Origin of the sequence: Arminella tubonensis, assembly GCF_003240585.1 — a bacterium.
Taxonomy (GTDB): Bacteria; Pseudomonadota; Alphaproteobacteria; order Rhizobiales; family Rhizobiaceae; genus Rhizobium; species Rhizobium tubonense.
Window position 1 is genome coordinate 227,661 of record NZ_PCDP01000035.1, and the last position, 111,460, is coordinate 339,120.

General features: G+C 59.9%; 118 protein-coding genes and 1 pseudogene (2 of these 119 only partly in view). 66 read left to right on the forward strand and 53 right to left on the reverse strand.

The annotated features are described in order from the left end of the window. Positions 1-427, reverse strand: partial view of a DNA primase gene (gene dnaG, locus CPY51_RS12725; protein ID WP_111160585.1) — the 5' end (the start) only. Its footprint begins 1,595 nt before the window's first position; 427 of the gene's 2,022 nt are visible here — the first part of the coding sequence; it begins with the start codon at positions 425-427; its stop codon lies beyond the left edge, outside the window. A gap of 223 nt (positions 428-650) precedes the next feature. Between dnaG and CPY51_RS12730 the strand changes: the two genes are divergently transcribed. Together CPY51_RS12730 and CPY51_RS12735 are read left to right on the forward strand one after the other, a co-directional pair. Further along, positions 651-932 (forward strand): BrnA antitoxin family protein, encoded by a 282-nt coding sequence (locus CPY51_RS12730; RefSeq protein WP_244598642.1) that lies wholly within the window; start codon positions 651-653, stop codon positions 930-932. Between the two features lie 484 nt (positions 933-1,416). Next, positions 1,417-2,274, forward strand: coding sequence for a hypothetical protein (locus tag CPY51_RS12735; protein ID WP_111160586.1), 858 nt, complete (start codon positions 1,417-1,419; stop codon positions 2,272-2,274). Between the two features lie 47 nt (positions 2,275-2,321). Here the strand turns inward: CPY51_RS12735 and CPY51_RS12740 are convergent, their stop codons facing one another. Next, positions 2,322-2,774, reverse strand: coding sequence for a GatB/YqeY domain-containing protein (locus CPY51_RS12740; protein WP_111160587.1), 453 nt, complete (start codon positions 2,772-2,774; stop codon positions 2,322-2,324). A gap of 288 nt (positions 2,775-3,062) precedes the next feature. Here CPY51_RS12740 and carA point away from each other — a divergent pair, with 288 nt between their 5' ends. Then, the gene (gene carA / locus CPY51_RS12745) at positions 3,063-4,268 is read left to right on the forward strand and encodes a glutamine-hydrolyzing carbamoyl-phosphate synthase small subunit (protein ID WP_111160974.1); all 1,206 of its coding nucleotides are present in this window, start codon (positions 3,063-3,065) and stop codon (positions 4,266-4,268) included. A 100-nt stretch (positions 4,269-4,368) separates the two neighbouring features. On the opposite strand, the gene CPY51_RS12750 is transcribed toward carA, so the two are convergent. The 4 genes from CPY51_RS12750 to CPY51_RS12765 form a co-directional block, all read right to left on the reverse strand. Beyond that, on the reverse strand, positions 4,369-5,766 hold the full coding sequence (locus CPY51_RS12750; RefSeq protein ID WP_111160588.1) for an MATE family efflux transporter: 1,398 nt from the start codon (positions 5,764-5,766) through the stop codon (positions 4,369-4,371). A gap of 147 nt (positions 5,767-5,913) precedes the next feature. Further along, positions 5,914-7,155 carry a TCR/Tet family MFS transporter gene (locus CPY51_RS12755; protein ID WP_111160975.1) on the reverse strand — a complete coding sequence of 414 codons (1,242 nt, stop codon included), beginning with the start codon at positions 7,153-7,155 and terminating at the stop codon, positions 5,914-5,916. Between the two features lie 286 nt (positions 7,156-7,441). Next, positions 7,442-8,368 carry a KPN_02809 family neutral zinc metallopeptidase gene (ypfJ, locus tag CPY51_RS12760; RefSeq protein ID WP_111160589.1) on the reverse strand — a complete coding sequence of 309 codons (927 nt, stop codon included), beginning with the start codon at positions 8,366-8,368 and terminating at the stop codon, positions 7,442-7,444. A gap of 95 nt (positions 8,369-8,463) precedes the next feature. Continuing rightward, positions 8,464-8,955: a DUF2306 domain-containing protein gene (locus CPY51_RS12765; RefSeq protein WP_111160590.1), complete on the reverse strand. Its 492-nt coding sequence runs from the start codon at positions 8,953-8,955 to the stop codon at positions 8,464-8,466. A 153-nt stretch (positions 8,956-9,108) separates the two neighbouring features. Between CPY51_RS12765 and CPY51_RS12770 the strand changes: the two genes are divergently transcribed. From CPY51_RS12770 to CPY51_RS12780, 3 genes are all read left to right on the forward strand, one after another. Next, positions 9,109-10,137 (forward strand): zinc-dependent alcohol dehydrogenase family protein, encoded by a 1,029-nt coding sequence (locus tag CPY51_RS12770; protein WP_111160591.1) that lies wholly within the window; start codon positions 9,109-9,111, stop codon positions 10,135-10,137. A 168-nt stretch (positions 10,138-10,305) separates the two neighbouring features. After that, positions 10,306-13,791 (forward strand): carbamoyl-phosphate synthase large subunit, encoded by a 3,486-nt coding sequence (gene carB, locus CPY51_RS12775; protein ID WP_111160592.1) that lies wholly within the window; start codon positions 10,306-10,308, stop codon positions 13,789-13,791. A 169-nt stretch (positions 13,792-13,960) separates the two neighbouring features. Beyond that, positions 13,961-15,223 carry a T6SS phospholipase effector Tle1-like catalytic domain-containing protein gene (locus CPY51_RS12780; RefSeq protein WP_111160593.1) on the forward strand — a complete coding sequence of 421 codons (1,263 nt, stop codon included), beginning with the start codon at positions 13,961-13,963 and terminating at the stop codon, positions 15,221-15,223. Positions 15,224-15,228: 5 nt separating this feature from the next. Here the strand turns inward: CPY51_RS12780 and CPY51_RS32835 are convergent. Then, positions 15,229-15,438, reverse strand: a pseudogene (locus CPY51_RS32835) (UdgX family uracil-DNA binding protein); the annotation flags it as partial. A 370-nt stretch (positions 15,439-15,808) separates the two neighbouring features. Between CPY51_RS32835 and greA the strand changes: the two are divergent. Both greA and CPY51_RS12795 read left to right on the forward strand, forming a co-directional pair. Continuing rightward, on the forward strand, positions 15,809-16,285 hold the full coding sequence (greA, locus tag CPY51_RS12790; protein ID WP_111160595.1) for a transcription elongation factor GreA: 477 nt from the start codon (positions 15,809-15,811) through the stop codon (positions 16,283-16,285). A gap of 30 nt (positions 16,286-16,315) precedes the next feature. After that, positions 16,316-17,362, forward strand: a complete 1,047-nt coding sequence (locus CPY51_RS12795; RefSeq protein ID WP_195909525.1) for a glycosyltransferase family 4 protein — start codon at positions 16,316-16,318, stop codon at positions 17,360-17,362. 14 nt (positions 17,363-17,376) lie between these two features. On the opposite strand, the gene CPY51_RS12800 is transcribed toward CPY51_RS12795, so the two are convergent. From CPY51_RS12800 to CPY51_RS12810, 3 genes are read right to left on the reverse strand one after another with little or no spacing between them, the layout of a single operon-like run. Then, positions 17,377-18,294, reverse strand: coding sequence for a glycosyltransferase family 92 protein (locus CPY51_RS12800; RefSeq protein ID WP_111160597.1), 918 nt, complete (start codon positions 18,292-18,294; stop codon positions 17,377-17,379). 8 nt (positions 18,295-18,302) lie between these two features. Continuing rightward, complete coding sequence (locus tag CPY51_RS12805; RefSeq protein WP_111160598.1) at positions 18,303-19,211, reverse strand: glycosyl transferase; 909 nt, start codon at positions 19,209-19,211, stop codon at positions 18,303-18,305. Between the two features lie 37 nt (positions 19,212-19,248). Further along, positions 19,249-19,716, reverse strand: a complete 468-nt coding sequence (locus CPY51_RS12810) for an Lrp/AsnC family transcriptional regulator (RefSeq protein WP_111160976.1) — start codon at positions 19,714-19,716, stop codon at positions 19,249-19,251. A 240-nt stretch (positions 19,717-19,956) separates the two neighbouring features. Here CPY51_RS12810 and trxB point away from each other — a divergent pair, with 240 nt between their 5' ends. From trxB to CPY51_RS12840, 6 genes are all read left to right on the forward strand, one after another. Then, complete coding sequence (gene trxB / locus CPY51_RS12815; RefSeq protein WP_111160599.1) at positions 19,957-20,931, forward strand: thioredoxin-disulfide reductase; 975 nt, start codon at positions 19,957-19,959, stop codon at positions 20,929-20,931. A gap of 22 nt (positions 20,932-20,953) precedes the next feature. Continuing rightward, positions 20,954-21,850 carry a LysR family transcriptional regulator VtlR gene (locus CPY51_RS12820; RefSeq protein WP_111160600.1) on the forward strand — a complete coding sequence of 299 codons (897 nt, stop codon included), beginning with the start codon at positions 20,954-20,956 and terminating at the stop codon, positions 21,848-21,850. Between the two features lie 564 nt (positions 21,851-22,414). Further along, positions 22,415-22,708, forward strand: coding sequence for an ArsR/SmtB family transcription factor (locus CPY51_RS12825; RefSeq protein WP_111160601.1), 294 nt, complete (start codon positions 22,415-22,417; stop codon positions 22,706-22,708). A 1-nt stretch (position 22,709) separates the two neighbouring features. Continuing rightward, positions 22,710-23,924 (forward strand): MFS transporter, encoded by a 1,215-nt coding sequence (locus tag CPY51_RS12830; RefSeq protein ID WP_111160602.1) that lies wholly within the window; start codon positions 22,710-22,712, stop codon positions 23,922-23,924. After that, a complete protein-coding gene (locus tag CPY51_RS12835) occupies positions 23,921-25,042 on the forward strand; it encodes an alkene reductase (protein ID WP_111160603.1) in 1,122 nt (373 codons plus the stop codon). Before CPY51_RS12830 ends, CPY51_RS12835 begins: the two co-directional genes overlap by 4 nt. Before the next feature lie 349 nt (positions 25,043-25,391). Further along, positions 25,392-25,772, forward strand: coding sequence for a COG4315 family predicted lipoprotein (locus CPY51_RS12840; RefSeq protein WP_111160604.1), 381 nt, complete (start codon positions 25,392-25,394; stop codon positions 25,770-25,772). 88 nt (positions 25,773-25,860) lie between these two features. Here the strand turns inward: CPY51_RS12840 and CPY51_RS12845 are convergent, their stop codons facing one another. Continuing rightward, positions 25,861-26,826, reverse strand: coding sequence for an SDR family oxidoreductase (locus CPY51_RS12845; protein WP_244598643.1), 966 nt, complete (start codon positions 26,824-26,826; stop codon positions 25,861-25,863). Positions 26,827-26,917: 91 nt separating this feature from the next. Between CPY51_RS12845 and CPY51_RS12850 the strand changes: the two genes are divergently transcribed. Beyond that, a complete protein-coding gene (locus tag CPY51_RS12850; protein WP_195909514.1) occupies positions 26,918-27,799 on the forward strand; it encodes a LysR family transcriptional regulator in 882 nt (293 codons plus the stop codon). Between the two features lie 32 nt (positions 27,800-27,831). On the opposite strand, the gene CPY51_RS12855 is transcribed toward CPY51_RS12850, so the two are convergent. After that, positions 27,832-28,113 (reverse strand): DUF2188 domain-containing protein, encoded by a 282-nt coding sequence (locus tag CPY51_RS12855; RefSeq protein WP_111160607.1) that lies wholly within the window; start codon positions 28,111-28,113, stop codon positions 27,832-27,834. 246 nt (positions 28,114-28,359) lie between these two features. On the opposite strand from CPY51_RS12855, the gene CPY51_RS12860 reads away from it, so the two are divergent. Then, the gene (locus tag CPY51_RS12860; RefSeq protein WP_111160608.1) at positions 28,360-29,457 is read left to right on the forward strand and encodes a calcium:cation antiporter; all 1,098 of its coding nucleotides are present in this window, start codon (positions 28,360-28,362) and stop codon (positions 29,455-29,457) included. A gap of 68 nt (positions 29,458-29,525) precedes the next feature. Here CPY51_RS12860 and CPY51_RS12865 read toward each other — a convergent pair whose 3' ends face one another. The 3 genes from CPY51_RS12865 to CPY51_RS12875 form a co-directional block, all read right to left on the reverse strand. After that, positions 29,526-29,918 carry a type II toxin-antitoxin system VapC family toxin gene (locus CPY51_RS12865; RefSeq protein WP_111160609.1) on the reverse strand — a complete coding sequence of 131 codons (393 nt, stop codon included), beginning with the start codon at positions 29,916-29,918 and terminating at the stop codon, positions 29,526-29,528. Positions 29,919-29,920: 2 nt separating this feature from the next. Beyond that, positions 29,921-30,181, reverse strand: coding sequence for a type II toxin-antitoxin system Phd/YefM family antitoxin (locus CPY51_RS12870; RefSeq protein WP_111160977.1), 261 nt, complete (start codon positions 30,179-30,181; stop codon positions 29,921-29,923). Positions 30,182-30,280: 99 nt separating this feature from the next. Then, positions 30,281-31,483, reverse strand: coding sequence for a pyridoxal phosphate-dependent aminotransferase (locus CPY51_RS12875; RefSeq protein ID WP_111160610.1), 1,203 nt, complete (start codon positions 31,481-31,483; stop codon positions 30,281-30,283). Here CPY51_RS12875 and CPY51_RS12880 point away from each other — a divergent pair. The 5 genes from CPY51_RS12880 to CPY51_RS12900 all read left to right on the forward strand — a co-directional run bounded on the left by CPY51_RS12880 (position 31,482) and on the right by CPY51_RS12900 (position 35,204). Then, entirely contained in the window at positions 31,482-31,712 is a 231-nt protein-coding gene (locus CPY51_RS12880) for a hypothetical protein (RefSeq protein ID WP_111160611.1), read from the forward strand. The two genes, CPY51_RS12875 and CPY51_RS12880, sit on opposite strands and share 2 nt — an antisense overlap. A gap of 55 nt (positions 31,713-31,767) precedes the next feature. Beyond that, on the forward strand, positions 31,768-32,922 hold the full coding sequence (locus CPY51_RS12885) for a PQQ-dependent sugar dehydrogenase (protein WP_420820692.1): 1,155 nt from the start codon (positions 31,768-31,770) through the stop codon (positions 32,920-32,922). A gap of 108 nt (positions 32,923-33,030) precedes the next feature. Continuing rightward, a complete protein-coding gene (locus CPY51_RS12890) occupies positions 33,031-33,921 on the forward strand; it encodes a DMT family transporter (protein WP_111160612.1) in 891 nt (296 codons plus the stop codon). Positions 33,922-34,415: 494 nt separating this feature from the next. Next, positions 34,416-34,631, forward strand: coding sequence for a cold-shock protein (locus CPY51_RS12895; protein ID WP_111160613.1), 216 nt, complete (start codon positions 34,416-34,418; stop codon positions 34,629-34,631). A gap of 144 nt (positions 34,632-34,775) precedes the next feature. Further along, positions 34,776-35,204 (forward strand): BA14K family protein, encoded by a 429-nt coding sequence (locus CPY51_RS12900; protein ID WP_111160979.1) that lies wholly within the window; start codon positions 34,776-34,778, stop codon positions 35,202-35,204. 61 nt (positions 35,205-35,265) lie between these two features. Here the strand turns inward: CPY51_RS12900 and CPY51_RS12905 are convergent, their stop codons facing one another. Next, a complete protein-coding gene (locus CPY51_RS12905) occupies positions 35,266-35,904 on the reverse strand; it encodes an MBL fold metallo-hydrolase (RefSeq protein ID WP_111160980.1) in 639 nt (212 codons plus the stop codon). A 315-nt stretch (positions 35,905-36,219) separates the two neighbouring features. Here CPY51_RS12905 and CPY51_RS12910 point away from each other — a divergent pair, with 315 nt between their 5' ends. Both CPY51_RS12910 and CPY51_RS12915 read left to right on the forward strand, forming a co-directional pair. Continuing rightward, the gene (locus CPY51_RS12910; protein WP_111160614.1) at positions 36,220-36,849 is read left to right on the forward strand and encodes a DUF1236 domain-containing protein; all 630 of its coding nucleotides are present in this window, start codon (positions 36,220-36,222) and stop codon (positions 36,847-36,849) included. A gap of 212 nt (positions 36,850-37,061) precedes the next feature. After that, complete coding sequence (locus tag CPY51_RS12915) at positions 37,062-37,328, forward strand: hypothetical protein (RefSeq protein WP_111160615.1); 267 nt, start codon at positions 37,062-37,064, stop codon at positions 37,326-37,328. A 60-nt stretch (positions 37,329-37,388) separates the two neighbouring features. Here CPY51_RS12915 and CPY51_RS12920 read toward each other — a convergent pair whose 3' ends face one another. Continuing rightward, positions 37,389-38,282: a branched-chain amino acid aminotransferase gene (locus tag CPY51_RS12920; protein ID WP_111160616.1), complete on the reverse strand. Its 894-nt coding sequence runs from the start codon at positions 38,280-38,282 to the stop codon at positions 37,389-37,391. A 320-nt stretch (positions 38,283-38,602) separates the two neighbouring features. Between CPY51_RS12920 and CPY51_RS12925 the strand changes: the two genes are divergently transcribed. Genes CPY51_RS12925 through CPY51_RS12940 form a run of 4 tightly spaced genes read left to right on the forward strand, consistent with a single transcriptional unit; the run spans position 38,603 to position 41,831 of the window. Further along, the gene (locus CPY51_RS12925) at positions 38,603-39,100 is read left to right on the forward strand and encodes a MarR family winged helix-turn-helix transcriptional regulator (protein ID WP_111160617.1); all 498 of its coding nucleotides are present in this window, start codon (positions 38,603-38,605) and stop codon (positions 39,098-39,100) included. Further along, positions 39,101-39,802: a response regulator gene (locus tag CPY51_RS12930; RefSeq protein WP_111160618.1), complete on the forward strand. Its 702-nt coding sequence runs from the start codon at positions 39,101-39,103 to the stop codon at positions 39,800-39,802. It begins immediately after the preceding gene. 40 nt (positions 39,803-39,842) lie between these two features. Next, entirely contained in the window at positions 39,843-41,222 is a 1,380-nt protein-coding gene (locus tag CPY51_RS12935; protein WP_111160619.1) for an ATP-binding protein, read from the forward strand. A 27-nt stretch (positions 41,223-41,249) separates the two neighbouring features. Then, positions 41,250-41,831 carry a DUF1349 domain-containing protein gene (locus CPY51_RS12940; RefSeq protein WP_111160620.1) on the forward strand — a complete coding sequence of 194 codons (582 nt, stop codon included), beginning with the start codon at positions 41,250-41,252 and terminating at the stop codon, positions 41,829-41,831. A 46-nt stretch (positions 41,832-41,877) separates the two neighbouring features. Here the strand turns inward: CPY51_RS12940 and CPY51_RS12945 are convergent, their stop codons facing one another. The 3 genes from CPY51_RS12945 to CPY51_RS12955 all read right to left on the reverse strand — a co-directional run bounded on the left by CPY51_RS12945 (position 41,878) and on the right by CPY51_RS12955 (position 44,042). Next, a complete protein-coding gene (locus CPY51_RS12945; protein ID WP_111160621.1) occupies positions 41,878-42,627 on the reverse strand; it encodes an SDR family oxidoreductase in 750 nt (249 codons plus the stop codon). A gap of 147 nt (positions 42,628-42,774) precedes the next feature. Then, positions 42,775-43,179 (reverse strand): cupin domain-containing protein, encoded by a 405-nt coding sequence (locus tag CPY51_RS12950; protein ID WP_195909515.1) that lies wholly within the window; start codon positions 43,177-43,179, stop codon positions 42,775-42,777. Between the two features lie 77 nt (positions 43,180-43,256). Further along, the gene (locus CPY51_RS12955; protein WP_111160622.1) at positions 43,257-44,042 is read right to left on the reverse strand and encodes an SDR family oxidoreductase; all 786 of its coding nucleotides are present in this window, start codon (positions 44,040-44,042) and stop codon (positions 43,257-43,259) included. Between the two features lie 351 nt (positions 44,043-44,393). On the opposite strand from CPY51_RS12955, the gene CPY51_RS12960 reads away from it, so the two are divergent. The 5 genes from CPY51_RS12960 to CPY51_RS12975 all read left to right on the forward strand — a co-directional run bounded on the left by CPY51_RS12960 (position 44,394) and on the right by CPY51_RS12975 (position 47,782). Next, on the forward strand, positions 44,394-44,804 hold the full coding sequence (locus tag CPY51_RS12960; protein WP_111160623.1) for a hypothetical protein: 411 nt from the start codon (positions 44,394-44,396) through the stop codon (positions 44,802-44,804). A 208-nt stretch (positions 44,805-45,012) separates the two neighbouring features. Beyond that, the gene (locus CPY51_RS12965) at positions 45,013-45,741 is read left to right on the forward strand and encodes a response regulator (protein ID WP_111160624.1); all 729 of its coding nucleotides are present in this window, start codon (positions 45,013-45,015) and stop codon (positions 45,739-45,741) included. Continuing rightward, complete coding sequence (locus CPY51_RS12970; RefSeq protein ID WP_111160625.1) at positions 45,738-47,099, forward strand: sensor histidine kinase; 1,362 nt, start codon at positions 45,738-45,740, stop codon at positions 47,097-47,099. Before CPY51_RS12965 ends, CPY51_RS12970 begins: the two co-directional genes overlap by 4 nt. A 132-nt stretch (positions 47,100-47,231) precedes the next feature. Next, positions 47,232-47,363 carry a hypothetical protein gene (locus CPY51_RS33810; RefSeq protein ID WP_275540473.1) on the forward strand — a complete coding sequence of 44 codons (132 nt, stop codon included), beginning with the start codon at positions 47,232-47,234 and terminating at the stop codon, positions 47,361-47,363. Between the two features lie 128 nt (positions 47,364-47,491). Further along, on the forward strand, positions 47,492-47,782 hold the full coding sequence (locus CPY51_RS12975; RefSeq protein WP_146260125.1) for a hypothetical protein: 291 nt from the start codon (positions 47,492-47,494) through the stop codon (positions 47,780-47,782). A gap of 22 nt (positions 47,783-47,804) precedes the next feature. Here the strand turns inward: CPY51_RS12975 and CPY51_RS12980 are convergent, their stop codons facing one another. The 4 genes from CPY51_RS12980 to CPY51_RS12995 form a co-directional block, all read right to left on the reverse strand. Continuing rightward, entirely contained in the window at positions 47,805-48,164 is a 360-nt protein-coding gene (locus CPY51_RS12980) for a tRNA-binding protein (protein ID WP_111160627.1), read from the reverse strand. A gap of 15 nt (positions 48,165-48,179) precedes the next feature. Continuing rightward, positions 48,180-49,019, reverse strand: a complete 840-nt coding sequence (gene proC / locus CPY51_RS12985; protein WP_111160628.1) for a pyrroline-5-carboxylate reductase — start codon at positions 49,017-49,019, stop codon at positions 48,180-48,182. A gap of 1 nt (position 49,020) precedes the next feature. After that, a complete protein-coding gene (locus tag CPY51_RS12990) occupies positions 49,021-49,521 on the reverse strand; it encodes a type III secretion system chaperone family protein (protein WP_111160629.1) in 501 nt (166 codons plus the stop codon). A gap of 391 nt (positions 49,522-49,912) precedes the next feature. Further along, positions 49,913-50,173, reverse strand: a complete 261-nt coding sequence (locus CPY51_RS12995) for an accessory factor UbiK family protein (protein ID WP_111160630.1) — start codon at positions 50,171-50,173, stop codon at positions 49,913-49,915. Between the two features lie 217 nt (positions 50,174-50,390). Between CPY51_RS12995 and lgt the strand changes: the two genes are divergently transcribed. The 6 genes from lgt (at position 50,391) to CPY51_RS13025 (ending at position 56,450) form a co-directional block, all read left to right on the forward strand. Beyond that, a complete protein-coding gene (gene lgt / locus CPY51_RS13000; RefSeq protein ID WP_111160631.1) occupies positions 50,391-51,239 on the forward strand; it encodes a prolipoprotein diacylglyceryl transferase in 849 nt (282 codons plus the stop codon). 21 nt (positions 51,240-51,260) lie between these two features. Beyond that, positions 51,261-52,361 carry a class I SAM-dependent methyltransferase gene (locus tag CPY51_RS13005; RefSeq protein ID WP_111160632.1) on the forward strand — a complete coding sequence of 367 codons (1,101 nt, stop codon included), beginning with the start codon at positions 51,261-51,263 and terminating at the stop codon, positions 52,359-52,361. A 98-nt stretch (positions 52,362-52,459) separates the two neighbouring features. Then, on the forward strand, positions 52,460-53,257 hold the full coding sequence (gene pgeF / locus CPY51_RS13010; protein WP_111160982.1) for a peptidoglycan editing factor PgeF: 798 nt from the start codon (positions 52,460-52,462) through the stop codon (positions 53,255-53,257). Further along, positions 53,257-54,408 (forward strand): M24 family metallopeptidase, encoded by a 1,152-nt coding sequence (locus tag CPY51_RS13015; RefSeq protein WP_111160633.1) that lies wholly within the window; start codon positions 53,257-53,259, stop codon positions 54,406-54,408. The genes pgeF and CPY51_RS13015 overlap by 1 nt, the downstream gene beginning before the upstream one ends. Positions 54,409-54,502: 94 nt before the next feature. Beyond that, on the forward strand, positions 54,503-55,411 hold the full coding sequence (locus CPY51_RS13020; RefSeq protein WP_111160634.1) for a hypothetical protein: 909 nt from the start codon (positions 54,503-54,505) through the stop codon (positions 55,409-55,411). Between the two features lie 106 nt (positions 55,412-55,517). Beyond that, entirely contained in the window at positions 55,518-56,450 is a 933-nt protein-coding gene (locus CPY51_RS13025; protein WP_111160635.1) for a ribose-phosphate pyrophosphokinase, read from the forward strand. Positions 56,451-56,603: 153 nt separating this feature from the next. Here CPY51_RS13025 and CPY51_RS13030 read toward each other — a convergent pair whose 3' ends face one another. Both CPY51_RS13030 and adh read right to left on the reverse strand, forming a co-directional pair. After that, positions 56,604-56,990 (reverse strand): DUF779 domain-containing protein, encoded by a 387-nt coding sequence (locus tag CPY51_RS13030; protein ID WP_111160636.1) that lies wholly within the window; start codon positions 56,988-56,990, stop codon positions 56,604-56,606. 77 nt (positions 56,991-57,067) lie between these two features. Further along, the gene (gene adh / locus CPY51_RS13035; RefSeq protein WP_111160637.1) at positions 57,068-58,576 is read right to left on the reverse strand and encodes an aldehyde dehydrogenase; all 1,509 of its coding nucleotides are present in this window, start codon (positions 58,574-58,576) and stop codon (positions 57,068-57,070) included. 1,016 nt (positions 58,577-59,592) lie between these two features. Here adh and CPY51_RS13040 point away from each other — a divergent pair. Next, positions 59,593-60,225: a hypothetical protein gene (locus CPY51_RS13040; RefSeq protein WP_111160638.1), complete on the forward strand. Its 633-nt coding sequence runs from the start codon at positions 59,593-59,595 to the stop codon at positions 60,223-60,225. Positions 60,226-60,346: 121 nt separating this feature from the next. Further along, complete coding sequence (locus CPY51_RS13045; protein WP_111160639.1) at positions 60,347-60,982, forward strand: hypothetical protein; 636 nt, start codon at positions 60,347-60,349, stop codon at positions 60,980-60,982. Between the two features lie 86 nt (positions 60,983-61,068). On the opposite strand, the gene CPY51_RS13050 is transcribed toward CPY51_RS13045, so the two are convergent. From CPY51_RS13050 to CPY51_RS13060, 3 genes are all read right to left on the reverse strand, one after another. Continuing rightward, positions 61,069-62,028 carry a GAF domain-containing protein gene (locus CPY51_RS13050; protein WP_111160640.1) on the reverse strand — a complete coding sequence of 320 codons (960 nt, stop codon included), beginning with the start codon at positions 62,026-62,028 and terminating at the stop codon, positions 61,069-61,071. Between the two features lie 159 nt (positions 62,029-62,187). Then, a complete protein-coding gene (locus tag CPY51_RS13055) occupies positions 62,188-63,645 on the reverse strand; it encodes a hypothetical protein (protein WP_111160983.1) in 1,458 nt (485 codons plus the stop codon). A gap of 104 nt (positions 63,646-63,749) precedes the next feature. Then, positions 63,750-65,846, reverse strand: coding sequence for a putative bifunctional diguanylate cyclase/phosphodiesterase (locus CPY51_RS13060; RefSeq protein ID WP_111160641.1), 2,097 nt, complete (start codon positions 65,844-65,846; stop codon positions 63,750-63,752). Between the two features lie 356 nt (positions 65,847-66,202). On the opposite strand from CPY51_RS13060, the gene CPY51_RS13065 reads away from it, so the two are divergent. Then, positions 66,203-66,808 (forward strand): 50S ribosomal protein L25/general stress protein Ctc, encoded by a 606-nt coding sequence (locus CPY51_RS13065; protein WP_111160642.1) that lies wholly within the window; start codon positions 66,203-66,205, stop codon positions 66,806-66,808. Here the strand turns inward: CPY51_RS13065 and CPY51_RS13070 are convergent. Then, positions 66,805-67,053: a hypothetical protein gene (locus CPY51_RS13070; RefSeq protein ID WP_111160643.1), complete on the reverse strand. Its 249-nt coding sequence runs from the start codon at positions 67,051-67,053 to the stop codon at positions 66,805-66,807. The two genes, CPY51_RS13065 and CPY51_RS13070, sit on opposite strands and share 4 nt — an antisense overlap. On the opposite strand from CPY51_RS13070, the gene CPY51_RS13075 reads away from it, so the two are divergent. From CPY51_RS13075 to CPY51_RS13090, 4 genes are all read left to right on the forward strand, one after another. Next, positions 67,052-69,418: an EAL domain-containing protein gene (locus tag CPY51_RS13075; RefSeq protein ID WP_111160644.1), complete on the forward strand. Its 2,367-nt coding sequence runs from the start codon at positions 67,052-67,054 to the stop codon at positions 69,416-69,418. The genes CPY51_RS13070 and CPY51_RS13075 overlap by 2 nt on opposite strands. A 131-nt stretch (positions 69,419-69,549) precedes the next feature. After that, a complete protein-coding gene (locus CPY51_RS13080) occupies positions 69,550-70,281 on the forward strand; it encodes a substrate-binding periplasmic protein (protein ID WP_111160645.1) in 732 nt (243 codons plus the stop codon). Positions 70,282-70,374: 93 nt separating this feature from the next. Next, entirely contained in the window at positions 70,375-71,100 is a 726-nt protein-coding gene (pth, locus tag CPY51_RS13085; RefSeq protein WP_111160984.1) for an aminoacyl-tRNA hydrolase, read from the forward strand. A gap of 1 nt (position 71,101) precedes the next feature. Beyond that, the gene (locus CPY51_RS13090; RefSeq protein WP_111160646.1) at positions 71,102-71,557 is read left to right on the forward strand and encodes a GNAT family N-acetyltransferase; all 456 of its coding nucleotides are present in this window, start codon (positions 71,102-71,104) and stop codon (positions 71,555-71,557) included. A 4-nt stretch (positions 71,558-71,561) separates the two neighbouring features. On the opposite strand, the gene clpS is transcribed toward CPY51_RS13090, so the two are convergent. The 3 genes from clpS to CPY51_RS13105 form a co-directional block, all read right to left on the reverse strand. Next, complete coding sequence (clpS, locus tag CPY51_RS13095) at positions 71,562-71,873, reverse strand: ATP-dependent Clp protease adapter ClpS (RefSeq protein ID WP_111160647.1); 312 nt, start codon at positions 71,871-71,873, stop codon at positions 71,562-71,564. 104 nt (positions 71,874-71,977) lie between these two features. Continuing rightward, positions 71,978-72,379 (reverse strand): type II toxin-antitoxin system VapC family toxin, encoded by a 402-nt coding sequence (locus tag CPY51_RS13100; protein ID WP_111160648.1) that lies wholly within the window; start codon positions 72,377-72,379, stop codon positions 71,978-71,980. Beyond that, the gene (locus CPY51_RS13105; RefSeq protein ID WP_111160649.1) at positions 72,376-72,630 is read right to left on the reverse strand and encodes an AbrB/MazE/SpoVT family DNA-binding domain-containing protein; all 255 of its coding nucleotides are present in this window, start codon (positions 72,628-72,630) and stop codon (positions 72,376-72,378) included. The genes CPY51_RS13100 and CPY51_RS13105 overlap by 4 nt, the downstream gene beginning before the upstream one ends. Positions 72,631-72,775: 145 nt before the next feature. Here CPY51_RS13105 and ychF point away from each other — a divergent pair, with 145 nt between their 5' ends. Continuing rightward, positions 72,776-73,879 carry a redox-regulated ATPase YchF gene (gene ychF, locus CPY51_RS13110; RefSeq protein WP_111160650.1) on the forward strand — a complete coding sequence of 368 codons (1,104 nt, stop codon included), beginning with the start codon at positions 72,776-72,778 and terminating at the stop codon, positions 73,877-73,879. Positions 73,880-73,920: 41 nt separating this feature from the next. On the opposite strand, the gene CPY51_RS13115 is transcribed toward ychF, so the two are convergent. Beyond that, a complete protein-coding gene (locus CPY51_RS13115) occupies positions 73,921-75,027 on the reverse strand; it encodes a hypothetical protein (RefSeq protein ID WP_111160651.1) in 1,107 nt (368 codons plus the stop codon). 81 nt (positions 75,028-75,108) lie between these two features. Here CPY51_RS13115 and CPY51_RS13120 point away from each other — a divergent pair, with 81 nt between their 5' ends. Together CPY51_RS13120 and CPY51_RS13125 are read left to right on the forward strand one after the other, a co-directional pair. Further along, on the forward strand, positions 75,109-75,579 hold the full coding sequence (locus CPY51_RS13120; RefSeq protein ID WP_111160652.1) for a MaoC family dehydratase: 471 nt from the start codon (positions 75,109-75,111) through the stop codon (positions 75,577-75,579). Next, positions 75,576-76,043: a MaoC family dehydratase gene (locus CPY51_RS13125; protein WP_111160653.1), complete on the forward strand. Its 468-nt coding sequence runs from the start codon at positions 75,576-75,578 to the stop codon at positions 76,041-76,043. The genes CPY51_RS13120 and CPY51_RS13125 overlap by 4 nt, the downstream gene beginning before the upstream one ends. Before the next feature lie 183 nt (positions 76,044-76,226). Here the strand turns inward: CPY51_RS13125 and CPY51_RS13130 are convergent, their stop codons facing one another. The 4 genes from CPY51_RS13130 to petA all read right to left on the reverse strand — a co-directional run bounded on the left by CPY51_RS13130 (position 76,227) and on the right by petA (position 79,638). Further along, entirely contained in the window at positions 76,227-76,769 is a 543-nt protein-coding gene (locus CPY51_RS13130) for an adenine phosphoribosyltransferase (protein WP_111160654.1), read from the reverse strand. Between the two features lie 116 nt (positions 76,770-76,885). Continuing rightward, positions 76,886-77,749 (reverse strand): cytochrome c1, encoded by an 864-nt coding sequence (locus CPY51_RS13135; RefSeq protein WP_111160655.1) that lies wholly within the window; start codon positions 77,747-77,749, stop codon positions 76,886-76,888. 23 nt (positions 77,750-77,772) lie between these two features. After that, positions 77,773-79,047, reverse strand: coding sequence for a cytochrome b (locus tag CPY51_RS13140; protein ID WP_111160656.1), 1,275 nt, complete (start codon positions 79,045-79,047; stop codon positions 77,773-77,775). 15 nt (positions 79,048-79,062) lie between these two features. Further along, the gene (gene petA / locus CPY51_RS13145) at positions 79,063-79,638 is read right to left on the reverse strand and encodes a ubiquinol-cytochrome c reductase iron-sulfur subunit (protein ID WP_111160657.1); all 576 of its coding nucleotides are present in this window, start codon (positions 79,636-79,638) and stop codon (positions 79,063-79,065) included. Positions 79,639-80,023: 385 nt separating this feature from the next. Between petA and CPY51_RS13150 the strand changes: the two genes are divergently transcribed. Further along, the gene (locus CPY51_RS13150; protein ID WP_111160658.1) at positions 80,024-80,956 is read left to right on the forward strand and encodes an endonuclease/exonuclease/phosphatase family protein; all 933 of its coding nucleotides are present in this window, start codon (positions 80,024-80,026) and stop codon (positions 80,954-80,956) included. A 6-nt stretch (positions 80,957-80,962) separates the two neighbouring features. Here CPY51_RS13150 and CPY51_RS13155 read toward each other — a convergent pair whose 3' ends face one another. From CPY51_RS13155 to CPY51_RS13175, 5 genes are all read right to left on the reverse strand, one after another. Then, on the reverse strand, positions 80,963-82,825 hold the full coding sequence (locus tag CPY51_RS13155; protein WP_111160659.1) for an ABC transporter ATP-binding protein: 1,863 nt from the start codon (positions 82,823-82,825) through the stop codon (positions 80,963-80,965). Positions 82,826-82,928: 103 nt separating this feature from the next. Continuing rightward, positions 82,929-83,255: a type II toxin-antitoxin system RelE/ParE family toxin gene (locus CPY51_RS13160; protein ID WP_111160660.1), complete on the reverse strand. Its 327-nt coding sequence runs from the start codon at positions 83,253-83,255 to the stop codon at positions 82,929-82,931. Beyond that, positions 83,252-83,524 carry a ribbon-helix-helix domain-containing protein gene (locus CPY51_RS13165; protein ID WP_111160661.1) on the reverse strand — a complete coding sequence of 91 codons (273 nt, stop codon included), beginning with the start codon at positions 83,522-83,524 and terminating at the stop codon, positions 83,252-83,254. Before CPY51_RS13165 ends, CPY51_RS13160 begins: the two co-directional genes overlap by 4 nt. Before the next feature lie 112 nt (positions 83,525-83,636). Continuing rightward, complete coding sequence (locus CPY51_RS13170) at positions 83,637-83,864, reverse strand: hypothetical protein (RefSeq protein ID WP_111160662.1); 228 nt, start codon at positions 83,862-83,864, stop codon at positions 83,637-83,639. Between the two features lie 137 nt (positions 83,865-84,001). After that, positions 84,002-85,858: an ABC transporter ATP-binding protein gene (locus CPY51_RS13175; RefSeq protein ID WP_111160663.1), complete on the reverse strand. Its 1,857-nt coding sequence runs from the start codon at positions 85,856-85,858 to the stop codon at positions 84,002-84,004. A 372-nt stretch (positions 85,859-86,230) separates the two neighbouring features. Here CPY51_RS13175 and CPY51_RS13180 point away from each other — a divergent pair, with 372 nt between their 5' ends. The 3 genes from CPY51_RS13180 (at position 86,231) to CPY51_RS13190 (ending at position 89,059) form a co-directional block, all read left to right on the forward strand. After that, entirely contained in the window at positions 86,231-86,692 is a 462-nt protein-coding gene (locus CPY51_RS13180) for a tRNA (cytidine(34)-2'-O)-methyltransferase (RefSeq protein ID WP_111160985.1), read from the forward strand. A gap of 222 nt (positions 86,693-86,914) precedes the next feature. Continuing rightward, positions 86,915-88,558 carry a Na/Pi cotransporter family protein gene (locus CPY51_RS13185; protein WP_111160664.1) on the forward strand — a complete coding sequence of 548 codons (1,644 nt, stop codon included), beginning with the start codon at positions 86,915-86,917 and terminating at the stop codon, positions 88,556-88,558. 81 nt (positions 88,559-88,639) lie between these two features. Beyond that, a complete protein-coding gene (locus CPY51_RS13190; protein WP_111160665.1) occupies positions 88,640-89,059 on the forward strand; it encodes a VOC family protein in 420 nt (139 codons plus the stop codon). Between the two features lie 12 nt (positions 89,060-89,071). On the opposite strand, the gene CPY51_RS13195 is transcribed toward CPY51_RS13190, so the two are convergent. After that, positions 89,072-89,332: a hypothetical protein gene (locus CPY51_RS13195; protein WP_111160986.1), complete on the reverse strand. Its 261-nt coding sequence runs from the start codon at positions 89,330-89,332 to the stop codon at positions 89,072-89,074. Between the two features lie 176 nt (positions 89,333-89,508). Between CPY51_RS13195 and hemF the strand changes: the two genes are divergently transcribed. From hemF to CPY51_RS13210, 3 genes are all read left to right on the forward strand, one after another. Further along, positions 89,509-90,420: an oxygen-dependent coproporphyrinogen oxidase gene (gene hemF / locus CPY51_RS13200; RefSeq protein WP_111160666.1), complete on the forward strand. Its 912-nt coding sequence runs from the start codon at positions 89,509-89,511 to the stop codon at positions 90,418-90,420. Positions 90,421-90,503: 83 nt separating this feature from the next. Next, positions 90,504-90,785 carry a hypothetical protein gene (locus CPY51_RS13205; protein ID WP_111160667.1) on the forward strand — a complete coding sequence of 94 codons (282 nt, stop codon included), beginning with the start codon at positions 90,504-90,506 and terminating at the stop codon, positions 90,783-90,785. 164 nt (positions 90,786-90,949) lie between these two features. Beyond that, positions 90,950-91,135, forward strand: a complete 186-nt coding sequence (locus tag CPY51_RS13210) for a DUF1059 domain-containing protein (RefSeq protein WP_111160668.1) — start codon at positions 90,950-90,952, stop codon at positions 91,133-91,135. A 68-nt stretch (positions 91,136-91,203) separates the two neighbouring features. On the opposite strand, the gene CPY51_RS13215 is transcribed toward CPY51_RS13210, so the two are convergent. From CPY51_RS13215 to CPY51_RS13225, 3 genes are read right to left on the reverse strand one after another with little or no spacing between them, the layout of a single operon-like run. Beyond that, entirely contained in the window at positions 91,204-92,457 is a 1,254-nt protein-coding gene (locus CPY51_RS13215) for a CCA tRNA nucleotidyltransferase (protein ID WP_111160669.1), read from the reverse strand. Continuing rightward, a complete protein-coding gene (locus CPY51_RS13220) occupies positions 92,454-93,089 on the reverse strand; it encodes a CoA pyrophosphatase (RefSeq protein WP_111160670.1) in 636 nt (211 codons plus the stop codon). The genes CPY51_RS13215 and CPY51_RS13220 overlap by 4 nt, the downstream gene beginning before the upstream one ends. Next, positions 93,086-93,709 (reverse strand): DUF1285 domain-containing protein, encoded by a 624-nt coding sequence (locus CPY51_RS13225; RefSeq protein WP_111160671.1) that lies wholly within the window; start codon positions 93,707-93,709, stop codon positions 93,086-93,088. The genes CPY51_RS13220 and CPY51_RS13225 overlap by 4 nt, the downstream gene beginning before the upstream one ends. A gap of 158 nt (positions 93,710-93,867) precedes the next feature. On the opposite strand from CPY51_RS13225, the gene CPY51_RS13230 reads away from it, so the two are divergent. The 5 genes from CPY51_RS13230 (at position 93,868) to CPY51_RS13250 (ending at position 101,228) form a co-directional block, all read left to right on the forward strand. Next, entirely contained in the window at positions 93,868-94,881 is a 1,014-nt protein-coding gene (locus CPY51_RS13230; protein WP_111160987.1) for an AAA family ATPase, read from the forward strand. Positions 94,882-94,958: 77 nt separating this feature from the next. After that, positions 94,959-95,879, forward strand: a complete 921-nt coding sequence (locus tag CPY51_RS13235) for a DUF58 domain-containing protein (RefSeq protein ID WP_111160672.1) — start codon at positions 94,959-94,961, stop codon at positions 95,877-95,879. Continuing rightward, the gene (locus CPY51_RS13240) at positions 95,876-98,716 is read left to right on the forward strand and encodes a DUF4159 domain-containing protein (protein WP_111160673.1); all 2,841 of its coding nucleotides are present in this window, start codon (positions 95,876-95,878) and stop codon (positions 98,714-98,716) included. Before CPY51_RS13235 ends, CPY51_RS13240 begins: the two co-directional genes overlap by 4 nt. A gap of 1 nt (position 98,717) precedes the next feature. Next, positions 98,718-100,787, forward strand: a complete 2,070-nt coding sequence (locus CPY51_RS13245; RefSeq protein ID WP_111160674.1) for a glutamine amidotransferase — start codon at positions 98,718-98,720, stop codon at positions 100,785-100,787. Between the two features lie 3 nt (positions 100,788-100,790). Beyond that, the gene (locus CPY51_RS13250) at positions 100,791-101,228 is read left to right on the forward strand and encodes a GNAT family N-acetyltransferase (RefSeq protein ID WP_111160675.1); all 438 of its coding nucleotides are present in this window, start codon (positions 100,791-100,793) and stop codon (positions 101,226-101,228) included. On the opposite strand, the gene CPY51_RS13255 is transcribed toward CPY51_RS13250, so the two are convergent. Next, complete coding sequence (locus tag CPY51_RS13255) at positions 101,144-101,725, reverse strand: GNAT family N-acetyltransferase (RefSeq protein WP_244598647.1); 582 nt, start codon at positions 101,723-101,725, stop codon at positions 101,144-101,146. The two genes, CPY51_RS13250 and CPY51_RS13255, sit on opposite strands and share 85 nt — an antisense overlap. Positions 101,726-102,028: 303 nt before the next feature. Here CPY51_RS13255 and CPY51_RS13260 point away from each other — a divergent pair, with 303 nt between their 5' ends. After that, on the forward strand, positions 102,029-103,018 hold the full coding sequence (locus tag CPY51_RS13260; RefSeq protein ID WP_111160676.1) for a glutathione S-transferase family protein: 990 nt from the start codon (positions 102,029-102,031) through the stop codon (positions 103,016-103,018). A 3-nt stretch (positions 103,019-103,021) separates the two neighbouring features. On the opposite strand, the gene CPY51_RS13265 is transcribed toward CPY51_RS13260, so the two are convergent. Then, positions 103,022-103,513, reverse strand: coding sequence for an NUDIX domain-containing protein (locus tag CPY51_RS13265; protein WP_111160677.1), 492 nt, complete (start codon positions 103,511-103,513; stop codon positions 103,022-103,024). A gap of 101 nt (positions 103,514-103,614) precedes the next feature. Between CPY51_RS13265 and CPY51_RS13270 the strand changes: the two genes are divergently transcribed. The 4 genes from CPY51_RS13270 to CPY51_RS13285 all read left to right on the forward strand — a co-directional run bounded on the left by CPY51_RS13270 (position 103,615) and on the right by CPY51_RS13285 (position 106,767). After that, positions 103,615-104,535: a metallophosphoesterase family protein gene (locus tag CPY51_RS13270; RefSeq protein WP_244598648.1), complete on the forward strand. Its 921-nt coding sequence runs from the start codon at positions 103,615-103,617 to the stop codon at positions 104,533-104,535. Between the two features lie 118 nt (positions 104,536-104,653). Further along, a complete protein-coding gene (locus CPY51_RS13275; RefSeq protein ID WP_420820698.1) occupies positions 104,654-105,202 on the forward strand; it encodes a tetratricopeptide repeat protein in 549 nt (182 codons plus the stop codon). Positions 105,203-105,417: 215 nt separating this feature from the next. Then, positions 105,418-105,933, forward strand: coding sequence for an RNA polymerase sigma factor (locus CPY51_RS13280; RefSeq protein ID WP_111160680.1), 516 nt, complete (start codon positions 105,418-105,420; stop codon positions 105,931-105,933). Positions 105,934-105,936: 3 nt separating this feature from the next. Further along, a complete protein-coding gene (locus tag CPY51_RS13285; RefSeq protein WP_195909516.1) occupies positions 105,937-106,767 on the forward strand; it encodes an anti-sigma factor family protein in 831 nt (276 codons plus the stop codon). A gap of 74 nt (positions 106,768-106,841) precedes the next feature. Here CPY51_RS13285 and leuA read toward each other — a convergent pair whose 3' ends face one another. The 4 genes from leuA to CPY51_RS13305 all read right to left on the reverse strand — a co-directional run bounded on the left by leuA (position 106,842) and on the right by CPY51_RS13305 (position 111,007). Continuing rightward, positions 106,842-108,581, reverse strand: a complete 1,740-nt coding sequence (gene leuA / locus CPY51_RS13290) for a 2-isopropylmalate synthase (RefSeq protein WP_111160682.1) — start codon at positions 108,579-108,581, stop codon at positions 106,842-106,844. 154 nt (positions 108,582-108,735) lie between these two features. Beyond that, on the reverse strand, positions 108,736-108,861 hold the full coding sequence (locus tag CPY51_RS33815) for a hypothetical protein (RefSeq protein ID WP_275540474.1): 126 nt from the start codon (positions 108,859-108,861) through the stop codon (positions 108,736-108,738). 43 nt (positions 108,862-108,904) lie between these two features. Further along, positions 108,905-110,089 (reverse strand): benzoate/H(+) symporter BenE family transporter, encoded by a 1,185-nt coding sequence (locus tag CPY51_RS13300; RefSeq protein WP_111160684.1) that lies wholly within the window; start codon positions 110,087-110,089, stop codon positions 108,905-108,907. Positions 110,090-110,422: 333 nt separating this feature from the next. Continuing rightward, positions 110,423-111,007: an ATP-dependent Clp protease proteolytic subunit gene (locus CPY51_RS13305; RefSeq protein WP_111160685.1), complete on the reverse strand. Its 585-nt coding sequence runs from the start codon at positions 111,005-111,007 to the stop codon at positions 110,423-110,425. Positions 111,008-111,227: 220 nt separating this feature from the next. Between CPY51_RS13305 and CPY51_RS13310 the strand changes: the two genes are divergently transcribed. Then, positions 111,228-111,460: the 5' portion of a DUF2076 domain-containing protein gene (locus CPY51_RS13310; protein ID WP_111160988.1), read on the forward strand. 544 nt of this gene lie beyond the right edge of the window; 233 of the gene's 777 nt are visible here — the first part of the coding sequence; it begins with the start codon at positions 111,228-111,230; its stop codon lies off the right edge, out of view.

The following is a 111,460-nucleotide window of genomic DNA, read 5'->3' on the forward strand; positions in this document are numbered from 1 at the left end:
AGGCCCGCGCCTTCGCGCCGACAGCGGCCTGCAACTGGTCTTGAAAGAACTGCGTCGCCATCTCCATGACGTCGAGAAGCGATGTCCGCTCCTTGTCGCGCTGTTCGGCGACCGGGTCCGCCTGCGGCATGGGCACGCCGGCCATATCCGCGATCTGCTGCACCGCCTCGGGAAAGTTCAGCCCCTCTAGATCGGTGAGGAACCGGAAATGATCGCCGGTGACCCCGCAACCGAAGCAGTGGTAGCGGCCCTTGCGATCCTCGCAATGGAAGCTCGGCGATTTCTCGCCATGAAATGGGCAGCACGCCCAGTAGTCGCCCCGCGAGACATTGGTCTTGCGCCGATCCCAGCTGACACGACGACCAATCACGTCCGAAATCAGAACGCGGTCGCGGATATCGTCGAGAAACGAATTGGAGAAACGCATGAATACCTCTGGCTTGATCCTCCATATAAGCCGGAACCGCCGGCAATGCCACGAGCCTTGTTTCAGTGCTGCCCGCTATTCACAGGGTTGACCATGAGTGCCTAGGAGCAATTTGATTCTAGGAACGGGCATCATGCGACGTGCCGGATCATTTCAGCCCATGCGGCACACCAAAATGAGCAAAGAGCATATCGTCAGATATTAGGCCGGCGAAATCACTGAGATGCTTGCGAAAGGCGACGATCGAACCGACTGGACGCGTGTCGATGCCCTCACCGATGAGGATATCAAGCGCTCCATGCGGGAGGATCCCGACTGGGCAGATCACATCGACGTGAACTGGGCCGATGCGGAGGTCGTCTATCCGGTCGCCAAGAGAGCGCTTTCCATACGGTTGGATCAGGATGTGATCGACTTTTTCCAGGCTCAGGGTCGAGGTTATCAGACCCGTATCAATGCCGTATTGCGGCATTTCATGACCGAAAAAAAGAAACAAAACAAATAGTTGGGATTTTGAATCCTGTGGGGTTCGCAGAACTCTGCAAGGTCGTTCGCCGTCATGGCGGGTGCCGCCTTTCCGCCCGCGATTGCCGCCATGGTGGCTGATTTAGGGCGCCCCTTCGCGTCCAACATTATATTTTTGTAATTTGAAACTTGGGGTGCAGCGCAATAGCGTTCTTCTTACGGATTGAGACATGCAGATCATCAAATTTGCATGTCGAGATATTACCCATCCCAACGTGAGGCACCATCCCTACCCCGGCGCCGCCTCACATGGGTGCCTTTGCAACAAACGCTCTGATTTTTGGGCCCCACCCTGCGTCATCAGACCGTGCAAAGAGCAAGAAGGCAGGAGCTCCCCCAGCTCCTGCCTTCTCTATTTTATGCATTCGCACGTATATTTCAATTTACTGTATTTCCTTCCAAGCAAAATTCGTGGACAAGTGCCGTCCCCGCGTCGATCAGTGCCTGCCGGCTTGGACCCACACATGGCTTTTACTGCAAAAGACCTCGCCTCCAGCGACCATTTTCTAACTGCGATCCTGCGTTGTGCGAACGAATTGATCGCCATCTACAAGGAAAGCCCGCGTATCGCCTCGATTTTTGCTGCCCAGCAACGGTGGCTGATGGCCCATGCCGGCTTTGCGCTGTATTATGGCTACCCCGACGAGCCCGGTTCGGCCCTCTATGCCGCGCGGTTTGTAAGCCTGGTGCTGAAGCAAAGAATCGCCAGCCGCAACACCGCGGTCGCTTTCATCCAGGAAATGCTGGCCTATCGTTTTCTCCGCCCGCTGCCAGAATTTTCCGACCGCCGCACGCGTCTGCTTGAACCGACCGAGACCGCCAACGAGCATCTGATGCGCTGGGTCAACACCCACCTCTTCATCCTCGACCACCTGGACGGCGGCAACAGGGTCGAGAGAATGGCTGCCGACTCATCGGCGCTGGCGGTGATCCAGTCGGAAATTGCAAAGCGCATCTTCCAGAGCGAGGCCGTTCGCAACCCGGGCGCCACCTTCAATTTGTTCAATTGGGCCAATTCCGGCGGCGTCGTCATGGATTATCTGATTTCGCGGATCGAGAGTGTCGATCCCGAATCGGAGAGGGTCGTCATTGGTCCGATCTCGTTGAAGAATATCCGCGAGCAGTTTCTGATCTCGAATACGCACCTGAAGCGGCTGCTTCGGGAAGCCGGCGTTCTGGGAAGCGTTGGCTGGACGGGCGTGCCCGGCAAAAGCGGCTTCTGGCTTTCGCACGGCTTCGTGACTGAATACTGGAACTATCAGGCCGCAAAATTCGCGATCATCGACGCCGCAAGCGAGATAGCGCTCGGTCCCGGCCGGTGATCGATATCCAGCCGGCCGCCTGACAGGCGACCGGCCGTGCCGTCATTTCATTTCAAGAGGTCCTTGAGAGCTGCGGAAGCCTTGGCGAAGTCCATCTGCCCGGCATAGCGCTCCCTGAGGATCGTCATGCACTTACCCATGTCCTTGACGCCTTGTGCGCCGATTTCGGCAACGACCGCGGCGCAGATCTCCCGCACCTTTTCATCCGAGAGCTGGACCGGCATGTAACCCTGGATGATCGCGATCTCTTCGCGCTCCTTGGTCGCCAGCTCCGGGCGCCCGCCCTCGTCGTAGATCTTGGCTGATTCGTCGCGCTGCTTGATCATCTTGGCAAGAATCTGCAGAATCTCGTCGTCGCTTGCCTGCTCCTTGCCCGTGCCGCGGTTGGCGATATCCCGGTCCTTGATCGCCGACAGGATCAGCCGCACCGTCGAAAGACGCGCCGTATCCTTGGCTTTCATAGCCTCTTTCTGGGCATTGCTGAGCGTATCGCGTAACATGTTTCGTACTCCTTGACGGACCGAGGCCCCAGGGCAGCCGGTCCGTTGTTCTGTTCAGCGCTGTCATAGACTATCTGCCCGACGCCGATCAACGCATTTACGTGGCCGCAAGTCGCGAAGACAGATTGACCCGCAGCCCGCGTTTGGCTATTGACCGACACCTGCACGAAAATCGATTTCGGGGACCTTTGGCGCGCGACCTTTGCTGCGCGCTCCTGTCCACGAACCAAAATGGCGGATGGTCCCGGCCTTTGCAAGGCCGTGGCGAGCGCCGGAAACGGGATGACAATGACCGCAACAGCCCCCTGGACGATCGAAAAGCCCACTGCGATGCTCGTTCTGGCCGACGGCACGGTGATCGAAGGCAAGGGCATCGGCGCGACCGGCAAGGTCCAGGCCGAAGTCTGCTTCAACACCGCACTGACGGGTTATCAGGAAATCCTGACCGACCCATCATATCTCGGCCAAATCGTCACCTTCACCTTCCCGCATATCGGCAATGTCGGCACCAACGAGGAAGACATCGAAGACCTGACGCCTGCGGCGCGCCACGGCGCTGTCGGCGTCATCTTCAAGGCTGACATCACCGATCCATCAAACTATCGCGCAGCGAAACATCTCGACGCCTGGCTGAAGGCCCGCGGCATCATCGGCATGTGCGGCATCGACACCCGCGCTCTCACCGCCTGGATCCGCGAGAACGGCATGCCGAACGCCGTCATCGCCCATGACCCGAGCGGCGTTTTCGATATCGATCAGTTGAAGACCGATGCAAAGGCCTGGAGCGGTCTCGAAGGCCTCGACCTTGCCAAGCAGGCGACCTCGGGCCAGTCGTCGCAATGGGCGCAGACCCCCTGGGTCTGGAACGAAGGCTACGGCGCGCTTGGCAACGACGAGGCGAAATACCACGTCGTCTGCCTTGACTACGGCGTAAAGCGCAACATCCTGCGCCTCTTCGCCGGCCTCGACTGCAAGGTCACGGTCCTGCCGGCAACGGCCAGTACCGAAGACGTTCTTGGCCTGAAGCCGGACGGTATCTTCCTGTCGAACGGCCCGGGAGACCCGGCGGCGACTGGCGAGTATGCCGTGCCCGTCATCAAGGACCTGATCGACAGCGAGATCCCGCTCTTTGGTATCTGCCTCGGCCACCAGATGCTGGGCCTCGCGCTCGGCGCAAGGACCGCCAAGATGCACCAGGGCCACCACGGGGCCAATCATCCCGTCAAGGACCACACAACGGGGAAAGTCGAGATCGTCTCGATGAACCACGGCTTCGCGGTCGACTCGAATTCGCTGCCTGAAGGTGTTGAAGAGACTCACATTTCGCTCTTCGACGGCTCGAACTGCGGCCTGCGCCTTTCCGGCAAGCCGGTATTCTCCGTCCAGCACCACCCCGAAGCCTCCCCCGGCCCGCAGGACAGCCACTACCTCTTCCGCCGCTTCGTCAATCTGGTCCGCGAAAAGAAGGGCGAGCCGGCACTTGCCGAACGCTAGGCCCGAGCTACCAATCTCGTAGAAGGTCAAGCCCCGGCTGATATGCAGCCCGGGGCTTTTCTATGGGCCAGAAACGTTAAGTTCGATCACGGCCGCCCAATCAACCGGCCGCCTTCTCCAGCCCCAGCAGCACATAGAACCGGACGCAAAGCATCACAGCCGCGGAGCCGAGGCCGAGGAGGAAGCCGAGCCAGATGCCGATGCCGCCGAAGCCCAAGGGGAAGGCGAGCAGCCAGGCGAGGAAGAAGCCGATGGGCCAATAGGCGATCAGTGCCATGATCATCGGCACGCGCGCATCCTTGAGGCCGCGAAGCAAGCCATTGGCAATCGCCTGCAAGCCGTCGACCAGCTGGAACAGGCCGGCAACCACGATCAGCGGCGCGGCATAGGCAAGCACCTGCGGAGCTTCCAGCGACGTAACATCGAGAAACCAGCTCGCGAGGAACGTTGGCATGGTGGCAAACAGGATGCTGCCGATGATCGAGATCGAGCACGAAACGATCAGCACCGCGATCGCCGCCCGCGTCAGCCCGAAATAATCTCCCCGCCCATGGGCCACGCCGACGCGCACGGTTGCTGCCTGTGCAAGCCCGAGCGGGATCATGAAGGCGATAGAAGCCCATTGCAGGGCGATGCCGTGTGCGGCAAGCTCGATGGTGCCGATACGCCCCATCAGCAGCGAGGCAGCCGTGAACAGGCTGACTTCCGCAAGCACGGTGACGCTGATCGGCAGTCCGAGACGGATCACTTCCCACAGCGCGTGCCAGTCGGGACGCCAGAGCCGCACGAAGATCTCATAGCGGCGCGTATCGTCGCGCGTCTGTACATAGGCGACAATGAAGAGGAAGCCGGCAGTCTGCACGGCAAGCGAGACAATCGCCGCACCGCGGATCCCGAGAGCGGGCATGCCGAAGTGGCCAAGCACCAGCCCGTATGCCAGAAGTGCGTTCATCACCAGCATGGCGATGGTGACATAGAGGATGATGCCGGCGCGGCCGATCGCGCTGACCAAAGCCCTGATGACGTTGTAGAGCAGCCCCGGAAGCACCGCGAAGTGACCGATCGCGATATAGTCGCCGGCAAGCTTTGCCACCTCAGGCTTCTGGCCCGCGGCCAGCAATATCCCCTCGGCATTGAAGAACACCGGCTGCATCAGCAGCCAGTAGATCGTCACGACCCATAGGCCCATGCGCATGGCGCGTCGCACGCTGACAATATCGCCGCGCCCATAGGCTTGAGCCACCATCGGGACGACCGCAATGGCAAAGCCGGAGCCGAAGATCAGTATCGTGAAGAGGAACTGCGCCGACAGCACCATCGCCGCAAGCTGCTCCGCCCCGAGGCGGCCGACGATCATCACGTCGGTCGTGTTGATGCCAAGCTGGGCCAGCTGCGCACCGATCAACGGAATGCCAAGCGCTAGCGTGGCGCGAAAATGCGCGGGCCAGGAATTGCTGTTTTCACGCGCGAACGTGCGCGCATCGATAGGCGTATCCATGTCGGAATCTCGTCATTAAGCCGCGCGAAATTGGCCAGCGGGGTCTGCGCGGAAGTTCCGCCAATACCGCAAGAAGGCCGATAAAGCCAGTCCGCGGCCTGCATTTGATGAAGAATTCATCAGGTCATCAATTTTTCTGATGACTTTTTAAGCTGCGTCGAAGACTTCGGTGACTTTGCTGGCACGCACCTTCCAGGCGAACACGGCAAAGGCGACCGCGATGAAGCTGCCCGCCATGGCATAGGGCGCACCGGCAAATGCGAAGGGTGCGCTCGGTCCGGTGAAATAGCCGAACAGCTGCGTGAAGATCAGCGGCCCGACGATCGTGGTGATGCTGCCAAGGCTCGTCAGGGCTCCCTGTAGCTCCCCTTGCGCCGACGGAGGCACCTTGGCCGCGGCCAGACTTCGCAATGGCGGATCCGCGACGCCTTCCAGCGCTGTCGCTATGATCACCGCATAGACCATCCATCCCTGCCAGGCGAGCGCAAAACCCGCGAAACCCGTTGCGCAGAAAGCGAGACCCACGAGCGCCGTCTTCCATTCGCCAAGCACCGGCACCAGCCGCGGCAAGATGAAGCCCATGACGACGGCGCTGCCGATGCCGAATATCCCGAGCGAAAGCCCGATCTCCCCTTCGCTCCAGCCATAGCGATAGACGGCGACGAAAGGCCAGACCGCGGGATAGACGGAATGCGCCAGCCAATAGAGAAACATGACAAGCCCGATCCAGCCGATCCCCGAATAGGACCGCATCTGCTTCAGTGCGCCGAGCGGGTTGGCCCGCGAAAGCTCGAAGCGCCTGCGATTTTTACGCTCCAGCGTTTCCGGCAACATGAAGCAAGCCAGTATGAAGTTGAGCAGCGAGACGGCCGCCGCACCGTAGAAAGGCACGCGCGGACCGAATTCACCAAGGACGCCGCCGATGACAGGCCCGAGCACGAAGCCGGTGCCGAATGCCATTCCGATCAGGCCGAAGTTCTTCGACCGGTTCTCGTCGTTGCTGATATCGGCGATATAGGCCGAGCAGGTAGCAAAGCTCGCGCCGCTGATGCCCGCCAGAACCCGGCCGACGAACAGCATCCAGTAGCTGACGGCAACCGCGCAAATGAGGTTGTCGACCGCAAACGTCAGCACCGAGGCAAGCAGGATCGGGCGCCGGCCGAAGCGATCACTGAGATTGCCGATCAATGGCGCAAAGAGAAACTGCATCCCGGCATAGACCAGCAAAAGCCAGCCGCCATCGACCGCTGCCTCGCTGACCGAGCCGCCGGTCAACTGCTCCAGATAGGCCGGCAGCACCGGCATGATGATGGCGATACCGATGACGTCGAGAAACAGGATGACGAAAACAAGAAACAGGCCGCGCCGAACGAATTTGGGATCGATCATGGAAACCAGCCTTTTGATGGGCTCCATCTCCATGAAGAGACAGAACGGGAACGGCGTCGGGGATACTTCAATAATCAAAACGGCGGACAGAAACAATACGTGAACAAGTCAAAGTTGTTGATCCAGCCAACGAAATTATTGATCAATGAACGGAACATTGCGGGAAACTACGGCCGGAATCGCCAATAGGTCCCATCTCTCCCCCGGCTGCACGGGTCCAAAGGGCGGGTCGAGACCTGAGGCTCGACCCGGTTGGCTAAGGTGAGGAGCTTCCCCGTCTACACAATCAAATCGGGTTCGAGAATGTGTCACAGGAAGTCAGCTTGCCGCTATCGAAGCCCTGCTTGAACCATCTGACGCGTTGTGCCGACGTTCCATGGTTGAAGCTTTCCGGCACGACATAGCCCTGGCTCTTCTTCTGCAGGGTATCATCACCGATCTGTTGGGCGGCATTCAGCGCCTCGCCAAGGTCGCCAGCGTCGAGGATGCCCTTCTGCTGGGTGAACTTGCCCCAGATCCCCGCGAAGCAGTCGGCCTGGAGTTCGACTTTCACCGACATCTTGTTGCTGTCCGCGTCGCTCATCTGCTGGCGCATCTGGTTAACCTTCGGCAGGATGCCGAGAAGGTTCTGCACATGATGGCCGACCTCATGGGCGACGACATAGGCCTGCGCGAAATCGCCGGACGCGCCAAGCTGGTTCTTCATCTGCTTGAAGAAGGCCATGTCGAGATAGACCTTGTGATCGCCCGGGCAATAGAACGGGCCCGATGCCGCCGATGCGAGACCGCAGGCAGAATCGATGCGATTTGAGAACAGAACCAGCTTGGGGTCTTCATAGGTCTTCCCCATGGATTTGAAGATGCCCTGCCAGGTATCTTCCGTCTCGGCCAGCACCACGCCAACGAACGCTTTCGTCTCGTCGTCGGCAGGATTGCTTGGACCTGAGCTGCTCTGCTCGTAGCCGGCCCCACCTGTACTGCTGCCACCCTGGTCGAGTATCTGCAGCATATCGATGCCCATAGCCTTGAGGATAAGGTAGATCACAACCAGCACGATGATCGTGCCAATGCTCATCCCGCCGCCGGCACGACGCATGCCGCCAGAGGGAAATCCCATACCGCCGCCATCTCCGCCGAACGGACCTAATCCGCCGCCGGACGAACCGCGCTCATCTTCGATATTGTCGGACTGACGACGTCCCTTCCAATCCATAAAGCACCTCCCGGCGATGCGCTGAAGCTATTTCTACCTGCCACAAGTTATATATCCGCACGTCGCCGGAAAGCCAGTTGTGTCAGGCGATTGTCTCAAATCAGCTGCCGTTGCGCCCGTCCCCGGCTCCAGGCGAGCCAGACCACAAAACCGACGATCACGCACAGAATGACGATCGGAAGTATTTCGCCACCACTGAAAACGACCTTGTTCATGATCCGCCCGGGAATGAGCGTGAACAGCCCGGCAATGCCGATGCCGCCGAAATAGAGGCCAGTGACGGTCTTGCGGTGCCGCTCGATGTCATGACGTCGCGCCGCGGAATACGCCTGCCAGCTCGCGTAAAGCACATAGATGGACAGCAGGTGTATCGGGCTGAACCGATAAAACATGTTGAGCTCATGGATGAAGAAGCTAGACAGCGCCGTGATCACCATCAGCGCCAGCCAGATCTTGCCGAGCAACCGATGCACCGGCGTACCCTTCCGCCGCAAGAGGAGATAGGCTCCGAGAACAGCCGCGGGAACGACCGCCATCACGTGGATCTTGATGGCGAGCGAGGCATCGAGAAGCGGTTCGAGCGTCATGGCTGAATATCCGGTTAAATGCAGCGAGCTCTGACATTGCACCATATCGCTTCAAGACGAAACGTCGAATGAGATAACAAGCGGAAACGCTTGACGCGACTCCGCTTTTTGCGATCCATGGGCGGGAGGATTTACGGCTGGAGGAAACCACCAATGAGAGCAGTTCGCCTGGAATCAGTGGGCAATATCTTCCTGCGCGAGGTCGAAAAACCAGTTGCAGGACCGGGAGAACTTCTCGTGCGCATCGAGGTGTGCGGCATCTGCGGCACCGACCGGCATCTGTTTCTGGGTGAGTTTCCCTCAAAACCGCCCGTCACCCTCGGCCACGAATTTTCCGGCATCGTCGAGGCTGTCGGCGCCGACACGCCGGGTTTTCGCGTTGGAATGCGCGTCACCGGCGATCCCAACATTGCCTGCGGCCGTTGTGTCCACTGTCAGCGTGGCCGCATCAATCTCTGCGAAAACCTTCGAGCAATCGGTATCCATCGCGACGGCGGCTTTGCGGAATATGTGGTGCTTCCGATCAAGCAGGCGTTCGAGCTGCCTCTCGATCTCGACCCGCTCCATGGCGCTTTCTGCGAACCCCTCGCCTGCTGCCTGCACGGCATCGATCTGGCCGAGATAAAGGCGGGCTCCTCAGTCGTAGTCCTTGGCGGCGGCGTCATCGGCCTGCTGGTTGTCCAATTGGCGAGGCTTGCCGGCGCCACATCAGTGGTTCTCGTCACCCGCCACCCGGGAAAGCGGCGTCTCGCCGAAACGTTGGGAGCAACCGCCTCCATCGATCCGGGCGCAAGCGATGCCATTAACGCGATAACTGCAAAAGACGGCCTCCTGCCTGGCGGTGCCGATGTCGTCATCGAATGCGCCGGCGTCGCCGAAACCACTAGGCAATCGACCCGCATGGCAAGGTCGGGAGGCACAGTCGTGGTCCTCGGCGTCATGCCGCAGGGCGAAAAGATCGAGATCGAACCATTCGACATCCTCTTCCGGGAATTGAAGGTCCTCGGTTCGTTCATCAACCCCTTCACCCACCGCCGCGCCGCCGAACTTATCGCCTCGGGAACCATCAAGGTGGCACCGTTGATTTCGCAAAAGATCGGTCTGAAGGACTTGTCCGAAGCGGTCGCCCACCCGCCTCGATCAGGCGATATCAAGGTGCTGGTCCTCCCCGGTTTGTCATAGCGATCCACAGGTCGAGGGATTCCTGTCGATTCCGCGATTTATGGGGTTCCGTTTGCAAAAACATTTGCCTATAAGCCGCTTCTAGCCTTTTGAGATGCAGAGTGCGCGCCCGGCCGGTGGAAAACACCCTGGCCGGTTTTTCGCGCACGCGGAAAATGGATAGAGATTATGCCGAAGCGCGAAGACATCAAATCGATCCTCATCATCGGCGCTGGGCCGATCGTCATCGGCCAGGCATGCGAATTCGACTATTCCGGCACCCAGGCCTGCAAGGCGCTGAAGGAGGAAGGCTACCGCGTCATCCTCGTCAACTCCAATCCCGCGACGATCATGACCGACCCGGGCCTCGCCGATGCCACCTATGTCGAGCCGATCACCCCCGAAGTCGTCGCCAAGATCATCGCCAAGGAGCGCCCCGACGCGCTGCTCCCGACCATGGGCGGCCAGACCGCTCTCAACACCGCGCTTTCGCTGAAGCGCATGGGCGTGCTCGACCGCTACAACGTCGAGATGATCGGCGCCAAGCCCGCCGCCATCGACATGGCCGAGGACCGCGCCCTGTTCCGCGAGGCAATGTCCCGCATCGGTCTGGAAACACCGAAGTCGCTCCTGGCCAACGCCACCGAAATCAAGGATCTCGACCGCAAGAGCCATGAGGCCGAGCGCACAAAGCTGAAGGCCAGCCTCTCGGGTCCGGCGCTCGACACCGCACTCGACGCCCTCGAAAACCACTGGAACCTCGGCGAAACCGACCGCAAGCAGCGCTACATGAGCCATGCCATGGCAATTGCAGCGCAGGCGATCGACGTCGTCGGCCTTCCCGCGATCATTCGCCCGTCCTTCACCATGGGCGGCACCGGTGGCGGTATCGCCTACAATCGCTCGGAGTTCTTCGAGATCGTCGGCGGCGGGCTGGATGCCTCGCCGACCACGGAAGTGCTGATCGAGGAATCGGTGCTCGGCTGGAAGGAATATGAAATGGAGGTCGTCCGCGACAAGGCGGACAACTGCATCATCATCTGCTCGATCGAGAACATCGACCCGATGGGCGTCCACACCGGCGATTCGATCACCGTCGCGCCGGCTTTGACGCTGACCGACAAGGAATACCAGATGATGCGCAACGCCTCGATCGCGGTGCTGCGCGAGATCGGCGTCGAGACCGGTGGTTCCAACGTGCAGTTCGCCGTCAACCCGGCCGACGGTCGCCTCGTCGTCATCGAGATGAACCCGCGCGTCTCCCGTTCCTCGGCGCTGGCCTCCAAGGCGACAGGTTTCCCGATCGCCAAGGTAGCCGCCAAGCTTGCGGTCGGCTACACGCTCGACGAACTCGACAACGACATCACCGGCGGCGCGACGCCTGCCTCCTTCGAACCGTCGATCGACTACGTCGTCACCAAGATCCCGCGCTTCGCCTTCGAGAAATTCCCCGGCGCCTCCCCCGTTCTCACCACCGCGATGAAATCGGTCGGCGAAGTCATGGCCATCGGCCGGACCTTTGCCGAATCTCTCCAGAAGGCCCTGCGCGGCCTCGAAACGGGCCTGACCGGCCTGGATGAGATCGAAATTCCCGGCACAGAAGAAGGCGAAGGCAGCCAGAACGCCATTCGCGCTGCAATTGGCACGCCGACGCCGGACCGCCTGCGCATGGTCGCCCAGGCGCTGCGCCTCGGCATGAGCGCCGAGGAAGTGCACGAAGGCTGCAAGATCGACCCGTGGTTCATCGCGCAGCTGAAAGCAATCGTCGACATGGAAGCCCGCATCCGCGAGCAGGGCCTGCCGACCGACGCGACGAACCTTCGTATGCTGAAGGCCATGGGCTTCTCCGACGCCCGTCTCGCAACGCTGACATCCAAGCGCCCGAAGGAAGTCGCCGAACTCCGCAACGGCCTGAATGTCCGCCCGGTCTTCAAACGCATCGACACCTGCGCCGCCGAATTCGCCTCACCGACCGCCTATATGTACTCGACCTATGAAGAGCCCTTCGTCGGTATCGCCCGCTCGGAAGCCAGGGTTTCAAATCGTAAGAAGGTCGTGATCCTCGGCGGCGGGCCGAACCGCATCGGCCAGGGCATCGAGTTCGACTATTGCTGCTGCCATGCCGCCTTCGCCCTGAGGGATGCCGGCTATGAAGCCATCATGATCAATTGCAATCCGGAAACCGTCTCGACCGACTACGACACGTCAGACCGTCTCTATTTCGAGCCTCTGACCGCCGAAGACGTCATCGAAGTCCTGCGCGCAGAGCAGGAAGACGGCGAACTCGTCGGCGTCATCGTCCAGTTCGGGGGCCAGACGCCTCTCAAGCTTGCAGAAGCGCTCGAAAAGAACGGCATCCCGATCCTCGGCACCGCGCCGGACATGATCGATCTCGCCGAAGATCGCGACCGCTTCCAGAAGCTGCTGATGAAGCTCGACCTCAACCAGCCGAACAACGGCATCGCCTATTCGGTCGAGCAGGCCCGCCTCGTCGCCTCCGAGATCGGTTTCCCGCTGGTCGTGCGCCCGTCATACGTGCTCGGCGGTCGCGCCATGCAGATCATTCATTCGGAATCGATGCTGCAGAGCTACCTGCTCGACACCGTCCCCGGCCTTGTTCCGGAAGACATCAAGCAGCGCTATCCGAACGACAAGACCGGCCAGATCAACACCCTGCTCAGCAAGAACCCACTGCTGTTCGACAGCTATTTGAGCAACGCCATCGAGATCGACGTCGATTGCCTGGCCGATGGCAACGACGCCTACATCGCCGGCATCATGGAACACATCGAGGAAGCCGGTATCCATTCCGGCGACAGCGCCTGCTCGCTGCCATCGCGATCGCTGTCGCCTGAAATGCTCGACGAACTGGAACGCCAGACGAAGGCGATGGCCAAGGCGCTCAACGTCGTCGGCCTGATGAACGTGCAGTACGCCATCAAGGACGGCACGGTCTACGTACTGGAAGTCAATCCGCGCGCGTCCCGCACCGTGCCCTTTGTCGCCAAGGCCATCGGCGCACCGATCGCCAAGATCGCCGCCCGCGTCATGGCAGGTGAAACGCTGGACACCGCCTTCGCCGCCTATGGCACAAAGCCGGACCCGCGCAAGCTGAAGCACATCGCCGTCAAGGAAGCCGTCTTCCCCTTCGCCCGTTTCCCCGGTGTCGACACGCTGTTGGGTCCCGAAATGCGCTCGACCGGCGAGGTCATCGGCCTCGATACCGATTTCGCTCTCGCCTTCGCCAAGGCCCAGCTCGGCGCCGGCGTCGAGCTGCCGCGTGAAGGCACGGTCTTCGTCGCCGTCCGCGACGACGACAAGCCCCGCGTTCTGCCCGCCATCCGCATCCTCGTAGAGCTCGGCTTCAAGGTCCTCGCCACCGGCGGCACTGCCCGCTTCCTCGGCGAAAATGGCATCGTCGCCACCAAGATCAACAAGGTCCTCGAAGGCCGCCCGCATATCGAGGACGCTATCCGCAACCGCCAGGTCCAGCTCGTCATCAACACGACCGACAGCAACAAGGCGATCTCGGACTCGAAGTCGCTGCGCCGCGCAACGCTGATGCAGAAGGTGCCGTACTATACGACAATGGCCGGAGCCGAAGCCGCCGCCATGGCCATCAAGGCCCTGAAGGCAGGCAATCTCGAAGTACGGCCGTTGCAGAGCTATTTCTGAGGCTGGGCAACGCGGAGTCCCGAGGCGATCGTTAAGCCCTCATCGTCAGGTGCCTAGGCCACAGGCCGAAGCCTCGAACGACGAGGGCGCTTGCTCGGCGGCCCAACCCGAGATTGCATCATTTGCCCTTACGTGATATCGCTTCCCCACGGCATGATCGGGGGCGGGCATGGCCAAGAACATCGTCATTCTTTTTGACGGAACGTCGAACGAGATTTCGGCAGATCGCACCAATATCCTCAGATTGTTCGGCGTGCTCAATCGCACCGAGAACCAGATCGTTTATTACGATCCCGGCGTTGGCACCTTCGGCGCCGCCAACGCATGGTCGAATGCTTACCGCAAGACTGTTGAGATCTGGGGACTGGCGACCGGCTGGGGCCTCGATCAGAACGTCAAGGACGCCTACCGCTTCGTCGTCGAAAATTATGACCACGGGCCGCTGGACGGATATGGCAAGTCGACCGGCGAAGGCGATCGCCTCTATATCTTCGGCTTTAGCCGCGGAGCGTACTCGGCGCGTGTCCTCGCCGGCTTCATTCATGCCCTCGGCCTGATGAGCACCTTCCATCTCAATCTGATCGACTACGCCTATAATACCTACAAGGGCATCAGCCAAAGCGAACAGCAGGACGATACGCCGCTCGCCGTTGCCGACCAACATGCTCCTTCCGCATTTGCGACGATGCGCCTCTACGAGCGGACCCTGAAAACATTTCGCCCGCCCATCAAGCTGCTCGGCCTTTTCGACACCGTGTCGTCGGTAATCACATCCGGAAAATGGTTTCCCCAGCTCGAAACGCTGCCTTTCACCCGTCACAATCCGAGCGTCGAATGCATACGGCAGGCGCTTGCGATCGACGAACGGCGGACAATGTTCAATCCACTCCCCTGGGCACTCGACCAGCCATACTGGGGAGGCCCATTCCGCCCGCCGGTAGAGAGACAGCAAAACGCCAAGGAAGTCTGGTTCTCAGGCGTCCACGGCGATGTCGGCGGCGGCTATCCGGAAAAGCAAAGTGCCGCCGTCAAGATTCCGCTTGCCTGGATGATCGCGGAGACGAGACCATTCGGTCTCGACTACAACACGGAAACCGTGGACGAAATCGTTCTCGGTGAGAAGCCCGGCAAGAGCTACGTTCGGCTGGATTCGCTCGGAGAACTGCATGACTCGATGAACTTCGCCTGGCGAGTCCTCGAATATCTGCCGCGCCGCGTGCCGGAAACCTCCTGGCGCCGAAGACGCAATCCCAGGGGATATTATCTGCCGATGGCCGACCGCCGTCTCATCCCCGAGGGAGCGACCGTCCACCAATCCGTACTGGATCGCCGGGAACGAGCATCCCCAGACGCACCTTATGCGCCCCCCAACCTCCCAATCGCCTTCAATATCGAGCCGTGGTCGAACGACGACCATTCTACCAAGCCCTGATCCCCTTACCGCATCAAGCTGCGCACGCTTGCCAAGTCGTCACGGAAGCGGGCCGACGCCTCGTGCTTGCGCCCTTCGCCCGGAATACGCAGCAGATAGGATGGATGGACCGGCCCCGGCCTGACCAAGCCCATTTCGCGGTCGAGCCACCAGCGGCAATAGCGAACTTCCCCCATATTGGGATTCCGATGGATGCGACGTTTGCCACGCGATTCCATCCAAGACCGCCCGATTTTGCGGAGTTTCGGTTCGACGTTCCACTCGAGGCGCAGGAAGCGTCATACTTGGCGGCACCTGACAGAATGGCGAGACGTTCGTTCAGCGACTTCCTCATCTTTCTGTTCGCTATATGTTCTTTTGCACCCAGTCAGGAACGCTCCAGCCAAAACCGCCGTCGCCCCGAATCTCCATGAGGTCCAAAATCGCACCTGTGCAGATTTCCATGCGAATTTTCTGGAAATTTGGCAAAATGATCTGATATAAGGGACCGAATGATGACTATTGCACGGTTCCGAAGTTCCGCTTCGGGACCTGTTTTCTTTTGTGTCCGCACCAGAGCGGCACGGGGAGTGAAGGACAGGAAAAATGGTTGATAAGGTACCGATGACGCCGAACGGGTACGTCAAGCTGCAGGAAGAGCTGCGCTGGCGTCAGCAGGAAGAACGCCCGCGAATCATCGAAGCAATTTCGGAAGCCCGCGCCCATGGTGACCTCTCCGAAAATGCCGAGTACCACGCCGCGAAGGAAGCCCAGAGCCACAACGAAGGCCGCATCGGCGAAGTCGAGGACCTTGTTGCTCGCGCCGAGGTCATCGACCTGTCGAAGATGTCGGGCTCGAAGATCAAGTTTGGCGCCAAGGTCAAGCTGATGGACGAGGATTCGGAAGAAGAGAAGAACTACCAGATCGTCGGCGACCAGGAAGCCGACGTGAAGGCGGGCCGCATCTCCATTTCCTCCCCGATCGCCCGCGCGCTGATAGGCAAGGAAGTCGGCGACAGCATCGAGGTCAATGCTCCAGGCGGCTCAAAGGCTTACGAAATCCTTGCCGTTTCCTGGGGCTGATCGCCCGTGCGCGATCGCCCGCCATCGCATCTGAGTGATATCAGCGAAATCGAGATCGTCGCGCCGAACTTCAAGCGCCGCCTTTCCGGCGTGACGTCGACGATCGTGCAGCTGATCCCGAAACAGATCGAGCTGGGCTGTCATATCGTCACGCTAGGCCCCGGCTTGCCTGCGCATTTGCCGAAGCTCGGTTGGGCGCGGCTGCCGGGCCTGTGGACACGACCGCGCAGACATCGTGTCCGGGTGTGGCATGCCAGGCGAAACAACGAGATGCTGTTCGGCCTGCTGCTGAGAGCAGTCCTGCGCATGCCGCTGAAATTGTTGTTCACATCGGCGGCGCAGCGCAAGCATTCCGCCTATACCCGCTGGCTGATCCGCCGCATGGACGCGGTGATCGCCACAAGCGCCGGTTCCGGCGCGTTCCTGAAGGTGCCGCACACCGTCATTCAGCACGGCATCGACCTCAAGCTCTTCCACCCCCCCGAAGTGCCCGACGACCGCATGGCCGCAACCGGCCTTCCCGGCCGGTATCTCGTCGGCTGCTTTGGCCGCGTTCGCCACCAGAAGGGCACGGACCTCTTCGTCAAGGCAATGATCGAGCTGCTGCCGCAATATCCCGAGTGGACCGCGGTCGTCTGCGGCCGAGTGACTTCAGAACACCGAGCCTTTGCCGACGAGCTGGTAAAGGCCGTCGCAGCAGCCGGTCTCTCCGATCGCATCCGGTTTCTCGGCGAAGTCGACGACATCCGTCCCTGGTATCGCCGGGCGACGCTCTATGTCGCCCCCTCCCGCAACGAGGGCTTCGGCCTGACGCCTCTCGAAGCGATGGCCTCGCGGACAGCCGTCGTGGCCTCTACCGCCGGAGCCTACTCCGAGATGATCGTACCAGGCGAAACCGGCGCGATCGTGCCGGCGGGTGACTGCGACGCTCTGACGAAGGCCATTGCCACCTATCTTGCCGATCCGGAAGAGACCGTGCGCCAGGGCGAAAACGCCGTTCGCCACGTCCGCAGCAACTTCGCGCTGGAAAAGGAAGCCACCGCGATCAGCGACATCTATCGGCTGTTGCTCGCCTGACGCCCTGAACCGGCCTACCCCCCAAGATCGATCTTGTTATGCTCGACGAAATCGATCATGGCTCGATCCTCGATTACATCAGCCTCTATGTGCTTGACGACGTTGAGCACCTTGTCCCGGTAATAGGTGGTCGATTTGTCGTAGGACCAGCCCCTCGCCACTTTCGCCATCAGCTCCTCGGTCGATTTGCTGTAGTAGTGGTTGAGCTGGAGGAAGTCGTTCGAATAGAACGCCGCTGATTTCCGCGCCTTTCGCGAAAAGCGCTTGCCGGCGTCGTTTGCGGTCAGATCGCCGAATTGCCGGGTCTTGAACTGATGAACCGTCACCTCGGTCACTTCGCAAGGATCGACGATGCACTTGAAGTTGCGCACGTCGTCCTCGTCCGTCATCGGATCGGCTCCGCGCAACGTATAGTTCAACACCAGGGGCCCATCGGGACGCCTGAGGTGACCGCTGGTTCCGAACATATGCCACGGGAGCGAGACGTTCGGGAAATCGCCGACCGTCCCCAACGCCTCCTCAACCGTCCGGCCCCTCTTCGGAAGCAGGAACTCGTCGACGTCGATAAACGCCATCCATCTGTAATGGCCGCCGAAATTCAGGATGGCATGGGCAAAGACGATCACCTGGCCGTTCATCGGCGTATCCGTGGATGCATCCACCATCAGCCCGGCCCATGGAATGATCGTCAGCGCGTCAGGCCCGAGCAAGCCGCTGAGGACGGCGCAAGTGCCGTCCGTCGAGCCGTTGTCGTAGATATAGAAATGACGAATGCCGACCGCCCGGTGGAAGCGCACCCATTCCTCGATGTAGCTTGCCTCGTTCTTCACGCAGGCGACGATGGCGATCCCGTGGCGTCCAGGCTCCGGCTTTGGTGGCGCTATCGCAATCCGTTTCGCGGCGGTGACACTCTTCTTCGAAAACCAGCCCATGACATTCCTTATGGGGACGGCAATGCCGATCCGTCATCCTTCAAAACCGCGAACCTGCCGTCATACCCAAAACCGTGGTCCACCAGGATCGAAACCGGGGAAAAGTTCATAACCTCGACATTGTGTTCCCCAGCGGTCTTTTTCGCCAAAACCAGGTGGGCGACAATTCGCTTCTCGGCACCGGCGATACCCGAGAATGCCGTCTGCTTGCCTGTCTCGTAAAATCTGGGCTGATCAGCATTGGAGATGTCTATCCCGAACAGCCCGATGGTTCGCGGCCGGCAGTAGAGTGCAAACTGCAGCACCGATACGGCGACCGATCCGCCTTGCACAACGCCGCGATCCGGCAACAGGGATATCGCCGCCGAACGATCCTCGTTAAGCACCACGAAATCAAAACGGGCGATCATATCGATCGAGCGCCGCCGTTCCCCATAGGGCTTCCTGATATAGTCGATCAGCACGACCTTCTTGTCTCTGAGCCATCGACGATCATGCTCGCAGATTGCTCTCAGAACCGCGACCGAAAGCAGGCAGACCGTATCGGCCGCGACCTTCTCCTTCACGAGATCGAAGTGCCGCCAGATGAAGCGTTCATCTTCTATGGCGATCGCCAGCGGCATGGCGATCTGTTCGCCGATAAGGGTGATCGCACCATTCAGGAGGATGGCACTCCCCTCTTCAAGCCGGCTCAGATCGCAATTTCTGACCGAAGGGCCGGAACCGACGATGTAGACGTTTTCGGGGGACCGTTCGCGCAGAAGGTCCGCACCTGAAAGCGTGACGACCTTCTCGCCGCGATAACGAACGTCGCGCGCACCGGTCGTCGTGTCCAGATCGATCCTGAGGCCGGGAAACCAGTCCTGGACATGGGCGCGCGGACTGCCAAGAAGCAGCAGCGCACCGCTCTTTATCATCGAGCGATGCCACGGGCGGTCCGACCTGGCCACGCGCTTAGAGCTCCACCAGGCCAAGCTTCTTCACCTGGCGAATGGTGAGCATGGTCCGGACCGTGTCGACGTGCTCGTTCGCGGTGAGAACTTCGATGACGAAGTCCTGGAAGCTGGTCAGGTTTTCCGCGACGCAGTGCAGAAGGAAGTCGCTGTCGCCCGACACCATCCATGCCTGGCGGACAAGTTGCCATTGTGCGGTCGCGGCGGCGAAGGCCTTCAGATTGGCCTCGGACTGATGCTTCAGCCCGACCATGCAGAAGGCAACGAGATCGAGGCCAAGCTTGGGGCTGTTCAGCATCGCGTGGTAGCCCTCGATGATGCCTGCATCCTCGAGTTTGCGCACCCTCCTGAGGCAGGGCGGCGCGGAGATGCCGACCCGGTCGGCAAGCTCGACATTGGTCATGCGCCCATCGCCCTGAAGCTCACGCAAGATCTTGATGTCGATGGCGTCGAGTTCAGCCCTGAGCACGAATTGGCCTTTCTTTAATTCCATCGCGGCAGTTTCTATATAAAGCGGCGCGATACGCAAGAATGTTTCTCAGAAGCAACCGAATATTACATTGGGCACGATTTGCCCTGTTAGTAACGCAAGGCTGCCCTTGAATAAATGCATACGGCAATCATAAATGGTACTGCGGATCGCGAAACCGCCTGATTGCCCGCTTAGGCGCCGTGTTTCCCGAAGCGCTCTCATCGAAAGGACGTCTCCATGCCTGCCCGCCATACCAAGGTGCTCATCATCGGTTCAGGACCCGCCGGCTACACCGCCGCTGTCTATGCCGCGCGCGCCATGCTGAAACCGGTCCTCATTGCCGGCCTCGAACAGGGCGGACAGTTGATGATCACCACCGATGTCGAAAATTATCCGGGTTTTGCAGATCCTATCCAGGGTCCCTGGCTGATGGAGCAGATGCTGCAGCAGGCGACCCATGTTGGCGCCGAGATCGTCAACGATCTCGTGACCGAGGTCGACGTCAACCAGCGGCCATTTGTGGTCCGCACCGACAGCGGCACCGTCTGGACAGCCGACACGCTGATCATCTCCACCGGAGCCAAGGCCAAATGGCTCGGCATCGAAAGCGAGCATCAGTTCCAGGGCTTCGGCGTCTCCGCCTGCGCGACCTGCGACGGCTTCTTCTATCGCAACAAGGACGTGATCGTGGTTGGCGGTGGCAACAGCGCCGTCGAGGAAGCGCTCTATCTCTCGAATATCGCGAAAACGGTAACCGTCGTGCATCGTCGCGACTTCTTCCGCGCCGAGAAAATCCTGCAGGAACGCCTCTTCGCCAAGGCAAACGTCAAGCTGCTCTGGAACACTGAAATCGCCGAGATCACCGGCACGCCCGCCAAGCCGCCGATGCCGCCGTCGGTGTCAGGCGTGCGCCTGCGCGACACGCGCACCGGTGTCATCACCGACATGCCGATCGACGGCGTCTTCGTAGCCATTGGCCATGCGCCGGCGACCGAACTTTTCAAGGGCAAGCTGAAGCTCAAGGACAACGGCTACCTCTGGACCGCACCGGACTCGACCGCGACGAGCCTCGAAGGCGTGTATGCCGCAGGCGACGTCACTGATGACACCTTCCGCCAGGCGATCACGGCAGCCGGCATGGGCTGCATGGCAGCACTTGAAGCAGAACGATATTTGACGGGCGCCATGCCTGTCGCCGTAGCGGCGGAGTGATCCGCCGATGAGGGGGAGCGGAATGCCATTGGATTGGGACAAGCTGCGAATTTTCCACGCAGCTGCGGAGGCAGGCTCCTTCACGCATGCGGCCGACAAGCTGCATCTGTCCCAGTCCGCTATCAGCCGCCAGGTCAGCGCGCTGGAGCAGGACGTCGGCATCAAGCTCTTCCACCGCCATGCCCGCGGCCTGATCCTGACCGAACAGGGCGAGCTTCTCTACCGCACCGCCCATGACGTGCTGCTGAAGCTCGAAACCGTCAAGATGCAGCTCACCGAGACGACGGAAAAGCCGAGTGGCAAGCTGCGCGTCACGACCACGGTCGGTCTCGGCCAGGGCTGGCTCACCGACAAGATCCAGGAATTCCTGCAGCTCTATCCTGATATGCAGATCCAGCTGATCCTCGACAACGAGGAGCTGGACGTGAACATGCGCCACGCCGACTGTGCCATTCGCCTGCGCCAGCCGCAGCAATCGGACCTTATCCAGCGCAAGCTCTTCACCGTGCACATGCACGTCTACGCCGCGCCCTCCTACATCAATCGCTATGGAGAGCCGCAGTCCGTCGAGGATCTGGATGATCACCGCATCATCAGCTTCGGCGAGCCGGCGCCGATGTATCTGCTCGACGTCAACTGGCTGGAGGTCGCCGGACGGTCGTCCGACAACAAGCGTCCGCCGCATCTGCAGATCAACAGTCAGACCTCGATCAAACGGGCCTGCCTGCTCGGAATAGGCATTGCGGTGCTGCCGGATTATATCGTTGGTCGAGATCCTGGGCTCATTCAACTTGCGATCAATGCAGATGTGCCCTCGTTCGACACGTATTTCTGCTATCCCGATGAGATGAAGAATGCTGCAAAGCTTAAGGTTTTCAGGGACTTCGTCGTCGCCAAGGCCCGCAACTGGAATTTCTGAATAAGTTTAGCTGCAGACGAAATATCCGCTCATGCATAACGCGCATGGCAGATATGCACAATAGTGAGTTGCCGAATGCACATTTAAACACCATATCGCACTCAGCTGATGCACATGGTGGCTTTTCCTCCCAGTTCCACCGCAGCAGCTGTTCCCCTCTGGAGGTTATTTAACCTTCATACCTATAAGGGCCTCGGACTTTCCGGTGGCCCTTTTTTTTGTCTTTTTTCCTGTTTTAGCGTCGACTGCACAAACGCATAGCTGCCCTGCACAAAAAACTATTGCGCACTGCACAATTTAACACCATCTTGAGTACAGCTGATGCACATGGTGGCTTTTCCTCCCAGTTCCACCGCAGCAGCTGTTCCCCTCTGGAGGTTTTTGACCTTCATACCTTAAAGGGCCCTGGCTTACGCCGGTGGCCCTCTTTTTTTGCTTTCCTGCTTAAAGTTTAATCATCCTCATCCGCAGCTATGCTCACGGAGACGTGAACTCGGCCAGCTTGATATATCGATAAAAGACGATACATAAATCGTCATCAATCAATATTCGAAAGCTTGCTTCATGGACCGGGATGAAATCCTGAAGGCGCTTGCCCACCCAAAACGCATCGAAATCCTCAACTGGCTGAAGAAGCCGGAGGAGCATTTCGCCGATCAGGATCATCCGCTGGAGATGGGTGTCTGCGCCGGTCAGTTCGAACGGTGCGGCCTGTCGCAATCCACTGTCTCCGCCCATCTCGGCACTCTGCACCGCGCAGGCTTGGTAACGACGAAACGCGTCGGCCAATGGGTCTTCTACAAACGCAACGAAGAACTCATCGCCGAGTTTTGCGCTAGCCTGAAACAGGAACTCTGATATGCCCCTCGCCCTCCTTGTGCTTGCGCTAAGCTCATTCGCGATCGGCACCACCGAGTTCGTCATCATGGGGTTGCTGCCCGACGTGGCAAGCGATCTCGCGGTGACTATCCCTCAGGCCGGCTGGCTGGTGACGGGCTATGCGCTGGCAGTTGCCATCGGCGCACCGATCATGGCGATCTCGACCGCGCACCTGCGCCGTCGTTCGGCGCTGATCATGCTCATGGCCTTCTTCATTCTCGGCAACCTGCTCTGCGCCATCGCCCCCGGCTATTGGGTCCTGATGATCGCTCGCATCGTGACAGCACTTTGCCACGGTGCCTTCTTCGGCATCGGCTCGGTGGTCGCCGCCGGCCTGGTTGCCGAGGACCGCAAGGCTCGCGCTGTCGCATTGATGTTTACGGGCCTGACGCTTGCCAACGTCCTCGGCGTTCCGCTCGGCACCGCCATCGGCCAGGCATTCGGCTGGCGCGCGCCGTTCTGGGCTGTCACCGTCCTTGGCATCGCCTCGATAACGGGCCTGATGCTCGTCCTTCCGAAACACGAGGAAGTTCGCCAGGGCAATCTCCGGCGCGAAATCTCCGCGCTGCGCGGCACCGGCCTCTGGCTCGCGCTGCTGACGACAGTATTCTTCTCGGCCGCAATGTTCGCGCTGTTCACCTATATCGCACCGCTCCTGCGCGACATAACAGGCGTCTCTCCGCACGGCGTTACCTGGACCCTCTTCCTGATCGGCATCGGCCTGACGATCGGTAACCTGGTGGGCGGCAAGCTTGCCGATTGGCGGCTCGGCACGACCCTTGCCGGCGTGTTTGCAGCCATCGCCCTGACATCGGCAATCTTCAGCGTCACAAGCCAGTATTTCATCCCGGCAGAGATTACCCTGTTCGTTTGGGCGACCGTCGCGTTTGCGGCAGTCCCTGCCCTGCAGATCGCCGTCGTTCGCTTCGGCAAGGAAGCCCCGAACCTCGTCTCGACGATCAATATCGGCGCCTTCAACACCGGCAACGCGCTTGGCGCCTGGGTTGGCGGCGCGGTGCTCGATGCCGGCTTCTCGCTGACCCGCGTTCCCCTGGCCGGCGCCGCTATGGCCGTCCTTGGCCTCGCAACCGTGACCCTCACTTTCGCATCCACCAGGAGCCGCGCCCGCAGTGCTGGCCTCGCCCTCGCCGAAATTCCTCTCAACCTCCCAACAGCTACAAAGGACTGCCTATGATCAAGCTCTTCGAACCGACAAAGCTCGGCGACATCGCCATCGCCAATCGTGTTGTCATGGCGCCGCTGACGCGCAACCGCTCGCCGGGCGCTGTTCCGAATGAGATCACCGCCACCTATTACAAGCAGCGCGCCAGCGCCGGCCTGATCATATCGGAGGCGACAGCGATCTCCCACCAGGGACAAGGCTATGCCGATGTGCCCGGTCTCTATACGAAGGAAGCACTCGACGGCTGGAAGAAAGTAACCGACGGCGTGCATTCGCAAGGCGGCAAGATCGTCGTGCAGATGTGGCATGTCGGCCGCATCTCGCATAACAGCCTGCAGCCAAACGGCGGCAAGCCGGTTTCCTCGACCTCAAGGATCGCCGGGGCCAAGACCTTCCTCGTCAGGGACGACGGGACCGGCGAATACGTGCCGACCTCGGAGCCTCGCGCGCTCGACCTATCCGAGATCCCCGGCATCGTTGAAGACTATCGCAAGGCTGCCCGCGCCGCGATCGACGCCGGCTTCGATGGCGTCGAAGTCCACGCAGCCAACGGCTACCTGATCGACCAGTTCCTGCGCTCGGGCACCAACGACCGCACCGACGAGTACGGCGGCTCGATAGAGAACCGTGCCCGCTTTTTGTTCGAAGTGATGGACGTCATTGTCAAGGAAATCGGCGCAGGCCGCACCGGCATCCGCCTCTCCCCGGTGACGCCGTCAGGCGATAGCACCGACCCGCAACCGCAGCCGCTCTTTACCTATGTCGTCGAGGGGTTGGCCAGGTACGGCCTCTCCTACATCCACATCGTCGAAGGCGAGACGGGCGGGGCCCGCGACTTCCGGCAGGGCGACAAGCCCTTCGACTACGACGCCCTGCATGCCGCCTACAAGGCTGCCGGCGGCAAGGCAGGCTGGATGGTCAACAACGGCTACAACAGGCAGATGGCCATCGATGCGATTGACAGCGGCAAGGCCGACGTCGTCGCCTTCGGAAAGCCGTTCATCTCCAATCCGGATCTGGTCGAGCGCCTGAAGTTGAACGCGCCGCTGAATGCGCTGGACACTTCCAAAATCTACGGCAAAGGAGGCATCGGTTACACCGACTATCCCACGCTCGAAAAGGTAGCGTAACCGGGCATATGCAAGCTGCAGCGCCATCAACGCTTAGCTATATTTCAATTTATACGCACATATTTTAAAGCAAACTGATTTGAACGAGTGGCGAAAGTCACTCGTTCTTTTTCGTCGAAGACTCTCGAAAATAGGGGAAATCGCTTACTTCACGAGAGAATTTGGCGGTTCTGCGAAGATAGTAGATTTCTGGGCTGCTCGCCAAACCGCTTCCCACAGCCAGGGCAGTGCGATCCTGCTCTTCATAAAACGAATTTCCACAACCTGATGGAACAATTATTAAAACTTTGCATTGTGTGTATTGCCGACCATGATGGTACGGTTTATAACAATTTAAAGGAGTATTTTTATGAGAATAATCTCTTTTGGTGTCGCGACGCTCCTCCTCAGCACGGTCGGCGCCTTCGCAATGGATCCTGTACTGGAAACCGTTGTCAATGGTGCCAAGATCTATACCGACCCGAAGGGCATGACGCTCTACACCTATGACAAAGACGGCGTCGGCGCGACCACCTGCTACGGTCAATGCTCCACTACCTGGATACCATTTGCAGCTCCTGCGGGTACCGTGACTGGCGGCGACGAGTGGACTTTGGTTGATCGCACGGACGGAACCAAGATGTGGGCTCATCATGGCAAGCCGCTCTACACATACCTTGACGACAAGAAGCGTGGCGACACGTTGGGCGAAGGCAAGAGCCCGGACTGGCACGTCGCCACGCCGGACTGAGCCGCCTAGCCCGTCGGCGGCGCCCTCCTCCCGGTGCCGCCGACAGCCTCTTAAGAAACGCTGCGTCTCGGCAACTTTCTAGTTGAGATTAGAGGCAGCCGATCGATGCAAGCGTCGTGCGTACCGCTTCGTCGATCGGTGTCCGGGGCTCGGAGCCCAGCGCCGCGACCAACCTGTCGTTTCGCATCCGCAGCGGTTCCTTCCAGAGATACAGCATCTCGCGAAGCTCCCGCATAAGGGTGACGAACGGCGCTGCAAGCGGCAGCATCCACCAGGGGAAGCTCCGGATCTTAACCCTGCGACCGACAGCACGCTCGATGGCGCCAATCATCTGCCGGCCGTTGGCATCCCAGAAGCCCTCCATATGATAGACGCCGAATGCGGGCAACTCGTCGCCCTTTTCGACAAGACGGATCATCGTTTCGGCCACGTCTGGAATGTAGGCCCACTGATGCCCAAGCCCGCCCGTTCCAGGATACATCACCGATCTGACTGGCTTGCCTGCCTTGACCAAACCCTGGCCGAACCAGTTGTTGGCTGCATCCGGCCCGAAGTAGTCCCCAGCGCGGACGATGATGACGGGAATTCCATTCTTCGAGGCGCGCTCCAGGCGCCGCTCCATTTCCACCCGGATGGCGCCCTTCTTCGTGACCGCCTTCTGCGGGCTGTCCTCCGTCAGGATCGGAAATGCGTCCGGACCGAAATTATAGACGTTGCCCGGCACGACGATGCGGGCACCGACGGCATGGGCTGCCGCGATCGTGTTGTCCAGCATCGGCAACACCAGTTCACCCCAGTTCTTGTAGCCGGGAGGGTTGACCGCGTGGACGATCAGGCTGACGCCCTGCGCCGCCTTGAGCACGTCGCGGCCCTCCATCGCGTCGCCCTCTACCCACTCGTAGTCGGGAAGCAGCTGAGAGGCCTTTGCCACATCGCGGTTCAAAGCCCTGACATGCCAGCCACGCGCGGCAAGACCGCGGGCGACCGCTCCGCCAATGCCGCCGGTGGCACCGAGAACGAGGGCTATGTTTCTGCTGTCTGTGTGTTCGCTCATCGTCATCTCCATTCATTCGATGAAATGACAATGCCTGGGGAATGAGATAAACGAAATTGCGTAAAAATGTGCAGCTGATATACAAATACGTATGATAGAACCAAGCTGGGATTTCTACCGGACCTTCCTGGCCGTGCTGCAGCATGGCTCGCTGTCGGCCGCGGCGCGCGAACTCGGCTTGACCCAGCCGACCGTCGGCCGTCATGTCGATGCGCTCGAACAGGCAATCGGCGCCGAACTCTTCACCCGGTCGCAACTCGGCCTGCTGCCGACCGAAGCCGCGCTCGACCTTCGACCCTATGCCGAGACCCTCGCCGCAACCTCCGCAGCGCTGCTACGCGCCGCGTCGGGTCAACGCGACAATATCTCTGGAACGGTACGCATCAGTGCCAGCGAGGTGATCGGCATCGAAGTTCTTCCTCCGATGCTCGCCAAGCTGCAGCGGTCTTATCCGGACCTGACGATCGAACTCTCCGCCTCAGACGCGGTGGAGGACCTTCTGCAGCGCGAAGCCGACATCGCCGTGCGTATGACCGATCCATCGCAGGACGCCCTCGTCGTCCGCCGCATCGGCATCATCCCGCTCGGCTTCTTCGCCCATCGTCACTATCTGGAAGGGCGCGACAGTCCGGAGCGCATTGCCGACCTTGCCCACCACCGCCTGATCGGCTTCGACCGCCAGAGCGCCTATATCCGTACGATGATGAAGCGCTATCCTGTCCTCGACTCGGCGCGGTTTGCCTTCAAGGCCGACAGCGGACCGGCGCAACTCGCAGCCCTGCGCGCCGGTATTGGTATAGGCTTGTGCCAGATACCTCTCGGCGGGCGGAACACGGACCTCGTTCGGCTGCTGCCGGAGTTCGAATTGCCCCTGGGCACCTGGGTGGCGATGCATGAGAACCTGAAATCATCGCCGCGTTGCCGCGTCACCTTCGACGCTCTGGTGGCCGGGCTGCTGGATTACATTGCGTAGACGGTAGACGACCCTGTTAAAGCGCCTGTCAACTAGGCTTCCGGCGACGCCTCCGCCGGCCGCTTCATCCAGCGACCGTCGATCACCTCGGTTTCCGGGCGATCGCCGCCATCGGTATATTCCTCGTGCCAGCGTCCGTGCTCGTCCTGGTAGCTGATCTCGGCGGACTCGCCACCAACCTGCTGTTCTGCAGCAACGATGCGGGCGGCCTGCAACGCATCCGAATGGGTAGGAAAGGCTTCCGAATAGACATCCGCCAGCTTGTAAGCCCAGCCACCGTCGTGCGGAACGACTTCGTAAGTAACCTTGACCATGCAGATGTCTCCCAATTCTTCTTCTGAGCGCCTGAGAGCGCCCGTACGTTCCGGATTGCATCTCGTTCCATCAGTGGCGTCCGGGAGGCTGCTTCTGATATCCGCAGCATCTATCCCGCAGCGCGATTTGGGGGAGTATTCCACCAAAAGGACCCGACTGCAAATTTTTGCTAGGTCCCGGCGCGCTTGATGTGAGAAATCATTGTCTTAGATTGCGAAGCTGAATCGAGATCGGAGCTGGGGACTGTGGGGACATCGACCATTCTGAAGGAGGAAAGATTTCTCCTTGTCGCACTTGCCATCGCGGTCGTCGCTTATTTCAGCGAGCATGCGATCCTGGAGATGGGTAGAGGTGCCGCGATCATCGCGGCTGTTGCGCTCATAGCGACAATCGTTCTCGCGTCCGTTCGCGTCGCCCATCATGCGGAAGTCCTTGCCGCCAAGGTCGGCGATCCCTACGGCACCATGATCCTGACGCTTTCGGCCGTCGCCGTTGAAGTGATCATCCTCGCCATCCTCATGAGTGGCGAAAGCTCGCCGACGCTGGTCCGGGACACGATCTATTCGGCCGTCATGCTCGACATCAACGGCATCCTTGGGCTGGCAGCACTCCTCGGCGGCCTCAAGCATGGAGAACAGTCCTACAACGACGATAGCGGCAAGACCTATGGCGTGATGATCCTGACCGCCATGGGCATCTCGATGATCGTCCCGGAGTTCATACCCGACGCCAAATGGCACTATTATTCGGCCTTCACCATCTGCGCGATGATCGCGCTCTATGCCCTGTTCCTGCGCATGCAGGTCGGCCAGCACAGCTACTTCTTCAGCTACAGCTACCCCCGCACTGAAAAGAAGAAGGAGAGCGAGCAGGAAGGCGAGACGGATGAATCGACATCGATTTCGATCGCCACCATTCTCGTCGGCGTCGTAATCATCGGCGCGCTGGCCGAGTTCATGGCCGCTTTCATGAACGTCGGACTGAAGGACAGCGGCGCACCGCCCGCCATCGCTGCTATCGTCGTCGCGGCAATCTCGGCGGCTCCGGAAATCCTGACCGCCCTGCGCGCGGCACTCAGAAACCGCATGCAGGCAACCGTCAACATCGCAATGGGCGCCTCGCTCTCGACCGTCATCCTCACCGTCCCCGTCATGGAGGCGATCGCCCTCTACACCGGCCAGCCGTTCGTCATGGCGATGTCGCCGGTCCAGACGGTAATGGTCATCATCACCCTGATCGCCGCCGCCATCAACCTCAACGACGGCGAGACCAACGCCATCGAAGGCATGACCCATTTCATCCTCTTCGCCACGTTCATCATGCTGACGGGACTGGGGCTTTGAGAGGGATATCAATGGGATAGTGGTTGAGGCGGAATCAGGTCGGGAGATTATTGAATCTCTACGCGAGGTTATACCCCTGGCCTCCAGGCAAGCCGATGATCGGTCAGCGCTCTATCGACTGTCACAAGCAGCATGGCTTCGATGTGGCATTGGGCGAGCAGTAGCCTATCGAAAGGATCGAGGGTGATCGGAACCGGATCGACGGCGATCAGTACGTGCGGAACGTCGATAGCAATAATATTCAACCCGGTCGAAAGTAGAAAACTTGGGATAGCCTCAACAGGCAAACTCGGAGACAGCTTACCCAGTCGCGTCTTGATTGCGATTTCCCAGAGACTAGCTACGCTCACGTAACCGGTAACCCCCGCGTTTTGGAGCATTTGGCTGATATTGGGAAACCGCCGGGCAGTACTTCCGTCGACCACGGCTAGGACTATGTGGGTGTCGAGTAGAAGCCTCATGCTTATGGCAAGGGATTCAAAAGGAAGTCTTCAGGCAATGGATCGTCGAAATCATCGGCGATGTACATCTCCGTCCTCTTGATACCTTTTGCACGCAGATAAGCCTCGCCTGCTTCCAGGTCCAAGCCCCCGCGCTTCTTGTGAGGAACCAGATCCAGTACCGGGCGACCATTCCTGGTGACGACGATAACCTCCCCCTCCTCGACTTCTCGGGCAAGCTCTGTCAGCCGGTTCTTTGCGTCTCGGATCGATACGGTTTTCATGCCGTAAATGTAGCCACATGCAGCTACATCGTCAACAAGTCGCAAAATAAGAAAGCCCGCCATCGCTGGCGGGCTCTTGGTCATGACAATGCGCAGGGCTTAGCTGCAGGCGTTGCAGAAGCGCTGGATACGGCGGCAAGCTTCTTCGAGCAGATCTTCCGAAGTAGCGTAGGAGATCCGGAAGTTCGGGCCAAGGCCGAATGCGGAGCCGTGGACGACGGCGACGCCTTCCGATTCCAGCAGTTCCGACACGAAGTCCTCGTCGTTCTCGATGACCTTGCCCGACGGTGAGGTCTTGCCGATCAGGCCGGCGCAGGATGGGTAGACGTAGAACGCCCCTTCCGGCACCGGGCAGGAAATGCCCTTCGCCTGGTTCAGCATCGAAACCACGAGATCGCGGCGGCCTTCGAAGATCTTCTTGTTCGCCGGAATGAAATCCTGCGGACCGTTCAGAGCTTCTACCGCTGCCCATTGCGAGATCGACGCAGCGCCCGAGGTCTGCTGGCCCTGGATCATGTCCATCGCTTTGATGAGCTGCAGCGGACCTGCCGCATAGCCGATACGCCAGCCGGTCATCGCATAGGCCTTCGAGACGCCGTTCATGGTGAGCGTGCGATCATAGAGCGCCGGCTCGACTTCGACAGGCGTGACGAACTTGAAGTCGCCATAGGTCAGATGTTCGTACATGTCGTCGGTCAGCACCCAGACATGCGGATGCTTCATCAGCACATCGGTCAGGGCCTTCAATTCGGTATGGGTATAGGCAGCGCCAGACGGGTTCGACGGCGAGTTGAAGATGAACCACTTGGTTTTCGCAGTGATCGCCTTGTCGAGATCAGCGGCGGTCAGCTTGAAATTGTTCTCCTGCGTCGCCGAAACGAACACCGGCGTGCCGCCGCAAAGCGCCACCATCTCCGGGTAGGAAACCCAGTACGGTGCCGGGATCACGACTTCATCGCCCGCATTCATCGTTGCCATGAAGGCGTTGAAAAGAATCTGCTTTCCGCCAGTACCGACAATCGTCTGCTCCATGGCGTATTCGAGACCGTTCTCGCGCTTGAACTTCGCGACGATCGCCTTGCGCAGTTCCGGGATACCGGAGACCGGCGTGTACTTCGTTTCGCCGCGGTTGATCGCGTCGATCGCAGCCTGCTTGATATTGTCGGGCGTATCGAAATCCGGCTCACCGGCGCCAAGGCCGATCACGTCACGTCCTTTTGCTTTCAGTTCGCGCGCTTTCTGGGAAACGGCGATGGTGGCAGAAGGGTTAACACGGGAAAGAGCGTCGGCAAGAAAGGCCATGGTGATCGGTCCTATTCGATTGAAAACAGCAGAAACACTAATGGACCGCATGTCATCGGACCAGATTTCCGCGGTAAGGTCTATGTCGAATGTGGGGCCGGGTTTCAAGCGCAAAGGCGTCACAGTGACGTTATTTCTGATCGTCGGCGTACCGCAGGTGCTATCGATGCTAAAAACCGTGGCGCGGACATTCGCACAAATGCGTTACCCCTGCGTCGACCCGGCTTGAACCGCCGCCGCTCTCCCCCACGTTGCCATAAGGTTGTCGGCAAGGAGACAGGGTCTTGAACAGCACGCGGATCACAAAAATCGTGGCGTTGATATCGACGGCGTTGACCGTCGCGGCACCGGTCGCGTCGACCGCTGCGACGAAGATCATCAAGACCCGGCAGGTCACCGTCAAGGTCGAGACCATTGCCGCTCGGCTCGAGCATCCGTGGGCCGTCGAGGTCCTGCCAGACGGTGCCTATCTTGTCACCGAGCGGCCCGGCAGGATGAGGATCATTCGTGACGGCAAGCTCGCAGATCCGATCGAGGGCCTGCCCGATATCGCCGCCCGCGGCCAGGGTGGGCTTCTTGATGTCGCCCTGGATCCAAAATTCGCCGAAAACCGGACTATCTATTTTACCGCATCGGTGGCCGGCCCCGGCGGCATCGGGACGGCCGCGTTCAGGGCCAGGCTATCGAGCGACGAAACGCGGATCGCCGACGTCAAGCGCATCTTCCTGATGAACCACCTTTCCCCAGGCGGCCTGCAATTCGGCTCGCGCATCGCCATAGCCAGGGACGGCAGCCTGTTCATCAGCCTCGGAGATCGCGGCGAGATGGATAGGGCACAGGATTTCAGGGATGACGCCGGCTCTATCGTTCATATCAATGCCGACGGCAGCATTCCTGCCGACAACCCGTTCAAGGATGGCGCGAAAGCGCTGCCGGAGATCTGGTCCAAGGGCCACCGCAATCCCGAAGGCATCACCTTCGATAGTGCCGACGGCAAGCTCTACACCGTCGAGCACGGCGCAATGGGCGGCGACGAGATCAATCATCCCGAAGCGGGCAAGAACTACGGCTGGCCGGTCATCACCTACGGCCGGGACTATTCCGGCACCAAGATCGGTGTTGGAACGGCGAAAAAAGGAATGGAGCAGCCCCTCTTCTATTGGGACCCGTCGATCGCGCCAGGTGGGCTCGCCATCTACCACGGCAAGATGTTTCCGGAATGGGACGGCGATTTCCTGGTCGCTGCCCTGAAATTCAAGCTGCTCTCCCGCCTCGACCGTGACAAGAGCGGCAAGATCGTCGAGCGCGAGCGGATGTTCGCCGGCGATTTCGGCCGGCTGCGTGATGTAGTGGTCGCGCCCGACGGCGCGTTGCTCATAACCACGGATGCCGACGACGGCGCATTGCTGCGGATATCGCGGGCAGCGGACACGAACTGAATTGGCGCGTCGCGGCCGTTTGCATATCCGTTGCGCACCCTTGCCCGGAAGAAACACAACTGCTAACCGTCGCGCCTTCTGCAACCATTCCTGATTTAAAGGCTGGAAATGACGCGCATTCAGGCGAATCTGGTTCTGTTGCTTGCAGCCGCCATCTGGGGCGGTGGCTTTGTCGCGCAGTCGACGGCTATGCATGCAATCGGTCCGTTCTGGTTCATCGGATTGCGTTTTGCCGTTGCCACCGTCGTCGTGCTTCCCTTCGTCTGGCTGGAGGGCCGCAAGGCGGCAGTACCCCTCACGCGCAGGAATACGTTGTCGTTCCTGTTCATCGGCCTGGCGTTGTTCGGCGGCGCAGCCACGCAGCAGGTCGGCCTGCAGACGACAACCGTCACCAATTCCAGCTTCATCACCGGGCTCTATGTCGTCTTCGTGCCGATGATCGCGGTGGTCTTCCTGCGCCGCCCGCCGCACTGGGTCATCTGGCCGGCGGCCCTCATGGCGTTGACGGGCATCTACCTGCTCTCGGGCGGCTCCTTCTCGCGCCTCACGGTCGGGGATCTTCTAACCGTCGTCTGCGCAATCTTTTGGGCCATCCAGATCACGCTTGCCGGAACGGCGGTCCGCGAGACCGGTCGGCCGCTTGCGATTTCCGCCACGCAATTCGCGGTGACCGCAGCCGCAGGCCTTGCCGTTGCCGTCGTCGCCGAACCGATCAGCTTCGAGGCGATCGGCAGTGCGATATGGGAAATCCTCTATGTCGGCATTTTCTCCTCGGGCCTCGCCTTCGCCCTGCAGGTGATCGGCCAGCGCTACACGACCTCCTCGCAGGCGGCGATCTTCCTCTCCTCCGAGGCTCTGTTCGGCGCCTCGCTTGGCGCTCTCATTCTCGGCGAAACGGTTTCTCCGCTCGGCTACGTCGGATGCGCACTGATGTTCGCGGCGATGCTGGTCGTCGAACTGGTGCCGGAAATGATCCGCCGACGGGCTCTCTCCGCCTGAAATCCTGACGCGAGTGCCGCATCTGACAATTCCATCAGCACGATATGATTTTCTCGAATCACCAAAAACCGCCGCTTGAATGCCTTCGTTTGGCAAAATTTCGCGGCAGTTATATCGCCGACGATGCAAAACGGGCGACTATCCGGCATGATGTAGAAAAAATTTGGCGAACCGCCCTTGACTTCCTTTCGAGGAAGTCCGCTCGCCGTGAAACGTTAAAAAACTTTTGCTTGCCAATTCCCGTTAAACCCAGCACTCTCAAGGGTGTTCGGGCATTTTACGAGCATGGGAAGTCCTTATAAAAATGCGCGCCGGAGACGCCAATACTCCGGTCAGCCTGATATGAAAACGATGCGCGATATCGATTTTGTTATCATGGCCGAGGTAGAGGGACCCTTTCCTCAGACTGCGAGAACTGCCTGCAAGCGCCCGCAAGGGTAAGACAGTGATACCGCCCGTACGGACGGCGGGCGGAGAGAAAAGGGACTTGACGCATGGCCGAGACTGGCATTGTGAAATTCTTCAATACCGACAAGGGCTTCGGTTTTATAAAGCCCGACCGGGGCGGCGCCGACATCTTCGTACATATTTCCGCGGTGCAGGCCTCAGGCCTCTCGGGCCTTTCCGAAAACCAGAAAGTCAGCTTCGACACCGAGCCGGATCGCCGCGGCAAGGGACCGAAGGCCGTCAACCTTCAGGTTTCCGGCTGACGCATCTGGACGTCGATAGCAGTCTTGAGGCCCGGTCGGGACGCCGGGTCTTCTCATTCAGCCTGTATTCACCTTGCCGCCGTTAGATTGGCACAATCGAAGCGCATGAAACGGCTCTTCTCGCTTCTCTGCAAGGACAGGACAATGAATAGTTTCGGCAAATCCATTATAATCTCTGCAGCCGCTTTGGCGATGACATTTGCATCCCTCTCGACGGCATCAGCTGACGACGGCTGGCATCACCACCACAACAATGACGGCTGGGCTATCGGCGCGGCAGGCCTCGCGACCGGCCTGATCGTCGGCTCGGCCATTGCCAGGCAGCCACGCTACGTCGAGCCCGGCCCCTACTACGACGAAGATGTTCCGCCGCCCCCGCCCCCGTACTATGCTCCCCGCCGCGTTTATGTCCAACCGCGCGAAGCTTACTATCCCGGTCCGGTCGCAGTCGGCCTTCGTCCCTGGTCTCCGCAGTGGATGCGCTATTGCTACGACCGTTACGGCAGCTTTGACGCCCGCACCGGTACCTTTGTCGGCTACGACGGCGCTCGCCACTTCTGCGTCGCCAACTGACTAGACCTTGACGAAGATAGCTAGGACGCCGCTCTCGGAGCGGCGTCTTGCGTTTAAGGCATCATATGCCGCGAAGGAACGGGTTGGTCCGCCGCTCCTCGCCGATCTGACCACCCGGTCCATGTCCGCAGATGAAACCGACGTTGTCCCCGAGCGGAAGCACCTTGTCGCGGATCGAATCCAGCAATTGCTTGTGATTGCCACCTGGAAGATCGGTACGGCCGATCGAGCCGTGGAACAATACGTCGCCGAGATGGGCGAACCCCTGCTCCCTGTTGAAGAAGATCACGTGGCCCGGCGAGTGCCCGGGGCAGTGAAACACCTCGAATTCGTGCACTCCGAACGAGACCTTGTCGCCATCGTTCAAGAACCTGTCCGGCGTGACGTTACGCACGCCTGATATGTTGAAAGCCTTGCCCCTGTCTTCGATCACCTGCAGCAGCGGCAGATCGTCCTCATGGGGTCCGATGATCTCGAGGCCGAGGGCTTCCTTGACCTCCTTGGCGCCTCCCGCGTGGTCGATATGCCCGTGAGTCAGCCAGATCGCCTTCAGCGTCAGGCCGTTCTCACGCACCGTCTCCAGGATGAGCTCCACATCGCCGCCGGGATCGACGACAACACCTTCCTTGGTGTCCGGATCGAACAGGATCGTGCAATTCTGCTGGAAGGGTGTCACCGGGATGATGCCGGCCTGGAGCATGCCCATAAGCGCCTCTTGGGTTGAGATACCAGCCTTCCGTATAGCTCCAAACACGCCGAAGTGCAGCCCCTTTGCCCTGAAAACAACGGAAAGACGGAGCCCCCGCAAAGCACATCCTTGCCTTGTGGTCTGGCGCCGTCTCGACAATATCCGAAAAAAGGTACTCCGGAGAAAATTGTGTATTTCCTATAATTTTCAATAGTTTGAATACCGATTCTCACCTTTTGCAAACTGGCACGCTCCTCAATTTCGGAACATCCAGGGAAACCGCACGTTGTCGAACCATCAAGAGATCGTCAACAAAGGAGAAATCCGATGAGCTTGAAGAGAAATATATTGCTGGCGGGCGTCATCCTCGCCTCAAGCGCCGGACTGGCTCAAGCCGAGATGTCGGCCACCACGATCTCCGACATTGATGTACGCAGTGGCCCCGGCACGCAGTACCCGTCTGTCGGCACTGCAACGCGCGGCTCAGAGGCTGTCCTCGACGGATGTGTCGCCGGCAGCCGGTGGTGCCGCATCGACGTCAACGGGATGCGCGGCTGGGTTTATGCGCAGTATCTGAGCGTCGAGCAGAACGGCGGCCCCGTGATTGTCGAGCAGCACAGCACGGACCTCGGCGTTCCTGTTGTCACCTATCAGCAGACGGACGACCTGAGCACTGGCAGAGTCCAGCCGCAAGCCCAGCCCGGCCCTGACGACGAGCTTATCGGCCCGGCGGACAACCAGGATGCGGTAACACCGCCACGGACGGTCCGCGCCTATATCGAAGAAAACCCTGTCGACGCGGTTCGTCTCAACGGACGCGTCGCAGTCGGCACGGAACTGCCGCGCGACATCGCCGTCAACGCCATCCCGGACTATCAATACAGCTACGTCCGAATCAACGGCCAGCCGGTTCTGGTCGATCCCGGCACCCACCTGGTGGTGTATGTCTACAACTGACAACAGCGAAAGGCGGCCCAGGTGGCCGCCTTTTTTACGCGAATTGCAGTTTCGCACACCTCATTTCTCTCGTGTCGGTTGCCTTTCTATCCCTTTGTACAATTGCATGATAAACTCCGCTCTCATGAAGGGTGGTTGCCCTTCATCGTCTAGGACGGAGACGTGACATTGGGATCCGGACCGATGGGGGCCGGAGGATAGAGGGGACTAGCATGGAATCTTTGATGCCAATCATCACTCAGCTGATCGCGGGCGCGGTCGGCGGGAACCTCACGAGTGCCGTGCTGAAGCAGGAGGCGATCAACGTTGTCGCCCGAACCATCGCCGGTGCGATCGGCGGTGTCGGCGGCGGCATTCTGCTCACTCTGGTCGGCGGCGAAGCTGGCTTGACCGGCCTTGTCGCCCAGGGCGTCGGCGCACTGATCGGTGGTGGCGTGCTCTCCGGCATCGTCGGTGCCGTCATGAACCGCGCCAAGTAATATCGACCTTTCGAAAGCCGGGAAGCGCAATGCCCGCCCGGCTTTCGATCAGCGTTTGAGCTATTCAGCGGCGACGGCCGCTGCCGGATGGACTTCCTTCACGTAGTCGTTCATCAGCGTTTCCGAGATGGTTGCCGGCGTGAACCTGTAGGGTCCGATTTCGGAAACTGGGGTCACTTCCGCAGCCGAGCCCGTGAGGAAGCATTCGCTGAAGCTCGGCAATTCTTCCGGCATGATCGCCCGCTCGACCACCTCGATGCCGCGGCGTCTTGCCAGCTCGATGACCGTCTGCCGGGTAATGCCGTTCAGGAAGCAATCCGGCGTCGGCGTGTGGATGACGCCATCCTTGACGAAGAAGATGTTGGCACCCGTCGCTTCGGCCACCTGTCCACGATAATCGAGCATCATCGCATCCGCATAGCCCTTGGCCTCCGCCGCATGCTTCGAAATGGTGCAGATCATGTAAAGCCCTGCAGCCTTCGAGGCGCAAGGTGCGGTGCGCGGATCGGGGCGGCGATATTCGGCGATATCGAGCCTTATCCCCTTCAGCTTTTCGGCCGGGTTGAAATAGCTGCCCCATTGCCAGATGGCGATTGCCACGTTGATGCGGTTGGATTGCGCCGAGACACCCATCATCTCGCTGCCACGCCAGGCAATCGGGCGTACATAGGCCTCGGAAAAACCCTGGCGCTTCAAGAGTTCGATGGTCGCCTTGTCGAGCTCTTCGACGCTGTAGGGGATCTTGAAGCCGAGGATGTCAGCCGAGTTATGCAGGCGTCTGTTGTGTTCGGTCAGCTTGAAGACCTTGCCGCCATAGGCGCGCTCCCCCTCGAAGACAGCACTGGCATAATGAAGTCCGTGGGTGAGCACATGGATCTTGGCATCCTTCCAGGCAACGAACTCGCCGTTGAACCAGATTTCGCCATCCAGTTGGTCAAAAGGAACTGATGCCATTCGTCTATCCTCCGGCGCCCATACGCCAAGCCTGTTGATTGTTGCTCCGAATACACTTTATCCAGTGACGCAACTGGCAGAAAGTGTGTTCTGTTGGAGTTTTGCGGAGCCCGGCCTAGTCTGCCCGACAAGGCCCATATCGTCCAGCCGCCGCAAGTTTGCGGAAACTAGCATGGCATCGTATTATGTCAACGATGCTGACTTATAGTTGCTGATGCATGTCGCCCGAAAGCGTACTGTGGTCCAAGGGATAGCGACTTGCATAAAAACAAGGACTTAAAGTGTCCGGACTGCCCTGATACACGAAAGGAAATGCCAAGGTGCCACGACAGACGAGCCAGAAGGCAGTAAAACCGGAATTGCTGGCAACACCGATGGGAAATGCCGATATCGTCGATTTCGAGATCATCGAACTGCTCTTCTTCGCCTATCGCGACTTCGTTTCCGACCCTGATGCAATCCTTGGCAAGAGCGGCTTCGGGCGGGCTCACCACCGCATCGTGCATTTCGTTAACCGCGAACCGGGCATGACCGTTGCAGACCTTTTGGAAACATTGAAAATCACAAAACAGAGTTTGGCGAGAGTCCTCAAACAATTGATCGATTCAGGCTATATTCATCAGGTGGCCGGCCCGGAAGACCGCCGCCAGCGGAAGCTTTACCCGACACAGGCGGGACGCGACCTTGCGCTGGCGCTGGCGGAGCCGCAATCGCGCCGTATTGAGAAGGCATTCGAGAACGCCTCTGCCGCCGAGCGCGAAAGCGTCAAGAGGTTTCTGAGGGGCATGCGGGACAGAAACAAGATCGAGACGAATTGAATGACGACAAAAACAGCCATTTCGGACGATGCGGCTCACTTGCTGGTGGTTGACGACGACACGCGCATCCGGGCGCTGCTCAATCGCTACCTCATGGAAAAAGGGTTTCGGGTGACGGTTGCCGCCGATGGCGCCGAAGCCCGCCGCAAGCTCGAAGGGCTCGATTTCGATCTCATCATCATGGACGTGATGATGCCCGGCGAGTCCGGCATAGCGCTGACGGCGGGTCTGCGCGATATCAAGAATATCCCGGTCATCATGTTGACGGCGCTCGCCGAGTCCGACAGCAGGATCGCAGGTCTTGAGGCTGGCGCTGACGACTACCTCTCGAAGCCCTTCGATCCGCGCGAACTGGTGCTGCGCATCAACAACATCCTCCGGCGCAACACGCCGACCGACGCGCCGAAGATCGAACAGGTCATGTTCGGCCCCTATACCTTCTCGCTGTCGCGCAAGGAGCTGAAGAAGTCTTCCGAGCTGATCCGGCTGACGGACCGCGAACAGGAAATCATGTTGCTATTCGCCAAGCGCGCCGGCGACACCATTCCGCGCCACGAACTGATCGGCGACGATGCCGATGTCGGCGAACGCACCATCGACGTGCAGATCAACCGTCTCCGACGCAAGATCGAGGAGGATCCCGCCAATCCCGTCTGGCTCCAAACGGTTCGAGGCATCGGCTACCGATTGAGTATCGACTAGAGTAAGAAGGGCCGTCTCTACGGCAGCAGGATCAGCAGCAATGGCGACAATCGAGACGATCAGGCGCGATCATGAGCAATCCTCGTCTGCGGGGTTGCGCTGGTTCGCACGCTGGCTGCGCCGGCAATTGCCGACCGGTCTCTATGCCCGAGCATTGCTGATCATCATTATCCCGATGGTTCTGCTGCAGGCTGTCATCGCCGCCGTGTTCATGGAGCGGCACTGGCAGATGGTGACCCAGCGCCTGTCCATGGCAACGACCCGCGACGTCGCCGCCATTATCGACATTATCCAGACCTACCCGCAGGACGCCGATTATACCGAGGTCACGCGGATCGCCAATGAAAAGCTCGGCCTGAGCATATCGATAGAACCCGGCGGCGATCTGCCTCCACCCCGCACGAAACCATTCTTCTCCATCCTCGACAGCATTTTGAGCGATGAGATGCGGGAGCAGATCGACCTTCCCTTCTGGGTAGACACCGTCGGCGACAGCAAGCTCGTCGAGATCCGCGTCAAGCTTCCCGACAAGGTGCTCCGCGTTTTTGCCCGTCGCAGCCAGACCTACGCGTCGAACACGCAGATCTTCATCTTCTGGATGCTCGGAACGTCGCTGGTGCTGATCGGCATCGCCGTTCTCTTCCTTCGCGGCCAGATCAGGCCGATCCAGGCGCTCGCCCGTGCTGCCGAGAGTTTCGGCAAGGGGCAGCGACTTGAAAACTTCCTGCCAAGAGGCGCCGATGAAGTTCGCCGCGCCGGCCTCGCATTCATTCTCATGCGGGAGCGTATAGAGCGCCAGATCGAACAGCGCACCGCGATGCTGAGCGGCGTCAGCCACGACCTGCGCACCGTTCTGACGCGTTTCAAGCTGCAGCTCGCGCTTGTCGGCGATAACCCGGAACTCGCCGGCATGAGCGAAGACGTCGAAGACATGCAGAGCATGCTGGAAGGCTACATGGCGTTCGCGCGCGGCGAGGCCGAAGAGGATGTCGGCAAGGTGACGCTGAGCGATATCTTCGACCGACTGGAAGCCGATTTCAGGCTGCACGGCAAGGATTTCAGCTACTCCATAGAGGGCGAGAATACGGTCGCTGTCCGGCCGAACGCCTTTACCCGCCTGGTCACCAATCTCGCTTCCAATGCCCGGCGCTATGCCCATACGCTGAAGATCGATGCCAAGCACGGCTCCAAGTGGCTGACCCTGGTGTTCGACGATGACGGACCGGGCATTCCAGCGGCCTCGCGCGAGGATGTATTCAAGCCGTTCTTCCGCCTGGACGCAGCGCGCAATCTCGACAATTCAGGCACCGGCCTCGGCCTTGCCATTGCCCGCGACATCGCCCGCAGCCATGGCGGCAACGTTACCCTCGGCGACAGCCCGCTCGGCGGCCTGCGTGCAACGATCCGCATTCCCGCCTGAGCCCGCTCTTCCATGAGAAAGAAACACATGCCGATCGACCTCAAGGACATGACGTGGCTCAATCCGCCGCCCTTTGCCGAAGTTCGAGGCGAACGGTTGATCGTCCGTTCCGGTCTGAAGACCGATTTCTGGCAGGGAACCTATTACGGCTTCCACCGCGACGATGGCCATTTCCTGCATCAGCGCCGCCACGGCGATTTCACCGCCAACGTCACCTTCATCGGCCACTACGAAGAACTCTACGATCAGGCCGGCTTGATGGTCCGCCATGATGCGACCCACTGGATGAAATGCGGGATCGAGTATACCGATGGCGCAAGGCACTTCAGCGTCGTCGTCACCAACGGCCATTCCGACTGGTCCGCCTTCCGGCTAGACCACGACTTCGAAGCGATGTCAGTGCAGGTCACGCGCAACGGCGACGCGCTCTTTATCCAGTACCGAACGGACCGCATGGAAACCTGGCGCATGGCCCGCCTCGCCTATTTCGATCCACTATACGAAGAACTCTCCATCGGCCCCGCCTTCTGCTCACCCCAGCGCGAAGGATTCGAGGTGGAATTCCTGGATTTCAGCATCGGCGATCCGGTGTCGCGGGATATTCATTGACCAATGTGCCCCCGAACAGCGCCGCGATCTCATTCGGTCTTTCCGGTCAAGCAGGCCCCTTAGTCAGCCAGTCGACGTAGCGCTGCGACCCCACCCGCGCGCCCTTGAGCGGCAGCAAGGTGTCGTCATTCAGTTCGACGCCGTAGTAGCGTGCGCGGTCATCGGTAATAACCTGGCGTATGTCTTCGTTTGCTGCGAGGTGCATACGAGCAATTTGGTCGAGACCGAATTGCTCCTCCCCGCCGATCTCGACTATATCGTTCCTTGGTGCTCCCACCGCTAATTCGACCAGCATTTCGGCAACGTTGTCGGCAGCGATGGGCCTTACAAAGGCCGAGGGAAGCCGGAAACCATCTCCATCTGACCCCATGTCGACCACGCCGCTGATAAACTCGAAGAATTGCGTGGAATGAAGAATGGTGTAGGGACGCCGCGCCGCCCTGATGAGATTTTCCTGCACCATCTTCGCGCGGAAATAATCACTTTCAACGAGCCGAGACGTTCCCACTACCGAAAGGGCGATATAGTGCCTGACGCCAGCATCCGCAGATGCGGCCAATAGATTCCGGGTGGAGGCCTTGAAAAACGCCAGCGCCGAGTTGTCGCCGAATGACGCGGCGTTGGTGACGTCGATGACGACGTCGGCTCCCGCTATGGCTGGCTCAAGGCCTTCTCCTGTTACACTGTTCACCCCGAGAGACGTGGATGCGGTAACCACTTCGATACCTGCCTGTCGAAGGTTCTCAACCAGTCGCGTCCCGATGCGCCCGCTCGCTCCCATGACCGTGATTTTCATCGACTTGCTCCACCTATTGTCCCGAACAACGATCTGGTCTGCCTCGGGTCCCAAGGACCCCCAGATCGGAAGCGATGCCGGAGGTGGCGTCCGACCGGCATCCGCCATCACTCTAAGGCGCTTGGTTCCTCGCCATCTTACCGAATGTCACTTCAGCGGCATGAGAACCGGAGCGTCCTTGTTCTTCAGCAGCACGACGATAAACTTCGCCGGTTTGGACTTGCTGGCATTGCGGCTGATCAGGTGAATGTCGGAAGGACCTTCGTAAAAGGTTTCTCCCGGCGACAGGGTGACTTCTTTCTGTCCCTTGAGCTGCATCACGATCGAGCCCTCCAGAACGTAGACGAATGCGTTTGCCTCATGTTTGTGAATAGGCGTGGAACCTCCTGGCCCATAGTCCACCGAGATCATCAGCCCCTCCTTGCCAGGATAATCTGGAAGGTCCTTTTTCATGAGCGGTGTGACGGCTGCAGTCTCTCCGGCAGCAACAGGCAAAGTGCCGAGCAGGCAAACCGTGACTGACACAAACAGCGCTAACAGAGCTGAATTCATTGTCCTAACTCCTTGTGTTGAGTGCAGATGTGCGTTTGCATGAATGCGTTTCGCGGTCGAAAACGCCGGGCCAAAGATCAGCCGGCTCGGTTTTTCGGTGCCTGGACTTCCCTCGGCTGCTGGGACTGTCGGAACCAATCCTCGAAACCAACCCTGCCGAGCCTCGCACCCTCGCCGGGCACAAGCGATCGATCATCCAGCTCAGACCCGAAATAGCGCGCATGAACGTCTGCCTCGACCCTCCGCGGATCGTTGATCGCTTTCAGATAGCGGGCGACGATCTCATTCATGCGAAAGCGCTCCGGACCTGCAATCTCGATCATTCCGTTGATCGGCTTTGCAAGGGCAACATCCGCCATGATGTCTGCAACGTCGTCCGATGCTATCGGCTGGAACGCTGCCGGAGATAGACGCGCGACTGTGCCGACGGTGGCTTCATCGGCGATACCCTTCAAGAATTCTAAAAATTGGGTGGAATGAACGATCGTGTATGGAATGGGCGATCCCTTGATGAGCCTTTCCTGGGCAAGTTTAGCCCTGAAATAGCCGTTCTCCGGCAGCCGTTCCGATCCGACGATAGACAGGGCAATATGGTGCTTTACGCCAGCCTTGGCTTCTGCGGCGAGCAAATTGCGGCCCGACGTTTCGAAGAACTCGAGGACTGCCTTGTCTTCCCACGAAGGTGCGTTTGCAAGGTCAACGACGACTTCAGCCCCGACCAAAGCATTCGCCAGGCCTTCCCCGGTGATGGTGTTGACGCCGGTGTTTGGCGAGACGGCCAGAACCTCGTGGCCTCTATTGCGCAAACGCGCTGCGGTCTTGGACCCGATCAGCCCTGTGCCGCCGATAATAACAATCTTCATAGCGAATCTCCCTGTTGACAGCCCTCTCGGGCCAGATGTCCCAAGTTTCGATCACGCAAGCCGGTATCAGCCGCTAAAGATGTGTGAGGCTTCGACAACTCAAAATCGCGTCATGCATCGTCGCCATGGCTGAGATCAGCCGAGGCCGAACCTGGCATCGCGGCACCGGAAATAATCTTCCTTAATGAGATCAGGCGCAACCTTAATTGACGAGAGGCGGGAGATTCAGTGCAATCCCAATGACATGCGCCGGGCGCTTCAGCACCAGCAACATATCTTAACAAATTGGAACAAAACCTTGCGAGGGCCGCACTATTCTAGGTTGGACGCGCAATCGCTAGGAATTTCTGGATGATCCACACAAGTCACTCAAGCTTTGAAGCCAAGCAGGTTCTGCTTTGTCTGGCCAACCCGCAGGCCGTGGCGGGGCTGAATGCACTTCTCACCGATAGCGGAATTGCCGTGACGAGCACCTATACGTTCAACGAGTTCGAGGACGCGATAGCGACGGTCAGCTTCGACGCAATCGTCACGAACACCGCCAGGATCAAACAAGTGAGAACGACGTCGCAGGTTCCGATCGTCAACGTCGAAGCCTTCATATTCACAACGCCGCATGCCGCTGAAAATTCACACGCATCCAGGAGCTTTGACGGCGATGCCTTCCTTGCCCGCATCATTGCAACAGTGAATCACAGCTATCGCAGGCTGGGACAGCAGCCGAAGCCGACCGCGACAACAGGCGACGTTCGGACAGGCTAATAATGCGCGACCTTCGAGCAAGCTTCACCCCAGGCTTGCTTACGGGGAAGCCAAAGAAAAACACGTACAGCGCATATCCAGCTGCCGGGCTCCGCATGATGCCCGGCTTTTTCCCTTTGCAAACGACGAGATCGAAAACACCGCTCGAACGTGGCATAGATAGCAACCGCCGCACACACGCTTGTTGCCATGGTAACCGATGACCAGAATGAACAACGCCTCTGCCGAAAAACCTCGCATCCTGATCGTCGAGGACGACCGCGATATCGCTGAGATGCTCGTGGAGCTCATGATCGAGAACGGTTACGAGGCCTCGGCGGCAACATCTGCCGGCGAGATGGATCGGCTCCGGCGCCGCCATGATTTCGATCTGGTCGTCCTGGACGCCATGCTTCCCGGAGAAGACGGTTTCAGTATTTGCAGACGGCTTCGTGCCGCCGGCACGACTCCGATCTTGATGTTGACGGCCCTTCGGGAGGACGTTGACCGCATCGTGGCGCTGGAGCTTGGCGCGGACGACTATGTCACCAAGCCCTTCAACCAGCGCGAACTGATGGCGCGGATAAAAGGCCTCCTGCGAAGGGCATCCTACGGCTCCGCAACAACTGAGCGTATTGCCCCTATGAGGTTTGCCGGCTGGCGCATTGACGCGACGGCCAGGCAGCTCTGCGATCCGGAAGGCGTGGAAGTATCGATGACGACGGCGGAATTCGATATCCTCCTCGCATTCTGCCGCAATCCCGGGCGGGTGATGACCCGAGAGCAACTTCTCGCACTGACCCATGCCGGAGCAGCCGGTCCGGTTGAGCGCAGTATCGATGTCCACGTCAGCAGGGTGAGGCAAAAGATCGAGCCCAACCTTCGCGAGCCGACGCTCATCAGAACCGTGCGGCTCGGCGGCTATCTTTTCACCCCAAAGGTGGAGAGCGAGAGATGAGATGGGGATTGAACCTGGGGTCCATACGCGACCAGATCTTCATGCTCACCGCCCTTCCGATCGTAATTTTGTCTGTCGTCGCCAGCGCCTTCTGGCTTTCGATCAACAACAGTGAAAGTCGGGCAGAATGGGCAAACCACGTTGTCGGCGGCGTTGAAATGGTCGCCGATCAGGTCCGGTTCGCGGGGTCGGCTCAAGCCGAGGATACGGTGCTGCAGGCCAGTGCACGTGCGGGCCTGTCGGCATCCATCGTTTCCGCCAGCGATACCGACGGCATCAATGCTATTCCGCACGCCCCGAATGCTGCTGCCAGGCTCCTCCTGGGAAAAGGAAGACCTGAAACCGACCGGTCGCTACAAGGTGCCGTTGTCGATGGGCAATTGACGGATTTGCTGGTGGTGCGCCTCGATCCCAGTCGAGCCCTGGCCTTCCGCGTGCCGGTAGCACCTTCATTCCCCTGGCTTACGAAGGCGTCGGTGCGGGGCTTGACGATAATCGCGGTCATCATGCTCGCAGCACTTTTGATCGCATTCTACGCCAGCCGCCGGATAACGTCGTCGTTGGTCCGCTTCGCTGCGGAGGCGGAACGCATCAGCCTCGACGACAATTCCAATGAACAATTCAACGCTGTTGGCGCGCTGGAGATACGAAGCCTGGCGGAATCTCTGAATACGATGCGCAGCCGGATCCTGCGGATGTTCGGGGATCGCACGCAAATGCTCCGCGCAATCAGCCATGACTTGAGAACACCGCTCACACGCTTGCAAATGCGGGCCGAACGCTCGCAGGAGCCCGAGCTTCGGCAATCGATGCTGGCGGACATCTCGACATTGACGGAAATGACCGATGAGTGCCTCACCTTCCTCAACAAGGTACCCGTGGAAGAGACCCCTCGAAAGGTCGATCTGACAAGCCTGCTCCAGACCGTGGTTGCTGATTTCTCAGACGTCGGCGTTGCCGTGACATTCAAGGGACCTCGGCGCCTTGCATATACATGCAGGCCGCAATCCCTAATTCGTGCCGTCTCGAACGTGATCGACAACGCATCTCGTTTCGCTGCCCTTGTCGAAATCGAATTGATCGAAATGCCTGACGGCGGTGCCGATATCACCATAAGCGATGATGGTCCTGGGCTTTCCGAAGCGCTGAAAAAGCGCGTCCTCGAGCCCTTCTTTAAAGTGGATAAGGCCAGGAAGGTCGGAAAGGGAGGAGGCTTTGGCCTCGGCCTTCCGATTGCGAAAGGTATCATCCAGCATCACGGCGGAAGCCTTCGCCTGTCCGATCGGAAGCCAAACGGCCTCGTCGTCGAATTTCATCTCCCCTCTCTCACCAACATCCCTGACGGGAAGATACTGTGATATATCTCTTAAGTAGAAGATTGAATTAGGCTCGGCAACATTTCTTAATCTAACAACAGCCACCTAAATATTAGAGCGGCTATTTTTTGCCTCCAGGAACGGCTTCCTTTGAAGCGTTCAACGGAGCCGAAATTGTTCAAGATTGACGGAAATAGCCTGCTCCTGTTTGCGCTCTGCTCGCTGGGTGGCGGATGCTCGAGCGCCTATTCGGGCCTCGCCTCCGTCCGCGAGGGAGCGGAAGCTTTTGTGGCGCAGACGAAATGATCAATCCGCTGCCGACACGAATTGGGACGAAATCGCGAGGATTTGGCAGCATCCTCCTTTTCGTCCGGAGCAGGGTTCTCGATAGCGCACGCGCCAAACGAGAGCTGCTGGTATATGCGGGGTGCCTCATGACATTCTGGGTGATTGGTGCTGCAGCAGCGAGCGGTCTCGCGCTCACCGCGCTTTTTCTGGTCGTCGCTGTCATGGAAGGGGCAAGGAACCTTACCCACTGGCTTCTAACTCGCTCGACGTCGAAGCGCGCGCTCATTGCCCGATATGTCACTGGCCTGATGTCTTTGACCTTCTTTGGTCTGCTCGTCGGTCGCGCATGCTACATTGTCGCTGTCGTGGTCGACACCGCATTTCGAGACGGCGAGACGGTTGGTCTTGTGGCGCGCATCTCAAATCCTCTTCAATAAATAGACCTGAGCGACGTCAAGATCACATCATCTTGCGGCCATTGGGCGTCGGCCTCTCGACGGCCGCAAGAACGATGGCGCCGGCTTCGTCCTCGAAGCCGAGGGTCAGGACCTCGGAGCGGAACGGGCCGATCTGGCGGGGTGGGAAGTTGAGGACGGCAAGCACCTGGCGGCCGACGAGCGTCTCAAGCGTATAATGCACCGTGATCTGCGCCGAGGATTTCCTAATGCCGATCTCGGGGCCGAAGTCGATCTTCAGCTTGAACGCCGGCTTGCGGGCTTCGGGAAATGGCCCCGCCTCGACGATCGTCCCGACGCGGATGTCGACGCGCTCGAAATCGCCATAGGTAATCTCGGTCGCCGCTGGTGATTCACCCGCCATTGAAGTTCCCTTGAATCAGCCGGCCAGTTCCTGGGCACGCTTGCGCGCTGCCTCGAGAGCTTCGTCGAAAAGCGGCTGCATTCCGTTTTCAGCCATCAGCACGGCAAGCGCCGCCGCCGTCGTGCCGCCGGGGGAAGTCACGTTCTGGCGCAATCGCGAAGCGTCATCGGGGGACTGGTGCAGAAGTTCGCCAGCCCCCGCGACGGTTTCCCGTGCGAGGCGCATGGCGAGGTCCGCCTGCAGGCCGAGCTTCCGGCCCGCCTCCGCCATGCACTCCACGAGATAAAATACATAGGCCGGTCCGCTGCCGGAGACCGCGGTAACGGAATCGATGTCCGTCTCGGCGGGAACCCATTCGACAGGGCCAGAAACTTTCAGCAGGTTCTGCACAAGCTGTCTTTGGTGTTCGCCGACGCGCTGATTGGCAAAGGCGCCGGTAACTCCACGCCCGATCATCGCCGGCGTGTTCGGCATGGCGCGAACCATCGCCGCCTCGCCGAGGTGTTTTTCAAGAAAAGCCAGCGTCTTGCCGGCCGCGACCGACACCACGACCGTCTCCGGCCCAACCGCCGCCTTCAGCGCCGGCAGCACGGTTTCCATGACCTGCGGCTTGACGGCAAGAAAGAGAACGCCCGCCTTGACGGCGCTGGCAAGGCTGGTCGCATGCGCGGCCCCCGCATCGGCGATCAGCTTCAGCATCTGAGCGGAGGGACCCGGATCGACCACGATGACGGAGGCGCCGGGGATGCCGCTTTTCAGCCAGCCCGTCAGCATCGCGCCGCCCATATTCCCCGCCCCGACCAGAACGATCGGGCCGGAGAGCGCGGAGGCGCCTGACGTTGCTGCCGATGTCATCTCAGGCCTCGCCTACTGTTTCGAAGAGGACAGCTTCCATGGCGCGCTTGGCTTCCATGCCCGACCAGACGACGAACTGGAACGCCTGGTAGTAGGCCTCACAGGTATCGAGCGCATTGGAAAGCAACACTTCCACCTGCCGATTCGTCGGCTCGGCGCCGCCCGAAAGCAGCAGCGACTGCCGGAAGATCACGATGTCCTCCTGGCGCCAAAGATCGAAATGCCCCATCAGCACCTGGCCATTGACGCAGGAAAGCAGGCGGATGACTTCGTTGACGCGAATATCGGGAATCTTGACATCGAAGGCGCAGGCGATGTGCAGCGCCTCGAACTCCTCCATCCAGGAGAAGGATACATGATAATCTGCCCAGTGCCCTGCGACAGTCATGGCAAGCTCGTCTTCGCCCGACCGTTCGAACGACCAGTCATTATTGGCGGCGACGAATTCGATCATATCGACCGGATTCGACTGTCGTTCAAATTCAATTTCCATCAGGCTCATGCAGCACCTTCTTGACCGGAATGAATCTCGCTATTTCGTGTTTCGACACAAAACGACACAGATACTTTTACTCCGGGACAACCACTGGGAATGATGTCGAACCAACGCCAGGCTAACGCAAATACCATGCCTGAGGCTTACCAAGTCCGTTCCGAATCATCATTTAAAATCAGTGTATAGCGGCATGAACCCTGCGCCATCCCCTCAATCCGCAATTCGCTCGCAGCGCTGTGGATAGCCTCTCGGATTTAGATTCAGGAGCGAGTCATAAGCGACTCTGCCGATTGGCTTTTTTGACAGTGTCCACAGGCACGATAAATTTGATTAATTTTTTGTGAAAAAGAGCGCGATCGAGGTGTGCCGCGCTCTGCCAAGCCCATCTCCGGCTCTATTATTTGGTTTTCGAAGCCAAACGGGCTTCCAATGCTTCAATCCTTGCCAGCAATGCTTCGTTTTCGTCGCGCGCCTTGATGGCCATCTCGCGCACGGCTTCGAATTCTTCGCGCTTGACGATATCCATACTGTTCAGCCAACGCTCAGCCTGAGCATTGAAGGCGGTTTCTATTTCGCGGCGAACACCCTGGGCAGCGCCTGCGGCATCGGTCATCAGCTTTGCGAATTCGTCCATGATGCGGTTCGGTCCAGTGCTCATGATGGGTCTCCCTTGCGGCCGTAGGCCCGACTGATGATGGGGCAAGTCTTTCACTTCCTAGATAGTCCTGACGTAGGATTTCGGAAGTCCCGATGCAAGCGGTTTAGCGCTGCGCGAGACGGGATGCATTGCGCGCTGAAGGGGTGCTCGACAACAATCGACTTGACCGATACCCGCCGCAACGGCATGTTCCGGCCAAATCAACGGACCGAACACATTGCAGACAGCCGCATCCCTTCTTGCCATATTGCCCTATCCGGAAATCGATCCGATCGCATTCTCGCTTGGGCCGCTGGCTATCCATTGGTACGGCCTGGCCTATGTCGCGGGCATTCTTCTCGGCTGGGCCTATGCGCGGCGGGTCGTCAATCAAGGCCGCCTGTGGCGGGGAGACACCGCGCCGATGACAGTGGCTCATCTCGACGATTTCATCGTCTGGGTGGCGCTTGGCATCGTGCTCGGCGGCCGCATCGGCTACATCCTGTTCTACGACCTGCAGGCGGTCATCGAAAACCCGATCCGCGCCTTGGAAATCTGGAACGGCGGCATGTCATTCCACGGCGGCCTGATCGGCACGACCATCGCCATGATCCTCTTTGCCCAGCGCAGCAAGATTCCCGTGTGGAGCCTGTTCGATATCGTCGCTGCCGTCGTTCCGATCGGGCTTTTCTTCGGGCGTATCGCCAATTTCGTCAATGGCGAACTCTGGGGCCGCATCTCCGACGCTCCATGGGCCATGGTCTTTCCGACCGGAGGCCCGTTCACGCGTCATCCGAGCCAGCTATATGAGGCCGGGCTCGAAGGTATCGTGCTTTTCCTCGTCCTGGCGCTGATGACCTATCGGTTCCTGGCGCTGAAGACCCCGGGCACGATCACCGGCGTTTTTGTGATCGGTTATGCGCTGTCCCGCATTTTCGTCGAATTCTTCCGCGAACCTGACGCGCAACTCGGCTATCTCCTCGGCACCAACTGGTTGACGATGGGCATGGTCTTGTCGTCGCCGATGATCCTGCTTGGCATCTGGGCGATCTTGCGCGCCCGGCATGCCACAGGCAAGCTGGCTTGATACCGGTCGGGGCCATTTGCGATGACGACAGCTCTAGGCGAGAAGATCAAGGCAATCATCCGGGCAACCGGACCGATCAGCGTGACCGACTATTTCTCGCTGTGCCTGGCTGATCCCGAATACGGCTACTACAAGACACGCGAGCCCTTTGGCACATCAGGTGATTTTGTCACGGCGCCCGAAGTCAGCCAGCTCTTCGGCGAGATGATCGGCATTTTCATGGTGCATGCCTGGCAGCGCCACGGAATGCCCGCTGACGTCCGCCTTGTCGAGATCGGGCCGGGTCGCGGCACGATGATGTCGGACATGCTGCGGGTCATTGCCCGCATTGCGCCCGCCCTCTACGAGACGCTTGGCATACATCTGGTCGAAACAAGCGAGCGGCTGCGCGGCTTCCAGCAGCAGACGCTTGCCGATTACGAAGGCAAGATTGCCTGGCATTCGGGCTTCGACGAAGTGCCGTCAGGCTTCACCCTGCTTGCCGCCAACGAGTTGTTCGACGCCATCCCGATCCGCCAGTTCGTACGCACTGCCAACGGCTTTCGGGAGCGGGTGATCGGGTTGGATATCGATGGCGAACTGACCTTCGCGGCCGGCGTGGCAACCCTCGACCCGACACTGCTCCCCGATACGTCGCGCCCGCTGCCGCTCGGTACAACCTTCGAGATCGCCCCCGCCCGCCAGGCGGTGATGACGATGATCTGCGACCGGCTGGCGGCCCATGGCGGCACCGCCCTGGTCATCGACTACGGCCACATGACGACGGCATTCGGCGATACGCTGCAGGCTGTCCGCATGCACGAATACGATCCCCCGCTGGAGCATCCCGGAGAAGCCGATCTTACAAGCCATGTCGACTTCCAGCATCTGGCTGAGACCGCCCTCGCCTCCGGCGTGCATATCAACGGCTGCGCCCACCAGGGCGATTTCCTCATTGGCCTCGGCCTGATGGAACGCGCCGCAGCCCTCGGTCGCGAGCAGGCCGGCGCGATACAGCAAGGAATCCAGTTTGCCGTCGAACGGCTTGCCGGCGCCGGCGAAGGCAAGATGGGAGAACTTTTCAAAGTGCTGGCGGTCTCCAGCCCGGCCATCGATCTGATGCCATTCCGCCCGGTGGATTGACAGCGAGCGTATCCGCGGGCCAACATTGGGGAATAAGGACGCTTCGCCGGACAGGCTGGCGACAACAGCGACGGCACCCCGAAAACCATGGCCGCATGATGAAGGACGACGCATTGCCGACTCCGATCGAGAGTACGCTTCTGAGGCGCGCCGGCAAAGCCGGCATTCGCCACGGCTATTTCACCCGCAAAGGCGGCGTCTCCGACGGCATATACCGGGGTCTCAATGTCGGCCTCGGATCGAATGACGACCGCGACAACGTCAACGAGAACCGCCGCCGCGTCGCCGCCTGGTTTGGCTTGTCGCTCGCAAAGCTCGCGACCGTACACCAGGTCCACTCGCCCGATGTGGTCACCGTTGATGCCACCTATGACGGCGTTCGCCCGGAGGCGGATGCGATGGTGACGGCGACACCGGGCCTCGCCATCGGCGTGCTCGCCGCCGACTGCGGCCCCATCCTTTTTGCCGATCCTGAGAACCGGGTCATCGGCGCAGCCCATGCCGGCTGGAAAGGCGCGCTCAACGGCGTGCTCGAAAACACCGTCGAGGCGATGTTGGCGCTTGGGGCCAAGAGAAAGGCGATCGTCGCCTGTCTCGGACCGTCGATCAGCCAGGCGAACTACGAGGTCGGACCGGAATTCGTTGAACGCTTCGTGGGCGTTGATCCCAGTTACTTCAAGTATTTTGCGCCGTCGGAGCGCTCGGGCCACTCGATGTTCGACCTGAAGGCATTGACCGTCGATCGACTGCTCGCATCAGGCATATCGGCCGAAAGCCTCGACCTCTGCACCTATCCCGACACCGAACGTTTCTTCTCCTATCGCCGCACTACGCATGCGAAGGAACCGGACTACGGACGACAGATTTCAGCCATCGCAATTGAGGATACCTTCTAATGGCATTGCATTTCGAAGCGACCGAATTCGGTGAACGCCTGGCCAAGCTGACTGCAAAGATGCAGGAGGAAAAGCTCGACGTCATGCTGCTCTTCGCGCAGGAAAGCATGTACTGGCTGACCGGCTACGACACCTTCGGTTATTGTTTCTTCCAGACGCTCGTCGTCAAGGCGGACGGCACGATGACGCTGCTGACGCGTTCCGCCGATCTGCGCCAGGCGCGCCAGACCTCTGTCATCCAGGACGTCCATGTCTGGGTCGATCGCGTCAACGCCGATCCGACGCTCGACCTGAAGAACCTGCTCGTTGAAATGGACCTGCTCGGCACCCGCATCGGTGTCGAATACGACACCCACGGCATGACCGGCCGGGTTGCGCGCCTGCTCGACAGCCAATTGACCAGCTTCGGCCAGCTCGTCGACGCCTCATACCTCGTAAGTGGCCTTCGCCTCGTAAAAAGCCCAACCGAGATCGCCTATGTCGAGCGCGCGGCAGTACTCGCCGACGATGCCCTCGACGCGGCACTCGCCATCATCAGGCCCGGCGCCGACGAAGCCGATATCCTTGCCGCCATGCAGGGCGCCGTCTTTACCGGCGGTGGCGATTATCCGGCCAACGAATATATCATCGGCTCCGGCAACGACGCGCTGCTCTGCCGCTACAAGGCCGGACGCCGCAAGCTCGAGGCCAACGACCAGCTGACGCTCGAATGGGCCGGCACCTACGCGCATTACCACGCCGCTATGATGCGCACCGTGGTCATCGGCGAACCGACCCATCGCCACCGCGAGCTCTATAGCGCCTGCCTCGAAACCATCCAGGCGATCGAGACGGTGCTTCGTCCCGGCCATGTGTTCGGCGATGTCTTCGACATGCATGCCAAGATCATGGACGAGCGCGGGCTGGCGAGGCATCGGCTGAACGCCTGCGGATATTCGCTCGGCGCCCGCTTCTCTCCATCCTGGATGGAGCACCAGATGTTCCATGTCGGCAATCCGCAGGAAATCCTCGAAGGCATGTCGCTGTTCATCCACATGATCATCATGGATTCCGATACCGGCACGGCAATGACCCTTGGCCAGACCTATCTGACGACCTCGCAGGGCCCGAAGACACTTTCGAGGCATTCGCTCGACTTTCTTAACCGTTGATGCCGTAGACTGCCCGGCACGATTGGAATTGAGGAAAGCGGCTGCCGCTTTCGCCAATCTCTCCGATATGCACTAGGAAAGGGCGGGTCGGGCGATGGGACTGGTCAAAACTGCGTCGATATCGGTTGTCCTCTGTTTTCTGCTTGCGGCCTGCAATACGACCGACGCACTCACGCCGCGCGTCGGTATCGGCGATGACATGTCCGACAACGGCTCTTCGCCCGTGACGCAGAACGATACCGAGCGGATGGCCGCGGCACAGCCGCCGCGCGTCCTCGGAACCGAAACTCAGAACACCTACCATTCCGACTATAATCAGCAGGCCTACCAGCCCTATCCAGCCGCGTCGTCCGCGACGCTCGACGAGCAGGCCGATGCCCTTCGAACCAGCGGCGTCAATCCGCAAGCATCGCGCCCATTGGACGACGGACAGTCGCAGCAGCGCACCACCGGCTACGGCGCCCCGCCCTCGACGCTGTCCGAGCAGGAGGAGGCCGACCGACGCCTCGACGAACAGCCGATGCCAAGGCGGCGAGAGCCCGTCCAACAAGAAGAACAGCAGCAGGAAGAGGCCCAGCAGCCGGAACAGCCACAGCCCGAGCAACAGGCTTCGCTGCCGCCCGCCTCGTCTGCCGATAGCAACACCATCCGCTTTCTGCCGATCATCGGCGCGCCCGTCGAGGCGGTGACGCCGTTGTCTCGTCAGCTCGGCCAGGAAGCACGCGCCAACGGCCTCTCAATCAAAAGCTCCGGCGACACCTCGAGCAGCTACATCCTTAAGGGCTACCTGACCGCCTTCGCCGATGGTCCCCAGATCACCGTGTCATATGTCTGGGACGTGCTCGACAACAGCGGCGCCCGCCTGCACCGCATTCAGGGAACGCAAAGCGTGCCGCTGAAAAAGGGTGACCCGTGGACCGCTGTCCCCGCCTCCGTCATGCAGCAGATCGCCACCAAGACCATGGCCGACTTTACCTCCTGGCGCGCAACGCGCGGTGGATAGTGGCCTTCACTGGCAGAAATGTTAAAGCCCATTGAGCCTAACCCCTTGCATTCGCGATCAGGCCCGTTAAAAGCGCGGCTATCAAGTTGGCAATAGGCGGACCACAATGAAGGTTTTCGCAGGCAATTCGAACCGGCACCTTGCCGAAGCGATCTGCAATTATCTCAATGTTCCCTTGGGTAGGGCTAGCGTCCGCCGGTTCGCCGACCAGGAGATCTTCGTCGAGGTCCAGGAAAACGTGCGCGGCGAAGACGTCTTCCTCGTGCAGCCGACATCGTTTCCGGCCAACGACCATCTTATGGAACTGCTGATCATGATCGACGCAATGCGTCGCTCGTCCGCCCGGCGCATCACCGCAGTCCTTCCCTATTTCGGCTACGCTCGGCAGGACCGAAAAGCAGGTGGGCGCACGCCGATTTCGGCAAAGCTGGTGGCCAATCTGATCACCGAAGCCGGCGCAGACCGCGTCATGACGCTCGACCTGCATGCCGGCCAGATCCAGGGTTTCTTCGACATCCCGACCGACAATCTCTATGCCATGCCGATCCTGTCGCGTGACATCAAGGCCAATTACGACATCAGCAATATCATGGTGGTGTCGCCCGACGTCGGCGGCGTGGTGCGCGCCCGGGCACTCGCCAAACGGCTGGACTGTCTGTTGGCGATCGTCGACAAGCGTCGCGACCGCCCGGGTGAATCCGAAGTCATGAACATCATCGGCGACGTCGCCGGCAAGGACTGCATCCTGATCGACGATATCGTCGATTCCGGCGGGACGCTGGTCAATGCGGCTGAAGCTCTGCTGAAGAACGGCGCCACCAGCGTCACTGCCTATATCACACACGGCGTGCTCTCGGGCGGCGCGGTCACCCGCGTCACCTCGTCCAAGCTCAAGGAGCTCGTCATAACCGACAGCATCCAGCCGACGACCGCGGTCCAGTCCGCCCCCAACATCCGCGTCGTCAGCACCGCCAGCCTCATCGGCGAAGCCATCAACCGCACCAGCCAGGAAGAATCGGTTTCCAGCCTGTTCGATTGAGACGCGGCGAAATCGGTCCACTCTCCCCCCTTGTGGGGGAGATGTCGGCTATGCCGACAGAGGGGGGTAACCCTCCTCGAATTCGGACGCCCCCTCTGTCACTTCGTGACATCTCCCCCACGAGGGGGAGATCTGCCGATAGCTCCGGCCTCATTACACCCGCCTAGCCACCAGCGGCACCGCACAAGCCTCGCCGCCATTGAACAACCGCGACCGCGTCAGGAACCGCTTCTCGCGACCGTTGTCGAGCGAGAACATGCCGCCCCTGCCCGGCACCACGTCGATGATCAGCTGGGTATGCCTCCAGGCCTCGAACTGGCTGCCGCCGATATAGACCGGCACGCCGCCGATTTCGCCGAGCTTGACGTCATTATCGCCGACCATGAACTCGTCGGCCGGATAGCACATCGGCGAGGAGCCGTCGCAGCAGCCGCCGGACTGGTGAAAGAGAACGTTCGGGTGATCCACCTGGATCTCGCGGATCAGCTCCAGTGCCGCCTCCGTAGCCAGTACCCGCGGTTCGCCATTGATCGTCTCCATTCGCTGCCTCCTATAAATGCCGTTGCCCTCCCCCTGCAGAACAGGGAGAGGGCTTTTGGCTAGTCCACGCCGGGCTCTCAGAAGAAGCCGAGCGCCTTCGGGCTGTAGCTGACCAGCATGTTCTTGGTCTGCTGGTAGTGGTCGAGCATCATCTTGTGGTTCTCGCGACCGACACCGGATTGCTTATAGCCGCCGAACGCCGCATGCGCCGGATAGGCGTGGTAGCAATTGGTCCAGACGCGACCTGCCTGGATACCGCGGCCGAAACGGTAGCAGCGATTGGCATCGCGGCTCCACACGCCGGCGCCGAGGCCGTAGAGCGTGTCGTTGGCAATCTCCATCGCTTCCTTCTCGTCCTTGAAGGTCGTCACCGAGACCACCGGCCCGAAGATTTCCTCCTGGAAGATCCGCATCTTGTTGTGACCCTTGAAGATCGTCGGTTGGATATAGTAGCCGTTGGCAAGCTCGCCGCCGAGATCGTTGCGGGCACCGCCGGTCAGCACTTCAGCACCTTCTTGCCTGCCGATATCGAGGTAGGCCAGGATCTTTTCCATCTGCTCGGTCGAAGCCTGCGCCCCGATCATCGTCGCGCTATCGAGCGGGTTGCCCTGCTTGATGGCCTGGACGCGCTTGACGGCCTTTTCCATGAAGCGGTCGTAGATGCTTTCCTGGACCAGCGCGCGGCTGGGGCATGTGCAGACCTCGCCCTGGTTCAATGCGAACATCGCAAAGCCTTCCAGCGCCTTGTCGAGGAAATCGTCATCTGCGGCCATGACATCGTCGAAGAAGATGTTCGGCGACTTGCCGCCGAGCTCGAGCGTGACCGGGATCAGGTTCTGGCTGGCATATTGCATGATCAGCCGCCCTGTCGAGGTTTCGCCGGTGAAGGCTATCTTGGCGATGCGCGGGCTGGTCGCCAGCGGCTTGCCGGCTTCGAGCCCGAAGCCGTTGACGATGTTGAGCACGCCCTTCGGCAATAGATCGCCGACGAGCTCAGCCCAGACGAGCAGCGATGCAGGCGTCTGTTCAGCCGGCTTGATGACGACGCAGTTGCCTGCGGCAAGCGCCGGCGCCAGCTTCCAGGCGGCCATCAGGATCGGGAAGTTCCACGGAATGATCTGTCCGACAACCCCGAGCGGCTCATGGAAATGATAGGCGACTGTATCGTGGTCGATCTCGCCGATCGATCCTTCCTGCGCGCGAATGCAGGCGGCGAAATAGCGGAAATGGTCGATCGCGAGCGGTATGTCGGCAGCCATCGTCTCGCGGATCGGCTTGCCGTTGTCCCAGGTCTCCGCCCTGGCGAGCAGCTCGAGATTGTCCTCCATCACCTGCGCAACCTTCATGAGGATGTTCGACCGCTCGGTCGTCGACGTCTGTCCCCATTTATCCTTGGCCGCATGAGCCGCATCGATGGCGGCGTTGATATCCTTCTCGTCGGAACGTGGAATGTCGCAAATCTTGCCGCCGGTAACCGGCGTGACGTTCTCGAAATACTTGCCCGAGATCGGCTCGCGCCACTCGCCACCGATATAGTTGCCGTATTTCAGCTTGAACGGCGACTCGACGATTTTCTGGTGCAGCATGACATCCTCCATCATAGACTGGCCCTGACAGGACCGATGGAGGGAAGCTGCACCCGCTTCGTGTCGATAGGTAGGGCACCGGATCAATGCCGCAGTGCACAGTGTTTCACTTGTGCGACAGCGGGGCCGGCATTCCTGGGTTGCTAGGCCATACCGGACAATACCCAAATGCATTGTTCGGTCTTGAGGGCACCGCTTAGGTGCCCCAGCTAGCACTAGCTAGCGTTGTATCTCACGTTCCAGCTTATCTCGCCTTGTCCATTGATGGACGGAGAAGAAGTTGTCGTGCATGACGAATTGCTGGCGTAAGATTTCCATGAGTGGCTGGTAACAGAGGGAACGCCATCCAAGAATGTAATCGTGATTAGTGCTCTGCAACCCTTCTTGGTCAAAGGCATTCCGAAATATTGCGAATAATCAATGCTGTAGGTAAGGCTCGTGGCACCCGTTGTGGTAGCCGCGGTTGAAGTACGAGTCTCTTTGGAGAGAATCGTCCCTGCAGTTACGGTAGTGCAATTCGTGCACGGAGGGACTGTATCCACACTGATCGTTTTCGCAGAAGCATTGGTGATCGAAAGATTTACTGTGGCGGCATTCGCCAAAGCGGCTCCGGAGACGGAAAGTGCAGTCGCAACAAGCGGGAGCTTCAATAGGTTCTTCATATTAATCTCTTTTAGGTTTAAAATTGCGCGAAAAGTCACGCAACTTTCAACAACCTCAGTTTGAGGCAGAAAGCCAGCCCTCGCCTAAGCTTTCCTTGTGAGGTAGGTGCTGAAAATTTCTTGATCAGAGATCACTAAAAAAGATGTGCAATTTCAATAGAGGCCTGAACCCTACGGGGCGCATTTCAGCTAATGTAGCTAAAAGTTGATAAAAAATTCAAAAAGCAACCTTTAAGAGAAATTAACTTAGTATTCAGCGTTAGCGCGCTAGGGTGCAAGCGAGCATGATGCTCCCTCCTACTTCTGAGGTCGCCCGTTGGTCCGGGGCGGTGGCTACCATTTGAGGGAAATATTATGATCTCGCCAGTGAACTCTCTTTCCAGCAGTCCCATCTTGTCGCTTTTTGGGATTAGCAGTTCGCCAGCCAGCAATACGTCCGGTGCGGAGAAACTACTCAATAACGTTACCGGCAATACGGACGACGCTCTGAAGACCGGCAACGCTCTTGGCACGATCATTGAGTTGGTGTCCGGCCAGAAGCAGTCCGACACCCTTTTCCAGATGATCAACGCCCAGAAAGCGTATGCGGCAGGCGGGGACTATAGCGAGACCGCAACCGGCACGGGCACGGTGATATCGGAACAGCAGATGACGGCCTCGACGCTGGCGAGCGCAAATGCCCAAGCTGGCGGAACAGGACCGGAAGCGAACCGAGCGAAAGCCTATCTTGATGCACGGGCCAAAGGCACGCTTCAACAAACCGATTTGTCGACAATGGGCGTCACCGCGACAATGACCCAAACCTACTACTACCACGCAGACGGCACGGAATCGGGCGAAAGCGGAACCTATGACATAAAGGGGCTGGCTCAGTTCCTGAAAAAATTTGCCACCGTTGGAGATGATGGTCTGACACGGGACAAGGCAACCGGCAAATACGCCACCGTCTCACAGAATGGCACGAAATTTACCTACAACGTCTTTTGAGTGTTGAAACCCATCGTGACCCCGCATCGTCAGCCTAGGGTGCAAGCGAGCATAATGCTCCCTCGCGCTTTTGAGGCCGCCCGTTGCTCCGGGGCCGTGGCTACCATTTGAGGGAAATATTATGATTTCGCCAGTGAACTCTCTTTCCAGCAGTCCGATCTTGTCGCTTTTTGGGATCAGCGACAATTCGCCAGTCGCCAATACGTCTGGTGCGGAGAAACTGCTCAATAGCGTTACCGGCAATAGGGACGATGCGCTGAAGACCGGCAATGCTCTTGGCGCGATCATCCAGCTGGTGTCCAATCAGAAGCAATCCGACACTCTTTTCCAGATGATCAACGCCCAGAAAGCCTATTCGGCAAACGGTGACTACAGTGAGACGGCAACCGGTACAGGCACCGTGGGCTCCGACGAGGCTGCCCAGAAAATGGCACTCGATTACGTGCGAGAAGAAGCGAGGGGCAAAGGACCGGAAGCGGACGGGGCCAAGGCTTATCTCGATGCACTAGCAAAAGGCACGCTTCAAAAAACCGATATGTCGACCATGAGTGTCAGTGCAACAATGACCCAAACCAACTATTACCATGCAGACGGCACGGAATCGGGCGAAAGCGGAACTTATGATGTAAGAGGTATGAACCAGGCTCTGGCGCAATATACCGTCATCGGAGACGATGGGCTCTTGCGGGACAAGGCAACAGGAAAGTACGCAGGTATCAACCAGAACGGTACGAAATTCACCTACCTCGTTTGGTGACATCGCCATTTTATCTGGCCAACGTTCGGGGGAGCATACCTCCCCGCCCCTTGGGAAATCCCGTATCCCCAAATCCTCGCAACGCCCTAATGCAGCTCCAGCTTCTTCATTTTGCGATGCATCGTCGCGCGGCTGATGCCGAGTAGCGTGGCGGCTTGCGAGACATTGCCGCTTGTCCGCGACAGCACGCGGCGAAGTGCTGCCCGTTCGGCCTCGACAAGGTCGCCACCGTCGTCGTTCCGATGCTCGTGCAATGCGTCCGAAGCCGGTAGCCCGGCCGCAATATGCGCGTCGTCAAGCTTCAGCGCCAACCGCGCGGCACGGGTTGCACCGAGGATGAGGTCGTCCTTGTCGACGGCGAGCAATGCCGCCGTCGGGTTCGCGCCTGCAGGTACCATGACAAAGCGGGCGCCCGGAAAGGCACTGCGGAAAAGATTGGCTTCGATGCGCAGCGCCGCATCGCGGACGGCTTGGGACAAAATGGCGAGCGCCACCTCGTTGACGTCTTCGCGGCATGTCGAGATATCGAGCGCCGCGGTTATCTGGCCGCGATGATCGCGGATCGGCGCGGTGGTGCAGCTCAGCCGGATATTGGAGGAGAGGAAATGCTGGTCGCGGAAGATGGCGACCGGGCGCTCGTCGGCGATCGCGGTGCCGATGCCGTTCGTCCCGACGCTCGCCTCCGTCCAGATGGACCCCGGCCAGAGACCCAGCCTGCGAAAGTCCTTGTCGTCGCTGATGGCGCCACGGCGATCAAGGGCGACGCCGTTGCGGTCGGTCAGAAGCAGGCAGCATCCGGCTTTCCCGACAGTTGAAAAAAGCCGGTCAAGTTCTTCGGCGGATTCAGCAATCAGCCGTTCGGATTGCTGCCGAACAGCGCGGAACTCCTGCTCGGTTAGCCTCAACGGGCCGCGTGCTTCCTCCGGTGCAAGCATATGCATGGTCATGCAACGGCACCAGGAAGCGATGATCGGGGAACTGGCTGCGGCGGATTTCTGTTGCGCGCTTAAATAGACGCGCTCGGCGTGAGCGATCTCGTTCTGCATCTGCTCCTCCCAAAGCCCGACGAGTGTGTCGCGGAATGGAGACAGTTGCAAATACTAAAGGCGGAACGATGTCGTTCTGGCCCAGCAAAAGCGCCACAACTGTCTCAATGCTGAGACAGCGTGGCTTTCAGCTGACGGCTTAAAAAGTGACGTCAGTTCTTACTTCGGCGCTTTGATCACCTGGCCGTTGACCGTGAAAGTGCCGTCGTCGGCAACGCTCACGTCCCAGCGCTGGCGGCCGTCGGCATCGACCTTGGCAAACCCCTTGGCCATCATCATCACGAACGAGACCTGGTTCAATTGGGCATCGGTCTTGGCGGCATTCTGGACGAATTCGATCGTCTTGTCGTAGTCGCGGGCGAGGATCGACGCCTGCAGCGAGTAGCGGTCCTTCTGCTTGGGATAGCCGGTAACGCTACCTGAAACCTCGAAATCATAGACGCCCGACGTCGCCGCGATCTTCGGAAAATCGACAGTCACCGATCCCTTCGGGAATACGACATCCCCGATCCTGTCGGTCTGTGCCTTGGACAGAGGCTCGGCCTTCGAAAAATCGGCTTCCAGCAAGATGTCCATCGCGGCTGCAAAATTCATGTCGGGAATACCGACCTCGATAACGGTCGTATCGGGCACCAGGGCCTCGTAGCCGGCCGGGATCATCCCGGCATCGAGCTTGAACCCATCCGCCTTCATGCCGAAGCCGATGCTGGACGCCTTGGTGACGCCGTTCATGTGGAAAGAGTAGTCGAGCTTCTTCAGCCCAAAATTTCCCTTGTCGGTCACGACAGAGAGATTGTTGGCCGACGCCGTCTCCTCCAGCGAGCCGAAAAGCGGCAACGCATCGCGGATCAGCGCCTTGAACTTGTCGCCGCCGCTCTTCGACAACGTCTTCGCCTTGACGTGTTCGAACACGAACCGCACCAGCTCGCGCAGCTCCCTGATCGGAACGTTGGTCGCCTTGGCATTGAAATCGATCGCATCGGCGCGCACTTCGACCGGCAGCACCGTCGGCGCGGTGATCTTCTCATAGAAGCCCGGCATCGTGCCGCTGGTCAGGAAGTCGATCTTCCCCGGCTTGCCGGTGTCTGTCGTCGAAAGCTTGGAGGTCATTCCGGCGATGGTGGCCTCGACCGTCTGCGCGGCGCTTTTCGAGGACATCTTGATGTCCTTAGCGGTCACATCAAGCGAGCGTAGATAGCTGATGCCAGGGTCGAAGACCCCGGTATAGACGAGCGACGCCAGTGAATAGCTGATGTCGGTCGCCGGCGCGTCGCCCATCTTCGAATGCGCCGAGATGTCGAGGGAGTTGTCGCCATCGATGCTCCACAGCCCCTTGTCCATCGGCGCTGCGAACATCGTCAAAGGCTTGAGACCGGCAATCGAGAAATTGGAAGAGCTGATCTTGTCGAAAAATTTCGACAGGTCATAGGTGACTTCATAGCGATTGGTCGACGGCTTGACGGTGATGAACCCGCTATCGGCAAGGTCGCGCGACAGATACTGCGTGAGCACGCCCCGCAAATCTTTCGCGCCCTGCTCGCTGACGTCGGCCGCCTGGGATGAGACCGTGAGCCCGAGGCTAAAAAATGCGGCGGCGGCGAATACATTGGAACGCATGAAATCGAACTCTCTTTTTTGGCAGCTTCGGCGGCGGGAATGTGGAAGACTCTCGGGTCGGATGTCAACCGACCAGACGGCAGAAAGCAGCAACTTCAGGTATATTAAGCCGCGGCCTTGCCCTGCTCTCCGCGAAGCTCGGCATTTGCTTCCGCGTCCGGTTCGCCCGCTGCGCCATCAGTTCCGTTGACGATATCCTCGATGCCGGATCGGGGCGTCGGTTTTCCGAACAGGAAGCCCTGCACTTGCAGACACCCTTCGTTGCGCAGGAATTCCATGTGTTCCTCGCGCTCGACACCTTCCGCCAGCACCGGGATGTCGAGACTGGCAGCAAGGATCAGCGTCGAGCGAACGATCGCGGCCGACTGCTTGCTGGTGACGACGCCATCGATGAAGGCGCGATCGATCTTGATCTTGTCGAATGGAAAGCTCTGCAATGTCGAAAGCGAAGAATAGCCGGTGCCATAGTCGTCCATCGCCACCTTCACCCCAAGCTTTTTCAGCTGGCGGATCGCATGCAGCGCATATTGGTGGTCGGAGATGATGCTTGATTCGGTGATCTCGATTTCCAGGCGCGCAGCCGACAACCCGCTTTCAAGCAGTATCTCGTGGACGAGCCCCGGTAGCCGCGGGTCGGTGAGCTGTTGAGGCGCAACGTTGACGGCAATGCGCAGCGGACGCTTCCACGAGGCGGCTTCTGCACAGGCTGCTCGCATCACCCACTCGCCGAGCTCGAAGATGAAACCCGTCTTCTCGGCGATCGGGATGAATTCCACCGGCGAGACCATGCCGCGCTGCGGGTGAAGCCAGCGAAGCAGCGCTTCGAAGCCGACGACCTCGCGGCTGACGGTATCGTTTTGCCGTTGATAATACAGCTCGAATTCGCCTCGCTTGAGACCTTCGCGCATTTCGATGGCCAGCGCATTGCGCTCGCGCGCCGCCTGGTCCATCGACGGATCGTAGAAGCAGATCGTGTTCGAAACCGTTGACTTGGCGCGATACATGGCGATGTCGGCTTGCGACAGCAGGTCGTCGACGTTCGACGCCTGGCCGGGAAAGGTCGAGATGCCGACGCTTGAGCCGACAAAGAGGATATGTTCATTCCACTCGATCGGCTTGGTGACCTCGTCGAGAACACGTTGTGCGAGGGCTCTGGCATCGGCGCGGATGAAATAGTCGCGCATCACGGCCACGAACTCGTCACCGCCGACGCGCGCGACGAATTCGCCGTGCTGCATGGCGTTGCCGAGGCGCTCGGCCACCGTCCTTAGAACATGGTCGCCGGCTGAATGGCCATGCACGTCGTTGATCTCCTTAAACCGGTCCAGATCGAAGCAGAGCACGGCGACATGAGCCGCCATGTCGGCGGGACGGTTCGTCAATCCAGCCAGGTGGTCGTTGAAGGCCGCCCGGTTCGGCAGGTTCGTCAGTGGATCATGGAGCGCAAGGTGCCGATAGCGCTCGACCGCCGCCTGCGTCGACTGCATGTCGATGACATAGGTCGAGGCGCCGAGCAGAAGGATTATCGCCATCACGGCGCAAACAATGCCGGTCATGATGCCGCCCGAGATGATTTCCGGCGAAAGCGGTATACTCGGATCGAGATTGATCGTCAGCCCCGCCATGCCGATGAAGTGGGTCGAGACAATCGCGAGGATCAGCGCGGAGGAGGAGCCGTATTTGCAGAACCGCGTTACCGGCCGGCCGATGCGGTTGGTGGCAACGGCTCCGAAGAATGCGCCCGATATGATCGAGGTTATCACGTAGGCCCGGTCCCACTCGAGTTGCCCCGCCGCCTGGTAGGCCGCGATGCCGATATAGTGCATCAGCACGATGCCGAGACCGACGATCACCCCACCGGCCTCGATCAGCGCGCCTTTGCGGCTGACGGAAGCGATGGAGAATCCTGCGATGGTCATCACGACACCGACAACCAGCGAGATCAATGTCAGTGTCGGGTCGTAGCCGTTGACGACAGGCGTCTTGTAGCCGAGCATCGCTACGAAGTGTGTCGTCCAGATCGTCGAACCGCCGACGAAGCCGGACAGGAACAGCCAGTTGAGCCTCTGGATCCCCTGGGTCCTGCGCACCCGCGAAAACAGCCGCATCGCAAGCACAGACCCAAGCACACAGATGATCGTAGCGAAGATCAGATCGGTGAAACTATGCTGGACGGTGATGCAGGTAATCAGTCTGAACATGCTGGGAACCGTAATATTTGAATTAGATTGGAATATGCTCACCCGCAGAAGTATATTTTGTTAATTTTGATGGAATTCCAACTTGATCCTTAAAGCTTTCTGTCGATATACAACCGATAAGCTGAAAGGCCGATAATTGGACGCGGCGGGATTGTCTTCGGGCGCCTTTTTGTCCGCCATTCCAGCAGTCGCCAAGCCAACTTGCGTTTCGACCTTCTTTGTACTATAGGCACGCGTCCGCATAGACACCCTTGGAGGCAACGCGGATGAGGTGGGCTCGCGTCCTCCTCCAGTTTCGTCAAGAGCGGCTCGCCGCGACGGCAAAACTCTCCATATAACCTTGAAAAGGAATAGCCATGAGCCACGAAAGCTATGAGCTTAAGGCCGAGGCGCGCGAACGGGTCGGTAAGGGGTCCGCCCGTGAACTTCGCCGCAACGGATTGATTCCTGCTGTCATCTACGGTGACAAGCAGCCCCCAATCTCGATCACTCTGAACACCAATGACGTCACCAAGCGTATTCACGCTGGCGGCTTCATGACCACGATCGTTACGATCGACATCGGTGGCAAGAAGATCAAGGTTCTGCCGAAGGACTACCACCTCGATCCGGTCCGTGACTTCACGATGCATGTCGACTTTCTGCGCGTATCTGGCAACACCCAGGTCACCGTTGAAATTCCGGTCCACTTCATCAACGAAGACAAGTCCCCAGGCATCAAGGTCGGCGGCGTCGTGAACATTGTTCGCCACGAAGTCGAAGTCCATTGCCCGGCCGATGCGATCCCGGAAGCCTTCACCGTCGACCTCACCGGCGCGAAGATCGGCGACAGCATCCATATCTCCCAGATCACCCTGCCGAAGGGCGTGGTTCCGGTCATCACCGACCGCGACTTCACGATTGCGACCATCATCGCACCTGCAGGCGGCCTCTCGGGCGAAGAAGGCGAAGAAGAAGCTTAATCCTCTAAGCCATCCGCAAGGATACAAACCCGCTTTTCCGGAACGGCGATACCGCCGCGGTCGGGACAGCGGGTTTTTTTGTCTTCGAACTTCCTCGACCGGCCGATAAGAGGAATTTCAGCAATTTCCGTTCTATTAGCGACCATTAACCCAGCCGTTTCAGCAACATTTAACAAATTCATGAAAGCGTGCAGCATAAAGTTGTAACACGCCCCGCTTCCGGTGCGGGAGAGAAGCGGAACCATGAGTAATTCCGTAGAAAACAGATTTTTCGCAATCGTTTGCGGCGCTCTGCTTGTATTCGTGGCACCCCTGTTCGTGCTGTTTCTGTTTCTTTCCTCCGAACGTGCCGAGAAGGAAATCCGCGACCATATCTCCGTCCTGCTTGTCGCCAACGCCCAGGCGCTTGCCAAGCCGCTCTGGGATCTCGATGAGGACAGTGTCACCCAGATCAGCGCCACGACTGTTGCCGAGGGCGCCATAGTCCGGGTCAACGTCCGTGATACATCCGGCCAGCTCGACGTTACCCAGTCGACGATCCCGAAGTCCTACACCGGCGAGCTCGAAGCCATTTCCCGGCCGATCGTCTACAACACGGTCGACGGCAAGAAGAGCCTCGGTACCATCACGGTCTATTACCCGGCGCTCGGCCTGTTCGACGGCTTGAAGCATGAGGAGGTCGTCTTCATCTCGATCTTCATCTTCGCTGTATTGACGGTGTTCGGTACCGCGCTCATCGGCAACCGCATTTTCGTTATCCAGCCGCTGATGCGCCTGACCCACGCAATCGAAGCGACACGCCAGCTCGGCTCCCGTCACCATGTCGACTGGCAGTCGAACGACGAGATGGGCCGGCTCGCCCGCAGCTTCAACGAAATGCAGAGCAAGCTGGAGCGCGAGGAGACCGAGCTTCGGCTGGCCCATCGCCGCGCGACGGATACTTACAACCTGACGCCGGCCATGCTGTTCTCGCTCGACGCCGACGACTGCATCGTCGCAGTCAGCGATTACTGGCTCGCCGCGACCGGCTATGAGCGCGACCACATGATCGGCCGCAAGTTCGCGAGCCTCGTATTGCCGGATTCGCGCGAGGACTATGTTCAGCGCAAGGAAAACCGCCACGACGGCGGCGCGCGGCTGAACGTGACCGTTAAATTTCTTTGCCGGGATGGCCGCGTCATAGACGTGCTGGTCCTGGAATCCACCGCGATCCAGAATGGCCGCACACTTTCGGTGATGACAGACGTCACGGATCTCAAGCAGTCGGAGGACCGCAACCTTCGCCAGGCGATCACCGATCACCTGACCGGCCTGCTTAACCGCCAAGGTTTTGAGACGGCGCTCGACGCCAAGATCAACGAAGCCGACCTGCGCGAACGCGAACTCGCCTGCCTTTTCATCGACCTCGACCGCTTCAAGTGGATTAACGACAATCTGGGCCACGCGGCAGGCGACGCGGCGTTGCGCGAGCTGGTGTCGCGAATGCATGACCGTCTGGGCCCCGGAGACATCGCCGCCCGTCTTGGCGGCGATGAGTTCGCAATCCTGCTTTTGTCGGAAGATGCCGAGAAACGGGCGTTCGAAATGGCAGCCGGCATCGCTGACATGTTCGAGGTTCCCTTCGTCGGCGACGCCCGCCTCAGCGCCAGCATCGGCATCGCGATCTACCCCAAACACGCTTCCAATGCTTCCGAACTTCTCCTTAAGTCCGATATGGCGATGTATGCGAAGAAGCGTGACGGCAAGAACGGCGCACAGGTCTTCAACAACGGCATGCTGGACGATGCCCGCCGTCGCGCCGAGATCGAGGGCTACATCGAAAATGGCCTGAACGAGGACTGGTTCGAGGCGCACCTCCAGCCGATCGTCAATATCGAGGATCGCTCGATTGCCGGCTTCGAAGCGCTGATGCGCCTGCATCATCCGCAAAAAGGCATATTGCCGCCGAAGAGCATCATCGACGTCGCCGAGGAAACAGGCTCGATCATCCGCATCGGCAACCGCATCATGGAAAAGGCAATCTGCGGCCTGGCGCGCATGCAGCAGATCGAGGGCATGCAAGACGCCTATCTCGCCATCAACTTCTCGCCCATCCAGTTCGAGCCCGCGCTGCCCGCAAGGATCGTCAGTCTTCTCGACCGCTACAACATCCGGCCCGAGCGCATCGTCGTCGAGATCACCGAAGCCGTCCTGATGGACGACAATCCGGAAATCCGCACCATCATCAACGAGATCTGCCGCTTTGGCTGCCGCATCGCCCTCGACGACTTCGGCACCGGCTATTCCTCGCTGAGCTACATCAATCGCTTCCCGGTCGACATCATCAAGATCGATCAATCCTTCACCCGTGCCATCAACGACGGGTCGCCGGATGTTCGTCGCAAGAGCCGAATGCTGATAGAAAGCATCACCACCCTGTCGCACAAGATGAACTGCACCGTGATCGCCGAAGGCATCGAGACCGAAGAGGAATGTGCGACGCTTGTCTCGATGGGCCTCGACTACGGCCAGGGCTTCCTGTTCCATCGGCCGCAGCATCCCGACGTGCTTCTCGAAATGCTGGCCGGAACGCAGTATCATATTCACGGCTCAGTCGCCCAAGCATCGTGAACTAAGGCATTTCCCGAGAAAGTGGCAGCCGGTTTCTTGGACTAAAATGCAACAAAACAAGAGGTTGGAGCTTCCGATTTGATCATGCCAGGTTGGAAATGGCTCTAATTCCCACCCCCGAGGAGAGACCTATGCGAAAGCTCTTGCTTCTGGCCATCCTCAGCCTGCCGCCGCTCGCCCACGCTTGCCCTACCCACGCCGAGACCGTTGCCTTCACCACGGAAGAATACCCGCCTTTCGTCTATCGGGACGGAAAGGAGGTAAAGGGCGCGGCGACCGAACAGGTGCAGCAGGTAATGGCGGCGATCGGAGCCGACTATACGATCGCGGTGATGCCTTGGGCGCGTGCCTATGCCGAGGCGCAGAGCACGCCGATGACGTGCGTATTCGCAACGGCGCACAATGCCGCGCGCGACAAGCTGTTCAAATGGGTGGAGCCGCTGCTGATCGACCGCAACATCCTCATCAAGCACGCAGGCGCAGACATCACTGCCGAGAATCTCGATGAGGCCAAGCAATATACCGTCGGCACATGGCGCGAGGACTACACCGAGAAACTCCTGCGGCAATCCAATTTCCCAAGGATCGATGTCGCAACCGATTTCAAGGCGACGTTGAAGAAACTGATGAGCGATCGGATCGACCTGATGCCGATCTCGGAGTTCTATTTCGACAAGCTGAAGCAGGAGGGTCAGCCGATCGAAAAGGTCGTCCCGTTCTCGCAGCAACCCCTCGCCGTCGCCTGCCAGAAGGATTTCCCAGGCGAACTGCAGAAAAAGATGCAGACGGCTCTCGACAAGCTCATCGCTGACGGGACGCAGAAAAGCATCTTCCTGAAATACGGGCTGCATCTCGATAACTGACGGCGACACAGTCCAAGCACCGCGATTCCGTCTTGACTTTGGCAGCCGTTCCCGCCGATGAACGGCTTCGTCATGTTCGGAAGGACGGAGCGGATGCTTCTCATCGCGGGTCTCGGCAATCCCGGCGCCAAATACCGGAACAACCGCCACAATATCGGCTTCATGGCGATCGATGCGATCCATCGGCGCAACGGCTTTGGCCCATGGTCGAAAAAGTTCAAGGCCGAAATTGCCGAGGGTGAGCTCGACGGCCAGAAGGTCCTGCTGATCAAGCCACAGACCTTCATGAACCTCTCCGGCGAGTCCGTCAGCGAAGCAATGCGCTTCTACAAGCTCGAGCCCGCCGATCTGGTCGTCGTCTACGACGAACTGGACCTGGCTTCGGGCAGAGCCCGGCTGAAGACCGGCGGTGGGCATGGCGGCCATAACGGCATCAAGTCGATCGATGCCCATTGCGGCCGCGAGTACCGACGCCTGCGTCTCGGGATAGGCCATCCCGGCGTAAAGGAACTGGTGCAGAGCCATGTGCTCGGCGATTTTGCCAAGGTCGACCAGACATGGCTGGAACCCCTGCTTGACGCCCTTGCCGACAATGCCGGCATGCTGACGCGCGGCGAGGATTCACAGCTGATGAACAAGATGGCCCTTGCCCTGAACGGCAAGGCTGAATTGGAAAAGCCGAAGCCGGAAAAGAAGCCTGACAGCAAGCCATCCGGCCAATCCCACATCCACAAGGCACGCGACCACAAACCGAAGCTGCCGACAACGGGACCGATGGCGGAAATGCTGAGGAAGATGTTCGGCGCCAAGGACGATTGAGATGGACAAGGTCGCCAGCTTGGACGTCCGTGCCGCGCGTGCCGAAGACCTGACGGCTCTTCTAACTCTTTATCGGCAGCTGAACCCCGACGATCCCGCTATGGCGGAGCACGATGCTCTTGCTCGCTTTAAAGAGGTTCTCGCTCATCCGGGAATGACGATATTCATAGCCCGCGCCAACGACGTGGCGGTCTCCTCGGTGACCCTGGTGGTGATCCCGAACCTCACCCGCGGTGCGAAGCCCTACGCCTTGATCGAAAATGTCGTGACGCACGCCGATCATCGCCAGCGAGGCTATGCAAGGGCGCTGATCGAAAAGGCCATCACCACCGCCTGGGATGTCGGCTGCTACAAGGTGATGCTGCTGACCGGCTCCACGGAGGCGGCGACGCTTCGCTTTTACGCGAATTGCGGGTTTTCGCAGAACAAGACCGGCTTCCAGATCCGCCGGCCATAAGCCGTTACTCTTCAGGCTCGGTGGTGAACATCAGCGGAAACCCGGCCTCGCGGCCATAATCCGTGGCTTCCTTGGCCTTGGTCTCGGCAATGTCCTTCGTGGCGACGACGATGACGCAGGAGCCGAGCTGGTGGGCAGTCAGCATCATGCGAGCGCCCGTTTCTTCGCTCATGCGGAATACGGCCTTGAGCACCATGATGACGAACTCGCGCGGCGTGTAGTCGTCATTGATAAGGATGACCTTGTGAAGCTTCGGCTGCTCCGTCTTCGGCTTTGTCACCGTTTTCGGCTTTATCGTCGTTCCGCTGCCACTCATGGAAGTCCGTCCCCTAAAGACACCTGAGCCTTGAAGAGCCCGCTCATCGCCTATATTGCGCCGCAACCGCCGCGATTCAAGAATGAACTCGCAGATTCGGTCCCTCAAGTGCCCTCAAGCAAAACGCACTTTTGTCCTTGCCCCTTCAGCACGATGATCGCCTTCTTATCGAAGCTCGCAAACGTATCTCCGCCGAGACCCTGCCCCTCGTAAGCGATTGCGCCATCGGCGAAATCGCCTCCGGCTTCCATCATTATAAGCCCCGCCGTTATTGCACCTCGGTCCAGGACCACGCTTTCGATGGCAAGCAGTGCCTTGGTTGCCTGGACAAGCTCCAAATGGGTCAGCTTGTAGAGACGACGCAATACCCAAATCATCTCACAGACGGCGATCGTCGGAATAACGACAATGTCTGACCCTAAAATCTCTGTGGCCCGCCTACCCTCGGCCGGGGGGTCCAGCGTGATTGCGCGAACGAGAATGTTGGTATCGACTATGATACTCAACTCTCTGCTTCTCCCGCCCACCCTGCAGCGGCTGCTTCGTCGAGTTCCTTCAACGTAAAGCTCCTACCGGTCTTGTTTCTAAACATGCCAAAGAGATCTTCGATTCGGCCTTTCGGCAGGGCTTGCACGGATACCTTGCCCTTGGGCAGAAGATCGACTTCGATTTCGTCGCCCGGTCTAACGTGTAGATGATCGAGCACTTCTTTCTTCAATGTAACCTGCCCTTTTGATGTGACCTTGAGCCTGACCATAGTGCTACTCCTTGGAGCGCATAGTAAGGCAACTCTGCCTTACCCGCAATACAAACGCCACCGCCAATACCGAAAGGCTTGACCGCCCTGCTCCTTTATCTCATACGCACTGCCAAAGAATTCAAGTAAAGCAGGTGTCAGAGCCATGGGCTTCAAATGCGGTATCGTAGGACTTCCGAATGTTGGGAAGTCGACCCTCTTCAACGCGCTGACCAAGACGGCGCAGGCGCAGGCAGCGAACTACCCGTTCTGCACCATCGAGCCGAACACCGGCGAAGTCGCCGTGCCTGACCCGCGCATGCGCAGGCTTGCCGACATCGCCAAATCCAAGGAGCTCATCCCGACGCGCATCTCCTTTGTCGACATCGCCGGCCTCGTGCGCGGCGCCTCGAAGGGTGAAGGCCTCGGCAACCAGTTCCTGGCGAACATCCGCGAAGTCGACGCGATCGTCCACGTGCTGCGCTGCTTTGAAGATGACGACATCACCCATGTCGAAGGCCGCATCAACCCGGTCGGCGATGCCGAGACGATCGAGACCGAGCTGATGCTCGCCGACCTCGAGAGCCTGGAGCGCCGGACCGAGCAGACACGCAAGCGCGCCAAGAGCAACGACAAGGAATCGGTGACGATGCTGCCGATCATGGATGCCTCGCTGAAGCTTTTGAACGAAGGCAAGCCGGTCCGCACCCTGCTGTCGAAGCTTGATGCCGAAGAACTGGTGATCCTCAAGAGCCTCAATCTCCTGACCTCGCACCCGGTCCTCTACGTCTGCAACGTGGCGGAAGAAGATGCCGTATCCGGCAATGCCCACACCGAAGCCGTCGCCGTCATGGCAAAGGAGCAGGGCGCCGAAACCGTGATCATCTCCGCGGCGATCGAATCCGAAGTGGCGCAATTGCCGGAAGACGAAGCCAAGGAGTTTCTGTCCGCCCTCGGTCTCGACGAGGCGGGCCTCGACCGCCTGATCCGTGCCGGCTACAAGCTGCTGCACCTGATCACCTATTTCACCGTTGGCCCGAAGGAAACACGGGCCTGGACGATCGAGCAGGGTACCAAGGCACCAGCCGCCGCCGGCGTCATCCACTCCGATTTCGAACGCGGCTTCATCCGCGCCAACACGATTGCCTATGACGACTACATCGCCTTCAACGGCGAAACCGGCGCCAAGGACAACGGCAAGGCGCGCGACGAAGGCAAGGAATACGTCGTCCAGGATGGCGACGTCATCCACTTCCGCTTCAACACCTGAGCAGCCCGGCGCACCGGTCCTGCGCTGAACGCGCGCCCGTCTCAGAGGGCGCGCGGCAGCCTCTCCGACAGGCTATGCGGCAGCAACCGCAATGTCAGCCGCCTGAGCGGCACCCAGCCGATACCGATGACAAGAACGATGACGCCCACGATCAGCAGCGTCAGGTAGAAATAGGTGTCGACGCCTGCATTTCCCTGTTTGAACACGCCGTAGATCGCAACGCCGAGCGACATCAGGCCCGCAGTGACAAACGCGCGCCGGTCGATGATGAGACCGATCAGCATCATCGCAGCGACCGTTACAACGACGGCGGAGAGCCAGGTGCTATAGCCATGGTCTTGGCCCAACAGCGAAATCCCTCCGATCCAGACTCCGAGCACGCTGTAAAGCAGCGCTGGCGCTGTTCCCAAGTGAAGCCAGAACGCAATATCGGAGCGCAGGGTCTGCCGCCTGACATCGCGCAGGTCGAAATAAAGGGCGATGGCGAACAGGCAAAGTGCTGAAATCAAGAGGATGACCGAAAACAGCCTGAGATTATTGAGCGGAAATGACGGATCGTCGCCAAGATAAGCCACGACGCGGATGAAAAGGTTAACCGCGAAAACGAAGGCTGCCATCACCGCGAGAGCAAAGGACAACGGCACGCGGTAACGCAGATAGTAAAGCCCGGAGGCCACCGGCAACGCGGCCAGCAACGGGATTGGAAAATGTGAAGCCGCCAAGAAATCGGGATTGATCGGAAACCACATGACCATGAGGTTCGCGGTCCAGACGAAGAGCGCGACCGTCAGCGCGACAGCTGGCAACGCAAGCCGCTGACGCCGCACCAATACCTCCGAAAGAAGGATAATGGCCGGAAGCACCACATAGAGCGACGCGATGCCCCAGAGACCGCTGAGCAGGATGACGACACCGATAGTGATCAGGATGTCGTGAAAGCCGCGAACGAAGCGCGGTGTCTCCGTATCCGGCTCTACGGACAATAGCTCCTCAGCCAGCGTATGCGGTCGTTGCGATTGTGCTGCCTCGAAACCCTCCTTCACGATAACGCCGCGATCCATCAGAAAAGGCAGCAGTTTTTCGCTGGTCTCGGGTGATATCAAAGCGGCTTGCGCAGCCTCGTCGAGCACCAATCTCAGATCAGCCATGCAGTTTATCCCTCGGGAATCGTTGAGCCTCGTCCAAGGCTATTGTAAGCAGGCTCGCGAGGATAGGGGAGAGCCGGACGGATGCACAAACAAAAATTGCAGTTTGAAGATTTTCAACCCGGAAGGACGTTCCCGCTGGGTCCGAAGCCGGTTACATCAGCAGAGATCGTCGAATTTGCCACCGAGTTCGATCCGCAGCCGATGCACATGGATGAGGCGGCCGGACGCGCCAGCATCCTCGGCGGCCTCGCCGCATCCGGTTGGCATACCTCCTCTATGTTCATGCGGATGATGATCGACAGCTATCTCCTGAATTCGCAATCGGAAGGCGCCCCCGGCGTCGATTTCATGGATTGGAAGAAACCGGTGCTCGCGGGCGACACGCTTTCCGGCTGTTCGACCGTGCTTGAAGCTCGGCCGATGCGCTCGCGTCCCGGCATCGGCATCGTCAAGTTCCGCCACGAGGTCGAGAACCAGCGCGGCGAACTGGTTTGCCTCGGCGAAAACTCGACGATGTTTCGCATGAGCGCACCTGCGGAGGTCTCTCCATGAGAATGACGGACCTCTATGAATTCGGGGCAAAGACCGAGATCGGCAGCTATACTTTCGACGAAGAAAACATCATCCGCTTCGCATCCCGGTTTGATCCCCAGCCCTTCCACATCGACCCAGAGGCGGCGAAACGCTCGCTCTTCGGCGGGCACTGCGCGTCGGGCTGGCATACCTGCGCCGTCTGGATGAAAACTTTCGTAGCCTATTGGCTGCAGGAGACAGCGCGCCTTGAACGCCAGGGCCTCAAGCCCCCGACGCTCGGCCCCTCGCCCGGCTTCCAGAAGCTGCAATGGCTGAAACCGGTTTTCGCTGGCGATACCGTCACCTACTCCGTGACGCTCACCGCCAGCCGCGCACTCGCCTCTCGCCCAGGCTGGATCCTCAACAACATCCTCTGCGAAGGCGAAAACCAACACGGCGTCCCCGTCCTCCGCTTTGAAAGCACCGTGCTGGAATTCGAATAGCGCTTGGTGTGTCAGGGCTTTTGCTTGTCTAGCCGCCCCCTCATCCGCCCTCCGGGCACCTTCTCCCCGAGGGGAGAAGGGGGGAATCGATGGTGCGGCATACTTCCCTTCTCCCCTCGGGGAGAAGGTGGCCCGAAGGGTCGGATGAGGGGGGCCGCCGAAACAGAGACGGACCTTCCAGCCTCAATGCCCGCTGAATTCGACCAGCGTATGAACCGGCACGTTGAGCGCCTCGAGCTTCTTGCGGCCGCCGAGATCCGGCAGGTCGATGACGAAGCAGGCGGCGACAACTTCGGCGCCGATCTGGCGGAGCAGCTGCGTGGCACCGACTGCGGTCCCACCGGTGGCGATCAGGTCGTCCACCAGGATCACCTTCTCGCCCGGTTCGACCGCATCGCGATGCATCTCCATCTCGTCGACGCCATATTCCAGGCTGTAGGCGATGCGCACGATGTCGTGCGGCAGCTTACCCTTCTTGCGGATCGGCACGAAACCGGCCGAAAGCTGGTGAGCCACAGCACCGCCCAGAATGAAACCACGGGCCTCCATGCCTGCAACCTTGTCGATCTTCATCCCGACATAGGGTTGCACCAGCGCGTCGACGGCGCGGCGAAACGCGCGCGGGTTTCCGAGCAGCGTGGTGATGTCACGAAAGATGATCCCGGGCTTGGGATAATCCGGGATGGAGCGGATGCTGGCGGCTAGCTCCGAAGCGACGGTGTCCATGGGAATTCCATATTCTGAGTGCGTCTGACAATCGGCCGCACCCTATCAACTGGCATCTCTGTTACCAACAAAAAAGGCGACCCGCGGGTCGCCTTTTGATTGGTTATCATTGCCGATCAGTGTTCGCTTCTGGCGTAGATCGAGCGCTTCGTCAGGTAGATCAGCACCGTGAAGATCAACAGGAATATGATCACCATGAAGCCCATGTGCTTGCGGTCTTCCATATGCGGCTCGGCGGCCCACATCAGGAACGACGATACATCCTTGGAATATTGATCTACCGTCTGCGGCGAACCGTCGTCATAGGTCACCTGGCCGTCCGAAAGCGGCTTCGGCATGGCGAATGACGGGGCCGCGTGGAAATACGGATTGTAGTGCGAGCCCGGAGGCAGCTGGAAGCCGGCAGGCGGTTCTTCGTATCCGGTCAGCAGCGAGTAGATATAGTCAGGACCGTTCTCCTGGTACTGCGTGAAGATGTCGAAGACGAAGCGGGGGAAGCCGCGCTCGATTTCGCGTGCCTTGGCAAGCAGCGACATGTCTGGAGGCACAGCGCCGTTGTTTGCAGCGGCGGCCGCTTCCGGATTGGCGAAGGGTGCCGGGAAGTGGTCCGAAGGCAGGGCCTTGCGGGTGTACATCTCGCCCTGCGGGTTCGGGCCGTCCTGCGTCTCGTAGTTGGCCGCGAAGGTCTTCACCTGCGCTGCCGAATAGCCAAGGTCCTGGAGCGTGCGGAACGGCACCAGGTTCATCGAGTGACAGGCGGAACAGACTTCAGCATAGACCTTGAGGCCGCGCTGGAGCTGCTGCTTGTCATAGTAGCCAAACGGACCGGCGAAGGTCCACTTCTGCTCGCGCGGCTCCTTGATCGGATAGGTGGGCAGCGCGGCTTCCGCAGCCGGCTTTGTTTCCTCGGCAACTGCGACGACCGACGTAAGACCGCCGATGAGCACAAGCGAGAGAAGGCCTGCAACAAACTTGTTCATTGTTCTCTTCCTCTTGTCCGCTCTCACGCCTGCACCGGAACGGCTGCTTTGCCGTTTCGTTTTTCGAGCACCGCCTCCGTGATCGAATTCGGAATGCGCCGCGGGGTTTCGACCAGGCCGAGTACCGGCATGACGACGAGGAAGAACGCGTAATAATAGAGTGTCGAGAACTGCGAGATCGTCACATACAGCCCCTCCGCCGGCTGCGAACCGAGCCAGCCGAGCAGAATGGAATTGGCGACGAACAGCCAGAAGAACAGCTTGTACCAGGGACGATAAACCGCCGAACGCACCTTCGACGTATCGAGCCAGGGCACGAAGAACAACACGGCGATCGCACCGAACATCGTCAGCACGCCCATCAGCTTCGAGTCGATCGGGCCGACATTGAAGGTGATCGAACGCAGCATTGCGTAGAACGGCAGGAAGTACCATTCCGGAACGATGTGCGAAGGCGTCTTCAACGGGTCGGCCGGGATGTAGTTGTCGGCATGACCGAGGTAGTTCGGCAGGTAGAAGACGAAATAAGCGTAGACCAGCAGGAATACCGAAACGCCCAGCGCATCCTTCATCGTCGCATAGGGCGTGAAGCGGACGGTATCGGTCTTCGTCTTGATCTCGACGCCGGTCGGATTTGTCTGGCCACTGACATGCAGAGCCCAGATGTGCAGCACGACGACGCCGGCGATCATGAAGGGCAGCAGATAATGCAGCGAGAAGAACCGGTTGAGCGTCGGATTGTCGACCGCAAAGCCGCCGAGCAAGAACTGCTGGACCCACTCGCCGACGTAAGGAAAGGCCGAGAAGAAGCCGGTGATGACGGTCGCGCCCCAGAAGGACATCTGGCCCCAGGGCAGCACGTAACCCATGAAGCCGGCCGCCATCATCAGGAGGTAGATGATCACGCCGAGGATCCAGAGGACTTCACGAGGCGCCTTGTAGGACCCGTAATAAAGGCCGCGGGCGATATGCAGGTAGACCGCAACGAAGAAGAACGAAGCGCCGTTGGCGTGCATGTAGCGCAGCAGCCAGCCGTCGTTCACGTCACGCATGATCTTTTCGACGGAGTTGAACGCAACAGTCGTCTCGGCTGCGTAGTGCATGGCGAGCACGACGCCCGTCAGGATCTGCAGCACGAGCATGACCGACAGCATGGCGCCGAAGGTATAGGCATAGTTGAGGTTGCGCGGAACTGGGTAGGCAACAAAACTATCATAGACAAGACGCGGCAGCGGAAGCCGCGAATCAATCCATTTTTCGAGCCCTGTGGATGGCTCGTACGATGAATGACCACTCATGATTCAGTATCCCCCTCAACCGATCTTGATCACTTTATCAGACGTGAATGAAAATTGCGGAATGGCGAGGTTCTGGGGCGCGGGACCCTTCCGGATACGACCGGCAGTGTCATAGACCGAGCCGTGGCACGGACAGAACCACCCGCCATATTCCCCCGACGTGCCGAGCGGCACGCAGCCGAGATGGGTACAGGAGCCGATCATCACGATCCAGTTTTCCTTGCCCTCGCCCGCCGTCCGCGCGATATCGGTCGCTGGCTCCTCGGGCGGAAGGTTGGCGTTGCGCGCGATCGGATCCTTGAGATCGGTGATCGCTGCCGCCTTCGCTTCGGCGATTTCCTTCTCCGTGCGATTGCGGATGAAGATCGGCTTGCCGCGCCATTTCGCCGTCAGCGAACTGCCAGCCGTAAGACTGGAAATATCGACTTCGATCGAGGCAAGCGCCAGGGTCGAGGCATCAGGACGCATCTGGTCGATGAACGGCCATGCGACTGAAACGGCACCGACTGCGCCTGCCATGCCTGCTGTGAGATAAAGGAAATCGCGACGAGTAGGCTCGCCAGTTTCGCTGTTGATGTCGTGTTCGCTCACGGCTGGCTCATCCTCTTCGCGCAAAAAAACTGCAGTTTACCCACAGAACCCCCCTCGACGCCGGCGAATCGTATAGCCACAATTCCGCCATAGATTCCTCCGTAACCCGCCGCGTTCTAAGCTTGATCGCAAATTATGTCCAGCCTTGGCAAGGGGTGGAGGCACAATGTCGCGGGAAAAGCACACCAATTGGTCGCTGCAATGCAGCTTAACAGCGCACCGCACAGTCCAGCGAGCTTAACCACATGAAATATCGCATAATTTGCGCAATATAATTTTGCGTTGCATCAGGACATAATCGGTTCAAATCTTGTTGCGTTGCACCAGTATCGGCTCCATGCTACTCGCTCAGTGGCGATCCGCTCACCGAGGCCAGACCGCCACCATGAGAAATACCGTCTATTGCGTCCTCTGTGTCGTCGTCACGCTCATGATAGGCGGATTGGCTGCGCGCTATGTCAGCGACAGCTGGATGCTGGCCTTCTTTGAAAGCCTGCAAACCCACATCGGCCTCGCCAGTGTGGCCGGTGCGCTGCTGGCGCTCGTCATCAGGCGCCACTGGTATGCCGGCGTTCTTCTCGTGGCCAGCCTTCTATTGGTCGGGCATGCGGTCCTCATGCTGCGCGAGTACGCCGTTGCGGCGACGCCTTCGAGCGCCCAGCCATCGTTCCGCCTGCTCTCCTTCAACATCGACAACAGCAATTTTGAAAACGGCGCCCGCATCGCCGACCTGATCCTCGGCTCCGACGCCGACGTCGTCGAGATATTCGAGGCCGCTCCGCTATTGTCAGAGATGCCACGCCTCTCGGTCACCTATCCCTATCGCATCGGCTGCGGCACGATGGCGAAGGAGTGCGATTCCGTTCTGTTGTCCCGGCGTCCACTGCTGACGCCTCAAATCAGCGACCTCGGCGTCCTATGGCTCAATCGCTTCATCATGACGACTATCGATATGAACGGTCAGCCCGTGACGTTCGCAACAGCGCACCTGAGCAAGCCCTATTTCGACGATTTTCATCAGAGCGAACTCGATGACCTCATCGATATTCTGGCGACAGTGAAACAACCGCTGATTCTCGCCGGCGATTTCAACACCGCTGTCATCGCGCCTGATATGCGCAGCTTCCTCGAGCGAAGCGACCTCCGCCACCTCTTTCCCGAACCTTCGACCTGGCCGATCATGGCCGGTTCCCTCGGCATCAGCATAGACCATGTCTTCGCCCGTGCGCCGCTTCAACTGAAGTCCGTCAAGCGTATCGAAGACGCCATGGGATCGAACCACTACGGCCTGTTGACGGAGTTCACGGTCGCGAAATAGCGCCGCTTATTCGGCGTCCGCTGCGATGAAGCCGCCGGACTGGCGTGCCCATAGCTCGGAATAAAGGCCGCCCCGCGCAAGCAGTTCAGCATGGGTGCCGTCTTCAATGATCTTTCCCTTGTCGACTACAATCAGCCGGTCGAGCGCCGCGATCGTCGACAGCCGGTGTGCAATGGCAAGGACTGTCTTGCCAGCCATCATCTTCTCGAGGTTCGACTGCAACGCCGCCTCAATCTCGGAATCGAGCGCAGAAGTCGCCTCGTCGAGCACCAGGATCGGCGCATCCTTCAGCATGACGCGGGCAATGGCGATCCGCTGACGCTGGCCGCCTGACAGTTTGACGCCACGCTCGCCGACATGCGCCGAAAACCCCTTGCGTCCCTTCTGGTCCTCCAGCGCCGAAATGAACAAATCCGCCTCCGCCCGCCGGGCCGCCTGCAGCATTTGCTCGCCTGTGGCATCAGGACGCCCGAAGAGAATGTTGTCGCGAATGGAGCGGTTGAGCAGCGCAGTATCCTGCGTCACCATGCCGATCTCGGAACGCAGGGATTCCTGCGTGACGGTGGCGATGTCCTGCCCGTCGATCAGGATGCGACCGCCCTCGAGATCGTAGAAACGAAGCAACAGGTTGACCAGTGTCGTCTTTCCAGCGCCCGACCTGCCGACGATACCGACCTTCTCGCCTGGACGAATGACCATCGAGAAATCATCTATGACGCCGGCAGGACGGCCGTAATGAAAGGTCACGTTCTCGAAGCGGATTTCCGGCTGCGCCACCTGCAGGACCTTTGCGCCGGGCCTGTCGACAAGACCGATCGGCTCCGAGATCATCTCGGCAGCGTTCTGGATCGTCCCGAGATTGCGCATGATGGCATTGAACTGCGCCATCATGCGGCCGAACAGCATGTTGAGGCGCAGCACCATGCTGAGCGTGAAGGCGACGCCACCGGTGGAGATTTCACCTGCCAGCCAGAGCTGGATCGCCAGTGCGGCGATCGTCGTGATCATCACGCCGGAAAGCAGCGCCAACGACGAACGAACCCCCGTCAGCAGCCGCGTGAACGGCATGACGGCCGCCTGGAACCGGTCGAACCCGTCGCGGATGTAAAGATCGTTCTGGTCTTCGCGACCGAACAGTTTCAAGGTCTGGATATTGGCATAGGCGTCAACCATGCGGCCGTTCAGCATCGAGGATGCCTCGGCGGCATCGCGGGCATGGTGACGGATACGGGGGACGAAATAGCGGGCGATCAGCGAGAAGATCACGATCCAGATCGCAATGACCAGTGCCAGCCGCCAATCCAGCCGTCCGACGAGCGCAATGGTCGAGACGGCGTAGATGATGATGAACCACACGACCTGCAGCAGCGACACCACGAGATCGCCGGTCGACTGTCCCGCCGACCAGACTTTCGTGACGATGCGGCCGGAAAAATCATTCTGGAAGAAGCTCAGCGATTGCCGCGCCACATGCGCATAGGCCTGCCAGCGCACCAGATTGAGGAATCCCGGCACGACCACCTGTTCCTCGACCAGCGCCCCAAGACTGACGACGACGAAACGCACCACCAGCACGACGAACACCATGCCGAGAAGAGCGGCCCCATGCCCGGCAAGCAGCCCGCTCCAGCCGGAACCCGGCGGCACCTTGTCGAGAATATCGACCAGATGGCCGACAAACCAGAACAGCGCCGCCTCCAGCATCGCCACCGCTCCGCCAAGCGCCGCCATGGCAAGAAAAGGCACCTTCGCCTGCCCGACATAATACCAGATGAAGGAGTACAGCGATCGCGGCGGCCGCAGATCCCCCTTGCGATAGAACGGGTCGAGCCAGGTTTCGAAGGTACGGAAGACAGCGCGGATTAGCATGAGTGCGATATAGGAGATTTTGGAGATCGCGCAAAGGAAGCGGTGCGAGGCACGGCCTTATATTTTTGTCATGTTCTTTGCTGCCACTTTTCAGGCCAAGCTATCAAAGATCTTCGTCATGGCTGTCGAATATGCCTTCAACATCCCTTCTGCCATGCAAAATGCGAACAATCGTGACAACATCCTGATTGGCCAAGTAGTAGATGCGGACAGCATCAAAGCCCTTTATTGGCCACGAGCGCATTCCAGCAAGTACCGCGCTATCGAATTGCCTGGGAGAGCCCGCATTCGGCGATAACATCATCTCGTCGATGGATTGCCGAATGCCGTTGAAGAACCGCTCAGCCACATCTTCACGGCCGACCTCCGAATAGTGCTGCATCTGCTTGAGAACGTCCGCCCGAGCGGCCGGCTGAATGGTGAGCCTCACCCGGCTTTCTTTCCAGGTGTTCTTTTTGCAAGAAGTTCGGCAGCTTCCAGTTTCAATTCGTTCCAGAATTCTTCGGTGACCGCTTGGCCTTTTCCGGAACTAAGGCCTTCTAGCAATAGCTCCTGCAGGCGATCGTCGTTCTCCTTCGCCTGGGCCTCTCGGAGCAGACTGCGAACGTATTCGCTGACGTTGCCGAAGCCCCTCGTGGCAATCTGGTCCTCCATGAAGGTCTTGAGACTTTCGGGCAACGATATCGTAACAGTCACCATCAAAAGAAACCTCCGCCATGCGATCGCTTGACGATACCAACGTTCTTAACTGTTCTCAATAGTTAAGAGGCAAGCAATTGCGATCGATTGCTCTCGAATCCGCCCAACTCCACTAATCAGACCTCGGCGCTCCATCTGCGTTGAGCGGTTGCGGCGCGGCGGAGGGCGCGGACTGCACAATTGCCGAGCCGCTGCTGGCGGCCGCGGTGGGAGCGGGCTTCATCATCCACCAGCCGACAGCCGACAGTCCGATCAATGCAACTCCGCAGACCGCCCAAGCTCTTTTGGTAGTTTTGTGCGGTGTCGTTCGAATATCGAGCTCTTTCTTCGCGACTTCCATGGCAATGCCTCCAGTTCAGCAATGAACTAGCGTCGGGGGAAGAAGTTCCTCGGATCGATACGCGAGCCTTATGCATATCCCGCGCCGCAAGGTCGTCCTGCGATGGCCGCAGCGAATTGCAGCCATCGCCAATACCCTCACTCCGCGGCCGCCTCCGCCTCTTCCGAGTGATCGGCGAGGAACCCGCCGGACTGGCGATTCCAGAGGTCTGCATAGATACCGCCATTGGCGACGAGATCATGGTGGCTGCCGGTCTCGATGATGCGCCCCTTGTCGAGGACGACGAGACGGTCCATTTCGGTCAGCGTCGACAGCCGATGCGCGATGGCAATGACGGTCTTGCCTTCCATCAGCGCAAAGAGATTTTCCTGGATCGCCGCCTCGACTTCGGAATCGAGCGCCGATGTCGCCTCGTCGAGAACGAGGATCGGTGCATCCTTCAGGAACACGCGGGCGATCGCCACCCGCTGCCGCTGGCCGCCGGAAAGCTTGACGCCCCGCTCGCCGACCTGCGCATCGAGACCCTGCCGGCCATGCAGGTCCGACAGCCCCTCGATGAACTCCCAGGCATTGGCGCGCCGCGCAGCCTCGATGATTTCGGCATCGGTGGCGTCAGGCCGGCCATAGGCGATGTTGTCGCGGATCGAGCGGTGTAGCAGCGACGTGTCCTGCGTCACCACGCCGATCAGCGACCGCAGGCTCTCCTGCGTCACCTTCGAGATATCCTGGCCGTCGATGCTGATCTTGCCCGATTCCAGCTCGTAGAAACGCAGGAGCAGGTTCATCAGCGTCGTCTTGCCGGCGCCCGAACGTCCGACAAGGCCGACCTTTTCGCCCGCCCGAATGTTCAGCGTCAGATCCTCGATGATGCCCTTGGCCTTGCCATAGTGAAAGCGAATGTGGTCGAAGCCGATCGCACCCTGCCTGGCGGCCATGGGAGGCGCGGAAGCCGCATCGACGATGTCGTGCTGCTTGGTCATCATCTCCATGCCGTCATAGATCGTGCCGATGTTCTCGAACAAGGCCGAGACCTCCCACATGATCCATTGCGACATGCCGTTGACGCGCATGGCAAGACCGATGGCGATGGCAATCGCGCCGATGGAGATCGCGCCGTTCAGCCAGAACAAGATCGAAATCGCCGAGATCGCGAATAGCGCCACGCAGTTGTTGACGTAGACCGATGCCTGGAACAGGCTGACGAACCGCATCTGCCGATAGACAGTCTGCAGGAATTCGTTCATCCCGGCCTTGGCATAGGTCTCTTCGCGCCCGGCATGAGAGAACAGCTTCACCGTTGCAATATTGGTATAGCTGTCGACAACCCGCCCAGTCATCGACGAGCGCGCATCAGCCTGGGTCGCTGCGATCTTTCTAAGCTTCGGCACGAAATAGCTGACGATGCCGATATAGATGGCGAGCCATATCAGGATGGGAACCACCAGCCGCCAGTCGGCCGCGGCAACGACAGCGATCATCGTGATGAAATAGGTGACGACGTAGACGAATACGTCGAGCACCTTCATGACAGCCTCGCGCACGGCGAGCGACGTCTGCATCACCTTGGTGGCGACGCGGCCGGCAAACTCGTTGGCAAAGAATGTCATGCTGTGACGCAGCAGGAAGCGATGCATCTGCCAGCGGGCAATCATCGGATAGTTGCCGAGCAGCACCTGATGCATGATCAGGCTGTCGAGGATCGCGGCGACGGGCAGCCCGACGAGCACCATCGCGCCCATCCAGAACAGCTTCCAGCCTTCGGTCTGAAGGAATGTCGCCTTGTCGGTATGCGACAGCCAGTCGACGATCTGCCCGAGAAACTGGAACAGCGTCACTTCGCCGATGGCAATCAGCATGGTGAGCGTCGCCATCGCCACAAGCCAGGGCGCGGCCGGCCTCGTATAGTGCCAGCAAAACGCAAACAGGCCGCGCGGCGGAACATTGGGTTCCTCGCTTGGAAAAGGGTTCAGGCGCCGTTCAAACCAGCCAAACATGATTGCTCCAGAAACGTCGACGTTTCGACTGCCATCGCCGCGCGACAAATGCCGCAGACTGATATGGGAGCCGAGTATCGCAAGAACGAGGCCGCAACAGCCGCGTAGTGGATCGAAAAGGGGGAAATTCGCTAAATTGCGACCCGGGATACCAGGAAATTTACCACGGCATCACGCCAAGGGGGCGAAGGTTTGAATTGGTGTCCATTTCAGCCTCCCTTTCTCTAGTTGTGGAGCATGGGTTATTTACACGCGATTTCGCCGATTGAAAAGTCGAAATGCGCCGTGAGATAGCAATTCTGTTGATGAGAAACATCAGCGGGAGTGATGACGGAGTTCCATTCCCTGCCGCGTTCGGCTAATTCGAAACGCATGAACCTCTTGCGCATTGCCCTCTACCAGCCCGATATCGCCGGCAACACCGGAACGATCCTGCGTCTTGCCGCCTGCCTCGGCCTTGGCGTCGACATCATAGAGCCGGCCGGCTTCGACATCTCCGATCGCAATCTGAAACGCGCCGGCATGGACTACATAGCCTCGGTAGACCTGGTGCGGCACGTCAACTGGGAACAGTTCGAGAGCTGGCGGGCCAGCACCGGACGCCGGCTGATCCTTGCCTCGACAAAGGCAGCTGAACGCTACACCGATTTTACGTTCCGAAGCGACGACGTCCTGCTTTTCGGCCGCGAGAGCGCCGGCGTTCCCGACCATGTCCATGACCGAGCCGACAGCCGCATCCTGATCCCCATGGTCGAGGGCCAACGCTCCATCAACATCGCCATGTCAGTCGCAATGATAACAGGCGAGGCGCTGCGGCAGACGGCTTGGCGTTAGCCTTGTGGGCGACGAATTGGGTGGCGCAAAGCCTGTTAAAAAATGTCGTTTATGGTGTTGAACGATTTTCGAATGAGAGCATATAATATTTAGCCGGCAAGCAAAAATCGCTATTTGCGACTTCCGGTGGCCACCCCTCTTCCAGCACTGAAATGCATGCCTTTTCAGTGCTTCCGACAGTTTCGGAGCACTTCGGCATGAGAAGGACAAAAACCAGAAAAAATGGAATCTACTATCGTCATGATCAACCTGTTCGGTGCCGTGGCATTGCTGCTGTTCGGCCTGGCACAGGTGAAGGATGGCGTTTCGCGGGCGTTCGGCGCACGACTTCGGACAGGCCTTGCCAGCGGCACGCGTAGCGGCGGCCGTTCGTTCCTCTCTGGCTTCGTTGCCACGATCGCGCTGCAGAGTTCCACGGCGACGGCGCTGATGGTCGCCTCTTTCGTCGAGCGCGATCTCGTGCTTCCCAGAATGGCCCAGATCGTCCTCCTCGGCGCCAATGTCGGCACAGCGGTCACCGCCTGGATCGTCGCCACTGGCATCGAATGGCTCTCCCCCCTCATCATCTTGATCGGCATCGTGCTCTACCGTCGCTCGTCCAGCACGAAGCAAGGCGCCGGAACCGCACTGATCGGCATCGGCCTGATGCTGCTGTCGCTGCAGCTTCTCAGCATGGCGACCGCGCCGATGCGGGAATCGCCGGCGCTCGGAGCCTTCATCGGCCTGCTCGATGACGCTCTCCCTGTGGCGTTGATCTTTTCGGCGGTCCTTGCCTTCGTCTCGTCTTCCAGCCTTGCCGTCGTCGTGCTGATCCTGTCGCTCGCCTCGACAGGCATCCTTTCGCCGGCGCTCGCTGTCGTGCTGGTCCTAGGTGCCAATCTCGGCGGCGCGATCCCGCCGGTCATGGCAACGCTTTCCGGCCCGGCCACCGCTCGCCGGGTGACGCTTGGCAATCTGATCGTCCGTGCCGTCGGCTGTCTGATCGCCCTGCCCCTGGCAGGCTATGCGGGAGAATTCCTGCAAAGCCTCTCCTTATCGCCGGCCAAGCTCCCCGTCGACGCGCATCTGCTTTTCAATATCGTGCTAGCGCTAGTGGCATGGCCGTTCTCACCGTTGATATCGAGGCTGATGCTGCGTCTCGTGGCCGACGATCCCAAGACTGAAGATGGTGCGAAGTTCCTCGATCAGCAGGCTCTCAATACCCCCGTCGTGGCACTCGCCAGCGCGACTCGCGAAGTGCTCGGTGTCGGCGATCTGATCGAACGCATGCTGATCCGCACCGAAAGCGCCTTCATCAACAACGACCTGGCGCCGCTGAAGGAAATTGCCGCCCTCGAAAAGCGGGTCGACCATATCCAGCAGGAAGTGAAGATCTATCTCTCCAAGCTTGGTCGCGAAGGGCTGGACGAGGAGACCGGTCGTCGCTCTATCGTCATCATCGACTACGCCATCAACCTCGAGCATATCGGCGATATCATCGAGAAAGGCCTTTGCGAACAGGTGACGAAGAAGATCACCAAGGGCCTGACCTTTTCGGAAGACGGATATGGCGAGTTGAAGAGCCTGTTCAACATGACCATCGACAATCTTCGCGTCGCCCAGACTATCCTCGTCACCCGCGACTTCAAGCTCGCCGTTCAGATGATGGAGGTGAAGGTCGATGTTCGCCGGCTCGAAAAGCAGTCGTCGGAAAGACATTTGGAGCGCCTGCGCGACGGCCGCATGGATAGCCTGCAGACGAGTTCGCTTCATCTCGACATGCTGCGCGACTTGAAGCGCATCAACGCCCATATCGTCTCGGTCGCCCATCCGATCCTGGACGAAAGCGGCCTGCTGATCGAAAGCCGCCTGCGAAATATTCCATAGGGTCTGGCCGCCGATATATTCTGGTCACTTCGGGCGCGCATGATATTCTCCGTTGTTGCCAAAGCAATCGGAGGAAACGCTATGCAACTGACGCCATATCTGATTTTCGACGGCGACTGCCGGCAGGCTTTCGAATTCTACAAAGAGGCCATCGGCGGCGAAATCGTCATGATGATCGATCACAGAATTCCTGAGATGGCCGGTCACGTTCCGCCGGGTTGGGACGACAAGATCATGCATGCCCGGCTGGTGGTCGGGAACGCCACGCTCATGGGCTCGGACAACATGCCGGGCGCAACCGGCAAGAAATACGGCTTTTCCGTTTCGCTGCAGGTTGATACGCCGGCCGAAGCGGACCGCTATTTCTCGGCGCTGTCCGACGGCGCCACCATCACCATGCCGATCGGCCCGACCTTCTGGGCTTTGCGCTTCGGCATGCTGGTCGATCGTTTCGGGGTATCCTGGATGATCAATTGCGAAGGCCCACGGCAAGCCGCCTGAGGGGCCAGCGCATCAATCCGCAGTGGGCAGGCGCCGCATCGTGAACTCGATGCGGTCGCCTTCGATCTGGCGCCAGCTCTCGACTTCCGTCCAGTAGGCCGCCTTCGGAAAACTGTCGAACCACTCCCGCGCCTTAGCGCGGGCGTCAGGCAGGCTGAGACAATATGTCTGGCGAACGAAGTCGCCTTTCCCAGAAGCAACCTGGTCCTGGCGGTACTTGGTTATTCTACGCTTCAGCCCATCTAGGGGCGGCGGTCCCGGAATTTTTGTCATGAAACCTCGCCTAAAAATCAAAGATAATACTGGCATTTGAAATTTGCGAGTCGAATTTCCGGAGTAATCCGGACAGCGCTTCGGGCTGGTCGCGACAGGTATCTGCTGGTAAGCACAGGCTAAAATCGAAGCCGCAGGATCAACCGCGGCTTCCGCTGCAATGCCGGAGATCATCCATGGAAAGACCCCAGCTTCCGACAGGCCTGCCGGAAGACATCGAAGAAAAGAAAGCCGCGGCGCGCGCCTGGTTCGAAAGCCTGCGCGACACGATCTGCGCCGGGTTCGAAGCGCTGGAGGACGAACTATCCGGCCCCCTCTCCGATCGGCCACCCGGCCGCTTCGTGCCCAAGGATTGGCTCCGGGAAAACGGCGAAGGCGGCGGCGGTCGGATGTCGACGATGCAGGGCCGTGTCTTTGAGAAGGTAGGAGTTCACACCTCGACCGTCTTCGGTGAATTCTCGCCCGACTTTCGCGCGCAGATGCCGGGCGCCAGCGAAGACCCGCGCTTCTGGGCGTCGGGCATCTCCCTGATTGCCCACCCGGTCAATCCCAACGTGCCGACGGTCCACATGAACACCCGCATGGTCGTCACCACTAGCCGCTGGTTCGGCGGCGGAGCGGATCTGACGCCCGTGCTCGACCGTCGTCGCACGCAGGATGACCCCGACACCGCCCTCTTTCATCGCAACATGCAGGCCGCCTGCGAACGACACCCCGTGGCCGACTACGCACGCTACAAGGATTGGTGCGACGAGTATTTCTACCTGAAGCACAGGAACGAACCCCGCGGAGTCGGCGGGATATTTTTCGACTGGCTGCATTCGAATGAGGAAGCCGGCGGTTGGGATGCCGACTTTGCTTTTGTCCAGGATGTCGGCCGCGCATTTTCGAAGACCTATCCACAGATCGTGCGCTCCAATTTCAATAGTCTGTGGACAGATGCAGACCGGGACGAACAATTGATTCGCCGCGGCCGTTATGTTGAGTTCAACCTGCTTTATGACCGGGGGACGATATTCGGTCTGAAGACAGGCGGGAACGTCGAGGCGATCCTGTCATCCCTGCCACCGCTCGTTCGTTGGCCGTGATGTAAAATTCGCGTGTAGCTCTACCAGATTTCCGAAGGAGTACTAAATCAGGGTTAGCATGCATCAATCGGAGGAGGATTGTCATGGCTATAACAAGCGGCGCAGCCGCAAAAACACCAGATATCGAAGACTATTCGCGGGCGGTCGACACCCCGGAACTCATCACCCGTTTGGCTGAGGACCTGAAAGACAGGAGTGGCTCGGACCTTCCGCTTTCGTGCTTTATCGAGCAGGTGAGAATGCAGCTTGCCGGAGGTTCACCCGCAGACCTTGCCCGTGCCGCGCTCGATCGCGCTGCCAAACGGAGAAAAGCCTCGGACTACGAATCGTCAGACTGCTTCAAGGCCTGGGCGATGCCCGACTAGCAGCTGACCGATAATTGAGCCCGGCGGCCAAGAGGAGGCTACGCCGGGCTCCGAACCTTTCCGGCGTTATCGCGTTTCCGAAACATCATGCCGCCGAACGCTTTGAGAAATCAGGTGCGGCAAATGATTTTCCCGTCGCGTTGAAACAGAATGAGGAGATAGACATGCGACTGTTCGAATGTGGCACCCTCGTGCCGGGCTGCGCATGGCATACGCGCGCCGACAATGACGCAGAAATCGTTCGCCGCGCCGTCGATCACATGAAGACTGCCCATGGAGAGACGATTATTCGCGAGAACATGGTCGACAACATCAAGGCTCGCATCCGCAGCGAAGCAAGCGCCGCCTGAGCGCTTAATAAACAAAGGCTTGAAGCGCGTTGCATGAATCAGTTCATGAAGCGACGCGCTCCGGGCCGTCAGCCGGCCATTTCCCTGAGCCGGGCGAGTAGGGCCGCCCGGTCCATCGCGAAATTTCCGTCGAGCCACTGCTGCTCGAGCGCCCCGAGGATTTCTCCGACGCGGGGTCCAGCAGGAATCCCCAAGTTCAAGGCATCTGCGCCTCCGATCGGGAAGGCGGGCTTCTCCCAGCTGTCTATTCCTGCAATCAACTTCAGAAGTCGGGCAGACCGCGCCATCTCATCAAAATCGTCCTCGGCCTTCCCTCGCGCAACGGCCAGCGCCAGCTTCAGCCGCACGGCAATTCCCTCCGCCCCATGGCGATACAGCAGGCGGTCCAGCCCAGCTTCCGACACGTCGTCCTTCACGACTGGCGCCGCTGCCCATGCCTGCAGCCTGGCGGTTTCCGTCTTCGACAGCCGCAGCCGCTCCGCAAACTTCGCCAGTCGCTCAGCGTCAGGCGGAACGATAGCGGCGAGCCGGAGCAAAGCGTCCGGCTTCCAGCCGAGCGACTGCTCGGTTGCGACAAGCGAGGGAATGGCGTCGATCCCCCACTTCTCCGTTTCGGGAAGAATTTCGGTGAGCACGCTGACCTGGCGCATCCATAGCAAGGCGCGGCCGGGGTCTTTTGCCCCAAGCAGCTTCTTCATCTCCGACCAGACGCGCTCGGCCGACAGCGAGCCCAATGTCGAGCGCGCCGCGGCGCAGGCCCTCAGCCCATCCGCATCCGGCCGCCCGGCGCCGTAATAGGCAAAGAAGCGGAAGAACCGCAATATCCGCAGGCGATCCTCGGCAATCCGCGTCGCGGCATCGCCGATGAAGCGGACATTCCGCTTTTCAATGTCCGCCAGCCCCCCGACCAGGTCGATCACCTCGCCGGCGCTCGTCGCGTAGAGCGCGTTCATCGTCAGGTCGCGCCGCTCCGCGTCCGCCTGCCAGTCTGTGCTGAAGGCAACCTCGGCGTGACGGCCGTCTGTCTCGACGTCGCGGCGCAGCGTGGTGACTTCAAACGGCTTGCCGCCGACGACGAGCGTCACCGTCCCGTGGGCGATCCCGGTCGGGACCGCCTTTATGCCGGCGGCAATCGCGCGCTCGGTGACGGCATTCGGCAGAAGCGTCGTCGCGATGTCGACATCGGCAACAGGAAGGCCCATCAAGCTGTTTCGCACAGCCCCGCCGACCACGCGTCCCTCGCCGCCATCGGCATTCAGCAATGCGAGAACCCTCGTCAGCGCCGCGTCCTTGAACCAACCCTCGCCGGCAACCGTGGTCATGCGTAAAGCCTTTCATAAAGCGTGCGGACAATGCCCGCCGTGATGCCCCATATCATCCAATCCTCATAGGGCATGCGATAAAAATGGCGCGTGCTTCCCCGCCAGTGCATGCTGTCGCGCAGATGATGGTGCGGATCCATCAGAAACGACAGCGGCACTTCGAAAGCGTCCTCGACTTCGGTGGGATTGAGTGTCAACTCGAAGCCGCGCTTGACCACGGCAAGCACGGGCGTGATGCGAAAACCGGTGGCGGCAAGATAGTGTGGCAGCCGCGCCACTGGCTCGACGAAGATATCGGCAAGCCCGATTTCCTCCTGGGCCTCCCGCATGGCCGCAAGCTCCGCCGATGCATCGCCCGGATCGATGGCACCGCCCGGAAAAGCGATCTGCCCCGAATGCTGGCGTAGCGTCGCCGTGCGCAAGGTAAAAATCACCTTGGCATCGTCGCCTTCGTCGACGACAGGCACGAGGACGGCGGCGTCCCTAAGGCGTTGCCCCTCGACTTGCAGGATGGTTTCGGGATTGAGGACATGGTCGCCATGTTCGCGCCAGGCAAGTTCGATCGGGCCGCCTGTCTGGTTCATGGCACGGCGGCGAAACTCTGCCGCGGAGTAGAGCGGGAACTTGCTCATTGCGCCAGCGCGTCCAGTTCCGCCACCGGCATGATCGGAAAGACCGTGCCGTGCGAGCGCACGCAAAATGTCGCAACACCTTCGATATCAATAGGCTCGCCGCGTTCGATGAGATCGTACATTACGGCGCGGGAGACGAGCGCTTCCAGCCGGCCGCGAATATGCAGATAGGGTTTCAGCTCATTGTTCTCGCCATGGACGACGAAGCGGAGGGGGTGCTCGGTGCCGGCCTCGACAACGTCGCCGACATTGGTGCGGAAAGTCAGGACCTGCTTGCCTTCGCTGACGCTCGCAGTCATTTCAACGGCGACGAACGGCGCGTCCACGACCCGGATGCCGACCTTTTCCACAGGCGTGACCAGATAGGTCTTTCCATCTTCGTCCCTGCGCAGGACAGTCGAAAAAAGCCGCACGAGCGGTGCGCGGCCGATCGGCGTCCCCATGTAGAACCAGGTGCCGTCGCTGCGGATTTCCATGTCGATATCACCGCAAAACGGCGGATTCCACTTGTCGACCGGTGGCAAACCCCTTCTGCCGTCGCCCGTATCCTCAGCCGCGCGCGAAATCAGCGCAGCCAGAGATGCCGCATCGCCTGTCGCACTGATTTGATCGGCTGCCATTGTTCCGTCCCGGTTTGTACTTAACAAACAATCCTCACGAGATAGTCATTCGAAACGCGCTTGTCAGCCATCTCAACGGGGATAAATTGCTTGAGTATGGGGCAAATGTGTATGAACTGCGAATCGACAATATCGCCTTTCAGCCGCTGGAGATGCACATGGGCATGATGAAATCGACTGAAGCGAGCCTCGACGACAAGGCCATCATCGCGCTCGCGGAACGTGCACTCGCAGATATTGCCTCCGTTCGCGAGGAAGTGTCGAAGGTCATCTTCGGCCAGGAAAGCGTCGTCGAGAACACGCTGCTTGCGGTTCTTGCCGGTGGTCACGCGCTGCTCGTCGGCGTTCCCGGCCTCGCCAAGACCAAGCTGGTGACGACGCTCGGCGACGTTCTCGGCCTTGCCGCCAATCGCGTGCAGTTCACCCCCGACCTGATGCCCTCCGATATTCTCGGGTCCGAAGTCATGGACCAGGACGAGAGCGGCCGCCGCTCCTTCCGCTTCGTCAAGGGTCCGGTATTTGCGCAGCTGCTGATGGCCGACGAAATCAACCGCGCCTCGCCGCGCACGCAATCGGCGCTGCTCCAGTCGATGCAGGAATATCACGTCACCATAGCCGGCCAGCGCTTCGACCTGCCGGCTCCCTTCCACGTGCTCGCGACGCAGAACCCGCTGGAGCAGGAAGGCACCTATCCACTTCCTGAAGCCCAGCTCGACCGCTTCCTCCTTCAGGTCGACGTCGACTATCCGGAGCTCGCCGACGAACGCAAGATCCTGCTGGAAACCACCGGCCTCTCGGAGGCGACGCCGCACGCCGTCATCGACGCCCCTCGCCTGCTGGAAATTCAGAAGTTGATCCGCCAGATGCCCGTCAGCGACAGCGTCGTCGATGCCATCCTGTCGCTGGTCCGCTCCGCCCGGCCCGGACAGGGCAATGCCGGCACCGACAAGCATGTGGCATGGGGACCAGGCCCCCGCGCCGGACAGGCGATGATGCTCTGCAGTCGTGCCCGCGCGCTCTATGAAGGACGCCTCGCCCCCTCGCTCGACGATGTCTACGCGCTGGCCGAGCCGATCCTGCAGCACCGCATGGCACTGACCTTTGCGGCCCGTGCTGAAGGCATGTCCGTTCGTGATGTGATTTCGGGGCTCGTCAAGCAGGCCAGAGCGTGATCTCGAAAAGTGTGAAGCGCTTTTCGGTTAAGATGACGCTAAATCAGATAGCTAGGGCGTAAAGGAGAGCGTACCGCGTGGCATCCATCGGACAGATCGTCAGCCCGACATCCGGCAATGATGCCCTATCCCGCGCCCAGCAGCGGGCAGCATTGGTGCCGGACTGCCTTGTGGAAGCCAAGCGCATCGCAAACACCGTGATTGCCGGCTGGCACGGCCGCCGAAAGCGCGGCATCGGCGAGAACTTCTGGCAATTCCGGCCTTACACCGATGGTGAAAGCCTGTCGCGCATCGATTGGCGCCGCTCTGCCCGCGACGACCACACCTATATCCGCGACCACGAGTGGGAAGCGGCGCACACCATCTGGCTCTGGGCCGACATGTCCCCGTCAATGATGTACAAGTCCACCTATGGCAACGCCTCGAAGGAAAGCCGTGCGCTGGTGATCATGTTGGCACTGGCGGAGATTCTTGCCCGTTCCGGCGAGCGGATCGGCTGCCCCGGCATCATGGAGCCGATTTCTGCCCGAAATGCCGCCGAAAGGCTGGCAACAGCGTTGATGCACACGCCGCTCACCGGCGGCCTGCCTGAAACCGCGATGATCCGGGGCTGGAGCGATATCGTGCTGATCGGCGATTTCCTCGACGATGCCGACAACGTCATGGCCCGCCTTGGGCCGCTCGCCCGTCGCGGCCTCAGCGGCCACGTGGTCGAGATCGCCGACCCCGCGGAGGAGACGTTCCCCTATAGCGGCCGCACCCAGTTCACCGATCCGGAAACCGGATCGCAGCTGGTGGCGGGCCGGGCCGAAAGCGTGCGCGAAGACTATCAGCGGGCCTATCTCGCCCGCCGCGACAGCCTCGGCCAGTCGCTGCGGCATCTCGGCTGGAGCTTTGTCACCCATCGCACCGATCATCTGGCCTCCGAGGCGCTTGTCGCCGTCCACACGCACCTCTCCGGCATGCCGGCCAAGGCGACGCACGGGGGCCAGCTATGAGCGCACTGTCCTTCGCCTTCGCCTATCCAGCCGTCCTCGGTGCGCTCATTGCACTGCCGGTTATCTGGTGGCTGCTAAGATTGACGCCGCCGCTTCCGAAGGCCGAGGTCTTTCCTCCGCTGAAGATCCTGGCGATGGTGCTGAAGCGCGAGGAAACGCCGGCGCAAAGCCCCTGGTGGCTGACGCTGCTGCGCATGCTGCTGGCTGCAGCCGTGATCCTGGCGATCGCCGATCCGGTCTTCAACCCACGCACCAATACGCTTGCTGAAGGTGGCCCCCTCGTGCTGTTCATAGACAACGGCTGGGCAAGCGCCCCGGACTGGGACCGGCGCGTGCAGACCGCGGACGCTCTCATCGGCGATGCAGACGCCGAAGGCACGCCCGTCATCGTAGCCTTCACCGCCGACCAGACGAATGACGCCGTGCCGGGGACGGCAGCTGCCGCTCGCGACAAACTTCATGCGGCAGCGCCCCGACCTCTGGTGCCCGACCGCGAGCGCGCGTTTCAGTCCCTGAAGTCCGCCTTGGGCAACACGCCTCCCGGCACGCTCGCCTTCCTGTCGGATGGCGTGGCGGCACCGGGCAAGGACAAAGACAATGACGATATCGTAAAGCAGCTTTCGACCCTGCGACCGGCGGAGCTTCGATTGCTGGAAGGCGATGGCAACGAGGCAATCGCCATCACCACTGCCGCCAATGCCGCCGACGACATGACCGTCACGGCGACACGGCTGAACAGCAATGGTCCGGCGAGGCTGACGCTGAGCGCCCAGGATACGCAAGGCCGTCCGATTGCCGCAGGCGCCCTGAACTTCACGTCGGGCCAGCGCGTCGCAACCGGCTCGATCGCCGCACCCTTCGAAATGCGCAACGATTTCGCTCGTATCGGCATCGACAGGCACGCCACCACCGGCTCGGTGCACCTGCTGGACGATGGCTTCAAGCGCCGCCGCGTCGGGTTGCTGTCGGGCCAGGCGGCGGACGAATTCCAGCCCCTGCTCTCGCCGCTCTACTATATCCAGCGCGCGCTCCAGCCCTATGCCGACCTCATCCGCCCTGATGCATCCGATCTTTCCAAGTCGATCACCGAGCTGCTTGCCGGCAATCCCTCTGTCATCATCATGGCCGACATCGGCCGCCTCCCGCAGGAGAGCTACGAGCCGCTTCAGCGCTGGATCGCCAATGGCGGCACGCTGATCCGCTTTGCCGGGCCCCGCCTCGCCGCAGCGCCGGCCGAAGACCCTCTGGTGCCGGTGATCCTGCGCCAGGGTGAGCGGGCGCTCGGCGGCGCGCTTTCCTGGGCCGAGCCGCAGCCACTTGCGGAATTCCCGTCCTTCGGCCCCTTCGCCGGCATGCCGAAGCCGACAAACGTTCTGATAAAACGGCAGGTGCTTGCCGAGCCGACGCCGGATCTTGCCGAGCGGACCTGGGCAAGCCTTGCCGACGGCACACCGTTGGTCACCGAGAAAAGCGACAATGCCGGCCGCATCGTGCTCTTCCACGTCAGCGCCGAGGCGACGTGGTCCGACCTGCCGATATCAGGCGATTTCGTCGAGATGCTGCGCCGCCTCGTGCAGATGTCGCGCTCCGGCGGCGTTACTTCAGCGACCAGCGCACCAAGGACCGCCGAAGCGCTGCCGCCCTTCCGCCTGTTGACCGCGAAGGGCGTGCTCGTCAGCGAGACCGGCAATGCGCGTCCCCTCGAAACAGGCAAGAAGGGGCTGCTTCTATCGAGTTTCGACAATCCGCCCGGTCTCTACGGTTCGGAAGAAGGCTTCACCGCCTTGAACGTACTGCCCGCCGGCGCTGAGCTGAAACCGCTCGATGCATCGGCTGAGATGGCGGTGGTCCGCGAGGGCCTGATCGGCGGCAAGGCGTGGTCGGCCAAACCAGTGCTTTTCCTCATCGCCTTTCTGCTGCTTCTCGCCGACAGCCTGCTCGTGCTCTTTATCAACGGCGCGTTCGCGCGCGTCCGCCGTCCGGCACGATCGATTGCGAAGGCAGCAGCCGTGCTTGCCGTCGCCTTTTCGCTCGGTGCCTTCCTGCAACCGACCAACAGCCGGGCCGACGACCAGAAGCCCGGCGACGAAACCATTTACAAGCAGCTCGACAAGACGCACCTCGCCTACGTCGTCACGGGAGAGAACGAGGTCGACCACATCTCGGAACGCGGCCTCGAGGGGCTTTCCCAATACCTGACCTACCGCACGACCCTCGAGCCTGGAGCGCCGATCGGCGTCGACATCGCCCGGGATGAACTGGCCTTCTATTCGCTGATCTACTGGCCGATATCCGCGTCGGCTCCGATGCCCTCGAACGATGCGATCAACCGCATCGACGCCTACATGCGCAGCGGCGGCACTGTGCTGTTCGACACCCGAGATGCGCTCAGCGCCATCGGCGACAGCGGCGCACCCAGCGCCAACGGCGAGCGGCTGCAGGCGATCCTTGCAAACCTCGATATTCCAGCGCTCGAGCCTGTCCCGTCGCATCATGTGCTGACCAAGTCGTTCTATCTGCTGTCGAGTTTTCCCGGGCGCTACACCGGCAGCCCGCTGTGGATCGAGGCGCACCAGGAGAATCATTCGGATTCGGACAGCAAACAGGCAGCGACGTCGGACGGCGTCACCCCGATCATGATCACCGGCAATGACTTTGCCGGCGCATGGGCCGTCGACGACAACGGCACCCCCCTTCTGCCGACCGTGCCTCAGGACGAAACGCAGCGTGAATATGCCTTCCGTACCGGCGTCAACATCATGATGTATATGCTCACCGGCAATTACAAATCCGATCAGGTCCACGTCCCGGACTTGCTGCAACGCCTGGGACAATGATGTGACAGTTGATTTTTCACCGTTTCTTCCCTGGCCTGTCCTCGCCGCCTTTGCGGTGCTCATGCTGGGCATCGCCGCCTACGGGATCTGGCGCGGCATACGTGGCGCGTGGATCAGGCTTGTCGCGGCGGCAGCGCTTCTCGTCGCACTCGCCAATCCGCTCCTGCTTCAGGAGGATCGCGACCAGCTTTCCACCATCGTTCCCGTCGTCATCGACCGCAGCCAGAGCCAGCTGACGCCCGAACGCATCAAGATGACCGACGACGCACTGGCGCAGCTGAAGGACCGGCTGGCGCAGTGGCCGCGCATCGAGCCGCGCTTTGTCGACGCCAAGGAGCCCGTTGATTCCGACACGCCATCGACCCGTTTGTTCAGCGCCATGTCCGCAGCGATTGCCGACGTCCCGCCAGCTCGTATCGGCGGCGCCATCTTCCTGACCGACGGCCAGATCCATGATATTCCCGGTGCCAATCAGGCACTCGGCTTCAATGCGCCGATCCACGGCCTGATCACCGGCAAGGCCAACGAGTTCGATCGGCGCATAGAAGTGGTCCGCGGCCCACGCTTCGGCATCGTCAACGAGGAGCAGCAACTATTCCTGCGCGTCGTCGACGACGGACCGAGCCCCGGCGGCTCGGCAACCGTGACCGCAAAGCTCAACGGCGACGAAATCGCCACCTTGCAGGCGACGCCCGGCCAGGAGACGCCGTTCAGCTTCAAGGTCCCGCGAGCCGGCAACAACGTCCTTGAATTCAGCGTCGCCGAATTGCCGGGCGAAATCACCGTCGCAAACAATCGCGCCGTCCATCTGATCGAGGGCATCCGCCAGAACATGCGCGTCCTGCTGGTTTCGGGTGAACCGCATGCCGGCGAGCGCGCCTGGCGCAACCTTTTGAAATCCGACGCCTCAGTCGACCTCGTCCACTTCACGATCCTGCGTCCGCCGGAAAAGCAGGATGGCACGCCGATCAACGAGCTGTCGCTGATCGCTTTCCCGACACGCGAGCTCTTTGTCGACAAGATCAACGATTTCGACCTGATCATCTTCGACCGCTACCAGCACCGTGGCGTCTTGCCGATTCTCTACTACGACTACATCGCCCAATATGTGCAGAACGGTGGAGCGCTTCTGATCGCAGCCGGTCCGGAACACGCCGGCGAGGATTCGATCGCGCTCACGCCGCTCGCCTCTGTTCTTCCTGCAGCGCCGACGGGGCAGATGATCGAGAAGCCCTTCTATCCGAGGCTCTCCGAAGAAGGACGCAAGCATCCCGTCACCCGCGGCCTCGACGGCTCCGACCAGGAGCCGCCGCATTGGGGCCGCTGGTTCCGCACCGTCGACGTCGAGCAGCCGCAGGGCCAGACCGTCATGGTCGGCGCCGACAATCATCCGCTCCTGGTGCTCAACCGCGCCGGCCAGGGCCGCGTCGCCATGCTGCTTTCCGATCAGGGCTGGCTCTGGTCGCGAGGCTTTGAAGGCGGCGGCCCGAGCGTTTCGCTCTATCGCCGCATCGCCCATTGGCTGATGAAGGAGCCGGCACTCGAGGAAGAGGCCTTGACCGCCACGGCCTCCGGGCGAACCCTTCAGATCAGCCGCCAGACGATCGGCGATGATCCCGGCAATGCCACCATCAAATATCCCTCGGGCAAAATGGTAACGGTCAAGCTGGCCCAGAGCCAGCCCGGCCTCTACAGCGCCGACAAGCATACCGATGAGATCGGCCTTTTCGAGGTCAGCAACGGCAACCTGTCGACGCTGGTCCATGTCGGCGCAGTCGACGCGCCGGAATTCAAGGCGATGATCTCGACGACCGATACGCTGAAGCCGTTGGCCAACAAGACCAAGGGCCTGGTTGCCCGCGTCGCCTCGTCGAATGGGGGCGTCACCGTCCCGGCGATCCTTCCCGTCCGAGGTTCGGTCCGTGTCACCGACGACCAGCGGATGACCATCCGGTTGACCGATGAAACCGTCCTCAAGGGCATCAATACGCTGCCACTGTTTTCGGGTTTTGCAGGCCTTGCGGCACTGCTCTTTGCCTTTACCGCCACGTGGTGGCGTGAAGGACGATAGCCCATGGACAAGTTCGAACTCAGCCTCACCGACATGCCTGCGGAAACCGACCTTGCCGCAATAAGCAGCGGCTTGACGAATTTCAACGCCGCCGATATCGGGCCGTCAGGACGGCGGACACTTGCCATTCTGATCCGCGACGAGACCGGCAACACGATCGGCGGAATCTCGGGCTACACCGGCTGGGGCTGGCTGTTCACTCAATGGCTGTTCGTGCCCGAAACCCTGCGCGGCCAGGGGATGGCCGGCAAGATGCTTGATTTGGCCGAAGCGGAGGCAATCGCCCGAGGTTGCCACAGCGCCTGGATCGACACCTTCAATCCGCAGGCGCTACGCACCTATCAGCGGCAGGGCTATCAGGTGTTCGGCGAGCTGCCCGATTTTCCAATCGGTAGAACCCGTTCGTTCCTGCAAAAGCAGCTGATCGGCGAGAGGCTGTAGTCAGACCAACCGATCGTCCCCTTCAGACGCGGATGCACGTCGTCGGCAAATGGGGCAACCAACACCCTGCCGGGATCGACCGGGCCTGGGAAGGCGAGTGCGTTATAGGCGACCTTCTCGAAACCCAGAGGGCCGTAGTAAGGCGGGTCGCCGATCAGGAAAACCGCTTCCGAACCCTTGCGCCTTGCCGCTTCGACAGCAATCCGCACCAGCTCGCGACCGATACCCTGGTTCTTGTGTGAAGGCCTGACCGCAAGCGGACCAAGCAGATGGCCCCGGACCCCGCCGGCCATGACCGGCGTCATCCTGACCGAAGCGATCGTCTCGCCGTCGTCTGCGCAGATGAAGGAGAGCGAACGGTCGTGCGGCCCCTGCTCGCGGATGCGCGCTGCCGCACGGACGAACCGGCCAGGACCGAATGCTTCTTCGTTGATGAGTTCGATGACGGCATCGTGAGATGCGTCCTCGGTGAGGTAGACCAGATCGTGCTTGTGCATGAAACGTAAGAAACCGGATAGACATAAGGGGATGGCTCTCGAACACGCTCATCGAGCGTTCGGGGTCATCAGCGTCGTCGCAGGCTTCTCGCCAGGTTCATGGATCGGTATCCTTTGAATGTGGAAAGGCCGATAGCAGGAAATTTTTCGGCCGTCCAACTTAAAATATCCGGCCGTCGCAAAATTGTTCGATCGGCGGCAGGACGCACTGTTCAACCTTTGGCCCCTCGAAATCCCCGTGTAAGTGCGTATTTTCCAGGCAAGCAATTTGAAAAGCCAAGCGGCTTCGAAAGGAATCACAAGATGGGCATGCTGGTTGAGGGCGTCTGGAACGACGTCTGGTACGATACCAAGGAGACGAAGGGCCATTTCAAGCGCGCCGCCTCCCAATTCCGCAACTGGGTCACTGCTGACGGCTCGGCCGGCCCGACAGGCACAGCCGGCTTCAAGGCCGAAGCTGGCCGCTATCATCTATACGTGTCCCTCGCCTGCCCCTGGGCTCACCGGACGCTGATCTTCCGCAAGCTGAAGAAGCTTGAAGACCTGATTTCCGTTTCGATCGTCGATCCGCTGATGCTGGAAAACGGCTGGGAATTCAAGGATCGCGATGGCGGCACCGTCGATCACCTTTTCGGCGCGAAGGCGCTGTGGGAGATCTACGTCAAGGCTGATCCGCATTATTCCGGCCGCGTCACCGTCCCCGTCCTCTGGGACAAGCAGACCGGCACGATCGTCAACAACGAATCCTCCGAAATCATCCGGATGTTCAACAGTGCCTTCGACGGCCTCACCGGTTCGACGGACGATTTCTACCCCGCCCAATTGCGCGCCGAGATCGATCCGCTCAACGAGCTCGTCTACGACACCGTCAACAACGGCGTCTACAAGTCGGGCTTCGCCACGACGCAGGAGGCCTATGGCGAAAATGTCCGCAAGCTGTTCGAAACGCTGGACCTGCTCGATGAGAGGCTGGGCAAGAACCGCTACCTCCTCGGCGACCGGGTAACAGAAGCCGATTGGCGGCTGTTCACGACGCTCGTCCGTTTCGACGCTGTCTATGTCGGCCACTTCAAGTGCAACATTCGCCGCATCGAAGACTACAGCAACCTTCCGGCCTATCTCAGGGAGCTCTATCAGACGCCAGGCGTCAAGGAAACCGTGAACCTTCATCATATCAAGGATCACTACTACCGCAGCCACAAGACGATCAATCCGACCGGGGTCGTCCCTGTAGGCCCGGACCTCGATTTCGATCGCCCGCACGGTCGCGACAAGGTCAAAGCGGCGGCCTGATCGTCACCAGTAATGGGAGGGCGGAACATCGCCCTCCAGCTCCTTCAACCGGCGTAGCGTCGCCTTCGTCGTTCCCGGCGGCAGGGCGTCGAGCGGAAAGAACCCGCATTCGACGATTTCCCAGTCGGACTTGCGGGGTTCCGTCTGCTCGACCGTGACGCGGTAGAAGACGACATGGTCGCGATTGCTCGCTGCCTTGTTGAGATAGACGTGGAACAGCTGCGGCGGGCCTGTCATCCGGAGGTTGCCCTCCTCGCGAAGTTCCTTTTCGAGCGCCTGCATGACGGTCTCGTGCCGCTCGACGCCACCGCCGGGCATGTACCAGCCGGACATGTAGGAATGCCGCACCAGAAACAGCCGCCCCTCAGCATCGAAGCAGGCGGCACGCACGCCCATGGTCATGCCACGCGACAGGGCGAAATAGATGTGGATTGCGCGCCCGAACAGCTTTGCCTTCCAGCCGGTGACCTCAGGTGGCGGCAGCGCGTCGCTCATGCAATTGCTCCGACGGCGATCCCGGCTAAACGGCAGAGACGACGACTTTTTCCTGTCGCCAAGACCTGACAGAACTGTTTGATCTGGCAATGGACTGGTCTATGTCTCATCTCATGTTCAAGCTCGCGCATATCTCCGATATCCATCTCGGACCCCTTCCCCGGCTTTCGATTCGCGAACTCGCCTCGAAGCGCATCACTGGATTTGTGAACTGGCACCGGAACAGGAGCAAGCATCTTTTCGGCGGCACGCTGGATCTCTTGCTCGAGGACATCAAGGAAAAGAACCCGGACCACCTGGCCGTGACCGGCGATCTGGTCAATCTGGCAAGCGGCGTCGAGATCCGCACGGCGGCCGAATGGTTGAAAACCGTCGGCGACCCCGCTTTCACATCCATCGTTCCGGGAAACCACGACGCGTATGTGCCCGGTGCCTATGAGAAGTCGATGCGTGCCTGGTACCCCTACGTCCGGGGCGACTTGTCGCCTGCCGAGTGGGAGGACGACCGGCATGTCTTTCCGTACCTGCGCATACGCGACCGCGTCGCGCTCATCGGCTGCTCGACGGCGGTTGCAACGCTCCCTTTTTCCGCCAGCGGCTTCTATAGTTCGCGGCAGGCTCGCGAGACCGTCAACATGCTGCGCGCCGCCGGCGAGGCGGGCCTTTTCCGCGTGCTGATGATCCACCATCCCCCGATCCGCGGTGCCACCTCCTTTCACAAGCGAATGATCGGCATTCGCCGATTTGGCGCGGTTGTGTCTACCGGCGGCGCCGAACTGGTGCTGCACGGTCATACGCATTTGAACACGGTCCATTGGCTGCGCGGCCAGACCGCACCGGTTCCCGTGGTCGGCATTGCCTCGGCCTCGCAAGGACCGGGCGGAATGAAGCCGCGGGCGGCTTACAACTACTTCACCATATCAGGTGCGCCCGGCGCCTGGGACCTAAAGGCGGAGCGATTCAGTCTCAACGAAAGAGGCGATGGCGTGTCACCCGAGGGAACCAACATATTCGGCAGATGAAGCACTTTATCCCTCGACTTAGACGTCCGCCGTGCCCCGTTGCCATGGCGTTTACCTGCGTCTGGGACTATAATGGAAACGGTCTAATCTTGAAGAGGAGCAGGGCATGGTGGTCACTTTGAAGAGTTCCTTCACGGCAGTTATTGCGGCAGGTTTTTTGCTCGGCGCGGGCCTTCCGGCCTTTGCTGCCGGAACATCGACAGACGACACCGCCCCACCGCCAAAGACCCAGACGACGACAAAATGCACCGACGGCAAGGTCTGGGACAAAGAAAAGAAGGAATGCGTCAAGCCTAAGAAGAGCAGTTTCAATGACGATCAGCTCTTCCAGGCGGCCCGTGAGTTCGCCTATGCCGGCCAATATGAAAATGCCATCAAGGTCCTGCACCTCGCCAAGAACCAGGACGATCCACGCATCCTCAACTATCTGGGCTATGCCAACCGCAAGGCCGGCCGGATGCAGGTCGGCATGAACTACTACCACAAGGCATTGGAGAAGGATGAGAACTACATCCTCGCGCGGTCCTACATGGGCCAGGCCCTGCTTCAACAGGGCGACGAGCAGGCCGCGCGCGTCCAGCTGGTGGAAATTCGAGACCGTGGCGGCGAAGACACCTGGGCCTACCGGTCGCTGCTGCAATCGCTCGGCGGCTACAGGAAATATTGATTGCCCGTCGGACTATGCATGTGGCGCCTGACGTACCACGCCCATTTTGGAGGCTTGCGAAGCGACAAGAAAATGGTTCATACCAGTAGAGAACATCTTTCCGCGTCGACCCCATGTCACGGCGAGTTATTTCCTCCCCGTTAAGGCAAGTTCGCTGCTGGAAGAGCACATTTGACGAATACCGCATGCCCGCCTCTAACGCTTCTGGAAAGACGATGTCCGCGCCGCTCGCAGCCCTTGATATCAGACGTGATCTTGTCGGCCTTCTGCCGAAGCTGCGTCGCTTTGCTGTGACGCTGACGGGTGATCTCGGTGAGGCTGACGAACTGGTGCAGAGTGTCTGTCATCGCGGCATTACCAAGATCCATCTTTGGAATAACGAGGGCCGGCTTGAAAGCTGGCTCTATACGATCGCGCGGCAGCAATTGGTCGATGAAGTCCGTCGGCACAAGCACCGATCGGGGTCGGCAAAGGGTGCAGCGCTGGATCGCATCGAGCCGGGCATGCATCCAAAGACGAATTCGGTGGAAGCCAACGAAGGCCATCAGACGGTGACCTCGCTTGCCGAGGGTCTTGGCTCAGTTTTCCTGTTGGTGGTCATCGAGGGCCATAGCTACAAGCAAGCGGCCGACATCCTGGGCATTCCGCTGTCGACCGTCGCGTCGCGGCTGTGCAGCGCTCGCCAGCAACTGGCAGCAATCGGCGTCAGCCGTTCTCCACGAAAGTTTTGAAGTTTGCACGACATGAAGAAAACGCCTTTGGAAGCGCGGCTCTCGGCCTACATGGACGGCGAGACAAGCCGCGAGGAAAAGGAAGAGCTGGAACGGCTCATCAGCTCCGATCCCGAGACGCGCAGGGTCTACGAGATGCTGAGGCATGGCTCGGACGTCGGCCGCAGGGCCTTTGACGAAGTCCTGAAGGAGCCCGTTCCGTTGGCCCTGGTGCGCGCGATCAAGAGTGCGCAGCCGCCGAAGGTCCGCGAGACACCGCGCTTCGTGCCCCCTTCACTGAAGCTCGCTCCCTCAGGACGGCAGGCGCTTGCCGCAGCGCTGATCCTGTTCTTTGTCGGCGGCGGCATCGGCTACTTCTACGGAACCGCGCCCGGCGGACAACCGGCCGCGCAGACCGCACAAGCGCCGGCTCACAACTGGACTGACGACATCGCCGCATCACACCGGATCTACGCCCATCAGCCAAAGCATCTTGCGGAATTGCCGGCGACCCAGGTGGTCGAAATCACCCAATGGCTGACCGGCAGCGTCGGCGTGAAGTTCAATGTCCCCGACCTGACATCGGTCGGCCTGTCGTTCCAGGGCGCCAGACTGCTCGTCGCGGCGGGGAAGCCCACGGGACAGCTGATCTACAAGAATGCCGATGGCGACGTGATCGCAGTCTGCTTTCTCAAGGATAACGGCACCGAAGACAACAGCGAGCTCAACGAAGTCATCAAGGACGATGTCGGCGTCGTTTCCTGGCATCGGAACGGCACCGCCTACGCCGTCGTCGGCCCATCGGCCGACGCAACCCTCGACGACATCGCCGGCCGGGTTTCAACTTCGATCTGAGTAGATTGCGCAAAAAGCAAACGGCAGCGCTTGCGACGCTGCCGTTTGCTTTTCAGATATGTCGCTAGCCTGGCCTATTTTGCCTTCAACTCAAGCACCCGGTTTGCGGCCGAGACGATCGCCTCGAGCGAGGCGGCGACGATGTTGGTGTTGACGCCGGCGCCGAAGAGTTTGCCGCCCGGATGCGAGGTCTCGACGTAGGAGATCGCCGCGGCGTTCGAACCGTGCTGCAGCGAATGCTCCGAATAATCCTCGACTGACATTTCGATGCCGAGATAGGCAGAGAGCGCGTTGATGAAGCCGTCGATCGGCCCATTGCCCCTGCCCTCGATATGCTTCACTTCGCCGTTGTCGGTAATGTCGGCGGCAATGATGCGCTGTCCCTTGTATTCCGGGTCGGCAAAGGTTTGGTGGTCGACGAAGCGGATGCGGGCGTCGGGCTGTGCAACATAGACTTCCATGAAGCGGTCGTAGATCCGCCGCGAAGGCAGTTCCTTGCCCTCGACGTCGGTGATACGCTGGATTTCCTCACGAAACTCCACCTGCAGGTTGCGCGGCAGGTTTAGCCCGTAGTCCTGCTGCAGAATGTAGGCGATGCCGCCCTTGCCGGACTGCGAATTGATGCGGATGATCGCCTCATAGCTGCGGCCGACGTCCTGCGGGTCGATCGGCAGGTAGGGCACTTCCCAGACGGAAGTATTGGCGATCTTGCTCGCCTTCATTCCCTTGTTGATCGCGTCCTGGTGCGAGCCGGAGAAGGCGGTGTAGACCAGCTCTCCGACGTATGGGTGGCGGTCGGCGATCGTCATCTGGTTGGAGTATTCGTAGACTTCCCTGATCCGCTCGATGTCGGAGCAGTCGATGCCGGGGTCGACGCCTTGCGTGAACATGTTCAACGCCATGGTCACGACGTCGACGTTGCCGGTCCGCTCTCCGTTGCCGAACAGCGTTCCCTCCACCCGGTCGGCGCCTGCCAGCAACGCCAGTTCGGCAGCGGCAATGCCGGTGCCGCGGTCATTGTGCGGATGCAGCGAAATGATCAGGTTCTCGCGATTGTCGAGGTTGCGGCACATCCACTCGATCTGGTCGGCATAAATGTTCGGCGTCGCCATCTCGACCGTCGAAGGCAGGTTGATGATCAGCTTGTTGTCAGCGGTCGGTTTCACCACCTCGATCACAGCGTTGCAGATTTCCAGCGCCACCTCGAGCTCGGTTCCGGTGAAGCTCTCCGGCGAATACTCGAAGCGATAGCCGCCGCCGGCCTTCGCAGCCATGTCAGTGATCATCTTGGCTGCATCGACGGCGATCTGCTTGATGCCGTGGACGTCCTTTGCGAACACCACGCGGCGCTGCAGCTCGCTTGTCGAATTGTAGAAGTGCACGATTGGCTTATTAGCGCCCTGCAGTGATTCGAACGTGCGAGTGATCAGCTCCGGCCGGCACTGCACCAATACCTGCAGCGACACGTCGTCAGGAACGTTGCCTTCCTCGACGCACCAACGGGTAAAATCGAAATCCGTCTGCGAGGCCGAGGGAAAGCCGATCTCGATCTCCTTGAAGCCCATTTCCAGGAGCAGATGGAACATGCGGGCCTTGCGGTCGTGACCCATCGGGTCGACCAGCGCCTGGTTGCCATCGCGCAGATCGACCGAACACCAGACCGGTGCTTTGGTGAGTGTCTTCGACGGCCAGGTACGATCGGGAATATTCACCTGCGGATAGGCTCGATACTTGATCGCCGCCTCGGACATGCCTTTGAATCGGGATTTGCCGGCTTGGGGTTTCGTGGCGGGGGAATGGTTCTTCGCGTCCATCGTCTTTTCCTCTTGCCGTCGATTGTCCGCCTAATAGCCGATCGGGTGCGGCTTGGCGATGACAAAAGCGGCTTTGAATACGGGCCTGGTAATATTTCGGAGAGCTAGATCGAGGAGCAGTCGCCGGGCGGGCTTGTCGGCCGCCGGGCGCTCCTCAAAGAACCCGGCAACCGCGCGTAAGGCCGAGGAGAAGAAGCGAGGTGAAGGCACGCGAATGATCACGCAGGGCGACGCGGCCGCGTGTGATCTGTTCGGAAATCTGGGTGCCTATGGACTTCATGGATCGGCTTATAACCGGGCGATAAAAAAGAAGCAACCCCGGCCTACTTCTTGAGCACCTGCACGAAACGCTGCAGCGCCAGCATCAGGCCACCGGCAATCAGCCCCCAGAAAGCGCCCGATATGCCGGCGAATGCCACGCCCGATGCCGTGATGAGGAAGGTGATCGCCGCGGCCTCCCGCGTATCGGCGCGTTGAAACGCGGCCATCGCCGAGCTGGAAAAAGCGCCGACCAGCGCAAGGCCGGCCACGGCTTCGATCAGGATCGGCGGAGCCAGCGCCACGAACGCAGTGACGGCGCCGGCGAGCAATCCGAGAACGACATAGCCGATACCGGCAACGATCGCGGCCCAGTATCGCCTTGCGGGATCGGCATGCGCATCCTGGCCCGCGCACATCGCCGCGGTGATCGCCGCGAGGTTGACCGCGTGGCCGCCGAACGGCGCGCTCAGCAGCGAGAAGAAGCCGGTGAGCGCAAACAGCCCACCCGGCCTCGGATCGTAATCATTGACCTTCAGCACCGCAATGCCAGGAATATTCTGCGAGGCCATGGTGACGATGAAAAGCGGCAGGGCGATTGAAACGAGACCGGCAAAGCTGAACACGGGCCGGATGAACTCCACCTTCGGCAGCAGCGACTGCGCCACCGACGACAGCCCACCGTCCGGCACATGCACCTCGAAGGCCAGCACCAAGGCAAAGGCCGCAAGCGCTGCCGGCACCGCCCAAAGCCGCTTGAACGCGCCGACGACGATCCAGGCAAGCACGATTGGCAGACCGAATAGCGGATTGAAAGCGATGGCCTTGACCGGCGCGAAGCACAGCCCGATCAGCACGCCGGCGAGCATCGCATTGGCGAGCGGCGCCGGGATCGCCGCCACAGCGCGGCCGAGCGGCCGAAAGAGCCCAGCGATGATGATCAGCAGCGCACAAATCAGAAATGCACCGACCGCCACCTGAAACCCGCCCGGGATCGCCCCGCCACTGGCGAGCAAAGCCGCCCCCGGCGTCGACCAGGCGATGCTGACCGGCATGCGCGTCGCCGCGCTGAGCACGATCGCACAGACGCCCATGGATACCGCCAGCGCCGTCAGCCCGGACGCCGCCTGCGCATCTGAGGCGCCAACGGCGTGCAACCCCTGCAACACGACCGCAAAGGAGCTGGCGAAACCGACAAAGGCGGTAAGAACGCCCATGAACAGGCTTTGGACGGAAAAATCTTTGAGCATCGGTTGGAGGGACTCGTGAACGCGGTTACACGCATGGAGCATTATGCACGTCACTCGTGCAAGTGTCGTTTGGGTCGAACCGGCACTGTTTGACTGGGGAGGCACAATAAATTGCCCCTCTCCTAGGCCGCCCCCCTCTGTCAGCTTCGCTGACATCTCCCCCACAGGTGGGGAGATTTTGGAGTATGCCGCACTATCGGCATATTGATCTCCCCCCTTGTGGGGGAGATGTCGGCCCGGCCGACAGAGGGGGGTCTCTCGACAAATACACCCCAACAAAAAAAGCGCCCTCGCCCGTCTTCCGACAAGCAAGGGCGCTCCTATCCGATAAAATCAGATCTCGGCCTGCGACGTCACGATCCGAGACACCAGACCATACGTCTTGGCGTCTTCGGCGGTGAGCCAATAGTCGCGATCGGTATCCTTGGCGATCTTTTCGATCGGCTGGCCGGTGGCGGCAGCGAAGATCCGGTTCAGGCGCTCGTTCATCTTGATAATCTCGCGCGCTTGGATCTCGATATCCGAGGCCATGCCGCGCGTACCGCCGGAGGGCTGATGCAGCAGGAAGCGGGTGTTCGGCAGGCAGATGCGACGTTCCTTGGGTACGCTGACGAAGATGAGCGCTCCGGCCGAAGCCACCCACCCGGTTCCGATCATCCAGACCTTCGGCTTGATGAACTTGATGACGTCGTGGATCGAATCGCCCGATTCGACATGGCCACCCGGCGAATTGACGTAGATGCGGATGTCATCGTCGCTGGCGGCGGCAAGGGCGACGAGCTGCGAGCAGACCTTCTGGGCCAGCTCCTGCGTGATCCCGCCATAGATGAAGATCGAACGCGATTTGAAGAGATTCGCCTCCGTTTCCTTACCCAAAGGCAGTTCCGTCTTCTTTTCGTCCTGTTCGTCGTCGTTCATTCGCAACTCTCCACCATGATTTGTCTGTCCCGCACATAGTGCGACTCAATGCGTAAAACAATGCGGGAAAAAGACAAGCCACCGGACGGGTGAACATATCCTTATCGAGCCATCGCGAATTACCGAAATGTAACCCTTCGCGGCTTTGAAAAGCCAATATCCGTTCCTAAGTCAGTTCAGCGCGAAAGCAGTCCGCGCCCAGTTTGCCAAGGAGGCCATCATGTCGCCCGAAGAACGTCAATTGCTTAGCTCTCTTTTCGACCGGATCAAATCCGCAGCGGCAACGCCGCGCGACGCAGATGCCGAAGCCTTCATCGCCCAGTCTGTTCGCGACCAGCCCTACGCGCCCTACCTGCTGTCGCAGGCGGTGATCATGCAGGAACAGGGAATGAAGGCTGCGGCCGATCGCATCCAGCAGTTGGAAGCGCGCGTGCACGAGCTGGAACAGGGGGC

Bases quoted from the DNA above. Each gene is read 5' to 3' on its own strand.
- CPY51_RS12730 (WP_244598642.1), top strand. From the start codon at position 651: ATGCTTGCGAAAGGCGACGATCGAACCGACTGGACGCGTGTCGATGCC.
- CPY51_RS12735 (WP_111160586.1), top strand. From the start codon at position 1,417: ATGGCTTTTACTGCAAAAGACCTCGCCTCCAGCGACCATTTTCTAACT.
- CPY51_RS12740 (WP_111160587.1), bottom strand. From the start codon at position 2,774: ATGTTACGCGATACGCTCAGCAATGCCCAGAAAGAGGCTATGAAAGCC.
- carA (WP_111160974.1), top strand. From the start codon at position 3,063: ATGACCGCAACAGCCCCCTGGACGATCGAAAAGCCCACTGCGATGCTC.
- CPY51_RS12750 (WP_111160588.1), bottom strand. From the start codon at position 5,766: ATGGATACGCCTATCGATGCGCGCACGTTCGCGCGTGAAAACAGCAAT.
- CPY51_RS12755 (WP_111160975.1), bottom strand. From the start codon at position 7,155: ATGATCGATCCCAAATTCGTTCGGCGCGGCCTGTTTCTTGTTTTCGTC.
- ypfJ (WP_111160589.1), bottom strand. From the start codon at position 8,368: ATGGATTGGAAGGGACGTCGTCAGTCCGACAATATCGAAGATGAGCGC.
- CPY51_RS12765 (WP_111160590.1), bottom strand. From the start codon at position 8,955: ATGACGCTCGAACCGCTTCTCGATGCCTCGCTCGCCATCAAGATCCAC.
- CPY51_RS12770 (WP_111160591.1), top strand. From the start codon at position 9,109: ATGAGAGCAGTTCGCCTGGAATCAGTGGGCAATATCTTCCTGCGCGAG.
- carB (WP_111160592.1), top strand. From the start codon at position 10,306: ATGCCGAAGCGCGAAGACATCAAATCGATCCTCATCATCGGCGCTGGG.
- CPY51_RS12780 (WP_111160593.1), top strand. From the start codon at position 13,961: ATGGCCAAGAACATCGTCATTCTTTTTGACGGAACGTCGAACGAGATT.
- greA (WP_111160595.1), top strand. From the start codon at position 15,809: ATGGTTGATAAGGTACCGATGACGCCGAACGGGTACGTCAAGCTGCAG.
- CPY51_RS12800 (WP_111160597.1), bottom strand. From the start codon at position 18,294: ATGGGCTGGTTTTCGAAGAAGAGTGTCACCGCCGCGAAACGGATTGCG.
- CPY51_RS12805 (WP_111160598.1), bottom strand. From the start codon at position 19,211: ATGATAAAGAGCGGTGCGCTGCTGCTTCTTGGCAGTCCGCGCGCCCAT.
- trxB (WP_111160599.1), top strand. From the start codon at position 19,957: ATGCCTGCCCGCCATACCAAGGTGCTCATCATCGGTTCAGGACCCGCC.
- CPY51_RS12820 (WP_111160600.1), top strand. From the start codon at position 20,954: ATGCCATTGGATTGGGACAAGCTGCGAATTTTCCACGCAGCTGCGGAG.
- CPY51_RS12825 (WP_111160601.1), top strand. From the start codon at position 22,415: ATGGACCGGGATGAAATCCTGAAGGCGCTTGCCCACCCAAAACGCATC.
- CPY51_RS12830 (WP_111160602.1), top strand. From the start codon at position 22,710: ATGCCCCTCGCCCTCCTTGTGCTTGCGCTAAGCTCATTCGCGATCGGC.
- CPY51_RS12835 (WP_111160603.1), top strand. From the start codon at position 23,921: ATGATCAAGCTCTTCGAACCGACAAAGCTCGGCGACATCGCCATCGCC.
- CPY51_RS12840 (WP_111160604.1), top strand. From the start codon at position 25,392: ATGAGAATAATCTCTTTTGGTGTCGCGACGCTCCTCCTCAGCACGGTC.
- CPY51_RS12845 (WP_244598643.1), bottom strand. From the start codon at position 26,826: ATGAGCGAACACACAGACAGCAGAAACATAGCCCTCGTTCTCGGTGCC.
- CPY51_RS12850 (WP_195909514.1), top strand. From the start codon at position 26,918: ATGATAGAACCAAGCTGGGATTTCTACCGGACCTTCCTGGCCGTGCTG.
- CPY51_RS12855 (WP_111160607.1), bottom strand. From the start codon at position 28,113: ATGGTCAAGGTTACTTACGAAGTCGTTCCGCACGACGGTGGCTGGGCT.
- CPY51_RS12865 (WP_111160609.1), bottom strand. From the start codon at position 29,918: ATGAGGCTTCTACTCGACACCCACATAGTCCTAGCCGTGGTCGACGGA.
- CPY51_RS12870 (WP_111160977.1), bottom strand. From the start codon at position 30,181: ATGAAAACCGTATCGATCCGAGACGCAAAGAACCGGCTGACAGAGCTT.
- CPY51_RS12880 (WP_111160611.1), top strand. From the start codon at position 31,482: ATGGTGATCGGTCCTATTCGATTGAAAACAGCAGAAACACTAATGGAC.
- CPY51_RS12875 (WP_111160610.1), bottom strand. From the start codon at position 31,483: ATGGCCTTTCTTGCCGACGCTCTTTCCCGTGTTAACCCTTCTGCCACC.
- CPY51_RS12890 (WP_111160612.1), top strand. From the start codon at position 33,031: ATGACGCGCATTCAGGCGAATCTGGTTCTGTTGCTTGCAGCCGCCATC.
- CPY51_RS12895 (WP_111160613.1), top strand. From the start codon at position 34,416: ATGGCCGAGACTGGCATTGTGAAATTCTTCAATACCGACAAGGGCTTC.
- CPY51_RS12900 (WP_111160979.1), top strand. From the start codon at position 34,776: ATGAATAGTTTCGGCAAATCCATTATAATCTCTGCAGCCGCTTTGGCG.
- CPY51_RS12905 (WP_111160980.1), bottom strand. From the start codon at position 35,904: ATGCTCCAGGCCGGCATCATCCCGGTGACACCCTTCCAGCAGAATTGC.
- CPY51_RS12910 (WP_111160614.1), top strand. From the start codon at position 36,220: ATGAGCTTGAAGAGAAATATATTGCTGGCGGGCGTCATCCTCGCCTCA.
- CPY51_RS12915 (WP_111160615.1), top strand. From the start codon at position 37,062: ATGGAATCTTTGATGCCAATCATCACTCAGCTGATCGCGGGCGCGGTC.
- CPY51_RS12920 (WP_111160616.1), bottom strand. From the start codon at position 38,282: ATGGCATCAGTTCCTTTTGACCAACTGGATGGCGAAATCTGGTTCAAC.
- CPY51_RS12930 (WP_111160618.1), top strand. From the start codon at position 39,101: ATGACGACAAAAACAGCCATTTCGGACGATGCGGCTCACTTGCTGGTG.
- CPY51_RS12935 (WP_111160619.1), top strand. From the start codon at position 39,843: ATGGCGACAATCGAGACGATCAGGCGCGATCATGAGCAATCCTCGTCT.
- CPY51_RS12940 (WP_111160620.1), top strand. From the start codon at position 41,250: ATGCCGATCGACCTCAAGGACATGACGTGGCTCAATCCGCCGCCCTTT.
- CPY51_RS12945 (WP_111160621.1), bottom strand. From the start codon at position 42,627: ATGAAAATCACGGTCATGGGAGCGAGCGGGCGCATCGGGACGCGACTG.
- CPY51_RS12950 (WP_195909515.1), bottom strand. From the start codon at position 43,179: ATGAATTCAGCTCTGTTAGCGCTGTTTGTGTCAGTCACGGTTTGCCTG.
- CPY51_RS12955 (WP_111160622.1), bottom strand. From the start codon at position 44,042: ATGAAGATTGTTATTATCGGCGGCACAGGGCTGATCGGGTCCAAGACC.
- CPY51_RS12960 (WP_111160623.1), top strand. From the start codon at position 44,394: ATGATCCACACAAGTCACTCAAGCTTTGAAGCCAAGCAGGTTCTGCTT.
- CPY51_RS12965 (WP_111160624.1), top strand. From the start codon at position 45,013: ATGAACAACGCCTCTGCCGAAAAACCTCGCATCCTGATCGTCGAGGAC.
- CPY51_RS12970 (WP_111160625.1), top strand. From the start codon at position 45,738: ATGAGATGGGGATTGAACCTGGGGTCCATACGCGACCAGATCTTCATG.
- CPY51_RS12975 (WP_146260125.1), top strand. From the start codon at position 47,492: ATGACATTCTGGGTGATTGGTGCTGCAGCAGCGAGCGGTCTCGCGCTC.
- CPY51_RS12980 (WP_111160627.1), bottom strand. From the start codon at position 48,164: ATGGCGGGTGAATCACCAGCGGCGACCGAGATTACCTATGGCGATTTC.
- proC (WP_111160628.1), bottom strand. From the start codon at position 49,019: ATGACATCGGCAGCAACGTCAGGCGCCTCCGCGCTCTCCGGCCCGATC.
- CPY51_RS12990 (WP_111160629.1), bottom strand. From the start codon at position 49,521: ATGAGCCTGATGGAAATTGAATTTGAACGACAGTCGAATCCGGTCGAT.
- CPY51_RS12995 (WP_111160630.1), bottom strand. From the start codon at position 50,173: ATGAGCACTGGACCGAACCGCATCATGGACGAATTCGCAAAGCTGATG.
- CPY51_RS13005 (WP_111160632.1), top strand. From the start codon at position 51,261: ATGACGACAGCTCTAGGCGAGAAGATCAAGGCAATCATCCGGGCAACC.
- pgeF (WP_111160982.1), top strand. From the start codon at position 52,460: ATGAAGGACGACGCATTGCCGACTCCGATCGAGAGTACGCTTCTGAGG.
- CPY51_RS13015 (WP_111160633.1), top strand. From the start codon at position 53,257: ATGGCATTGCATTTCGAAGCGACCGAATTCGGTGAACGCCTGGCCAAG.
- CPY51_RS13020 (WP_111160634.1), top strand. From the start codon at position 54,503: ATGGGACTGGTCAAAACTGCGTCGATATCGGTTGTCCTCTGTTTTCTG.
- CPY51_RS13025 (WP_111160635.1), top strand. From the start codon at position 55,518: ATGAAGGTTTTCGCAGGCAATTCGAACCGGCACCTTGCCGAAGCGATC.
- CPY51_RS13030 (WP_111160636.1), bottom strand. From the start codon at position 56,990: ATGGAGACGATCAATGGCGAACCGCGGGTACTGGCTACGGAGGCGGCA.
- adh (WP_111160637.1), bottom strand. From the start codon at position 58,576: ATGCTGCACCAGAAAATCGTCGAGTCGCCGTTCAAGCTGAAATACGGC.
- CPY51_RS13040 (WP_111160638.1), top strand. From the start codon at position 59,593: ATGATCTCGCCAGTGAACTCTCTTTCCAGCAGTCCCATCTTGTCGCTT.
- CPY51_RS13045 (WP_111160639.1), top strand. From the start codon at position 60,347: ATGATTTCGCCAGTGAACTCTCTTTCCAGCAGTCCGATCTTGTCGCTT.
- CPY51_RS13050 (WP_111160640.1), bottom strand. From the start codon at position 62,028: ATGCAGAACGAGATCGCTCACGCCGAGCGCGTCTATTTAAGCGCGCAA.
- CPY51_RS13055 (WP_111160983.1), bottom strand. From the start codon at position 63,645: ATGCGTTCCAATGTATTCGCCGCCGCCGCATTTTTTAGCCTCGGGCTC.
- CPY51_RS13060 (WP_111160641.1), bottom strand. From the start codon at position 65,846: ATGTTCAGACTGATTACCTGCATCACCGTCCAGCATAGTTTCACCGAT.
- CPY51_RS13065 (WP_111160642.1), top strand. From the start codon at position 66,203: ATGAGCCACGAAAGCTATGAGCTTAAGGCCGAGGCGCGCGAACGGGTC.
- CPY51_RS13075 (WP_111160644.1), top strand. From the start codon at position 67,052: ATGAGTAATTCCGTAGAAAACAGATTTTTCGCAATCGTTTGCGGCGCT.
- CPY51_RS13070 (WP_111160643.1), bottom strand. From the start codon at position 67,053: ATGGTTCCGCTTCTCTCCCGCACCGGAAGCGGGGCGTGTTACAACTTT.
- CPY51_RS13080 (WP_111160645.1), top strand. From the start codon at position 69,550: ATGCGAAAGCTCTTGCTTCTGGCCATCCTCAGCCTGCCGCCGCTCGCC.
- pth (WP_111160984.1), top strand. From the start codon at position 70,375: ATGCTTCTCATCGCGGGTCTCGGCAATCCCGGCGCCAAATACCGGAAC.
- CPY51_RS13090 (WP_111160646.1), top strand. From the start codon at position 71,102: ATGGACAAGGTCGCCAGCTTGGACGTCCGTGCCGCGCGTGCCGAAGAC.
- clpS (WP_111160647.1), bottom strand. From the start codon at position 71,873: ATGAGTGGCAGCGGAACGACGATAAAGCCGAAAACGGTGACAAAGCCG.
- CPY51_RS13105 (WP_111160649.1), bottom strand. From the start codon at position 72,630: ATGGTCAGGCTCAAGGTCACATCAAAAGGGCAGGTTACATTGAAGAAA.
- ychF (WP_111160650.1), top strand. From the start codon at position 72,776: ATGGGCTTCAAATGCGGTATCGTAGGACTTCCGAATGTTGGGAAGTCG.
- CPY51_RS13115 (WP_111160651.1), bottom strand. From the start codon at position 75,027: ATGGCTGATCTGAGATTGGTGCTCGACGAGGCTGCGCAAGCCGCTTTG.
- CPY51_RS13120 (WP_111160652.1), top strand. From the start codon at position 75,109: ATGCACAAACAAAAATTGCAGTTTGAAGATTTTCAACCCGGAAGGACG.
- CPY51_RS13125 (WP_111160653.1), top strand. From the start codon at position 75,576: ATGAGAATGACGGACCTCTATGAATTCGGGGCAAAGACCGAGATCGGC.
- CPY51_RS13130 (WP_111160654.1), bottom strand. From the start codon at position 76,769: ATGGACACCGTCGCTTCGGAGCTAGCCGCCAGCATCCGCTCCATCCCG.
- CPY51_RS13135 (WP_111160655.1), bottom strand. From the start codon at position 77,749: ATGAACAAGTTTGTTGCAGGCCTTCTCTCGCTTGTGCTCATCGGCGGT.
- CPY51_RS13140 (WP_111160656.1), bottom strand. From the start codon at position 79,047: ATGAGTGGTCATTCATCGTACGAGCCATCCACAGGGCTCGAAAAATGG.
- CPY51_RS13150 (WP_111160658.1), top strand. From the start codon at position 80,024: ATGAGAAATACCGTCTATTGCGTCCTCTGTGTCGTCGTCACGCTCATG.
- CPY51_RS13155 (WP_111160659.1), bottom strand. From the start codon at position 82,825: ATGCTAATCCGCGCTGTCTTCCGTACCTTCGAAACCTGGCTCGACCCG.
- CPY51_RS13165 (WP_111160661.1), bottom strand. From the start codon at position 83,524: ATGGTGACTGTTACGATATCGTTGCCCGAAAGTCTCAAGACCTTCATG.
- CPY51_RS13170 (WP_111160662.1), bottom strand. From the start codon at position 83,864: ATGGAAGTCGCGAAGAAAGAGCTCGATATTCGAACGACACCGCACAAA.
- CPY51_RS13175 (WP_111160663.1), bottom strand. From the start codon at position 85,858: ATGTTTGGCTGGTTTGAACGGCGCCTGAACCCTTTTCCAAGCGAGGAA.
- CPY51_RS13180 (WP_111160985.1), top strand. From the start codon at position 86,231: ATGAACCTCTTGCGCATTGCCCTCTACCAGCCCGATATCGCCGGCAAC.
- CPY51_RS13185 (WP_111160664.1), top strand. From the start codon at position 86,915: ATGGAATCTACTATCGTCATGATCAACCTGTTCGGTGCCGTGGCATTG.
- CPY51_RS13190 (WP_111160665.1), top strand. From the start codon at position 88,640: ATGCAACTGACGCCATATCTGATTTTCGACGGCGACTGCCGGCAGGCT.
- CPY51_RS13195 (WP_111160986.1), bottom strand. From the start codon at position 89,332: ATGACAAAAATTCCGGGACCGCCGCCCCTAGATGGGCTGAAGCGTAGA.
- hemF (WP_111160666.1), top strand. From the start codon at position 89,509: ATGGAAAGACCCCAGCTTCCGACAGGCCTGCCGGAAGACATCGAAGAA.
- CPY51_RS13205 (WP_111160667.1), top strand. From the start codon at position 90,504: ATGGCTATAACAAGCGGCGCAGCCGCAAAAACACCAGATATCGAAGAC.
- CPY51_RS13210 (WP_111160668.1), top strand. From the start codon at position 90,950: ATGCGACTGTTCGAATGTGGCACCCTCGTGCCGGGCTGCGCATGGCAT.
- CPY51_RS13215 (WP_111160669.1), bottom strand. From the start codon at position 92,457: ATGACCACGGTTGCCGGCGAGGGTTGGTTCAAGGACGCGGCGCTGACG.
- CPY51_RS13220 (WP_111160670.1), bottom strand. From the start codon at position 93,089: ATGAGCAAGTTCCCGCTCTACTCCGCGGCAGAGTTTCGCCGCCGTGCC.
- CPY51_RS13225 (WP_111160671.1), bottom strand. From the start codon at position 93,709: ATGGCAGCCGATCAAATCAGTGCGACAGGCGATGCGGCATCTCTGGCT.
- CPY51_RS13230 (WP_111160987.1), top strand. From the start codon at position 93,868: ATGGGCATGATGAAATCGACTGAAGCGAGCCTCGACGACAAGGCCATC.
- CPY51_RS13240 (WP_111160673.1), top strand. From the start codon at position 95,876: ATGAGCGCACTGTCCTTCGCCTTCGCCTATCCAGCCGTCCTCGGTGCG.
- CPY51_RS13250 (WP_111160675.1), top strand. From the start codon at position 100,791: ATGGACAAGTTCGAACTCAGCCTCACCGACATGCCTGCGGAAACCGAC.
- CPY51_RS13255 (WP_244598647.1), bottom strand. From the start codon at position 101,725: ATGCACAAGCACGATCTGGTCTACCTCACCGAGGACGCATCTCACGAT.
- CPY51_RS13260 (WP_111160676.1), top strand. From the start codon at position 102,029: ATGGGCATGCTGGTTGAGGGCGTCTGGAACGACGTCTGGTACGATACC.
- CPY51_RS13265 (WP_111160677.1), bottom strand. From the start codon at position 103,513: ATGAGCGACGCGCTGCCGCCACCTGAGGTCACCGGCTGGAAGGCAAAG.
- CPY51_RS13270 (WP_244598648.1), top strand. From the start codon at position 103,615: ATGTCTCATCTCATGTTCAAGCTCGCGCATATCTCCGATATCCATCTC.
- CPY51_RS13280 (WP_111160680.1), top strand. From the start codon at position 105,418: ATGTCCGCGCCGCTCGCAGCCCTTGATATCAGACGTGATCTTGTCGGC.
- leuA (WP_111160682.1), bottom strand. From the start codon at position 108,581: ATGGACGCGAAGAACCATTCCCCCGCCACGAAACCCCAAGCCGGCAAA.
- CPY51_RS33815 (WP_275540474.1), bottom strand. From the start codon at position 108,861: ATGAAGTCCATAGGCACCCAGATTTCCGAACAGATCACACGCGGCCGC.
- CPY51_RS13300 (WP_111160684.1), bottom strand. From the start codon at position 110,089: ATGCTCAAAGATTTTTCCGTCCAAAGCCTGTTCATGGGCGTTCTTACC.
- CPY51_RS13305 (WP_111160685.1), bottom strand. From the start codon at position 111,007: ATGAACGACGACGAACAGGACGAAAAGAAGACGGAACTGCCTTTGGGT.